Annotated in this window: 101 protein-coding genes, 1 tRNA gene and 1 riboswitch (2 of these 103 cut by a window edge); of the genes, 36 read left to right on the top strand and 66 right to left on the bottom strand. The window is 48.6% G+C overall.

Annotated elements, in window-relative coordinates:
• From guaB to E7746_RS04050, 4 genes are all read left to right on the top strand, one after another.
• Window positions 1-984: the 3' portion of an IMP dehydrogenase gene (gene guaB, locus E7746_RS04035; protein WP_136409920.1), read on the top strand. 495 nt of this gene lie to the left of the window's left edge; 984 of the gene's 1,479 nt are visible here — the last part of the coding sequence; its start codon lies off the left edge, out of view; its stop codon occupies window positions 982-984.
• 185 nt (window positions 985-1,169) lie between these two features.
• Window positions 1,170-2,054 (top strand): peptidylprolyl isomerase, encoded by an 885-nt coding sequence (locus E7746_RS04040; protein ID WP_136409921.1) that lies wholly within the window; start codon window positions 1,170-1,172, stop codon window positions 2,052-2,054.
• A 43-nt stretch (window positions 2,055-2,097) separates the two neighbouring features.
• A complete protein-coding gene (locus E7746_RS04045; protein ID WP_238337324.1) occupies window positions 2,098-3,471 on the top strand; it encodes a peptidylprolyl isomerase in 1,374 nt (457 codons plus the stop codon).
• A 140-nt stretch (window positions 3,472-3,611) separates the two neighbouring features.
• Window positions 3,612-5,201: an OstA-like protein gene (locus E7746_RS04050; protein WP_238337325.1), complete on the top strand. Its 1,590-nt coding sequence runs from the start codon at window positions 3,612-3,614 to the stop codon at window positions 5,199-5,201.
• Here E7746_RS04050 and E7746_RS04055 read toward each other — a convergent pair.
• Window positions 5,198-5,569 carry a YraN family protein gene (locus E7746_RS04055; protein WP_135946069.1) on the bottom strand — a complete coding sequence of 124 codons (372 nt, stop codon included), beginning with the start codon at window positions 5,567-5,569 and terminating at the stop codon, window positions 5,198-5,200. The genes E7746_RS04050 and E7746_RS04055 overlap by 4 nt on opposite strands.
• 150 nt (window positions 5,570-5,719) lie before the next feature.
• On the opposite strand from E7746_RS04055, the gene E7746_RS04060 reads away from it, so the two are divergent.
• The 4 genes from E7746_RS04060 (at window position 5,720) to E7746_RS04075 (ending at window position 10,138) form a co-directional block, all read left to right on the top strand.
• Window positions 5,720-6,655 (top strand): glycosyltransferase family 2 protein, encoded by a 936-nt coding sequence (locus E7746_RS04060; RefSeq protein WP_135946070.1) that lies wholly within the window; start codon window positions 5,720-5,722, stop codon window positions 6,653-6,655.
• On the top strand, window positions 6,652-7,449 hold the full coding sequence (locus tag E7746_RS04065) for a glycosyltransferase family 2 protein (protein WP_238337326.1): 798 nt from the start codon (window positions 6,652-6,654) through the stop codon (window positions 7,447-7,449). The genes E7746_RS04060 and E7746_RS04065 overlap by 4 nt, the downstream gene beginning before the upstream one ends.
• A gap of 68 nt (window positions 7,450-7,517) precedes the next feature.
• The gene (gene mutL / locus E7746_RS04070) at window positions 7,518-9,425 is read left to right on the top strand and encodes a DNA mismatch repair endonuclease MutL (RefSeq protein ID WP_136409923.1); all 1,908 of its coding nucleotides are present in this window, start codon (window positions 7,518-7,520) and stop codon (window positions 9,423-9,425) included.
• A gap of 95 nt (window positions 9,426-9,520) precedes the next feature.
• Window positions 9,521-10,138, top strand: coding sequence for a porin family protein (locus E7746_RS04075; RefSeq protein ID WP_123395923.1), 618 nt, complete (start codon window positions 9,521-9,523; stop codon window positions 10,136-10,138).
• On the opposite strand, the gene E7746_RS04080 is transcribed toward E7746_RS04075, so the two are convergent.
• Window positions 10,130-10,579: a type I restriction enzyme HsdR N-terminal domain-containing protein gene (locus E7746_RS04080; protein ID WP_136409924.1), complete on the bottom strand. Its 450-nt coding sequence runs from the start codon at window positions 10,577-10,579 to the stop codon at window positions 10,130-10,132. The two genes, E7746_RS04075 and E7746_RS04080, sit on opposite strands and share 9 nt — an antisense overlap.
• Window positions 10,580-10,646: 67 nt before the next feature.
• Here E7746_RS04080 and holA point away from each other — a divergent pair, with 67 nt between their 5' ends.
• Window positions 10,647-11,684: a DNA polymerase III subunit delta gene (gene holA / locus E7746_RS04085; protein WP_136409925.1), complete on the top strand. Its 1,038-nt coding sequence runs from the start codon at window positions 10,647-10,649 to the stop codon at window positions 11,682-11,684.
• Window positions 11,685-11,726: 42 nt separating this feature from the next.
• Here holA and E7746_RS04090 read toward each other — a convergent pair whose 3' ends face one another.
• The 4 genes from E7746_RS04090 to E7746_RS04105 all read right to left on the bottom strand — a co-directional run bounded on the left by E7746_RS04090 (window position 11,727) and on the right by E7746_RS04105 (window position 15,764).
• On the bottom strand, window positions 11,727-12,413 hold the full coding sequence (locus E7746_RS04090; protein WP_136409926.1) for a porin family protein: 687 nt from the start codon (window positions 12,411-12,413) through the stop codon (window positions 11,727-11,729).
• Complete coding sequence (locus E7746_RS04095) at window positions 12,414-14,267, bottom strand: LysM peptidoglycan-binding domain-containing protein (RefSeq protein ID WP_136409927.1); 1,854 nt, start codon at window positions 14,265-14,267, stop codon at window positions 12,414-12,416.
• 140 nt (window positions 14,268-14,407) lie between these two features.
• Window positions 14,408-14,920, bottom strand: coding sequence for an ECF transporter S component (locus tag E7746_RS04100; RefSeq protein ID WP_136409928.1), 513 nt, complete (start codon window positions 14,918-14,920; stop codon window positions 14,408-14,410).
• 145 nt (window positions 14,921-15,065) lie between these two features.
• Complete coding sequence (locus E7746_RS04105) at window positions 15,066-15,764, bottom strand: OmpA family protein (RefSeq protein WP_123395917.1); 699 nt, start codon at window positions 15,762-15,764, stop codon at window positions 15,066-15,068.
• Window positions 15,765-15,943: 179 nt separating this feature from the next.
• Here E7746_RS04105 and E7746_RS04110 point away from each other — a divergent pair, with 179 nt between their 5' ends.
• Complete coding sequence (locus tag E7746_RS04110) at window positions 15,944-16,852, top strand: DMT family transporter (protein WP_136409929.1); 909 nt, start codon at window positions 15,944-15,946, stop codon at window positions 16,850-16,852.
• Here the strand turns inward: E7746_RS04110 and E7746_RS04115 are convergent, their stop codons facing one another.
• The 12 genes from E7746_RS04115 to E7746_RS04170 all read right to left on the bottom strand — a co-directional run bounded on the left by E7746_RS04115 (window position 16,853) and on the right by E7746_RS04170 (window position 25,896).
• Window positions 16,853-17,401, bottom strand: a complete 549-nt coding sequence (locus E7746_RS04115) for a DNA alkylation repair protein (RefSeq protein WP_136409930.1) — start codon at window positions 17,399-17,401, stop codon at window positions 16,853-16,855.
• A 74-nt stretch (window positions 17,402-17,475) separates the two neighbouring features.
• Window positions 17,476-18,585 (bottom strand): 2-iminoacetate synthase ThiH, encoded by a 1,110-nt coding sequence (gene thiH, locus E7746_RS04120; protein WP_136409931.1) that lies wholly within the window; start codon window positions 18,583-18,585, stop codon window positions 17,476-17,478.
• Window positions 18,586-18,598: 13 nt separating this feature from the next.
• Window positions 18,599-20,299: a phosphomethylpyrimidine synthase ThiC gene (gene thiC, locus E7746_RS04125; protein WP_136409932.1), complete on the bottom strand. Its 1,701-nt coding sequence runs from the start codon at window positions 20,297-20,299 to the stop codon at window positions 18,599-18,601.
• Between the two features lie 33 nt (window positions 20,300-20,332).
• Complete coding sequence (locus tag E7746_RS04130) at window positions 20,333-21,103, bottom strand: thiazole synthase (protein WP_136409933.1); 771 nt, start codon at window positions 21,101-21,103, stop codon at window positions 20,333-20,335.
• Between the two features lie 39 nt (window positions 21,104-21,142).
• Window positions 21,143-21,760 carry a thiamine phosphate synthase gene (locus tag E7746_RS04135; protein WP_136409934.1) on the bottom strand — a complete coding sequence of 206 codons (618 nt, stop codon included), beginning with the start codon at window positions 21,758-21,760 and terminating at the stop codon, window positions 21,143-21,145.
• A 12-nt stretch (window positions 21,761-21,772) separates the two neighbouring features.
• Window positions 21,773-22,342: a thiamine phosphate synthase gene (locus tag E7746_RS04140; protein WP_238337327.1), complete on the bottom strand. Its 570-nt coding sequence runs from the start codon at window positions 22,340-22,342 to the stop codon at window positions 21,773-21,775.
• A 4-nt stretch (window positions 22,343-22,346) separates the two neighbouring features.
• A complete protein-coding gene (gene thiS, locus E7746_RS04145; protein ID WP_136409936.1) occupies window positions 22,347-22,547 on the bottom strand; it encodes a sulfur carrier protein ThiS in 201 nt (66 codons plus the stop codon).
• A 2-nt stretch (window positions 22,548-22,549) separates the two neighbouring features.
• Entirely contained in the window at window positions 22,550-23,371 is an 822-nt protein-coding gene (gene thiD / locus E7746_RS04150) for a bifunctional hydroxymethylpyrimidine kinase/phosphomethylpyrimidine kinase (RefSeq protein ID WP_136409937.1), read from the bottom strand.
• Between the two features lie 47 nt (window positions 23,372-23,418).
• Window positions 23,419-23,516, bottom strand: a riboswitch (TPP riboswitch).
• 69 nt (window positions 23,517-23,585) lie between these two features.
• Entirely contained in the window at window positions 23,586-24,374 is a 789-nt protein-coding gene (locus E7746_RS04155) for a nitrilase-related carbon-nitrogen hydrolase (protein WP_238337328.1), read from the bottom strand.
• Complete coding sequence (locus E7746_RS04160; protein ID WP_136409938.1) at window positions 24,367-24,918, bottom strand: 1-acyl-sn-glycerol-3-phosphate acyltransferase; 552 nt, start codon at window positions 24,916-24,918, stop codon at window positions 24,367-24,369. The genes E7746_RS04155 and E7746_RS04160 overlap by 8 nt, the downstream gene beginning before the upstream one ends.
• A gap of 33 nt (window positions 24,919-24,951) precedes the next feature.
• Window positions 24,952-25,314, bottom strand: coding sequence for a hypothetical protein (locus E7746_RS04165; RefSeq protein ID WP_123395907.1), 363 nt, complete (start codon window positions 25,312-25,314; stop codon window positions 24,952-24,954).
• 105 nt (window positions 25,315-25,419) lie between these two features.
• Entirely contained in the window at window positions 25,420-25,896 is a 477-nt protein-coding gene (locus E7746_RS04170; RefSeq protein ID WP_168184295.1) for an energy transducer TonB, read from the bottom strand.
• 161 nt (window positions 25,897-26,057) lie between these two features.
• On the opposite strand from E7746_RS04170, the gene porQ reads away from it, so the two are divergent.
• The 9 genes from porQ (at window position 26,058) to E7746_RS04215 (ending at window position 32,667) form a co-directional block, all read left to right on the top strand.
• Entirely contained in the window at window positions 26,058-27,062 is a 1,005-nt protein-coding gene (gene porQ / locus E7746_RS04175; protein ID WP_136409940.1) for a type IX secretion system protein PorQ, read from the top strand.
• Window positions 27,063-27,144: 82 nt separating this feature from the next.
• Entirely contained in the window at window positions 27,145-27,843 is a 699-nt protein-coding gene (gene cmk, locus E7746_RS04180; RefSeq protein ID WP_136409941.1) for a (d)CMP kinase, read from the top strand.
• Between the two features lie 4 nt (window positions 27,844-27,847).
• A complete protein-coding gene (locus tag E7746_RS04185) occupies window positions 27,848-28,714 on the top strand; it encodes a 4-hydroxy-3-methylbut-2-enyl diphosphate reductase (protein WP_136409942.1) in 867 nt (288 codons plus the stop codon).
• On the top strand, window positions 28,707-29,225 hold the full coding sequence (locus E7746_RS04190) for a 3'-5' exonuclease (RefSeq protein WP_135946080.1): 519 nt from the start codon (window positions 28,707-28,709) through the stop codon (window positions 29,223-29,225). Before E7746_RS04185 ends, E7746_RS04190 begins: the two co-directional genes overlap by 8 nt.
• Window positions 29,222-29,527 (top strand): hypothetical protein, encoded by a 306-nt coding sequence (locus tag E7746_RS04195; RefSeq protein ID WP_136409943.1) that lies wholly within the window; start codon window positions 29,222-29,224, stop codon window positions 29,525-29,527. The genes E7746_RS04190 and E7746_RS04195 overlap by 4 nt, the downstream gene beginning before the upstream one ends.
• Window positions 29,528-29,549: 22 nt before the next feature.
• The gene (locus E7746_RS04200; protein WP_136409944.1) at window positions 29,550-30,515 is read left to right on the top strand and encodes a polyprenyl synthetase family protein; all 966 of its coding nucleotides are present in this window, start codon (window positions 29,550-29,552) and stop codon (window positions 30,513-30,515) included.
• Window positions 30,512-31,282 (top strand): TatD family hydrolase, encoded by a 771-nt coding sequence (locus tag E7746_RS04205; protein WP_238337329.1) that lies wholly within the window; start codon window positions 30,512-30,514, stop codon window positions 31,280-31,282. Before E7746_RS04200 ends, E7746_RS04205 begins: the two co-directional genes overlap by 4 nt.
• A gap of 134 nt (window positions 31,283-31,416) precedes the next feature.
• Window positions 31,417-31,812: a glycoside hydrolase family 78 protein gene (locus tag E7746_RS15210; RefSeq protein ID WP_238337330.1), complete on the top strand. Its 396-nt coding sequence runs from the start codon at window positions 31,417-31,419 to the stop codon at window positions 31,810-31,812.
• Between the two features lie 15 nt (window positions 31,813-31,827).
• Window positions 31,828-32,667, top strand: coding sequence for an alpha-L-rhamnosidase-related protein (locus tag E7746_RS04215; protein ID WP_321570681.1), 840 nt, complete (start codon window positions 31,828-31,830; stop codon window positions 32,665-32,667).
• A gap of 119 nt (window positions 32,668-32,786) precedes the next feature.
• Here E7746_RS04215 and dnaJ read toward each other — a convergent pair whose 3' ends face one another.
• From dnaJ to E7746_RS04240, 5 genes are all read right to left on the bottom strand, one after another.
• Entirely contained in the window at window positions 32,787-33,953 is a 1,167-nt protein-coding gene (dnaJ, locus tag E7746_RS04220; RefSeq protein ID WP_135946083.1) for a molecular chaperone DnaJ, read from the bottom strand.
• Between the two features lie 19 nt (window positions 33,954-33,972).
• Window positions 33,973-34,578 (bottom strand): nucleotide exchange factor GrpE, encoded by a 606-nt coding sequence (locus E7746_RS04225; protein ID WP_136409947.1) that lies wholly within the window; start codon window positions 34,576-34,578, stop codon window positions 33,973-33,975.
• A 133-nt stretch (window positions 34,579-34,711) separates the two neighbouring features.
• A complete protein-coding gene (ispE, locus tag E7746_RS04230) occupies window positions 34,712-35,545 on the bottom strand; it encodes a 4-(cytidine 5'-diphospho)-2-C-methyl-D-erythritol kinase (protein WP_136409948.1) in 834 nt (277 codons plus the stop codon).
• 11 nt (window positions 35,546-35,556) lie between these two features.
• Window positions 35,557-36,126, bottom strand: a complete 570-nt coding sequence (locus E7746_RS04235) for a hypothetical protein (protein ID WP_136409949.1) — start codon at window positions 36,124-36,126, stop codon at window positions 35,557-35,559.
• A complete protein-coding gene (locus E7746_RS04240; protein ID WP_136409950.1) occupies window positions 36,123-38,561 on the bottom strand; it encodes a thiol protease/hemagglutinin PrtT in 2,439 nt (812 codons plus the stop codon). Before E7746_RS04240 ends, E7746_RS04235 begins: the two co-directional genes overlap by 4 nt.
• Before the next feature lie 206 nt (window positions 38,562-38,767).
• Here E7746_RS04240 and E7746_RS04245 point away from each other — a divergent pair, with 206 nt between their 5' ends.
• Window positions 38,768-40,843 carry a glycoside hydrolase family 43 protein gene (locus E7746_RS04245; RefSeq protein WP_123395896.1) on the top strand — a complete coding sequence of 692 codons (2,076 nt, stop codon included), beginning with the start codon at window positions 38,768-38,770 and terminating at the stop codon, window positions 40,841-40,843.
• A gap of 996 nt (window positions 40,844-41,839) precedes the next feature.
• Window positions 41,840-43,978 (top strand): outer membrane beta-barrel protein, encoded by a 2,139-nt coding sequence (locus tag E7746_RS04250; RefSeq protein WP_136409951.1) that lies wholly within the window; start codon window positions 41,840-41,842, stop codon window positions 43,976-43,978.
• Window positions 43,979-44,159: 181 nt separating this feature from the next.
• On the opposite strand, the gene E7746_RS04255 is transcribed toward E7746_RS04250, so the two are convergent.
• The 3 genes from E7746_RS04255 to tsaD form a co-directional block, all read right to left on the bottom strand.
• A tRNA-Cys gene (locus E7746_RS04255) sits at window positions 44,160-44,230 on the bottom strand.
• 85 nt (window positions 44,231-44,315) lie between these two features.
• Entirely contained in the window at window positions 44,316-45,596 is a 1,281-nt protein-coding gene (locus tag E7746_RS04260) for a CinA family nicotinamide mononucleotide deamidase-related protein (protein ID WP_238337331.1), read from the bottom strand.
• Window positions 45,597-45,612: 16 nt separating this feature from the next.
• Window positions 45,613-46,629 (bottom strand): tRNA (adenosine(37)-N6)-threonylcarbamoyltransferase complex transferase subunit TsaD, encoded by a 1,017-nt coding sequence (gene tsaD, locus E7746_RS04265; protein WP_136409952.1) that lies wholly within the window; start codon window positions 46,627-46,629, stop codon window positions 45,613-45,615.
• Window positions 46,630-46,809: 180 nt separating this feature from the next.
• Between tsaD and E7746_RS04270 the strand changes: the two genes are divergently transcribed.
• The gene (locus E7746_RS04270) at window positions 46,810-51,447 is read left to right on the top strand and encodes a translocation/assembly module TamB domain-containing protein (protein ID WP_136409953.1); all 4,638 of its coding nucleotides are present in this window, start codon (window positions 46,810-46,812) and stop codon (window positions 51,445-51,447) included.
• A gap of 43 nt (window positions 51,448-51,490) precedes the next feature.
• Window positions 51,491-52,894: an alanine/glycine:cation symporter family protein gene (locus E7746_RS04275; RefSeq protein ID WP_136409954.1), complete on the top strand. Its 1,404-nt coding sequence runs from the start codon at window positions 51,491-51,493 to the stop codon at window positions 52,892-52,894.
• Window positions 52,895-52,909: 15 nt separating this feature from the next.
• Here the strand turns inward: E7746_RS04275 and E7746_RS04280 are convergent, their stop codons facing one another.
• Entirely contained in the window at window positions 52,910-54,850 is a 1,941-nt protein-coding gene (locus tag E7746_RS04280; protein ID WP_289712236.1) for an NAD(+) synthase, read from the bottom strand.
• A 117-nt stretch (window positions 54,851-54,967) separates the two neighbouring features.
• Between E7746_RS04280 and menD the strand changes: the two genes are divergently transcribed.
• The gene (menD, locus tag E7746_RS04285) at window positions 54,968-56,662 is read left to right on the top strand and encodes a 2-succinyl-5-enolpyruvyl-6-hydroxy-3-cyclohexene-1-carboxylic-acid synthase (protein WP_136409956.1); all 1,695 of its coding nucleotides are present in this window, start codon (window positions 54,968-54,970) and stop codon (window positions 56,660-56,662) included.
• 159 nt (window positions 56,663-56,821) lie between these two features.
• Here the strand turns inward: menD and E7746_RS04290 are convergent, their stop codons facing one another.
• Window positions 56,822-58,627: an IS1634 family transposase gene (locus tag E7746_RS04290; RefSeq protein WP_136409411.1), complete on the bottom strand. Its 1,806-nt coding sequence runs from the start codon at window positions 58,625-58,627 to the stop codon at window positions 56,822-56,824.
• Window positions 58,628-58,963: 336 nt separating this feature from the next.
• Here E7746_RS04290 and rpmB point away from each other — a divergent pair, with 336 nt between their 5' ends.
• From rpmB to E7746_RS04320, 6 genes are all read left to right on the top strand, one after another.
• On the top strand, window positions 58,964-59,227 hold the full coding sequence (rpmB, locus tag E7746_RS04295; protein ID WP_123395889.1) for a 50S ribosomal protein L28: 264 nt from the start codon (window positions 58,964-58,966) through the stop codon (window positions 59,225-59,227).
• Between the two features lie 6 nt (window positions 59,228-59,233).
• On the top strand, window positions 59,234-59,422 hold the full coding sequence (gene rpmG, locus E7746_RS04300) for a 50S ribosomal protein L33 (RefSeq protein ID WP_123395888.1): 189 nt from the start codon (window positions 59,234-59,236) through the stop codon (window positions 59,420-59,422).
• Between the two features lie 16 nt (window positions 59,423-59,438).
• Complete coding sequence (locus E7746_RS04305) at window positions 59,439-59,588, top strand: DUF4295 domain-containing protein (RefSeq protein ID WP_123395887.1); 150 nt, start codon at window positions 59,439-59,441, stop codon at window positions 59,586-59,588.
• 115 nt (window positions 59,589-59,703) lie between these two features.
• The gene (locus tag E7746_RS04310) at window positions 59,704-60,915 is read left to right on the top strand and encodes an MFS transporter (RefSeq protein WP_136409957.1); all 1,212 of its coding nucleotides are present in this window, start codon (window positions 59,704-59,706) and stop codon (window positions 60,913-60,915) included.
• 76 nt (window positions 60,916-60,991) lie between these two features.
• Window positions 60,992-61,417, top strand: a complete 426-nt coding sequence (locus E7746_RS04315) for a hypothetical protein (RefSeq protein ID WP_136409958.1) — start codon at window positions 60,992-60,994, stop codon at window positions 61,415-61,417.
• Between the two features lie 209 nt (window positions 61,418-61,626).
• Window positions 61,627-62,859, top strand: coding sequence for a site-specific integrase (locus E7746_RS04320; protein ID WP_123395884.1), 1,233 nt, complete (start codon window positions 61,627-61,629; stop codon window positions 62,857-62,859).
• Window positions 62,860-63,118: 259 nt separating this feature from the next.
• On the opposite strand, the gene E7746_RS04325 is transcribed toward E7746_RS04320, so the two are convergent.
• The 27 genes from E7746_RS04325 to E7746_RS04455 all read right to left on the bottom strand — a co-directional run bounded on the left by E7746_RS04325 (window position 63,119) and on the right by E7746_RS04455 (window position 90,439).
• Window positions 63,119-63,439, bottom strand: coding sequence for a hypothetical protein (locus E7746_RS04325; RefSeq protein WP_136409959.1), 321 nt, complete (start codon window positions 63,437-63,439; stop codon window positions 63,119-63,121).
• Between the two features lie 11 nt (window positions 63,440-63,450).
• Window positions 63,451-63,651, bottom strand: coding sequence for a helix-turn-helix transcriptional regulator (locus tag E7746_RS04330; protein ID WP_123395882.1), 201 nt, complete (start codon window positions 63,649-63,651; stop codon window positions 63,451-63,453).
• Window positions 63,635-64,048, bottom strand: coding sequence for a hypothetical protein (locus E7746_RS04335; protein WP_123395881.1), 414 nt, complete (start codon window positions 64,046-64,048; stop codon window positions 63,635-63,637). The genes E7746_RS04330 and E7746_RS04335 overlap by 17 nt, the downstream gene beginning before the upstream one ends.
• Before the next feature lie 183 nt (window positions 64,049-64,231).
• Window positions 64,232-64,792, bottom strand: a complete 561-nt coding sequence (locus E7746_RS04340; RefSeq protein ID WP_123395880.1) for a hypothetical protein — start codon at window positions 64,790-64,792, stop codon at window positions 64,232-64,234.
• Window positions 64,793-64,952: 160 nt separating this feature from the next.
• The gene (locus tag E7746_RS04345) at window positions 64,953-67,262 is read right to left on the bottom strand and encodes a S9 family peptidase (RefSeq protein WP_136409960.1); all 2,310 of its coding nucleotides are present in this window, start codon (window positions 67,260-67,262) and stop codon (window positions 64,953-64,955) included.
• A gap of 67 nt (window positions 67,263-67,329) precedes the next feature.
• Window positions 67,330-68,790, bottom strand: a complete 1,461-nt coding sequence (locus tag E7746_RS04350) for a DUF1846 domain-containing protein (RefSeq protein WP_123395878.1) — start codon at window positions 68,788-68,790, stop codon at window positions 67,330-67,332.
• A 167-nt stretch (window positions 68,791-68,957) separates the two neighbouring features.
• Window positions 68,958-69,356, bottom strand: coding sequence for a WbuC family cupin fold metalloprotein (locus tag E7746_RS04355; protein WP_136409961.1), 399 nt, complete (start codon window positions 69,354-69,356; stop codon window positions 68,958-68,960).
• Window positions 69,353-70,324, bottom strand: a complete 972-nt coding sequence (locus E7746_RS04360; protein ID WP_136409962.1) for an MraY family glycosyltransferase — start codon at window positions 70,322-70,324, stop codon at window positions 69,353-69,355. The genes E7746_RS04355 and E7746_RS04360 overlap by 4 nt, the downstream gene beginning before the upstream one ends.
• Window positions 70,325-70,340: 16 nt before the next feature.
• Window positions 70,341-71,300, bottom strand: a complete 960-nt coding sequence (locus E7746_RS04365; protein ID WP_136409963.1) for an NAD-dependent epimerase/dehydratase family protein — start codon at window positions 71,298-71,300, stop codon at window positions 70,341-70,343.
• Window positions 71,297-72,502: a glycosyltransferase family 4 protein gene (locus E7746_RS04370; protein ID WP_136409964.1), complete on the bottom strand. Its 1,206-nt coding sequence runs from the start codon at window positions 72,500-72,502 to the stop codon at window positions 71,297-71,299. The genes E7746_RS04365 and E7746_RS04370 overlap by 4 nt, the downstream gene beginning before the upstream one ends.
• Before the next feature lie 5 nt (window positions 72,503-72,507).
• A complete protein-coding gene (wecB, locus tag E7746_RS04375) occupies window positions 72,508-73,632 on the bottom strand; it encodes a non-hydrolyzing UDP-N-acetylglucosamine 2-epimerase (RefSeq protein WP_136409965.1) in 1,125 nt (374 codons plus the stop codon).
• A gap of 1 nt (window position 73,633) precedes the next feature.
• Window positions 73,634-74,491 carry an SDR family oxidoreductase gene (locus tag E7746_RS04380; protein ID WP_136409966.1) on the bottom strand — a complete coding sequence of 286 codons (858 nt, stop codon included), beginning with the start codon at window positions 74,489-74,491 and terminating at the stop codon, window positions 73,634-73,636.
• Window positions 74,492-74,494: 3 nt separating this feature from the next.
• Entirely contained in the window at window positions 74,495-75,568 is a 1,074-nt protein-coding gene (locus E7746_RS04385; RefSeq protein WP_136409967.1) for a polysaccharide biosynthesis protein, read from the bottom strand.
• A gap of 9 nt (window positions 75,569-75,577) precedes the next feature.
• On the bottom strand, window positions 75,578-76,597 hold the full coding sequence (locus E7746_RS04390; RefSeq protein ID WP_136409968.1) for an acyltransferase family protein: 1,020 nt from the start codon (window positions 76,595-76,597) through the stop codon (window positions 75,578-75,580).
• The gene (locus tag E7746_RS04395; RefSeq protein ID WP_136409969.1) at window positions 76,569-77,780 is read right to left on the bottom strand and encodes a CDP-glycerol glycerophosphotransferase family protein; all 1,212 of its coding nucleotides are present in this window, start codon (window positions 77,778-77,780) and stop codon (window positions 76,569-76,571) included. Before E7746_RS04395 ends, E7746_RS04390 begins: the two co-directional genes overlap by 29 nt.
• Window positions 77,780-78,832 (bottom strand): NAD-dependent epimerase/dehydratase family protein, encoded by a 1,053-nt coding sequence (locus E7746_RS04400; RefSeq protein ID WP_136409970.1) that lies wholly within the window; start codon window positions 78,830-78,832, stop codon window positions 77,780-77,782. The genes E7746_RS04395 and E7746_RS04400 overlap by 1 nt, the downstream gene beginning before the upstream one ends.
• A gap of 1 nt (window position 78,833) precedes the next feature.
• Window positions 78,834-79,559 (bottom strand): IspD/TarI family cytidylyltransferase, encoded by a 726-nt coding sequence (locus E7746_RS04405; protein ID WP_136409971.1) that lies wholly within the window; start codon window positions 79,557-79,559, stop codon window positions 78,834-78,836.
• Window positions 79,560-79,694: 135 nt separating this feature from the next.
• The gene (locus E7746_RS04410; RefSeq protein WP_136409972.1) at window positions 79,695-80,669 is read right to left on the bottom strand and encodes a CgeB family protein; all 975 of its coding nucleotides are present in this window, start codon (window positions 80,667-80,669) and stop codon (window positions 79,695-79,697) included.
• Window positions 80,666-81,805, bottom strand: coding sequence for an NAD-dependent epimerase/dehydratase family protein (locus E7746_RS04415; protein ID WP_136409973.1), 1,140 nt, complete (start codon window positions 81,803-81,805; stop codon window positions 80,666-80,668). Before E7746_RS04415 ends, E7746_RS04410 begins: the two co-directional genes overlap by 4 nt.
• A 73-nt stretch (window positions 81,806-81,878) precedes the next feature.
• A complete protein-coding gene (locus E7746_RS04420; protein WP_136409974.1) occupies window positions 81,879-83,090 on the bottom strand; it encodes an O-antigen polymerase in 1,212 nt (403 codons plus the stop codon).
• A 103-nt stretch (window positions 83,091-83,193) separates the two neighbouring features.
• Window positions 83,194-84,129 carry a glycosyltransferase family 2 protein gene (locus tag E7746_RS04425; protein WP_136409975.1) on the bottom strand — a complete coding sequence of 312 codons (936 nt, stop codon included), beginning with the start codon at window positions 84,127-84,129 and terminating at the stop codon, window positions 83,194-83,196.
• Between the two features lie 6 nt (window positions 84,130-84,135).
• Window positions 84,136-85,146, bottom strand: coding sequence for an NAD-dependent epimerase/dehydratase family protein (locus E7746_RS04430; RefSeq protein ID WP_123395864.1), 1,011 nt, complete (start codon window positions 85,144-85,146; stop codon window positions 84,136-84,138).
• Complete coding sequence (locus tag E7746_RS04435) at window positions 85,146-86,360, bottom strand: ATP-grasp domain-containing protein (RefSeq protein ID WP_123395863.1); 1,215 nt, start codon at window positions 86,358-86,360, stop codon at window positions 85,146-85,148. The genes E7746_RS04430 and E7746_RS04435 overlap by 1 nt, the downstream gene beginning before the upstream one ends.
• The gene (locus tag E7746_RS04440; RefSeq protein ID WP_136409976.1) at window positions 86,357-87,469 is read right to left on the bottom strand and encodes a DegT/DnrJ/EryC1/StrS family aminotransferase; all 1,113 of its coding nucleotides are present in this window, start codon (window positions 87,467-87,469) and stop codon (window positions 86,357-86,359) included. Before E7746_RS04440 ends, E7746_RS04435 begins: the two co-directional genes overlap by 4 nt.
• A 27-nt stretch (window positions 87,470-87,496) precedes the next feature.
• Window positions 87,497-88,933, bottom strand: a complete 1,437-nt coding sequence (locus tag E7746_RS04445) for a lipopolysaccharide biosynthesis protein (RefSeq protein ID WP_136409977.1) — start codon at window positions 88,931-88,933, stop codon at window positions 87,497-87,499.
• A 65-nt stretch (window positions 88,934-88,998) separates the two neighbouring features.
• Window positions 88,999-89,685 carry a hypothetical protein gene (locus E7746_RS04450; protein ID WP_238337332.1) on the bottom strand — a complete coding sequence of 229 codons (687 nt, stop codon included), beginning with the start codon at window positions 89,683-89,685 and terminating at the stop codon, window positions 88,999-89,001.
• A 136-nt stretch (window positions 89,686-89,821) separates the two neighbouring features.
• Window positions 89,822-90,439, bottom strand: coding sequence for a UpxY family transcription antiterminator (locus E7746_RS04455; protein WP_168184296.1), 618 nt, complete (start codon window positions 90,437-90,439; stop codon window positions 89,822-89,824).
• Window positions 90,440-90,860: 421 nt separating this feature from the next.
• Here E7746_RS04455 and E7746_RS04460 point away from each other — a divergent pair, with 421 nt between their 5' ends.
• From E7746_RS04460 to lpdA, 6 genes are read left to right on the top strand one after another with little or no spacing between them, the layout of a single operon-like run.
• Window positions 90,861-91,832 carry a lipoate--protein ligase gene (locus E7746_RS04460; protein WP_123395858.1) on the top strand — a complete coding sequence of 324 codons (972 nt, stop codon included), beginning with the start codon at window positions 90,861-90,863 and terminating at the stop codon, window positions 91,830-91,832.
• Window position 91,833: 1 nt separating this feature from the next.
• Window positions 91,834-92,931, top strand: coding sequence for a glycine cleavage system aminomethyltransferase GcvT (gene gcvT / locus E7746_RS04465; protein ID WP_136409979.1), 1,098 nt, complete (start codon window positions 91,834-91,836; stop codon window positions 92,929-92,931).
• 12 nt (window positions 92,932-92,943) lie between these two features.
• A complete protein-coding gene (gene gcvH, locus E7746_RS04470; protein WP_123395856.1) occupies window positions 92,944-93,309 on the top strand; it encodes a glycine cleavage system protein GcvH in 366 nt (121 codons plus the stop codon).
• A gap of 14 nt (window positions 93,310-93,323) precedes the next feature.
• Window positions 93,324-94,649 (top strand): aminomethyl-transferring glycine dehydrogenase subunit GcvPA, encoded by a 1,326-nt coding sequence (gcvPA, locus tag E7746_RS04475; protein ID WP_136409980.1) that lies wholly within the window; start codon window positions 93,324-93,326, stop codon window positions 94,647-94,649.
• 15 nt (window positions 94,650-94,664) lie between these two features.
• Complete coding sequence (gene gcvPB, locus E7746_RS04480) at window positions 94,665-96,131, top strand: aminomethyl-transferring glycine dehydrogenase subunit GcvPB (protein WP_136409981.1); 1,467 nt, start codon at window positions 94,665-94,667, stop codon at window positions 96,129-96,131.
• Window positions 96,128-97,438, top strand: coding sequence for a dihydrolipoyl dehydrogenase (lpdA, locus tag E7746_RS04485; RefSeq protein ID WP_136409982.1), 1,311 nt, complete (start codon window positions 96,128-96,130; stop codon window positions 97,436-97,438). Before gcvPB ends, lpdA begins: the two co-directional genes overlap by 4 nt.
• Before the next feature lie 84 nt (window positions 97,439-97,522).
• On the opposite strand, the gene E7746_RS04490 is transcribed toward lpdA, so the two are convergent.
• The 11 genes from E7746_RS04490 to E7746_RS04540 form a co-directional block, all read right to left on the bottom strand.
• Window positions 97,523-99,544: an alpha-glucuronidase gene (locus tag E7746_RS04490; protein WP_136409983.1), complete on the bottom strand. Its 2,022-nt coding sequence runs from the start codon at window positions 99,542-99,544 to the stop codon at window positions 97,523-97,525.
• A complete protein-coding gene (locus E7746_RS04495) occupies window positions 99,537-100,520 on the bottom strand; it encodes a glycoside hydrolase family 43 protein (RefSeq protein WP_369699000.1) in 984 nt (327 codons plus the stop codon). Before E7746_RS04495 ends, E7746_RS04490 begins: the two co-directional genes overlap by 8 nt.
• A 29-nt stretch (window positions 100,521-100,549) precedes the next feature.
• Entirely contained in the window at window positions 100,550-101,710 is a 1,161-nt protein-coding gene (locus E7746_RS04500; RefSeq protein WP_123395850.1) for an endo-1,4-beta-xylanase, read from the bottom strand.
• A 29-nt stretch (window positions 101,711-101,739) separates the two neighbouring features.
• Entirely contained in the window at window positions 101,740-103,164 is a 1,425-nt protein-coding gene (locus E7746_RS04505) for an MFS transporter (RefSeq protein ID WP_123396173.1), read from the bottom strand.
• Between the two features lie 22 nt (window positions 103,165-103,186).
• Window positions 103,187-104,902, bottom strand: coding sequence for a sialate O-acetylesterase (locus tag E7746_RS04510; RefSeq protein ID WP_136409984.1), 1,716 nt, complete (start codon window positions 104,900-104,902; stop codon window positions 103,187-103,189).
• Window positions 104,903-104,905: 3 nt separating this feature from the next.
• Complete coding sequence (locus E7746_RS04515; protein ID WP_136409985.1) at window positions 104,906-106,603, bottom strand: GH35 family beta-galactosidase; 1,698 nt, start codon at window positions 106,601-106,603, stop codon at window positions 104,906-104,908.
• A gap of 167 nt (window positions 106,604-106,770) precedes the next feature.
• Entirely contained in the window at window positions 106,771-107,520 is a 750-nt protein-coding gene (locus E7746_RS04520) for a YaaA family protein (protein WP_123395847.1), read from the bottom strand.
• Window positions 107,521-107,608: 88 nt separating this feature from the next.
• Window positions 107,609-110,233: a valine--tRNA ligase gene (locus E7746_RS04525; protein ID WP_136409986.1), complete on the bottom strand. Its 2,625-nt coding sequence runs from the start codon at window positions 110,231-110,233 to the stop codon at window positions 107,609-107,611.
• A gap of 72 nt (window positions 110,234-110,305) precedes the next feature.
• Window positions 110,306-112,186 carry a YgiQ family radical SAM protein gene (locus E7746_RS04530; protein ID WP_136409987.1) on the bottom strand — a complete coding sequence of 627 codons (1,881 nt, stop codon included), beginning with the start codon at window positions 112,184-112,186 and terminating at the stop codon, window positions 110,306-110,308.
• A complete protein-coding gene (uvrB, locus tag E7746_RS04535) occupies window positions 112,186-114,264 on the bottom strand; it encodes an excinuclease ABC subunit UvrB (RefSeq protein ID WP_123395844.1) in 2,079 nt (692 codons plus the stop codon). Before uvrB ends, E7746_RS04530 begins: the two co-directional genes overlap by 1 nt.
• 62 nt (window positions 114,265-114,326) lie before the next feature.
• Window positions 114,327-115,343, bottom strand: the 3' end of a protein-coding gene (locus E7746_RS04540) for an endonuclease MutS2 (RefSeq protein WP_136409988.1). It continues 1,431 nt past the right edge of the window; the window shows 1,017 of its 2,448 coding nt (coding positions 1,432-2,448); its start codon lies off the right edge, out of view — the gene reads right to left on this strand; its stop codon occupies window positions 114,327-114,329.

Here is a 115,343-nt window from a genome sequence, read left to right on the forward strand (position 1 = left end):
TCACAGACCACCAATCTTGAAGAGGCTGCAAGCATACTCCAACAGCATAAGATAGAGAAGTTGCCCGTAGTTGACAATGAAGGTCGACTTGTGGGCCTCGTTACATATAAGGACATAACCAAGGCTAAGGACAAGCCCAATGCCTGCAAGGACGCTCTTGGCCGTCTTCGTGTAGCCGCCGGCGTGGGTGTGACTCCCGATGTCATGGACCGCGTGGATGCACTCGTGGCTGCCGGTGTCGATGCAATCGTTATCGACACGGCTCATGGTCACAGCGCAGGTGTGGTCGGCGTGCTCCGCAGCGTTAAGGAAAAGTACCCCAACATCGACGTGGTTGTCGGCAACATTGCAACAGGCGAAGCTGCCAAGTTCCTTGTCGAGAACGGTGCCGACGGCGTTAAGGTGGGCATCGGTCCGGGCTCTATATGCACAACTCGAGTTATTGCCGGTGTGGGAGTTCCTCAGTTGTCGGCTGTCTACGATGTTGCCAAGGCTCTTGAGGGAACCAATGTTCCGTTGATTGCCGATGGCGGCATCCGTTACTCGGGTGACATTGTAAAGGCTCTTGCCGCAGGTGCTTATTCGGTTATGCTCGGCGGTATGCTTGCCGGTGTTGAGGAGTCGCCCGGCGACACTATCATCTACAACGGCCGTAAGTATAAGGCTTATCGCGGCATGGGTTCGCTTGAGGCTATGGAGAAGGGTTCAAAGGACCGCTATTTCCAGGCAGGTGAAACCGATACCCGCAAGCTTGTTCCCGAAGGAATTGCCGCCCGTGTTCCGTTCAAGGGCTCGCTCTATGAGGTTACCTATCAGATGCTCGGCGGCTTGAGAGCCGGTATGGGCTACTGCGGAGCCAAGAACATCGATAAGCTGCATAGTGCCAAGTTTACACGCATCACCAATGCCGGAGTGGCCGAGAGCCATCCTCACGATGTGGCTATCACCAGCGAGGCACCCAACTATAGTGCGTCACATCAGTAATTCATTGCTTTAACATAAATGAGAGAGGCATGTCACGGTAAACCGCCGCAGCATGCCTCTCTCGATTTTGAATCGATAGTTCAAAAAAGCTTAAATATCTCATAAAAGTCAATAAAAATCCAATAAAGGAGTTGCCTTATTTGAATTTTTAGTAAATTTGAAGCTTGATTGCCATATACATTAAGATGAATGTAATACGTTACATAGCTTTCATGCCTCTCATTATCGCTTTCGCCGCCTGCAGTGGCACCGAATCCGATTCGGTGGAGGATGATGTATTGGTGAGGGTAGGCGCATCGACGCTTACAGCCGATGATTTGGCATCGAATATTCCTTATGGATTGTCACGCGACGACAGCGTGAAGTTTACACGTGCCTATATCCGCACGTGGATTGACAATAAGCTGGTAGGGGAGATTGCCGCACGCAACATCTCCGACACAAAGCGCATCGACAAGCTTGTCGAGGATTATCGAAACGAGTTGCTGATGTGGGAATATCGCCGTCAGATGTATGCCGAGCATGCCGCCGAAAGCATTCCGGTTGACACTTTGAGAGCATTCTACGAAGCCAATAAATCGGATTTCAAGCTGAAGAGTCCGCTTGTAAAAGGCATCTACATTAAGGTCCCCAAGGATGCGGCGGGGCTGTCGGATGTGCGTAAATGGTATCGCTCCGACAAGGCCGCCGACATCGACAATCTTGAGAAATACGGATTGAGCGAAGCGATTCATTACGACTATTTTCGTGACCGATGGATTGCATGGGAAGAGGTCGAAGCCAAAATCCCCTTTGACTTCGGCGGTTCGCCCGACGCCTTTCTGAGTCGTAACAAGACATTTGAAACCACGCGTGACGGATATGTGTATCTGCTGAGCGTGAGTGAATATATGCCGTCGGGTTCCGTTTCCCCCTTTGAGGCGGCTGCCGAGAGCATAAGGGAACTGCTTATGAGCCGTACACGTGTTGACTATGACCGTGAACTGCGACAGCAACTTTATGACCAGGGGCTGAAGGACGGTGACATCGAGGTGCATGTCGACCTGGGGTTGAACGATGCCAAGCAATGATAGTTAACTTAATACTGCTAACCAAGAATAGAAATTATATAAAGTGAAACTAAACAAAGCAATCACATTATTTGCAGCCGCCGGGGTGGCGATCGCTGCTATAGCGCAAAACAACAATGTCATTGAAGAAGTGGCATGGTGGATAGGCGATCAGCCCATCTATAAGTCGGAAGTCGAGGAGATGTATCAGACCATGCTCTATGAGCGTGCCAACATAGACGGTGATCCCTATTGCGTGATTCCCGAACAACTCGCTATCGAGAAGCTTTTCTTGCATCAGGCCGAACTTGATACGGTCGAGGTTTCCGAGGGTGCAGTTTCACAGCGTGTGGAAATGCAGATCAACTATCTTATCAATGAGCTTGGAACTCAGGAGAAGGTTGAGCAGTTCTATCGTCGTCCGTTGCCTCAGATACGTGAAACGATGATGGAGTCTATGCGTAATCGATATAAGGTGCAGGAGGTGCAGGCCAATCTCACCAAGGACATCAAGACCACACCCTCCGATGTCCGCAAATATTTCTCGGGACTTCCTCAGGACAGTATTCCTTTCGTGCCCATGCAGGTGGAGGTGCAGATTCTCACTATAAATCCCGTGATTCCGCGAGAGGAAATCGAGGAGGTCAAGTCGCGACTGCGTGACTATGCCGATAAGGTCAATAAGGGCGAAGCCGATTTCTCGACTCTTGCCATTCTCCACTCCGAGGCACAGGACGGTTCGGGTATGCGAGGCGGTGAAACCGGATTCCTCGGTCGCGGTCATCTCGAGCCTGAGTATGCCGCTGCCGCTTTTAACCTGAATGACACCAAGAAGGTGTCCAAGATAGTTGAAACAACCTATGGCTACCACATAATTCAGCTTATCGAGAAGCGCGGCGACCGCATCAACACCCGACACATCCTGCTGCGCCCGAAGGTTGCTGAAAAGGATCTTACCGACGCTATAAACCGACTCGATTCAGTGCGCTCCGACATTCTTGCCGAGAAGTTCACCTTTGAGGATGCTGTAGCGGGTTTGTCGCAGGATAAGAATACACGATTCAACCGCGGATTGATGGTGAATGGCGAAACCGGTACTACTCGATTCCAGATGGGTGAACTGCCGCAGGAGGTGAGCCGCGCAGTAAACACCATGTCGATAGGCGAGGTGTCGAAGCCGTTCATCATGTCGGATCCCACCAACAACCGTGAGATAGTGGTTATCGTGAAACTGGCCGACCGCATCGATGGACATCGCGCGACATTGAGCGACGACTACCAGATGATAAAGAACATGTACGAAAACTCGTTGCGCAATAAGATAATTGCCGAGTGGATCGACAAGAAAATCAAGGATACCTACGTGCGCATCGAGGATGGATGGCGCGACTGTGATTTCCAGCACGATGGCTGGTTGAAGCGAAACAAAAATCAGTGATTTAGATGAATCGTAATAACGACCGACATAATTTATACTCAGGGCATAGAAGGAGTCTTATCCTTCTATGCCTTTTGGGTATTCTTGTCCCGTCGATAGTTTTTGGCAGTCAAGGTTTGCAGCGGCAGGGACAGTCGCCTTTGGCAACCAATGATACTTTGGCGATAAAGCCTACCATTCCATCGGCTAATCGTCACACCGAAGGTCGTGTGTTTCTTGAACGTGCCGACAAGCTGTTGATGGATGAGAAGGTCAGCACCGAATATCAGGTGCTGATAGGTAACGTGCAGTTCCGAAAGGGCGATATGTTCATGTTCTGTGACAGCGCTCATTTCTACGAAGCGTCAAGCTCGTTGAACGCTTTTGGAAATGTGAGGATGGAGCAGGGCGACACCCTGTTTGTATATGCTGACGAGCTTGACTATAACGGTGCCGATGAACTTGCCACTTTCTACGGCGATGACATAAATCCGGTGCGACTTATTAATAAGGATGTCGAATTGGAAACTTATACTTTCTATTACGACATTGCGTCGAATATCGGTTACTATGACAACGAGGGCAAGATTACCGATGCCGAGAATCAGTTGACTTCGGGTTACGGACAATACAGCCCCGATACCAAGGATGCCGAGTTCCGCGAGCATGTGGTGCTGAACGACATTGAGGATAAGGACTTCCGCATGACTACCGAAACTCTGCTTTACAATACCGGCACCCATATAGCACGCATCGTTAGCCCCACGACTATTGTCACCGACAGTGCAACCGTCTACTCAAGTAACGGTATCTATAATACTGACATGGGCTTCTCGGAACTCTTTGACCGGTCGCTTATCGTCACCGAGGGAGGCAGCACATTGACAGGCGACACCATATACTACGACCAGAAAGCCGGTTTTGGCGAGGCTTTCGGCAACATGGTGCTTACCGACTCGGTTAGGCAGACAATGCTTGAGGGCAACTACGGCTGTTACTTTGAGAAACAGGACAGCGCATTTGCCACCAATCGTGCCCGAATCCTTGAATACAGCAAGGGCGACACTCTCTATATGCATGGCGACACGATACGTTCCTATGTGTTGCACGACGACTCCACCCATGTCATGACGGCCTATCCGCGTGTGCGTTTTTGGCGAGTCGACATCCAGGGACTTTGCGATTCGTTAAGCTTCATGGAGCGTGACTCCACCCTCTATATGCACCGTCATCCCATTGTGTGGAATGAGGCGCGTCAGATATTCGGAAATGTGATATATGTGCATTTCAATGACTCCACGGTCGATTGGGCCAAGTTGCCCGAGTTCGGTTTTACGGCCGAGCATGTAGGCGAGGAGTTTTACAATCAGCTTAGCGGAAAGGAGATGCTGGCGACATTTGTCGACGGCAATATGCGCAGGCTCGATGTAAGCGGCAATGTCGAGGTGGTGATGTTGCCAGAGGAGAGCGACTCTACCATAAACAAGATAGTGAATTCCGAGAGTAGCTTCCTTACAGCCGATTTCTCTGCCGGGCCAATGCAGGTAGAGCGTATAAAGATGTGGCCTGAAGTCACGGGAACGGCTACACCTCTTTATTTGGCCAAGAAGTCGATATTCTATCTCTCCAATTTCCAATGGTATGAAGCGTTGCGTCCAAAGGATAAGGATGACATATTCAACATTCCTCCCGAAATGGAGGCATTGTTGAACGAGCCCGATCCATCGGTTAGAAAACGACGGGTCGATTAGCGGTATCCGCGCATCGGCGCAATGAATGCGTCGGGAATGTGTTCAATCGTATAGTTGTCGGGATTTCCGATGACAATGACAATATCAAACTGCACCTCATGGGGCAGTTTGTGTTGTTTTACATAGCTGTTGGCGGCGGCGCATATTCGTCCTATCTTGCGTGAGTTTATCGATTGAACGGGATCGACCTTGAGGTCGGAACGCGTCTTGACCTCGATGAATATGATGCGGTTGCCCTTGGTGGCTATAAGGTCGATTTCAAAATGCCCTTGCCGGGTGTCACGCTCAACCATCGTGTAACCTTGCACGAGAAGATACTCGTAGGCCACCTGTTCGCCCCATTTCCCAAGTTCGTTATGTTGTGCCATGTCATGTTGATGTTGATTAAGGGCAAACATAGGAATAATTATCCGATAATTTGTGCGTTTTCAATCGATTTAATTGAAGCGTAAACGTTATGCAATATTTTTGACACAGCAATGACGCTACATTTGTCGTGATGTGCTAACTTTGTCTATGTGAATCATATCCCTTTAATATCGGTAATAGTTCCGGTCTACAACACGGCTCCCTTTCTTGACGAATGTCTTGAGAGCATTGCCTTGCAGTCGTGCGACAATATGGAGGTGATTCTTATTGATGACGGTTCGACCGACGGAAGTAACGCTATATGTCGCCGGCGTGTTGAACGTGACGGTCGATTCCGCTTGGTTGAATGTGACAATTGCGGCCCTTCGGTTGCACGTAACGCCGGAATCGATGTGTCGCGGGGCGAGTATGTCACGTTTGTCGACAGTGACGATGTAATAGCCCGTGATTATGTCACGCGGTTATATGCGATGATGGCCGATGCTGATATGGCGGTGACGCGTGTAGGTGGCAAGATGCGTCACTGTGATTCAGAACCTCTGATTATGTCACGTGACGATGCCATGAAGTCGTTGCTTTATCAGGACGGTATCGATTCATCGGTATCGGGAAAGATGTTTGCGCGTCACCTGTTTGACGAGGAGCGTTTCACCCCCGGAATCATGTATGAGGACCTCGACATAATGCCGCGTATAATAGGAAAGGCCCGCAGGATTGTATTCCGTGATGAGGTGTTATATTTCTACCGCAAGCGCGCCGGAAGCCGGTTGTCGGTTTTCACCCGTGACAGGCTTGATGTACTCGATGTCGTCGGACGAATAGGGGAGTATGTCGCTCTCAATTGCCCCGCTGCGTCGGCTGCCGCTAAAAGCCGCATGCTGAGTGCACACTTCAATATGTTTGTCCTGCTTGTGCGTAACGGTTTGGGTGACTCTAAGGAAGCCGATGCTTGTTGGGATGCCATATCGAAGTTGCGCATGGATTGCCTGCGTGACAAGCGGGTAAGGGCAAAGAATAAGCTCGGTATAATCGCTTCGTTGCCGGGACGGAGTTTCTTCAAATTATTGTCACGCCTGTCGAAATGATGAATGTAGCGGTTTCCATAGTAACGTATCACACCGATTGTGACGAGTTGCGCCGTTGTCTTGCGTCACTCTCTTCGCCTGTCGTGAGCAAGGTGTATGTGGTGGATAATGCCCGTGACATCGCCGTCAAGGAGCTTTGCGGCCGATACCCCGTCGTTGAGTACATGGCTAATGACAATGTGGGTTACGGTGCGGGGCACAATGTGGCGTTACGTAAGAGCATTGAAGCGGGCGTGCGTTACCATCTTGTGCTGAACAGCGATGTGGAATTTCTCCCGGAGTCGGTTGAGATAGCCGTGCGTTACATGGAGCAGAATGAGAATGTGGCTTTGCTGCATCCGCGCATTGTCGATTCAACAGGTGCGTTACAATACACGAGCCGCATGCTTCCCACGCCGTGGAATGTATTTGCCCGGCGTTTCATGCCGTCATTTATCTCACGATTGTCCGATGAGCGTTATCTGCTTAAATCCATGTCACACGATGCAATATTCGATGCTCCCTATCATCAGGGTAGCTTTATGCTGCTGCGCGTGTCGGCACTGAAAAGAGTAGGATTGTTTGACGAGCGGTTCTTCATGTATCCCGAGGACATCGACCTTTCACGCCGATTGTACAGGATGTATCGCACAATATACTATCCGGGAATAACGGTGGTCCACCATCACCGTGCAGCTTCCTATCACAACAGCAGGATGTTGTGGATTCACATCGTGAACATGATGAAATATTTTAACAAGTGGGGTTGGTTTTTCGACCGGGAGCGCAAGGAGTTTAATGCACGATTGCGTTGAAAAGTGGGTAAAATATCGTAGCTTTTCACTATTTTTGCAGTGAATTAAATCAAGGAAAACTATATAAAATGAGCGATATAATAAAGCTGTTGCCCGATTCGGTGGCTAACCAGATAGCGGCCGGAGAGGTGATTCAGCGTCCCGCATCGGTGATAAAGGAGTTGGTCGAAAATGCTATAGATGCGGGAGCTACAATCGTAAAAATAATACTTAAAGACGCCGGACGCACTTTGATACAGGTTGTCGACAACGGTTGCGGAATGTCGCCTACCGATGCACGACTGGCATTTGAGCGTCACTCTACATCCAAAATATCACAGGCCTCCGATCTGTTCTCGCTTCACACAATGGGATTCCGTGGCGAGGCTCTTGCTTCGATATGCGCCATATCGCAAGTCGAATTGCGCACTATGCGTAAGGACGACAACATAGGCACACGCATCGTCATCAGCGGCTCGACTGTTGAAAGCCAGGAGCCCGATGTGTGTACGCCGGGAAGCAACATGATGGTCAAGAATCTATTCTTCAATGTGCCCGCAAGGCGAAAGTTCCTTAAAAGCGATCACGTTGAGATGAGCAACATACTCCGTGAGTTTGAGCGCCTTGCATTGGTCAATCCCAATGTGGAGTTTCTGTTGGTACATAACGACACGACTGTCCATCAATTGATGAAATGCTCGTTTAAGCAGCGTATAATCGACCTTTTCGGCAAGGCTCTTGACAAGCAGCTTGTCCCGGTTGAAACCGACACTTCGCTCGTGCGCATATCGGGATTTGTCAGCCGACCGGAAAATGCGCGTAAGAGGGGAGCCTTGCAATATCTGATGGTCAACGGGCGCAATATGCGTCACCCCTATTTCCACAAGGCGGTGATGCAGTGTTACGACCAGTTGATTCCAGCCGATGAGCAACCGTGCTATTTCCTGAACTTCACGGTTGACCCCGATACGATAGATGTCAACATACATCCCACCAAGAACGAGATAAAGTTTGAGAACGAGCAGCCTATATGGCAGATTCTCACGGCTGTCATAAAGGAGGGTCTGGGTAAGTTCAACGCCGTGCCGTCGATTGAATTTGATGTCACCGATGCTCCCGATATTCCCGTGTTCAATCCCAATGCCAATGCCAGCCATGAGGTGAAAATCGACAAGTCATACAATCCTTTCAACACCACCTCCACGCGCGATTCATCGCCGTCGACATCGGGCGGTTCATGGCGAAGCGGATTGAATGACGCAACGCAGGATTGGGAGAAGCTTTACGAAGACTTTGCACGTAACCGTGATGAGTCCTACGAAACAATGCGCGGAAGTGCGTTGAACGACATGACCGATGATATCGACCTGTCGGCCGTATCGTCGACCATGAATGATGATGCCGCCGGGGAACTGGACTTTGGAGCGGTGACCGACAGTCAGAGCGTAATGCAGCTTAAGAACCGTTACATATTGTCGCCCTCCAAGTCGGGGCTCATGGTCATCGATCAGCATCGCGCTCATGTGAGGATACTCTATGACCGTTACATCGATCTTGCAAATCTTGATGCGTTGAGCACACAGCGTGTGATATTTCCCGAAGTCGTCGACCTTACCGCCGCGCAGAATGCCGTTATGGAGGGTATCGTCGATGAGGCAAATGCCCTCGGCTTCGACATCTCATGTTTGGGCGACAACTCTTGGACTCTTAACGGTATGCCTTCGGTAATGAACGATGTCAACCCGAGAGAACTGATGCTCTCGATGATTGACACTGTTGTCGATGGAAGCGGTAAGATAGCCGATGACCTGCGTCACCACATTGCATTGTCGATGGCGAGAGCCGCGGCGATAAAGCCGGGGCGTCAGCTTACATCGGCCGAAATGGAGCATCTGCTCGGCGATTTGTTTAAACTGACTACGCCCAACTATACTCCCGACGGGAAAATTATAATAAACATCATAGCAATCGATGACATAGCGCGACTTTTTGCATGATTTTGTGCTTTTCGTCGATATTTCACGATTTTTACACTTCGTTATTGCGTAAATACGTTGACTATCGTTAACTTTGTGCTAAAATAACATTATAAATGAGAAAGTATATTCTATGTCTTGCCCTCGTGGCTTCAATGATAGGCGCATTCAGCGCATCGGCTCAATTCCGTTACGGCCCTATGCTGGGAATCGATATCACCAATCTTAAATTCCGTCAAGACTTGATCACAGTCGACAAGAGTGTGGGATTCTCAACCGGTATTGCCACCGAAATGATGTTTCCCGGTATCGGTTTCGGTGTAAGTTCGGGAATTTTCTATGAGCAGCGCGGTGCCACATTGAATCTCGGCGAAAAGCTCGTGTGGGCTTCGCAGGGTTATGGCAAGGAGCGCAGCTATCTTCATTACATAGAGATACCTATACATCTTCGATTCAAATATACTCGTCTTAACGGAATGGAGGACTATGTCGCTCCCTTTGTGTTCGGTGGTCCGTCATTCAGCATCCTTGCCGCTCACAGCAATGTGAAGGCGTTGAAGTATGCCGGAGGCGAAATGGGACTTACCGTGGGATTGGGTGTCGAGATTTTCAAGAACTGGCAGGTACAGGCAAGCCGCACATGGGGTATGGTCTATGCCGTCAAGACCAAGCTGCTCGATGATTTCAGTGCCAAGAACCGCACCTGGGACATTAGAGTGGTCTACCTATTCTAAATCGGCGTAATCGGGAACTTCTTTCAAAAAATCGTAGGACATGTTGTCGTAGTCAATGCGGCAGCAATAGTGGTTCATGCCGTTTGACACGATGAGATAACGTGCATGGAGCACCATGTTGTAACGCACTATCTGGTCAAATGTCGACTGCGAAATCACTATTGACGACGCCTTATACTCGACAATCACCATCGGAGAGCCGTGCTTGTCAAATACCACCGTGTCACAACGGCGACGCGTGCCGTTGAGTGTTATCCCTATTTCATTGGCCATTAGCGATTCAGGGAATCCCTTATGATTTATCAGATAGTTCACGAAGTGTTGTCTTACCCACTCCTCGGGGGTGAGTATGATGAACTTCTTGCGCAATCGGTCGAAGATTTTTACACCTTCGTCGTCACGTTGCAGTCTTATGTCAAATGATGGCAGATTCAGCTCCATTCAATATTCTTGTTTGCGTCACTTATTTTCTGTAAATTTACAAAAAAAATTATTACCCTTATAAGTTATGGCTCAGGCATCGTCGGCAGTTACATTTGAAGGATTGAAATCGCAGCTCGCATCACGCAAATATGCTCCCGTATATTTGCTGCATGGCGAGGAGGGCTACTATATCGACGAGTTGCTGTCGATGTTTGAGAATATAATTCCCGAAGCCGACCGTGACTTTAATCTCTACACATTCTATGCCCCGGAAACAGGGCCTGACACGATAATGGACGCATGTCGCCGTTATCCTATGATGTCGGATTATCAGGTGGTGATAGTGAAGGAGGCACAGGCCATAAGAGCCGACCAGCTTAACAGGTTTCATCTCTATGCTTCACAGCCCACGATGTCGACTATATTGGTGATCAGCTGTCGTGGCGCGCAAGCCAAGGCCAAGGACCTGATAAAGCAGATAAACACCCATGGTGGGGTGGTGTTTGAGTCACAGAAGGTGACCGACCGCAATGCCGGGCCCATAATAAGCGGATTCATAAAGCAGAAGGGGCTTAACATCGAAACCAAAGGACTCGCCATGTTGCGTGACTACGTGGGTACCGACCTTTCGCGACTGTACAATGAAATCGACAAACTCACGGTGGCTCTTGCCCCCGGGTCAACGATAACCCCCGAGGTGATTGAACGCCACATAGGCATGAGCAAGGATTACAATAACTTTGAACTTGTGAACGCTCTTGCCTTGAAGGATTTCAACCGTGCCTTCAGGATTGTCGATTATTTCCGCCGCAATCCCAAGAATAATCCTGTTGTAGTGACTATAGGCACTATATGGAACTATTTTTCCAATCTGTTGCTTGTCACCTACTGTCGCGACAGAAGCGAGAGTGCGTTATGTGCCGAGATAGGAATACGCCGTTCATGGCTGCCCGACGATTACAAGCAGGGAATGCGCAATTACAATGCGTGGAAATTGATTGAGATTCTGCACGAGATTCGTGTAGCCGATTGTCGCAGCAAGGGTGTGGGGTCGCGTATGGATTCCTACGACATCCTCAATGATCTCGTGTTTCACATCCTCACCGCTCCCGGCAAGATTTAGAGCCGTTGATATTTATTGTCGAACCGGCTCTTAGAAAGCTTATTATTTCAGGCGATAGCTGTAGCCCAGGGTGACGAGTATCGACATTCCTCGCGAGGCCGAGAATGTGTCACGACGCTCATCGGGGAATATGTTGCCGATTCCGAAGTAGTAACGTGCTTCGAGATTTATGAGATGCTTGCGCTTGATTGTAAATTCAATGCCCGCACCGCCCGATATTCCGTAGTCAAACTTATTGGTGGGCTCCAATATCATCTGGTCGGTTTCGCGGTTTGGCGGAAAGTCGGGTATGTTGGCTATGTTGTGGACATCGAAGTTGGATGAATAGCTTGTGCTGATCATGTATCCCACCTCGGGGCCGAGATTGAAGAATCCTTTTACGGTGCGTCCTCCAAAGAATATGTGGGTGAGAAGCGGCAGCTGTATATAGTTGAGCTTGCGTTCAAAGCTGAACGGTGCACCCTCGAAATTCTCCTTCCATCCGCGTTGCTCCAGGTTTAACTCGGCTATCAGTCCGAAGTGACGCTCCTCCCAGTAGCGCACTGTTATACCCATCGTTTCACCTACTACAAATGACTGCTTGGTGCTGGGCGCGAACGACATTTTGGAGAGTGTGACACCGGCTTTACCGCCTATTGCCACTTTTGAGGTATAGTGAGCCTGTGCCGATGCGGTCAAGCCGACGACCGACAGCAGCAGAGCCAATGCTATATTGCGAATCATGTTCATTTACAGTGGAAGTTTTTCGATTACTCCTGACGGACGGAAATTGATGAAGTACAATCGGTCGTTTATTACACCTTCCGATTCGGCGGGCTTTGAGAAGTGATAGCCGCTTTGGATTCCGTCGTAAGAGTAATGTGAGTTGTTCAACCCGTTGTTGTCACGGTGTATCGCATTGATCATATAGAATCCGGTGTCGAATCCGAGGATGCCCTGCACGGGAATCGCGCTCATCATGGGTGAGCCGTACCAACGCTTGTAGAGTTCGGCGAAGTCACGCGAGCGGTAGCTTGAGTCGTCATTGAAGAAGCGTGAGTAGATGGTTGAGTTCATCGTGTGCAGATTCTCGAGCATGTCGCTGCGGAATGTAATCCATTCGGGATAGCCGAAGAGGCGCACATTGTTGTAGTCCAGGAGATTTTCGCGATAGGTCTTCAGTGCTCCTATGATGTGAGAGAACTCGGTCTGTGTTCCCGATGCGGGTACGAATATGTAACGGTTGTCATGCTCAAGCTGTGCAAGGTCGCTCTCCTTCAGATAACCCGAATAGTGTATCTCGGTGAAGGGCAGGTTGCGTGACGACAGCTCGGAGCGGAGCTTGTTGATAAATTCAATCTTATCGGTCTTGCCTTCGTTGGGGATAAGCAGCACGGGCATGTAGTCCATGTAGGAGCCGAGCAATGCGGTAACGGCTTCATCATACATGTCGGAGTGGGGGATGTTGGCCTGCATTACAGCCTTGTTGTTTTTGTACAACTCACTCTTTACGGCAAAGATGTTCATTACATTCATGTCGTGCTGTAATGCGAAGTCCGAGATGGCATTGAGCTGAGCCTCGTCATCAGGAGCGATTATGATGTCATATACTCCGAAGTCGGGCGAGGTCATGAGGTTGCGCACGGTGTCGATGCTTGCCGCAGTGTCAAATGCGCGGATGTTGATTTTGCTGCCGATGTTGCGCAGGCTGTCGACTGCGATGAGGAATCCCTTGTAGAACTCGGTGTATAGCTGAGTCTGCTTGTCGGGTTTCTCCTGGTCGAGCATGAAGGGAAGCATCATGGCTATGTCGACGGAGTTGTCGACAATTGTAGAGTCGCTCTCCTCCGATTGTTCTTCGGTTGCTTCATCCTCCGACGGCTCTTCGGCATCGGCGTCCTCCTCGTTGTAATAGTCGTTGACGGTAGTCGTGGGGATGGCCGGCATTACAGGTTCACGTTTTAGTTCAGGTGCTGCTTTTTGCTCGGTTTCCGTTTCTTCAGCCACAACGGTGGTTTCGGTTTCGGGCTCTTGTTCCGGCTCGGTTGCAGGTTCTTCGTCCCTTGTATAGTTGTCGACTTCGGCTACATCAGCTTCCGATGATGTCGATGTCACGTGATTTCCGCTTTTGGGGATGTTGAGTACCACTCCCTGTTTGAGGCCGTGGGCTATCGATGGATTTGCCGCAATCAGCTCCTCTTCGGTTATTCCGTAGTGCTTGCTGATTCCGTAGATGGTTTCACCTTTCTCCACGAAATGGGTCGATGCTACCGATGCCACATCTATAGTCTTGGGCTTGGCCTTTTCTTCGGGAGCTTCCTTCTCCGCTGTGATTTGATCCATTTCGTCGACAGGGAAATAGAGAATCTGGTTGGCGCGCAATCCGTCGGCCACAACGGGGTTGTATTTTATAAGTTCGGCTTTGGTCAGTCCGAATTGTTTGCACAAACTGTAGATTGTTTCTTTCGGCTTAACCTGGTAATAGTAGTATTCTTTACCGTTTATTTTCTTTATGGGAAGCTCAATTGCCTGCATTGCTCCTGCCGTGAGAATCAGCATCAAAGCGGAGGCTGTAAGCTTTATGAACGGGTTGCGAAATTTCATAATTCAAAACTGCGTTATTATCAACACAAAGGTAAGAAACATTTTTCGTTATCTCAAAACATTATGTTTAAAACCATAAAAAATGAAAGGACAGGAGAATATTTTCCCTCCTGTCCTTTCACTATGAGTTATTGCGTGACTTACTTGTTGAGGATGTAGCGTATGGTGAGGTAGCCGCCTATTACCTGGAAAGCCAGTCCGGGAAGTCCGGTGGTAAGGTCGGAGAGTGCGGCTGAGAATGAGTTTATCATGAGTGCCTCAATGGCGGTTCCTATCAGCTGATAGCTGATGACTATGCCAAGAATCACGATGATGGAGAGTCGGTTGAATTTATGAGCGAAGCATGATGCGGTGGCTGCAAGGATGAGGCTCTTCATCGTGATGATGGGGAGCGTCGCTACGGGAGGCATGCCAAACATCATGGAGTTGATGAGCGGTGACATAAGTGCGGTGATGACTCCGACGCGCCATCCGAATTTGTAGGCTCCAACAAGGGTAAAGAAGTATATCGGCAACCAGGTGAGGCCGCCTCCGGGTACGAGGTGACATATCTGGGGCAAAACTACATTGCCTACGACAAAAAGTGCTGCGATGATGTAGGTGCGTACATCGCGGTATTCAAGCGAATGAAGACGGATGGATTGTGCGGTCATGATTTTTGATGCTGTTAAATGTTTATGTTGCAAAATTAACATTATTCTTCAATGTGGACAATCACAATGTCTTAAAAATGAAAAAAAATCGGGATGCACTAACTGATATAGTGCATCCCGATGTGTTATGTCGCAATATTGTAGATTACAATGTTCCGTTCTCAGCGTCCTGAATCATTTGCGGACTTGCAGTGATGTAGATCTCCACACGACGGTTCTGAGCACGTCCTTCAGGAGTGTCATTTGATGCTACATAGTCGGCCATGGGCACACCCTGAGCTGAAAGACGGGTAGGCTGGATGCCCGAGTTGACGAGATAGGAGAGCACTGCATCGGCACGACCGGTTGATACTCTCTCATTTACAGCGTAGCCACCGGTGTTGTCGGTGAATCCGAAAATCTGTACATCGGTGAGAGGATTTTCACGCAATGACACGACAAACTTGGAAAGATCCTGCTTTGCCGACGGGCTGAGTGTAGTTCCGTTGGTGGGGAAGAGGATTCCGCCGGGGAATGTCACCTTGATTGCCTGTAATCCGTTCTGGTCGGTGGTCTGTTCAACCTTTGTGTCCTCGGGCAGAGCAGCCTGAAGTTCCTGCTGCTGCTTGTCCATCTTCTTTCCGATAAGGGCACCTGCTCCGGCACCTACTGCAGCACCGATTGCACTACCTATACCGGCACCTTTACCGCCGCCGATAAGAGCGCCTATGCCGGCACCTAAGGCACCGCCGCCACCGCCACCGATAAGAGCTCCCTTTCCGGTGTTGGTCATTGAACTACATCCCGATGAAACAAGAATGCACACGGCTAATAATGCCGCACCTGTAAGCTTAATAAGTTTCATAGTTTCTAATTTTACATTTTAACTTAATCCGAGATGGCAAAGTTAACATTTTATTTTACTCGCACTCTATCTCGAAGTGATTTTATTTACTTATAAATACAAGAGAAAAGGTTGAATTGTTTGCCGTTTGTGCGAAATTTTGAGTAAGTTTGCACAAAAGTTTTTAATAGGGCGTTTATATGAGCGTTAATTTAAGAGCAAATCAGTCAAAGGCATTGTGGTATCATCTTGGCGCACTGCTCACTGTCACTGCATGGGGCGTTTCGTTTGTGTCGACCAAGGTTCTTCTGGAGCACGGGATTAACCCGACTGAAGTATATGTGGTGAGAACCCTTCTTGCCTATTTGCTTGTGCTGTGTGTGTGCCATAAGCGTATATTTTCCAACTCGCTTCGCGATGAATTGCTCTTTGTTTCATGCGGCCTTTGCGCCGGATCTCTCTATTTCATCGCTGAAAACACGGCGCTTGAATATACGCTTGTATCCAATGTATCGCTCATTGTAACCCTTTCACCGCTTATTACGACACTCTTGGTGGGTGCCATCTACAAGAATGAACGCCCGGGCAAGGGCGTGCTGATGGGCTCGCTTATAGCATTCCTTGGCGTGGGATGCGTCATTTTCAACAGTAGCTTTGTGCTGGATGTGAAGCCGTTGGGCGACTTGTTGTCGCTTTCGGCTGCAGTGTGTTGGTCGGTCTACAGTCTTGTGCTCAGGAAACTGAGTGCGTTCTACACCGTCATGTTTATCTCGCGCAAGACATTCTTTTACGGAATGGTGACGGCAATTCCTTTTTTGATAGCCATTCCCGAGCACACTCCGCTTGATGTGTACCTGCAGTTTGATGTATGGAGCAATTTCTTGTTCCTTGGTGTGTTCTGTTCGATGATAGCCTTCATTATATGGGCTTTCACCATAAAGGGACTGGGTGCAATAAAAGCCAACAATTACCTTTACATACAACCTATAATAACACTGATAGCATCGGCGTTGCTATTGGGTGAAAAGGTGTCGATTGTCGGCTATGTAGGTTGTTCGCTGATCCTGTTGGGAGTGTGGATCAGCGACCGCATGAGTCGATGCCGTTAATCAATTTTCTTCTTCCAGAAAACTTATTTCGTTGAGCAACGGACGGCACACCGATGCCGTGAGGCTGCAGCCGCGCTGCATTTCGCTTTCGGCGTAGGCTTTCACTTCGGTTATGCGATTGGGCAGCAGGTTGAACATCAACCGCAATGCCGTGTATCGCACCATGTCGTTTTCCGACAATATAAGCTCATCGGCAAGCTGTGATGCGAAATCCATGTGTCGCAGCAGTTTCATGCACAGAATGTCGGCCACTTCGGGGGTGGTTATGCCGTTGCTCCAGCGGCGTGCGGTGGCGATGTCATATTGCTCTTGCGGGTATATCATGGGCGCGAGCAGCATGCTTTCGCGGGTCGAGGTGTTGTTCCAGAGAGCCTCGGCCATTTCGGCCGACTTGGCCGTGTTGCGGGCTATTTCGGTGAGCTGCGGGAGGTTGACTCCGAATATTATGCGGTAGGGTGCCCCCTGTCGACGCATATTATCGGCTATAGCGCCGTTGCGCATTGCATAGAATTGATGCTTTATATGCTGCATCGGATTGAATTCAGTCATATAGCGGTAATGATGATTAGTGTTTATTAAGCTGTGGCTGAAATGCGGTCAGCCACAGCTCTTGATTGTTACATTCAGTCAAAGATTTTGTCCCAGTCCTTCCACACGACTTCGTAGCCGAGTTCGCGTATGCGTCGGGCCACGTTGACGGGTGAGCGGTCGTCGCTGACCTCAAACTGCTCCAATGAGTCGGGTTCAACCGAGTAACCTCCCGGGTCGGTCTTGCTGCCCGCGCTCATCGATGTCACGCCGAGCTTCATCATGTTGTCGCGGAATGCAGGATTTTCACGAGTGGAGTAGCTTATGTCGACATCGTGGTCAAAGATGCGGAATGCGAATGTCACCTGTGCGAGTTCGCGGTCCGACATTACCACATTTGGCTGGAAATGACCTTCCGACGGACGCATTCTCGGGAAATTGACCGAGTATTTCGTCTTCCAGTAGTTTTTGCGCAGGTAACGCAGGTGACGCGCCATCATGGTTATGTCGGTGCGCCAGTCCTCAAGGCCGATGAGCACTCCCATGCCTATCTTGTGTACGCCGGCTTGTCCCATTCGGTCATATCCGTTGAGTCGCCAATCGTAGATCGACTTCATGCCTGCCGGATGATACTTCTTGTAGTTGGCCTCGTTGTAGGTTTCCTGGAAGCACACCACGCCGTTGAGTCCCGACTTGGTGAGCCGGTAGTAGTCGTCGGACTTCATTGGCTGAACCTCGATAGTGAGGTTGTTGAAGTAGGGACGACATGTCTGTAACGCCTTCTCAAGATAGTCGACACCCGCCTTGGCCGGATTCTCGCCCGTGACAATCAAGAGGTTCTCAAACGGGCCGAGGTTGCGTATGGCCTTGCACTCCTGCTCGATTTGCTCCATGGTGAGGATTGTGCGCTTAAACGGATTGTTGTGATTGAATCCGCAGTAAACGCATGAGTTGGTGCATGAGTTGGTGATGTAGAGCGGAATGTACATGCTGATTGTCTTGCCGAATCGCTCCTGAGTGTAACGCTGGCTCAATTGTGCCATAGGCTCGATGTAGGCTGCTCCGGCAGGAGAGATAAGAGCCATGAAGTCATCGATGCTCAGATTCTCCTTGCCGAGTGCAATCTCGACGTCACGCGCTGTTTTTGATGCTATGCAGCGTGTGGTGTCGTTCCAGTCATATTTTTTTATTTCGTCATAAAACATTGTCGTAGCTTATTTATTTTGCGCAATTGTCGGCGACAGCCTGTGATATACGCATTGCGCAGAAGTTGGGGCCGCACATTGTGCAGAAGTGGTCGTCGTCCTTGTGGCTCTCGACATAGTATTGACGGGCGCGTGCCGGATCGAGCGACAGGTTGAACTGATCCTTCCAGCGGAAGTCATAGCGGGCTTTGCTCATGGCGTTGTCACGCACCTGTGCTCCCGGATGTCCCTTGGCGAGGTCGGCGGCATGGGCGGCGATCTTGTAGGTTATCACGCCGTTGCGCACATCCTCAAGATTGGGAAGCGCAAGATGCTCCTTGGGCGTTACGTAACATATCATAGCCGTGCCGAGCCATGCAATCTGCGCTGCTCCTATGGCCGATGTTATGTGGTCGTAACCCGGCGCTATGTCGGTAGTGAGCGGGCCGAGCGTGTAGAAGGGTGCTTTGTGACAAGCCGACATCTGACGCTCCATGTTCTCCTTTATTTTGTTCATGGGTACGTGGCCGGGGCCTTCGATTAGCACCTGCACGTTGTGACGCCATGCGATTTCAGTGAGTTGGCCGAGTACATCGAGTTCGAGGAACTGCGAGCGGTCGTTGGCATCGTGGATGCTTCCGGGACGCATTCCATCGCCAAGTGACACGGCGACATCGTATTGGGCGAGGATTTCGCATATCTCCTCAAAGTGGGTGTACAGGAAGTTCTCGCTGTCGTGCAATGTAGCCCACTGGGTCATTATCGAGCCTCCACGCGATACGATTCCGGTGAGTCGCTCGCCGATGAGGTCGGCGTGAGCGCGAAGCACTCCGGCGTGTATGGTGAAGTAGTCGACACCCTGTTCGGCCTGTTCGATGAGTGTGTCACGATATATTTCCCATGTGAGATCCTTGACATTGCCGTTGACTTTCTCCAACGCCTGGTACACGGGCACGGTGCCCATTGGCACGGGACAGTTGCGTATTATCCACTCGCGGGTTTCGTGAATGTTGTCGCCTGTCGAAAGGTCCATCAGCGTGTCGCCACCCCAATAGCAGCTCCACACGGCTTTGTTGACCTCCTCCTCGATGCCCGACGAGAGGGCCGAGTTGCCGATGTTGGTGTTCAGCTTCACGAGAAACTTGCTTCCGATTATCATCGGCTCGCTTTCGGGGTGGTTTATGTTGGCTGGAAGCACCGCACGGCCGGCTGCTATTTCGTCACGCACGAATTCAGGTGTGATGTGGCTCTTTATGCCGAGCTTTTCGTTGTTCATGTTCTCGCGTATGGCCACATACTCCATTTCGGGAGTTATTATGCCTTGCTTGGCAAGTGCCATTTGCGTTATTGCGCAACCTTTTTTGGCCCGGCGAGGTGCGTAACGGTTGGCAAATCGGATTGAATCAAGGCTCTTGTCGGCTTCACGCTGTCGGCCGTATTCCGAGGTTATGCCCGGCAACTGCTCCAGGTCGTTACGTTGCGATATCCACTTTTCACGTGTGCGGGGAAGACCTTTGTTTATATCTATCGTTACATCGGGGTCGGTGTAGACACCGCTTGTGTCATAGACATAGACAGGGGCGTTTTCATGCATCATCTTCTCGCCGTTGATGATTTTTACCGTAGGCGTGAGGTCGATGCGGCGCATGGGCACGCGTATGTCGTGGAGTTTTCCCTCTACGTATGTCTTTGTCGAACCGGGATAGTTGCGGACATCTATATTGTTTATTTCCATAATTGAGTGTGATGTGATTGAAGTTGGGCGTTCCTAATCGAGAAACGAGGTTAGGGGAGAGGTTGCTTGCGCGAATGTGCTTTGTCTGCCGAGTCCTGCGAGATAAGCTTTGCGCCCGGCTTCGACTGCGAGCTTGAAGGCTACGGCCATCTCCACCGGATTGCCGGCAACGGCTATTGCGGTGTTCACCAGTACGGCATCGGCACCCATCTCCATTGCATCGGCGGCATGTGACGGAGCCCCGAGTCCGGCATCGATTACTACAGGAACGCGGCTCTCGGCTATTATTATCTCAAGAAGGTCGCGGGTTTTCAGCCCCTTGTTGGTGCCTATGGGTGCGCCGAGCGGCATTACGGCAGCCGAGCCGACCTCTTCAAGGCGTTTGCACAGCACCGGATCGGCCTGAATGTAGGGCAGCACCACAAATCCCTCGCGGGCAAGTACCTCGGTGGCTTTCAGCGTTTCGATGGGGTCGGGGAGCAGATATTTCGGGTCGGGATGGATTTCAAGTTTGATGAAGTCGGTCCCGAAGCAGTCGCGTGACAATTTTGCGGCAAGAATAGCCTCCTCGGCGTTGCGCACGCCCGATGTGTTTGGGAGAAACTGAACTTTGTCGCGATTGATGTGACGCATCATGTCGTCATCCTCCTCATGCTGCATGTCGATGCGTTTCATCGCTACGGTAATCATTTCGGAGCCTGATGCGAGGATGGATTCAAGCATAAGCTTGTTGGAGGGAAACTTTCCCGTGCCTACGAAAAGGCGTGAGCTGAAGTCGCGTCCTCCGATTTTAAGTAAGTCCATTGTCGTGTTAATGATATAATTATGTTATTGTTACTATTGTTACTTTTTAAGACGCGATATTACCTCTTCAGTGTATTTCACAGGGTCGTCGGCGTTGATTATCGAACCGGCCATGGCGACGCCTTGAACGCCTGTCGACATGATGTCATCGATGTCGTCGAGCGTTATGCCTCCTATGGCTACTATGGGAAGTTCGTTGCCGGCCTTGCGCACTTCGTCAACTATCTTGCGGTAGCCGTCGAGGCCGATTACGGGCGACAGATTCTTCTTTGTCGTGGTGTAGCGGAACGGGCCGAGTCCCACATAGTCGACATCGATGCCCTTGAACGACAATATGTCGTCGGCCGTGTTGGCGGTTACTCCTATTATGGCATGAGGGCCGAGATATTCACGAGCTTTGGCGGCCGGCATGTCCTCCTTTCCGAGATGAACGCCGTGAACGTGCAACTCCTTTACGAGTTCCACATTGTCGTCGATTACGAGAATCACATCGTTTTCGCGGCATACGGGAATTATTTCAAGTGCCGTTTCGCGCAGTTGCTCGTAGGTGGCATCTTTCATGCGCAACTGTATCCATTTGCAGCCGCCTTCAATGGCCATCTGCACCTCTTCGGCTATGGAGTATTTATCGGATGCGTTTGTTATAAATTGTAGCATTGCTGATTTATGTTATAATGTTTGCTTGAATTCTTTAAGTCTTTGTCGGAATTCATCGATGCTGCCGGAGTTGAACAGATAGCCGAGCACGGCATATCCAATGAATGGATATCGATTGACGGCATCGATGCGTGATGGCGTTACCCCGCCAAGGGCTACGGCATTGCGGCATTTCATGGCTGACAATTGGTCGGATGAAAACGCCGATGTATAGCCGGGTTTTGATATGCTGTCGAAAATGGGGCTGAGCGTGACATACTCCATGTCGCCAAACCGCTCGGCCTCGTCGATAGCGTGACATGTGCGGCTAATCTTGCCGCTATAGAGCCGTGGAGCTTCGGGACAACGTGAATTAAGATGTATTCCACCGAGATTGAATTCATTCAGCAGCTCAAAGTGACCGTGTAGTTTCAATCGGTTGTGGAGTCGCTGGGGGATTGCCTCGATCAGGCGGCGCATGTCGTGAGTCGTTGCCGACGGATGGCGCAGATGCACGTAATCCCACCCGTCCTCAAGTATCGCGACTACATATTCATGTTCGTCGACAATGGGAACGGGTGGAGTTATAGCGATCTTCATCATTGGCTTATCCGCCATAGAAAGGCTTTATAATGATGATTGAGTCGCCCTCGTGGAGCTCGGTCGTGTCACGCTCTATCATGGGAACCACATTGCCGTTGAGGCCTGTAGCGATTCCGTCGGGAGCGATTCCGTTCAAGTTCAATGCACCCTGAAGCGTTGTGCCTTCGGGTACAGTCACCGATTTGTCATTAATTTTTATTTCCATAACTATATAGGGTTAGTTGGTTCTAATCGACGGGGCTCAAACAGGTGGTTGACCGGTCCGTGTCCGTGTCCTATTGTAACATCGGCACCGTTGCGCAAAGCGGCCGAGATGTACTCCTTGGCAGCGATGACACTGTCGCGCATTGACATGCCGAGAGCCAGGCAGCTTGCTATGGCCGATGACAAGGTGCATCCTGTGCCGTGTGTGTTGGCGGTGTTGACGCGTTCATTGGAGAGGCGCATGATATTGTCGCTACCTTCAAGTGACAGATAGTCGGTCGAGGTGCCTGAGTCCGATGACTTGTCGCCGCCTTTCAGCAGAATGTCGTGAGCTCCGAGTGCTCGTAACGCTTTAATCTGGAGTGCCGTGTCGTCGGTGCCGCTAAGAGCCCGGGCTTCATTGACATTCGGGGTTATGATGCGTGACATTGGCAGGAGGCGACGCTTTATCAGCTCGATTGCTTCGTCGTCAATCAGCGTGTCGCCCGAGGTGGCAATCATTACCGGGTCAAGAACTATGTTGCGTGCTTTGTTGCGCTCAAGAGCGTCGGCTACAGCTGCAACAATGTCGGGCGAGAAGAGCATTCCTATTTTCACCGCATCGGGACGGATGTCACGGTAAACGGCATCAATCTGCCCGGCAACTATGTCGGGCCTTATCCCTTGTACATCGGTGACGCCGAGAGTGTTTTGCACCGTTATAGCGGTTATCGCCGTCATGGCGTAAACACCAAATGCCGACATTGTCTTGATGTCGGCTTGTATTCCTGCGCCTCCCGAACAATCGGAGCCTGCTATAGAAAGTGCTGTGCGGTAAGTCTTCATTTTGCTCATAAGTTCTCATAAAGGCAAAAAGGGTAGACTCACTAATGGATGAATTGTCCGACAATCCCTGCGCCGGTGTTGTCCGTTTCAGGTTCGGAGGGTATGATCTCAGCTCACATCGTCAGTGGCACCCCTTTGTCTGTGATGCAAAATTATATAGTTCTTGCATCATAACCAAATGTTAGCCCCACTTTTTGCTTATATCTATAACGATTCAGAGCAACTCAAAGTTGTCACCTTCAAGATAAACGGGAAATTTATTGCGGAATCCGACGAGCGATTCCATCGACAGCTGTGCCTCAACGGCTACAGGTGTGACAATCGTTTCAATAGTATGGCCTTTCGGCTCGATTATGTGGGATGTGCCGGAGTAGACTCCGAATTTGTCGGAACCCGAGCGGTTGCATCCTATGACATAGGCTTGATTCTCGATGGCCCTTGCTATGAGCAACTGTTGCCAGGCGTAGGCGCGCGAGTCGGGCCAGTTGGCCATTACGATAAGCAGGTCGTAGGCTTTGCCACGGTTGCGGAGCCATGCCGGGAAGCGGAGATCGAAGCAAACGGCAAAGGCCACATTCCATCCACGGAAGGCCACGACGGGCATCGCGCTTGAGCCTCGCGTGTAGACCGAGTCCTCGCCGCTCATGGTGAACAGGTGGCGCTTGTCGTAGAATGTTTCCTCGCCTGACGGGGTGATGAAGAATGCCCGGTTGAAAATCAGGTCGTTGTCGCGGGCGATGAAGCTTCCGCATATAGCAGCGTCATATTGGCGTGACCATTTGCGCACCATCTCCATTGTCGTGCCGTCCATAGGCTCGGCCAATCGACAGGCCGCCTCCTTGTCGCAGATAAATCCGGTGGAGAACATTTCGGGCAGCACGATGATGTCGACATTGCCCGGCAGTGCCGACAGCTCTTCGTCAACAGCCTTGAGGTTGCTTGCGGAATCGCCCCACACAATGTCGTGTTGCAGTGCTGTTACTTTCAGAGACTCCTTAATCATCTTCGTCGGCGGTTATGAATTTTTCGGGATATTTGGCGTGAAATTTACTGTAGAATTTTTTTATGGCTTTCATGTCGTTGTCGACATTGCCGGTGGGAGTGAATTCGGTTGTGATTTCGATTTTTTTCAATTTGTAATCGATGGCTCCGAGAAGCAAGGGCACTTTTGCGTCGTGGGCTATGTAGAGGAATCCTTTTCGCCATTTGGCCGTTCCCTTGCGGGTGCCTTCGGGCGTTATGGCTATGGCCATTCGCTGTGAGGCGTTGAATTTTTCGACAATTGATTCGGTGAGCGCACTTCCTCGTTTTCGAGGCACGGCGATGCCTCCTATGGCTCGGAAAAAGTAGCCGAGAGGCCATTTGAACCATTGTTCCTTCATCAGGAATCCGGCTCGTCGGCCTACCGACAGATAGGCCAGCTCACAGAGTATGAAATCCCAGTTGCTTGTGTGCGGAGCTACACATATCAAGCACTTGGGGTAGTCGGGTGTGGTGATTTCCACCTTCCACCCGAATACCTTAAGCAGCCATTTCGACAGGTTCATTGTCGAGATAATTTTTTTGTTGAAGTTGATGCGTTATTTTTCGGCGCGAGCCTTGTTGGCGGCTTTCTGCTGTTCGCCAAGCGATGAGTTCATGCGGGCAATAATGTCGTCTACGCCCTTCTTGAAGTCGTCGTTAAGTTTCTTGTAAGCTGTCTTGTAATATTTTGCGCGGGCTTTCTTGTATTCGTGACGCGAATCGAAGCTCTTTTCGGTCTTGTCAAATGAGAAGCTGACATTGTCGATTGACACATACTGAAGGTCGGCTATGTCAAAGAATATATCGGTCATTTTCTTGCGGTCGATTCCGGGTACAAGATCACGAGCTATAAGACATTCTCCGGCCAAGTCGCCGCATGCGGCTTTGATGGCTTTTTTCAAATTGCGTTTGTTTGCCATGTCATTTTTAGGTTTGAGTGAATAATATTCCGCTAATATAGCAATAATTTAAATTTATCGCGGCATATTGTTGAAATAAAAAATCGCGAATATTGTGCGACAGGCTTATAACCTGAACGTTATAGGCATTATATAGTAAACGGGCACGGGGATGCCGTCGACGCGTCCGGCATTCCATTTCGGCATTGAGTTGAGCACCCTCACAGCTTCGCGGTCAAGCGACGGCTCGACGCTCTTCAATACGTTGATGTGGGTTATCTCTCCGTCGGGCTGGACTATGAATGAGCACAGCACACGACCGTGTATGCCGTTGTTGAATGCTTTGGTGGGATATTTGCGTGATGAGTTAATGAAATGAACGAGTGCGTTGGTTCCGCCGGGAAATGTGGGCTGTTCGTCGACCCATTCGCAACTCCAGGCCTCGACGACTTCGCTGCTTATGACCATGTCGGGACGCATTTCCGTTATGGCAAGTGACTGCTCGGTGGTATGCACAACCATTCGTAACATCTGAGCCTGAAGCGGAACTATCGAGATGATGAATATTATCAGTGGTATGATTCTTTTCAGGTTGAATTTCATATATGTGATTGAATTGTGTATGCAAATATATGCAGGCGTCATCATAATTGCAAATGGCATTACAATAATTAGCATTTGTTTAGCTATGTTTCAGTTTTGTTTGCAATTTAAATATGGGGTCGGGCAATATGGCGTTATGGGGTTACGTTAATATTAACGTTATGAAGCGTAACGTGATTGCATTTATCGTAGCGATACTTTCGGCTGTCAACGCATCGGCATTTGACGATGTGTCAACGGCCTACAGCTTTCTTGACATAACATCGTCGAGTCATGTCTACGGACTTGGCGGCGTGAATGTGTCGCTTATCGATGACGATATAAACATTGTGGAGCAGAATCCCGCTTTGCTCGGCCCTGAACTGGGAAGCCAGCTCGGAGTCAACTACATGCGTTATATAGGGTCGTCCAACTTTGCAGGGGTGAAGTACGGACATTCGGCCGGAACTCACGGCGCATGGGCAGCGTCAATGCAATATTTCGGCTACGGCGAGATGAAATCGACCGATGTCACAGGCAGCGTCACAGGCACGTTCAGCCCCAAGGATATATGCTTTTCGGGAACCTACAGCCACGACATAACGACCGCTTTGCGAGGCGGCGTGACGCTTAAAGGAATATATTCCGACTATGAAGCATATTCGGCCTTTGCGCTTGCCGTGGATCTCGGCCTGAACTACTATGACGGCGACAATGACATGTCGCTGTCGCTTGTCGTCACCAATCTCGGCGGACAGCTGAAGCGTTTCAACGAGGTTTACGAGCGGCTTCCGGTAGATGTGAGAATAGGCTGGAGCCAGGGGTTGCACGGCCTGCCTTTCAGGCTGTCGATAACGGCCTGGAATCTTACGCGATGGCATCTCCCTTACTATGACACAGGCGACGGCACAGGCCACGATAGCGTTAAACTCAAGGACTCGTTCATGTCCAATCTTTTGCGTCACCTTGTCTTTGCCGGAGAGTATGAGCCTAACGAAAACTTCTACATAGGCATAGGCTACAACTATAAGACGCGCACCGACATGAACACCTATTCGCGCAATTTCTTCTCGGGATTTTCGATAGGCTCGGGAATACGCGTGCGTCAGTTCGGCATAGGTGCCGCTCTAGCTCAGCCCCATGTAGGAGCGATGACATTCATGTTCAATCTTGCCATGCGCCTGTAGACGATTGCATGACCGTTCACTTTTTTTGAATCTTACAGCTTTTTATCTTATCTTTGTCACATATAACCAAATATGCAGATATATGTCCAATGACAAAATAATAATTGCCATCGACGGATACTCTTCGTCGGGCAAAAGTTCCATGGCACGTGCGCTTGCCTCGGCTATAGGTTATCGTTACATCGATTCGGGAGCCATGTACAGGGCCGTGACATTATGGGCCATGCGTCATGGAATGGTAAATGACGGCACTGTCGATGTTGACAATCTTGTAGCCGCTCTTCCTGAAATAAAGATAGACTTCAAGCCTATGCCCGACGGGTCGCAGCGCACCATACTGTGCGGTGAGGATGTCGAGGATGAGATAAGGCGATTGAACGTTTCAAACAATGTGTCGCAGGTGTCGGTGATTCCGGCTGTGCGTCACAGTCTTGTCGCCATGCAGCAGGCTCTCGGTAAAGGCAAGGGAATAGTCATGGACGGCCGTGACATAGGCACGACGGTGTTTCCCGATGCCGAGATGAAGGTGTTTGTCGACGCATCGGCTCAGACTCGTGCCCAGCGTCGCTTCTCCGAGTTGGTCGAAAAAGGATTGCAGGTATCTTACGAGGAGGTGCTTGCCAATGTGGTGCATCGTGATCACATTGACGAAACCCGTGAGGAGAGTCCGCTCCGCAAGGCCGACGATGCCGTTTCGCTCGATAACTCCGAGATGACCATAGAGCAGCAGAACAAGTGGCTGCTCGACCTGTATAATCGCATACTTGCTCAAAAAGCCTGATAGAATGCGAATCGAGATAGACCGTGATTCGGGATTCTGTAACGGTGTGGTCAGCGCCATCCGTAAAGCCGAGGATGAGCTTGACGGTGCCGGGAAACTATATTGCCTTGGTGACATCGTGCACAACAGTGACGAGGTGGAGCGATTGCGAAAGCGCGGACTTGTCACGATAACCCACGACGACCTGAAGTCGCTTCACGGAGTGAAGGTGTTGCTGAGGGCCCACGGCGAACCTCCGTCGACTTACCGGCTCGCACAGGGCAACGACATAAACATAATCGACGCTACCTGTCCGGTGGTGCTTCATCTGCAGCGCCGCATAAAGGCGTCCTACGACAATCGCAAGCCGGGTGAGCAGATTGTGATATACGGCAAGAGAGGTCACGCCGAGGTGAACGGACTTGTGGGTCAGACCAACGGCGAGGCTATCGTGGTGGAGGACCTTGACGGTCTTGACCGGCTTGACTATACCAAGGATATAATATTGTATTCGCAGACCACCAAGTCGCTTCATGGCCTGTCGGACATGATTGCCGAGATTGAGCGACGCAAGAGTCCCGAAACTTCATTCAGATATTACGACACGATATGCCGACAGGTGGCCAACCGTGTTCCGCAGTTGCGCAAATTTGCCTCGAAACATGAGGTGATCCTGTTTGTTACCGGCAAGAAGAGTAGTAACGGACGCATACTTTACGGTGAATGTCATGATGTCAACCCCCGCACTTATGCCATAACCAATCCCGATGAGATAGATGCCCAATGGCTTGACGGCATCGAGTCGATAGGTATATGCGGAGCCACTTCGACTCCGCGATGGCTCATGGAAACCGTAAAGGAACGTGTAAAGGAGTTGTGCCCCAATGGATAATTTCATCGCCATAGATGTGGAAACGGCCAACAATCAGCCGTCGAGCATTTGTGCCATCGGGGCTGTAAAGGTTGTCGACGGTGTTATAGCCGATCGGTTCTATCAGCTTGTAAAGCCGGAGCCTGAGTGGTATATACGACATTTCTCGGAAGAGATTCACGGGATATTTCCCGAGGACACACGCGATGCTCCCACATTTGACCGAGTGTGGATGTCGATGCTCGAGCATTTCGGCATTGCGGGTAATTGGGACAATGCCGTGTTTGTGGCGCATAACAAGGCTTTTGACGAGCGCTGTCTTAGAGCGGCATTCAAGGTCTACGGCATGACATGGCCCGACAATCCGTTTGGTTGCACTCTACAGAAAGCCCGCCGCACGATACCGCGACAACTGGTGGGAAGCTATTCGCTTCCTTACGTGTGTGAATTTATGGGAATACCTTTTTATAACCATCACAACGCTTTGGCCGACGCCGAAGCTTGTGCCAAAATAGCTATGACATTGTTATGAGGATTTTATTGTTTGCTTCATTGGCCGCGATGATGGCTCTTGCAGCATGTTCATCGGAGGAGTCACGAATAAAGGAGGCGGCCCGACAGCTTGGTAAAAACGATGCCCGGGAACTTGTGGATGACGCTTCGTCGCTGTCCAAGATGGAATTAGAAGGGCGTGTGCTTGAAATAAGAGTCAAGGAGTCGACCTACCGTGAGGATGGATATGAAAAGGCGGCCGATGCCTATGTCGAAGCATTTGAGAGCGGTATGATGGAATACAGCGACTCGCTTGCACGAGTAATGATGATTAAACGTTGAAAACAACAATAGAGTTATACTTATGAGGACTTCAGCAGAGTATATCGATAGCATAAACAGGCTTATTGCCGGGATTCCATATCCTGAAGAGCCCCACGGCTTGTATGAACCCATAGCTTACACTCTTGATTGCGGAGGAAAGCGGTTGCGCCCTATATTGCTGCTTGCATCATGTGACGCGGTGGGCGGCAACATGGATGGGGCCGTTAACCAGGCATTGGGAATCGAGATGTTTCACAACTTCACCTTGCTTCATGACGATGTGATGGACCGTGCCGACAAGCGTCGTGGAAAGCCTACCGTGCATTGTAAATGGAACGAGGCCACCGCAATACTGTCGGGCGACGCAATGCTGACAATGGCGTCGCAGCTTGTGGGGTCGGGGTGTAACGACAAGTTGAGCGAAGTGCTTGACCTGTTTCACGGAACGGCCATGGAGATTTACGAGGGACAGCAGTATGACATGGGCTTTGAAAGCCGCGATGATGTCACGGTGGCCGAATACATCGAGATGATAAGACTCAAGACATCGGTGCTGCTCGGATGTGCCTGCAGGCTCGGAGCATTGATGGGAGGAGCCGACATCGAAGTTCAGGAGGCTCTTTATCGTTATGGAATATCGCTTGGCCTCGCTTTCCAGCTACAGGACGACTGGCTTGACACCTACGGCGACCCCGAGGTATTCGGCAAGAATATAGGCGGCGACATAATGAACGACAAGAAGACATTCCTGCTGATAACGGCAATCAACAAGTCGGATGCCGCCCGTCATGAGGAGTTGCTGTCGATGTTGGGTAGCCGCAGTGCCGACAAGGTGGAGCGTGTCAAGGCCATTTACGACGCACTGAACGTGGGTGATGAGTGTCGTGAGCTGATTGAACGTTATGCCGCCGATGCCGTGTCGGAGCTTGACAAGGCAGGTCTTGACGGTGATGCCCGTGAATTTTTCGTCAACATAGCCAAAGCATCGCTTACACGCCGTTCATGATAGTAGACACTCATACACATCTGTATCTTTCCGAATTTGAGAATCCCGACGATGCAGTGACACGTGCACTTGAGGCCGGAGTGGGGCACATGTTGTTTCCTAATGTCGATGTAGGCACCATTGAGCCTATGAAGAGTCTTCATGCGCGATTTCCCCGTGTCACCTCAATGGCTATGGGACTGCATCCCACCGAGGTGAACGAAAATTGGCGAGAGGCTCTCGACATTGTTGAGCGTGAGCTTGATTCGGGTACACGTTACGTGGCTGTAGGAGAGGTGGGAATGGATCTCTACTGGGACAAGACATTCCGGGCCGAGCAGCGGGAGGTGTTTGCCCGTCAAGTCGATTGGGCTGCGAGCCGCGACTTGCCGGTGATAATACATTGCCGTGACGGACTGGACGATACGCTCGATGTGCTTGCTTCGGCCAAGCAATTGCCCAAGGCGGTGTTTCACAGCTTTGGCGGAACGGCTGAGGATGTAGAGCGAATAAGGAAGATAGGCGATTTCTATTTCGGAATAAACGGTATTGTAACGTTTAAGAACTCCAAGCTGCGCGATGTGTTGCCTGTAATCGGCCTTGATAGAATAGTGCTTGAAACCGACGCTCCCTATCTCGCTCCGGTGCCTCACCGGGGAAAGCGTAACGAGTCGGCATTTATAATCCATACCGCCGCCCATGTGGCGTCGGCGCTTCAATTGCCGGTCGATGAGGTGTCGGACATGACAAGTAACAATGCAAAGGCGCTTTTCAGCCTTGACATCTGACCGTCACGACTACATAAAATAACAAAGCTCCGCACCAATTACGATGCGGAGCTTTGTTTCACTTATATATGATTTGTTGGTCGGAATGATTCAAATTTATTAATTTTGTCGATGCTATAATTAACCTTAAAAACATGTTTCGATCATTTATAACATTCTTATCACTATTGGGTATATTTGCAACAGCTAATGCGGAATTTAAAGTAACCGACTTGATGACCGATCATGCTGTTACTCCCATGGGTATAGATAATCCTCGCCCTATCTTCAGTTGGAAAATGAATGACCCCAATCCCGGAAAACATTCGTTTCAGAGAGCTTATCAAATAATTGTCAAGGATGAGAACGGTAACGGTGTGTGGGATTCGGGTAAAGTCAATGACGGAAGTTCCATCAATATTCCTTATCAGGGAACAGTTCTCATTCCATGCTCCAGATACAGCTGGACTGTAACTGTATGGAACAAGAAAGGAGAATATGCCAGCACTTCTTCATGGTTTGAAACCGGTATTATGAATCAGAACGGGTAGAATGGAGCGCAGTGGATAAGCGCCGATGATACCGAAGGTTCAACAAAAATCCTCGGCAAAACCGATGATGCCGCTATGTTCAACAAGTATCGAGATGAGCGTATTAGAATGTTCAATGACATCTATATCGACCCGATAACCCACAAGACCCGCTTCTCATCGTTCATAGCCGAGAGAGAGGGAGAGCTGGTGGACATACAGACGAGCTATGCCCTTCCTCTACAATTTGGATTGGTTGACAAGTTTCACCGAAAGGAATTTATCGCAAACTTCCGCAATACGCTGACACGCAATAATGTCACTGATAGTGGAATAGAATGTGAACCTTACTCTCTTATGACCGGATTCATAGGTACGGCATGGATAAATCAAGCGCTGTCATCCTCAGGCAACTCTTATGATGCTTACAAACTGTTGACACAAGAGGAATATCCATCATGGATTTATCCGATAAATCAGGGTGCAACAACAGTGTGGGAAAGACTGAATTCTTATACTCATAAGGACGGGTTCGGAAGCAACAACAGTATGAACTCATTTAACCACTACTCCTTTGGTGCTATAGGAGCATGGTTGATCAACAACAGCATCGGCATAACAAGAGATGAAGAGGCTCCCGGATTCCGACACTTCTATCTGTGTCCTGAAGTAGACCCTTCCAATTCCATCTCTTATGCGTCAGGATACTTTGAATCGCCCTATGGCAGAATAGAGAGTTCCTGGACAAAGGATGGCGATAATGTCAAATGCCACTTCATGGTTCCTGCAAATACATCAGCTACACTTATTATAAATGGTAAGAAAATAGCGGAACTTTTACCGGGACGGCACAATTTATCCTTGCCAATCAAATAGTATTAAACCGTTAGTATTATAACAATTATAAAAAAGAGCCACTTAGCATTATGCTAAATGGCTCTTTTTATGTTTTGGGAATATAAGCAGCGTCAAATTCTCGTTATTTTAACGCAAACTTATTCAAATATGTGGCGCAATTTGCTGAATATGCGTTTCTTTACCGAGTCGGTGGGCTTGATGTTGGCCGAATCGCGCAGGCTTTCTATAGCCGCTTTCTCCTTGTCGTTGAGGTTTTCAGGTATATATACCATTATGTTGACAAGCAGGTCGCCTGTGCCGTAGCCTTCGGTCGAAGGAAGTCCCTTGCCGCGTAGTCGCAATACCTTTCCTGGCTGTGTTCCGGCCGGAATTTTCACTCTTGCTCGGCCCGTTATTGTAGGTATCTCTACTGCACCGCCGAGAGCTGCGGTGGGTATATCGAGCATGAGATTGTATATAAGGTCGTTTCCGTCACGAATCAAGTCAGGATGCGGTTCCTCTTCAATTACTACAAGCAGGTCGCCGTTTATGCCTCCGTTGCGTGCCGCATTTCCTTTTCCCTTGAGCGAAAGAGTCATTCCGTCGGTTACGCCTGCGGGTATGCTGAACGAAACGACTTCCTCCTGACGCACAATGCCCTCGCCGTTGCAATATTGACACTTCTGGGTGATTGTCTTGCCCTCGCCGTTACATTCGGGACAGGTGGCTGTCGACTGCATCGGGCCAAGGAATGTCTGTTGCACGTGGTCGATTACTCCTGAACCGTGGCAGCGTGTACATGTCTGGAATGCGGTGCCGTCCTTGGCTCCCGTTCCGGAGCAGTGCTGACATTGTACATAACGGGGAATTTTCAGTTTCTTGGTCACGCCTTCCGATATCTCCTGGAGGGTCAGCTTCACCTTTATGCGCAGGTCGCTTCCCTTAGGCTGACGACGACGGCGAGCACCGCCTGTAGCTGATCCGAATCCACCGAATCCGCCAAATCCGCCGCCTCCGAATATGTCGCCGAAGTTGGCGAAAATATCCTCCATCGACATTCCGCCGGCGTGGAATCCTCCACCGCCTCCGCCAAATCCCGAAGGACCCATGTTGTGGCCCCACTGGTCATATTTTGCACGCTTGTCGGGGTCGCTCAATACATCGTAGGCTTCGGCAGCTTCCTTGAATTTCTCCTCGGCTTCCTTGTCGCCGGGATTCTTGTCGGGGTGATACTTCAGCGCCAGCTTACGGTAAGCTTTTTTAAGCTCATCGGCGGTGGCGTTTTTCTGTACACCGAGTATTTCGTAATAATCTCGTTTTTCCATAAGTCAGGTAGCTTTAATGTTATTGTCCTACGACTACTTTAGCATGACGAAGCACCTTTCCGTTGAGGGTGTAACCCTTCTGGATGGTGTCGATTACTTTGCCTTTCTGCGACTCGTCGTCGGTGGAGAATGTTGTTACCGCTTCGTGAATTTCAGTGTCGAATTCATTACCGGCATCTGAAGCAATGGGCTTTACACCGTTCTGGTCAAGATATTTTACAAATTTATTGTAGATAAGCTCGATGCCGTCCTTAATGGCTTCGGCGTCGGAGGTTTCCTTCATGGCCTGAATCGAACGCTCAAGGTCGTCTACAACGGGGAGTATTCCACGCATTGCATTTTCGCCTCCGTTCTTTATGAGCTCGCTCTTCTCCTTGAGAGTGCGCTTGCGGAAGTTGTCAAATTCAGCCATCAGGAAGAGATACTCCTTTTTCTCCTTTTCGAGCTGAGCCTTTGTGTCGGCAAGCTCTTTTTCAAGAGCTTCTTCCTTGGTGAGTTCTTCCTGAGCCATCTCCTTGGCGGCTTCGGCGTCGACCTCTTCGGGGGTAGCTTCTACATCGTTTATTTCGATATCGTCATTCCTGACTTCTTCAGGATTGTTGACCTTGTCATAATTTTTGCTCATATCTCGTAATGATTTTATTGATTTCAGTTAGCTGTAATGTTGAGTGCAAAAACATTGCCAAAAATGCCCGTTTTTGCACATTATCTATAAAATCATAACAACTTTGGGCTTGGAACGTTCATTTTAAAGGCTGTTAAGCGAGTGGCGAACAATGTATGTCACATCCTTTGAAGAGCCGGTTAAGCTCATCTGCCAATATGTCACCACGTGATGCAGGAAACAGGCCGAACACCGAGGCTCCCGAGCCGCTCATCGATGCATAGACGGCTCCGAGGTCGTAGAGCATCGATTTTACCTCGCTTATTTCGGGGTGGGATGGGAATATTGACTCCTCAAAGTCATTGGCAACGTTGTCGCGCCACGACTCAACGGGCATGGCCAGCGCCATGTCGAGCGGCAGCGACGGCAGTCGCGGAGTGACTCCCGAATAGGCTTCGCGTGTCGACACTGACGCATGGGGCTTGACAATTGCGATGCAATAGTCGCTCAGGTCGATGTCGGCGGGAGTGAATATGTCGCCTATGCCGGTTGCGAGCATCGGCGTGTTGTAGATGAAGAAGGGACAATCGGCACCTACAGTCGACGCTATGGAGGCAAGACGCTCCTTGGGCAGCTCGAGTTGCAGCAGCTCGTTGAGGCCGAGCAGGGTGAACGCCGCATCGGCACTGCCGCCTCCCAGTCCGGCTCCGTCGGGAATCACCTTGTGCAGATAGATGTCGACCGGAGGTAGGGGGACAACGCTGTCGAGCGCCCTGTAGGCTTTCATCACAAGGTTCTTTTCAGGCTCACACTCTACTTTTCGGCCTGTCACGGTGAGAGTGGTGGTGTCGCCGTGAGCGGGCACGATTTCGAGTATGTCACGCCACTTTACCGGATAGAAGCAAGTCGAGAGGTCGTGATAGCCGTCGTCGCGGCGACGCGTTATGTACAGACCCAGATTGATCTTGGCATTGGGAAACAGTATCATGTCGCAGTGTATTATTCTTGCAGGTGATATACTTGCGGGGCCATGAGGACTTTGCAGCCGGGAAGGCCTTCGCGTATAAGGCTGTTGCAACGGGCGGTGTCGGTTGCCGCCTGCGATGTGGTCATCGGAAGCTCCACTATCTCGGTCACCTTGGCTCCGGGTATTATCGACTTTATGAGCTGTGACGCATCGGGGGCTGTTGACAGTGCCGAGTAACGGCTGTAGGTGTAGGAGGTGAATGCCGTAGTGGGGCTTATTCCCCGTCGGTCGAGGAGATATCCGTCGGCGAGAGGCAGGGGAGCTGACGCGCTGCTTATGTCGCTCGGGGCGGGATAGGATATGAGTTGACTGCCGTCGGCGTTCATCGTTACGGGTACATTGTCGTTGTAATTGCCGTTGGTCTTGTAGATGTGGGCCTTGGGCATTACGCCCGCCTGAGAGGGTGATGACATTGCGTTTTTGTGTTGGGCCGAAACTGAGGGGATGGGCGCGTTGTCGCGTCCATCCCTTTTTGTTGTCGAGCAGTTGACGGTCAGTAATGCCAATGCTATTACGACCGACTTGACTGTCAGATGTTTCATTGCTTTATAAGCCGTTTGGTGATTGTCTTGTTGCCGGTGACTATTCTCACGATGTAGATGCCCTGGGGCAGTGACGATACATTGAGGTCGATCGATGTCGACGAGCCGTTGACCGCCTGCTTCATTGCCTGTGAGCCGTTGAGTGTGAAGAGTTCTACCGAGGTTATGGGGCTGTCGGCGCTTATTGTAACGTTGTCGACGGCCGGGTTGGGGTAGAGGGTGCATCCTCCGTCATCGGTTATGTCTTCGATGCCGAGAGGCTTTGCAAGGGTGAATGACACCTTTGTGCGTGTGAGCTGGGTGCTGTTCTGGAACAGATAGGCCAGATAGGTCGAACCTACGGTTCCGTTGAGGAATGAACCGGTGGCTGTGAATGTCACGGTTTCACCCGCTTTGGCTGTAATGGGGTCGGTGTTGAATGCCGCTACCGAAGTGTTGCTTCCGCTTGCAAAGAGTGCCACTGTGAGTACATTGTTGAAGAATCCCGATTTGCAGGTCAATAAACCGGTGAATCTGATGTCGTTCATCGGCACCGAATTGGCATTTTCATTGGCGAGCTTGAAGTCGTTGATGGTTATTTCGGTCGATGCGGTGCTGTACTCGACGGGAAGTCGGGCGCTTATTATTTCACCGTCCGACGACAAGAGCACCAAGTCGTAGGTTCCTGCCATCAGCTTGTCGGTGAACTTTGATGTATAGTTCAGCTTCATCGTTTCGTTGGCCGGGACATCAAGCAGCATGCTTTCCGATTGGGCGAGAACGTTATTGGTTCCGGTGCGCAGAAGTGCTGTCGATATGAAGTCGTAATATTCGCGTCCGCGGTTTTCGACATTGGCTGTGATTGTGAATGTGGTGTTATAGAACAACGGTGTTTCGAGCTTCATGTCACTGATTGTGAAGTCGCTTGCTATGTCAGGCTCCGAGAACGAGAGGGTTGCCGGTGTTGCCGTGAGGTTGAGATAGGGGGTGTTGTATATGGGCATCAACACATCGTGCCATGTCTTGGCATCTTCTATATATACGGCAGGATAAACTTTATAGGATCCGGTGACGGTTATTTGGTTGGAATTTATCTCGTAAGTGGAGTAACCGTAACCTGCTTCCATGGAGTTTTTATAATTGTTCGATTTTATATAGGAGGCATTGCCTGATGCATTGACCAGCTTGAGGCCGTATACCACGTTATAGGTTTCGGTGCTGTAGTTGTAGAATCCGGTGAAGGTGAGGGCGGTGTTGGTGTTGCGTGACGATGTTTCGGGAGTCACTTCCCAGTTTTCACCCATGTAGAACATTATAGGTGCCTTTGAGCCCTCTTCGGCCTTCTTGATTCCCACAATGGCTCCTTGTCCGTAATTGAATCCGCTTGCGCCGCCGCCTGTGCCCTGGCTGCCCGGGTCGAGAGCCGTGAGCTTGAAGTATCCGTCGCTCATTCCGCTCCATCCCCAGTTGATGTGGTAATATCCGTCGCGGTATCCGTCACACACAAATTCGTGTCCCACCTGGTTGTCTTGTCCTAAATTGGATATACCGTCGTAGAGTACCGGACGCTTGGCTGCGAGTTCGTTGTATATGATCTCCTCCCACTGGTTGATGCCGTAGCAGTCGCGCTGCAGGTAGGCCATCCCTTTGTCATAGCCGAAATAGGTTGACAGAGCTCCGGGAATCTTTGATGACTGCGCTCCGCTGGCACCGGTGCCGTAGCCCATGTCGACACTTACGCCGCAGTTATACATAAGCTTCGCTACAGCGTCATTCTGGGCTGTGGTGCTTGTCGAGGTGTACTCGTCGAGCATGTTGGCCCAGTCGTAGGCGGTGTTGAAGCTTGCCGAGAGAGTTTTCTTTTCGCCATTTTCGGTAGTCCAGGTGTAGGAGTGCGAGCCGGTGCCTCTTGTAGGCCATTCATGGTACTTCATCACCTGGGCCATGGCTGTTGCCACACAGCCGGTATAGGTGCGGGTCGACCCGACGAGCGGACATTTGTTGTTGTAAGGCGCTCCTTGGTCCCACTTTGTCTTCACGAGCGGAGCCACTTCGGTGCGTGACGACGATGAGCCTGCCTCGTAGCGGATTCCGCGTGCCGAAGCCCAAGCTATCTGTCGTTGGTAGCCTTCAATCCATGCCTTGAGGTTGTCGGGCATGTTGCGGGGGTCGAAATCTCCCTTGTCGGTATATCCAAGCAATGGAGCTGCGCAGTCGTCGGCCGACACTATCATATATCCGTCGCCGGCCGATGCATTGAATATGTACAGGTCGGCATTGTCGTCGGTCTTGGCCGTGTAGACCAAATTTGACATCCGCGTCATGTCGACGGCTCTTGATTGAGGTCCTGCGGCCGTCCTGACACGGGCGAGCGCCTGCTCGGGGGTTAATTGCTCGGCTTGACAGTAGCCGGCAGTGATGATTGCGGAGAATAGAAGGAGTAAAGATTTCTTCATACAGTGGCATTAATTGTTATTCTGCAAAAATAGTTAAATTATGATATTTTTGCTAATCATATTCTATAAATATTAATGATAAATGAAGATGGTGGCATAATTATATAATTTTACTTAATATATTGGACTCATTTGGCGATTAGTGACTATATTTGCACATAATACCTATTTACGAAGAAGACAGTTCTAATATCCTTATTTATTTTATGAAGAAGACAGTTCTAATTATTGCACTCCTGATTTCGGCTATCGGTGCATTCGCCCAGACCAAATCATGGACGGCCGACAATGGCAACGGCACATTTACCAATCCTTTGATGTACGATGAATTTTCCGACCCTGACATATTGCGCGTGGGCGATGACTACTACCTCGTAGGCACTACTATGCACACTGTTCCCGGACTTGTGATACTTCACTCGCGCGACCTTGTAAACTGGGAGAATGTGGCTTACTGCTTCGACCGGTTTGACTTTGACGACGATGCATTTTCGCTTAAGAATGGAAAAGAGATTTACGGACAGGGTATATGGGCGCCTTGCATCCGCTATCATGACGGCAAGTTCTACATCTACTCCAATGTCAACGGCAAGGGGCTTCAGTGCTTTGTCAGCGACAAGATCGAGGGTCCGTGGAAACACATTAACATGAACGGTCGCATCTACGACCTCAGCGTCCTCTTTGACGATGACGGCAAGATATACGCAATACACGGCTACGGTGAGGTGAAGTGCACCGAGCTGAAGCCCGACATGAGCGGCCCGATTGAAGAAACCGAGCGCGTAATCATCCCCGAAGGCAGTGCTGTGGGCGAAGGCCATCACATGTACAAGATTGACGGAATGTACTATCTTATATCAACCGACTATGTTCCCAACGGACGCACACTCTGTTCGCGCTCCAAGAGCATCTGGGGACCCTATGAAACCTGTGTGATAACGGCCGATGAAACATTCGGTTACCACGCTTCGCCCATGACCGAGATTAAGGGTCGCATCATGCCCGACGGATATCCTGTGAGCATCACGCCTCCCGATCCCGACAAGGTGAGGGCTTCCAACATTCATCAGGGCGGCATCGTGTCGACTCCCGACGGTCAGTGGTGGGCACTGCTCATGATGGACTTCCACTCGCTGGGACGCACCGTGACTCTGGCTCCTATCACCTGGAAGGACGGATGGCCCATGCTTGGTCTTGAGGGAAATCTCGGTCGCTCGCCCCGCACATGGCTGAAGCCCAACACTCCCTATCGCGACACCGAAGTGCCTCATGCTCCCTATGAGCGCAGCGACAACTTTGATGGAAAGACCCTTGCCCGTGTGTGGCAGTGGAATCACAATCCCGATGACAAGATGTGGAGCCTCACCGGCGGTAAGCTCCGATTGCGCACAATGCCTGCCGACCAGCTGATGTGGGCCCGCAACACTCTCACCCAGCGTGCAATAGGCCCCGAGTCAATAACCACTGTAGAACTTGATGTGAAGAATCTTAAGGACGGTGATGTGTGCGGACTCGGCAACATAAACGTTCCATGCTCATGGGCCGGAATTGTCAAGGATGGCAAGACGCTCACATTGCGTTGGTTTGAGCAGCTCGACAACGACACTATCGACACTCCCGTCGTGCTTCCCGACAACCGTATATGGTTGCGATTTGTAGGTGATTTCGACAACGATAAGGGACACTATGCCTACTCACTTGACGGAAAAGAGTTTCATCAGCTTGGACGCGAAATGACTTTGAGCTATCAGCTTATCACATTCCAGGGCGCACGCCTGTCGCTGTTTGCATTCAATAAGCTTGGAAAGAACGGTGGATATGCCGAGTTTGACAACTTTACCGTGGAGGAACCCAAGGCCGACCGCACCGGTTACATCCCGTTTGGCAAGACCTTCCGCATAATAAACGTGGCCACCGGTCTTCCGATGCACGCCACACCCCACGGACTCATGTATGACACGGCTGCCGACAATGATTCGCCGCAGACCCGCTTCCGTGTCATCGACCGTGGAAACGGAAAGGTGATTCTGCAGTGTGCCGATGGTCGTTACGTGTTCTCCTCCGGATTCGGTTTGCCGGGTGATGTTCGTTTAACCGACGACATAAATCTTGCCGAAGAGTTCATGTGGCAGGACTATCTCAACCGTGAATTCATGCTCATGTCGATGCGCAATCACCGTTACGTAGGCAAGAGCCCCACAACCGGAAGTCCCTATTCGATGGACTACACCGGAGCCGATCCCGCTCGCCGCAACGGTGCTGTTCTTCGCTGGGAAGAATAAACGATAGAATTTTAACCTGATATAGAAAGACTGCCGATGAGGATTCCCCTCGCCGGCAGTCTTTTGTTTATATGCACCCTGTACTTAACCGCGGGTTGGCCGTAGGCCTACCCGTGGACGCGAACGACCCCTCGTCCCTCAACACTTTGCGGGTTGCACCCCATGCACCAGCAACCTCTGTCCTCCAACTCGGCACTAACCCGGGTAATATTCACCCCTATCCATTTGTTACATACGAAACATAACGCTCAATCCTCGCCTCGGCATAACACACTATCCTCAAGCCCATTACCACAACCCTGCAAAATATCTGCGAAATGCGATTTGTAACATTTTTCATTTGCGAAATATTTGCGCAATCGAAAATTTGGATATTAAAGCCAATTTAACTCTCTTTGCAGAAACAAAAAAATCACTCCGTATATGAAAAAAATACAAGCACGATTATCATTCTGTCAAGAATCTGTCAAGGCCCCCAAAATGAACTTGTCAAGGATTTGTCAAGGAAAAAATTTGCGAAGATAACCCCATTTAACTTCATTTGCGGAAAAAATTAAACACAAATGATAACAACTGCAATCCCGCGCCTCACGGCTTATCAACTAACACCAAGCAAGTTAAGCCGATTTTGCGAATTTTTGCGAAATTCACAATTGTTAAATCTTAAGCTTTGCGAATTTTTGCGAAATTGAAAACTTGCAAATATAAACAACGATTCATTCCTTTGTATGCAAATAAAACGACAATGAAACCATTCATCCCATTTTCAACACCCCGAAGCATGATGTTGAATTATATGATTAATCATCAGCGCAATAACTATCAGCATGCACACTTTTTGCACACTGCCGGAATAGCTCATGTGCAAAATGCACACTTTTTGCACACTGAAAAATTTTGATTGATAAACTTATTTTACTCCCTTTGCAGCAATAAAAAACTTCAACCTGTATGAAAAATTCATCACTATTATTGATTATATGATTTTCATTCATCGTGTCGTGTCTGCTGATGTGCGACCTCCATGCTTCGGGCAACGCCTCACCCCGACAAATTAGCCTCGCTCCCGCCGACTCGGTGAATGTTGACAGCATAAAGCCCGCCGTGTCGCTCGATGAGGTAACGGTCGAGGCAAGCACGATAAGCCACCGAGGGACTCGCGACTCCTATATGATAACACAGGATATGAAGCGGGGACTCAGGACGGCCGGCGAGCTACTGATGCGGGTCAACGGGGCTTTCTACAACCCGGTGAGCCATGATCTCACCTATCTCGGGTCGAGCAACATCGTGCTCCTCGTCGACAGCATTGAGCGCGGAGCCGACTACATAAAGCGGCAGTCGCCCAACCGCTTCGACCGCATCGATGTGGTGCACCAGCCCACGGGAAAGTACTCGGGCTACGACGCGCTCATCAACTTCCACACGCGCCCCACCTACCGTGGCTCCGAGTTCAACATCGGTGGCAACACGTGGATACGCCCCGACGGTGTAAACGGACGGGGAAGGGACTTCAACAAGACGAGTCCGTGGGCCGACTTCACCTACACCGAGGATAAGTGGAACGTGCAGGCCGACGCCTCATGGCAATGGGAACAGTCGGGAATGTCGACCTACACCACCAGGACATTCCCGCTCAACAACTACGAGGAGCGCATGCTTGAGCAGGACCCCAGGGATCCCACCGACTTGATGCGCCGCCGCAGTCTGGCTCTCGAAACTGCTGTCGACTACCGCATAAACGACAGGCACATAGTGTCGGCGCTGGTTGGCGTAAGCACCACCGGTTTCGACCGCACGCTTAAAAGCCGAATGGTCACCGGCAACATCAACTCGGTGCTGCGCGACACCATCGGACACATATCGCGGTTGATTGAGAACAACTACCTCGGATGGGCGTTCGGAATATATCACCGTGGCCTTGTGGGCAAGTGGAACATAAACACCTCGCTCACCTACAACACATCGGCATGGGACTACAAGCGCAACGTGTCGCGCACGAGCGGATACTCGGTCGACGACCTGCGCCGCAAAAGCTCCGATTATTTTTGGGGCAACTTCAGCGCCTACCGAACGCTCTTTGGCGGCAAGGCGGGACTCGACCTGTCGGAAACATTGCTTTCGATGGACTACAAGGAGAAGCGCCTCGGCACCGATATCGTGTTAAGCAACAACTCGGTGATAAGCAGCACAACCTACGCATCGCTGCAGTACTTCCCGTCAAACAAGCTGTCGCTGACCGCCAATGTCGGAGTGTTTGTGTACCACAACAGCGAGGGCGACACCCACACGACGAGCGTAAAGCCGCGACTTCAGGCCAACGCATTCTGGCGCCCGAGCAAGAAGTTTGTGACACAGCTGGTGTATAGTGCAAGCTCGTCGAGCCCCAACCTCATACAGATGTCGGGCTACGGTCAGTTCACCGATTCGCTGGAGTACCAGTCGGGCAATCCGTCGCTGAAGGCCACCACCACCCACAGCGTCATGCTCAACCTCACGTTCTTCAGCTCGCTCACGCTGTCGACTACATTCACCCACGGCGACGGCTCCATCTACGACATCACCGAGGCTGCCTACATGAACGGAACTTCCGGCGAGCGCATTCCCTATGCCGTCACCATTCCCGAAAATGGACATTTCAACCAGTGGAAGTTCCGCATCAACTACAACAAGAGGTTCTCCGACAGGGTGGAGAGTGCACTGGCCGGGTCGCTCACCGGAACCACGGCGCGTTACATGAACTACCGACGCGAGAAGTGGATTCCCACAGCCGACTGGTACATGATCTACCGCGTGGCCCCTATAGCGATGGACTGTGTACTCAGCTACGGAATAATCGGAAGCAGCACTATCACTCCTCAGTCGCGCTATTGGGAGTTGCGCGACGGATTCGGATTAGCCCTGCAGAAGAACTTCCTTAACAACCGACTGCAGTTATCGGTATTGTGGAGCCCCGACATACACTTCATGCCGGGCAAGGCACACACCTATCGCTACTCGCCCGCGCTCAACACCGTGGGATGGAGCGATGCGAATTTCCGCTCCAACAACATGATAAATTTCTACATAGCCTACCGGCTTGCCCGGGGCAAAAAGGTGCGCAACTACAAACATCAGACACATATAGTTGAATAATGTTGTTGTCGATGCAACCTATCTTGGTTGCATCGACAATTTTTTTATGCTGTTCCGAAATTTTTTGGGTGTATAAAATGAAACGTAGGGACGGGGTGACAAATGATGATATTGATGCGGACGCGATGTATCGCGTCCCTACCGGGGGAAAATAAAAAAGGCTCGCGAAAGCGAGCCTTTGAGGTTCCTAGCAGATTCGAACTGCTGTAAACGGTTTTGCAGACCGGCGCCTAACCACTCGGCCAAGGAACCTTGTTGCGGTTAGCGAGTGCAAATTTACAATCAATTTTTCAGATGTGCAAATGCGCAATGTAAAAAATTTGAGATAAAAATATCCTTATTCCTCTACTGTGCTTGAAATCTGATGCTTAGGCAATGCGCGGATCTGTTCTATTGCGAGAATCAGTGCGGTCATTGATGCCCTTACTATCACACGTTGACGGTTGCCGGGGAAGTGATGGCTCATGCTGATAATGCCTCCGGGGGTCTTTACGGCTATGCAAACGGTGCCTACGGGCTTTTTGTCGCTTCCTCCCGACGGTCCGGCTATTCCCGAGGTTGCAATGGCGCAATCCGACTTCATTGCCTGGCAGGCGCCTATCACCATCTGCTCGACAACTTCGCGGCTCACAGCTCCGCACTCCTCAAGAGTCTGTGCCGATACTCCGAGTATGTTGCGCTTCACATCGTTGCTGTAGGCGACCACACCACCGTTGAAGACTGCCGAACTTCCCGGAACCGAGGTGAGCAGGTGGGCAATGTTGCCACCCGTACAGCTTTCGGCGGTTGACAGTGTGAGGCCGTGCGCTTTGAGCTCGAGCAGCAGTATTTCCTCGACTGGTACATCGTCGTCAAATAGCACGTTGTCGCCCAGCATTTTCACGAGATGGTTGTGATAATGGTTGATTTCGCTTATCAGCAGAGCCTTGTCCTGATGCTGTCCGTCGATGCGCAGCCTTACAAGGCCGGGCTTGGGGAGATATGCGAGGTGAAGGAACGGAGGCAGCGACTCCTCCCAGTCGGCAATTTTCATGGCAAGCAGCGACTCGCTGTAGCCTACCACCATTAGCGTGCGATGTTCGATGGCCGTATTGGTCGGGAATTTCTCAATCAACATTGGCAGAACCGCAGCGTCGAGCATTTCGCGTGTTTCAAAGGGCACTCCCGGCATCGACACGAGAACCTTTCCGTTGCGCTCCCACCACATTATGGGTGCTGTGCCCACGATGTTTTGGATGACATTGCACGATGACGGAACGATGGCCTGACGCGCTGTAAGGTCGTTGAGCACCAGGCCGCGGTCGGCGATAACCTGCTTTACGTTTTCAAGCACATCGGGATTCTCGACCATCTCGCCTCCGAAGTATTGGCACAGTGTGGTTTTGGTTATGTCGTCCTTTGTCGGGCCGAGGCCGCCGGTGGTTATTACGATGTCGCTTGTTTCAAATGCGCGATCGATGGCGCGTTTTATTTCATCGGCATCGTCGGCAACGACCTGCACATCGTTGACTTTCCATCCGAGCGGATTTATGCGTCGTGCAATGTCGCCTGAATTGGTGTCGATAACTTGCCCTATAAGGAGCTCGTCGCCTATGGCTATGATTGAAATGTTCATCATTTATGTCGGTTTTGGTTTATATCTTTACTCGGGCGTAGGGAGCCTCGTCGTAGTTGCAGAAAATTCCGTCAAGGTATTTGAAGTGTCCGGCTATGGCCACCATTGCGGCATTGTCGGTGGTGAATGTGCGTTGAGGGATGAATGCGGTCAGGTTACGTGCCTCGCAGTAGTCGGCCACGGCTTTTCGCACTCCTGAATTGGCCGACACGCCTCCACCTATGGCTACGGTCTTCACTCCGGTCATGTCGACTGCTTTGCGCAGCTTGTCGAGGAGAATCTCTATTATTGTCGATTGAAGCGATGCGGCCAGGTCGGCTTTGTTTTTCTCGATGAAGTCGGGGTCGAGCTTGATGTTGTCGCGCAGTGTGTATAGAAACGATGTCTTCAGCCCGCTGAAGCTATAATCGAGGCCTGCGATGTGCGGCTTGGCAAATTTGAATCGCTTGGGATCGCCTTCGGCTGCAAGGCGGTCGATGTGCGGTCCGCCGGGATAGGGGAGTCCCATGACCTTGGCGCACTTGTCGAATGCCTCACCGGCGGCATCGTCGATTGTCTGTCCGAGCACTTCCATGTCCGACGGACTTTTGACCAGTATTATCTGGGAGTTGCCTCCCGAAATCAACAGGCATATATATGGAAATTCGGGAACTACATCGTCGGGCTCGGTGCGGATGAAGTGTGACAACACATGACCGTGCAGATGATTCACATCGATGATGGGAACTCCGAGTCCGAGCGACAGACCCTTGGCAAATGAAGTACCCACAAGGAGCGAGCCTAACAAACCGGGACCGCGGGTGAACGCAATAGCCGACAGATCGTGCTTGTCGATTCCGGCCCGCTTGATGGCTGTGTCGACTACCGGCACGATGTTCTGCTGGTGGGCGCGGGATGCGAGTTCGGGCACCACGCCGCCATACTCTTCATGTACTTTCTGGCTTGCTATTACGTTGCTTAACAGGATTCCGTCGCGTATTACCGCTGCTGAGGTGTCGTCGCATGACGATTCTATTCCAAGGATGATTATGCTCATGTTATAATAACCAAAATTCAGGATGCAAAGTTATTTATTTGCTCAATTATTTCAAAACAATTGAGTGCAACTATTGCGGGTCGACAAATGTATTTGCCTGTGACTTGTGAATTTGTTGGCCTTTTATTGGCATTTTAGCGCGTTTTTGTGTAAGTTTGCAGTGATTTTCAGTGATTTTTAATGACTCGATTATATAAGGTAATACGTACTATTATCGTAAGCGTTCTGGCGGTAGTCATCCTTGTGCCTGCGATGCTATATTTAGTGCTGTCGTTACCGTCGGTGCAAAAACATATATGTCACATAGGAGAGCGTGAGCTTACGCAGCTTCTCGGAGCCAACGTGAGCATAGGCTCGGTGAACATAAGTCCGTTCAACAAGTTGGCGGCAAATGACGTGACTGTTGAGGTGGCACCCGGCGACACGGCATTGCGCGTAAAGCGACTTGGCGCCGGTATAATGCTTGGCAAGCTTATTTTTGACGGCAGAGTTGTAATCTCGTTTGCCGAGCTGATTGGTGTCGATGCGCGTCTGTCGCGCGACTCGTCAAACGCTCCGCTTAACATACAGCCGATTATCGACCGACTGAACCCACCGAAGAATGACGATAACCCTACATTCTACGACCTGCGCATCAATAACATAGTCATACGCCAGGGCGCTGTGTCGTATGATGTCATTAACGCCGAACGTAAACCCGGCCGGACTCTCGACTTCAACCATCTGCGGGTCTATGACATAAAGGCCGACATACTGCTTCCTCGAATTAAAAATGACGATTACTCGGTTGACCTCAAGCGTCTTGCCCTTGCCGAGCGTTCGGGGTTGCGCATCGAGTCGCTCAAGGGAAAATTCCTTGTGTCGGACTTGGGAATAAAGGTCGATGACTTTGCTCTTGTCATGCCGTCGTCGGAACTCCGGTTAGGTGAGCTTTCGGTGCAATATGACGGATGGCAGGACTTGAAGTCGCGATTGCTCGGCATTCCCTTCAACCTGTCGATTCTTGAAGGCTCGCACATCTCACCCAAAGACTTTTCGCCGCTTGTGTCGGCACTGGCTCCTCTTGATATGCCGGTGTCAATTTATGCCGACATCGACGGCCCTGTCGATTCCATAGTCGTGAATCGATTCATGCTGAATGCGGCCGACAACAGCTTGAAAGCAAATATTGTGGGCGGTGTAGCCGGGTTGCCCCGTGTCGATTCGCTCACGATCGACTTCCCGGTGTTTGATGTCACGGCCTACGGCTCCGATGTGCTTGATTTGGCAAGTGCATTCAAGCCGCTGAGCCCCAAGCTTGCCGAGATTATACTGAATATCGGTAATTTCAATATGCGCGGAGCATTCAACGGCTATCCGGGATATGCCGCATTTGACGGTACGGCTGCTACATCGCTCGGCACTCTTGACATCAATGCCGATTACGAGCATCTTGACGAACACGGTTCGCCGTGCGTTAACGCAGAGGTGGTTACCGAAAATTTCTCATTGGGCGAGTTGATAGGCAAGCGTGACATAGGCACCATAGGCCTTAACGTTAAGGCTCACGCCGATTTTACCAAAAAGGGTGTTTCAGGCACTCTTGACGGTGTAATAGGGCGGTTCATTTACAAAGGCTACACTTACGACGATGTAGAGATGTCGTTGTCGCTTGATGACAAGCTGCTTGGCGGTACATTGATTTCACGTGACGAAAACATCGACATGCAGATTGCCGGAAGCATGGATTTCGTAAAGGACAATTACTCCTGCGACCTGCACGCCGATATAAATCGCATCAATCCCCACGCCTTGAATCTTACTCCGGCCTATGACGGATACAACCTTTCATGCGTCGTAACGGCATCGTTGAACGGCGCCGATGTCGAGAGCATGGACGGTGACATAAACTTGCGTGACTTCAGTTTTGTGAACGAGTCGGATAACGGAATAAGGCTTTCCGACTTCGCGCTTGAGGCATCGGGCTCTACATCACCGCAATTCATCGACATAAAGTCGGATGTTATTGACGGCCGCATCGAAGGCCACTATCGATTTAAGGACATAGTGCCGGTGGGCCGTGGTATAATGCGCAATGTGTTCCCTGTGTTTTTTGCCGAGGAAACCACAAAATCGACCAAGCGTACAAAGTCGCGGAAATCTAAGAAAGAGGAGCCAGCGTCACTTGACATGAGGCTCAATCTCGAGTTGAAGGAGAATGAAACCACTGCCGAGTGGCTTAACTTTTTCCGCTCTCCGGTAAGAATATTGCATCCCGTGACGGTTGCGGGAATGATAGATTCGCGTGACACCACCATTACACTTGACATCGATGCTCCTTATCTGATGCAGAAGGATAAGTTCATCGACAACACCGCGCTGCGTGTCGATGTAAGAGGTCGTGAACATGACGCCGACTTATACTTCACAACGTTATATCCCACCAAAAAGGGCAATGCCTCCATAACGCTGGAAGGATCGGCTCATGAGGACCGTGCCGATGTGGCATTGAACTGGAGCATTGACCGCAGCCGTCTGTTCAAGGGTGCCGTGGAGCTGTCGTCGCTATTCACCCGTGACGAAGAGGGTGGACTTGTAACCGACATTGCCATAAATCCCAGCGAGATGGTGTTTAACGACACGATATGGAGCGTGCATCCGTCATCGATCAACGTGCATGACAAGTATGTCGCCGTTAACGGATTTGATGTAAGCCGTGACAAGCAATACATAAAAATCGACGGCGTAGCATCGGATAACGATGACGACGAGGTGTGTCTTCAGCTGCTCGATGTCAACCTTGACTATATATTTGAAACTCTTGACATAGGAAACGCCATGTTTGGCGGCATTGCTACAGGTAAGTTCTACGCCTCAAATCTTTTCAGCAAGGAGCCGCATCTGCGCACTCCGGGACTGCACGTGGAGCGCATCAGCTACAATCAGGCCATGCTCGGCAATGCCGACATAGTGAGCGAGTGGGACAATGCCACACGCGGTGTGGCTATAAAGGCCGAGATAAAGCAGCCCAACGGTCGAAGCTCCTATATCGACGGTGCCATATTCCCGCTAAACGACTCGCTTGACTTCCACTTCTCGGCCGATAAGATAGATGTGAGGTTCATGCGTCCGTTCATGGAGGCGTTTACATCCGATGTAAGCGGTTACGCTTCGGGAAAGGCGCGTCTATACGGTACATTCAAGTATATCGACATGGTGGGCGAGGTCTATGCCGAGGATCTTAAGCTGAAGCTCGACTTTGTGAATACCTACTACTCATGCACCGATTCAATTCATCTTACTCCCGGACGAATCGACTTCCATGATGTCGTGTTGAAGGATATATTCGGCAATAAGGCGCAGCTTAACGGATGGGTGACGCATGAGTGTTTCAAGAAACCGCGCTTTGAGTTCAGGGTGACCGATGCGCGTAACTTCCTGTGCTTTGATGTCACCGAGCGCATAAGCCCCGACTGGTTTGGCCGCATTTTCTGTAACGGAGGAGCATTTGTAAAGGGAATCCCCGGCTTCATAGACATAAACGTGAACATATCCACGGCGCCCAACTCTACGTTTACATTTGTGCTTTCGGATACGGAGGCGGCGGGCGAGTACACATTCCTCACGTTCCGCGACCGTGCCGAGCTTGACGGTGACATAAAGTATGCCGGCGAGGATCCGCGCATAGCGGCAGTGAAGCGATTGAAGGATAGGCTGTCGAAGCGTAACGATGAGGAGGAGCAGGCGACGGTGTACCGAATGAATCTTCAGGTTGCCGCCAACCCCGACGGAGAGATGATACTTGTCATGGACCCGATAGGCGGCGACCGTATGCGTGCACGCGGTAACGGAAACCTCAGAATAGAGTATGAATCGGCCAACGACGAGATGAAGATGTTTGGTTCATACGCGCTCACCCAGGGAAGCTATAACTTCACGCTTCAGGATATAATAATAAAGGACTTCACGATAAAGCCGGGCAGCTCGATAGCGTTCCATGGCGACCCGCTTGCGGCCACTCTTGACATTCAGGCGGTCTATTCGGTAAACGCCAACCTCAGCGACCTTGACGAGTCGTTCCTACAGGACAAGGACCTGAACCGCACAAATGTTCCCGTGCATGCGCTGCTGAAGGTGTCGGGCGACATGCAGCAGCCCGACATAAGCTTCGACCTTGAATTTCCGACATTGACTCAGGACACCTATCGCAAGGTGAGGAGTATCGTGAGCACCGAGGACATGATGAACCGACAGATAATATATCTGTTGGCGCTGAACCGCTTCTATACACCCGACTATATGGGTGCGACAACCAAGGGCAATGAGCTGGTATCGGTGGCATCGTCGACAATATCGTCGCAATTGAGCTCGATGCTCGGTCAGCTTAGCGATAACTGGAGCATAGCTCCTAACTTCCGAAGCGACAAAGGCGATTTCAGCGATATGGAGGTCGATCTTGCGCTGTCGAGTTATCTGCTCAACAACCGACTGCTCTTCAACGGAAACTTCGGCTATCGCGACAAGGCACTTAACAATAACTCGTTTATCGGTGACTTTGATATAGAATATCTGCTCAATAAATCGGGAAATATACGCCTTAAAGCCTATAATCGCTACAACGACCAAAACTATTATGTGAAATCAGCGTTAACAACACAGGGTGTAGGCATCATGTTCAAGCGTGATTTCGACAATATATTCTCGTTCCTTCGACGACTGAAGAAAAAGAACAACGACAAAGATGATGACAAGAAGGAGAGCGAGAACGAAAAGAACAGGAAGCTGCTTGAGCGCGAAGAGGTGACCGATACGCTTTTAATGATTGTCCCACGACAATGATTGATGTCGTGGTGATTGTTAACCACACTTTTATCCAAGAAATATGATAGATTGGCTTAATGACATATTGTGGAGCTATGTATTGATTGCTCTGCTGCTGTTCACAGGCATATATTTTACATTGCGCAGCCGAGGCGTACAGTTCAGGATGTTTGGAGAGATGATTCGCCTCTTGTGCTCGTCGGGAAAGCGTGAAAGCGGCGATTCGTCGGCCGACGGTGACACGCACCACACTGTAAGTTCGTTTCAGGCGTTTGCCGTTTCGATCGCCAGCCGTGTGGGAACGGGAAATCTTGCCGGCGTGGCAACCGCTATCGCCATAGGTGGAGCCGGCTCAATATTCTGGATGTGGATAATAGCATTACTTGGTTCGGCCTCGGCTTTCGTCGAGTCAACATTGGCGCAATTGTATAAGGTAAAGGGCAAGGACTCGTTTATGGGCGGTCCGGCTTACTATATACAGAATGGAATAGGGCGGCGATGGTTTGCAATCCTGTTTGCCGTGCTGATAACGTTTACCTTCGGAATCGCCTACAATTCGGTTCAGTCCAATACTATTTCGGCGGCCTTGAAGGTGTCGTTCGGCTTTTCGCCGGTTGTCGTGGGAATAATCTTAGCGGTGATGACGCTCCTTATTATATGCGGAGGCATTCAGCGAATATCCAAGTTCAGCCAGATTGTCGTGCCTATAATGGCACTGCTTTATATTGCGCTTGCCTTGGCTATTGTCGTGATGAATATAGACAAGATTCCCCATGTGCTCGACATGATATTCACCGAAGCGTTTACCGGCAGTGCGGCACTTGGCGGCGGAATGGGAATGGCATTGATGATGGGAATAAAGCGAGGCTTGTTCAGCAACGAGGCCGGACAGGGTTCGGCTCCTAATGTCGCCGCTACGGCATCGGTCAGCCACCCGGTCAAGCAGGGGCTTATCCAATCGTTTGCCGTGTTCACCGACACCATTCTTATATGTTCATGCACCGCATTCATAATCCTGTGCAGCGGGATATTCGAGAACGGAGCGTCGGGCATCGAGTTGACGCAGATGGCGCTTGAAAGCGAAGTGGGGCAGATAGGCTCGACATTCGTAGCCATAGCAGTATTCTTCTTCGCCTTTACGAGCATCGTGTCAAATTACTATTACGGAGAAACCAATCTGCACTTCATCTACAAGAGCCGCACGTTGATAGTGATATATCGGTTGTGTGTGGGCGCAATGGTGCTTATTGGCGCAGTGTCGCCGCTTGACTTCGTGTGGGCTCTCGCCGATTTGTCGATGGGTCTGATGACGCTTGTCAACATTGTGGCGATATTGATTCTCGGAAAGTATGCGATGATACTGCTCAAGGATTACGATTCACAGCGCACAAGAGGATACAATCCGCAATATCATACTTCGACGATACCGCAGATTGCATCGGAAACTCCTTGCTGGCCAAAATAATCGAGTAACAGTCCGTTAAAGCTCGTCGCACTCGGCAAGCCATAATGCCGAAGATGCATCGGAGGGCATGCGCCAGTCGCCTCGGGGAGAGAGGCACACGCTTCCCACCTTGGGTCCGTCGGGCAGACATGAGCGCTTGAACTGTTGGTTGAAGAATCGGCGACAGAAGGTCTTGAGCCAATGCTTGATTGTCGCGCAATCGTACACTCCGTTAAATGCATGACATGCCATGAAATAGATGCGGCGCGGCGAGAATCCGTAACGTAACGTGTAGTAGAGGAAGAAATCGTGCAGCTCGTAGGGGCCTACGAGGTCCTCGGTCTTCTGCTTGATGTTGCCCTTGCTGTCGGCCGGAATCAGTTCGGGGCTTATGGGGGTGTCGATTATGTCGTTCAAGGCGGTGCGCTCGTCATTGTCGGATGTGCGTATGGCAAACCATCTCACAAGATATTTAACAAGCGTCTTGGGCACGCCTGCATTCACGCCATACATCGACATGTGATCGCCGTTGTAGGTAGCCCATCCCAATGCAAGTTCCGAAAGGTCGCCCGTGCCGAGTACCATTCCTCCAATCTGGTTGGCAATATCCATGAGCAGCTGGGTGCGTTCGCGAGCCTGCGAATTTTCGTAGGTGACATCGTGCTGTGCCGGGTCGTGGCCTATGTCCTTGAAGTGTTGCTCCACAGCCGGAACGATTGATATTTCACGTATTGTGACGCCGAGAGCCTTCATCAATGTCATGGCGTTGTTGTAGGTTCGTCCGGTGGTGCCGTATCCCGGCATTGTCACTGCCACCAATCCCTTGCGGTCGAGTTTCAGTCGGTCGAAGGTGTGTACGGCAACAAGCAGGGCAAGCGTGGAGTCAAGTCCGCCTGAAATTCCTATCACAAGCTTGCTCGTGTGAGTGGCCGAAAGGCGTCGGGCAAGTCCTGCTACCTGGATGTTGATAATCTCCTCGCATCGACGATCGACTATGTGCTCGCTGTCGGGGACGAAGGGGTGGGGATCGATGCTGCGCAACAGGTCGGTGTTGATGCGCTGGTCGATGAGTGAGTCGACAATGCGGTATCGCGAGGGTTCGCGCATGGCTGTGTCGCCAAACGACATTATGTGAAGACGGTCGCGGTTGAGTGCGTAGATGTCGATGTCGGCAATGACACATGACGGCTCGGTCGACCATCGGGCGTTGGCCTGAAGCAGTGTGCCGTTTTCGGCGATTATGGTCTTTCCGTCAAACACGAGGTCGGTCGACGACTCTCCGAATCCCGCTCCCGAATATACGTAGGCGGCTATGTTGCGTGCCGACTGCTGCTTTATAAGGCTGAGCAGATAGTCATATTTTCCGATGAGGTCGTTGGACGCCGAGAGGTTGAGCAGTATCTGCGCTCCGCTGAGTGCAGCATGGGTCGACGGCGGAATTGGAGTCCACAGGTCCTCGCATATCTCGATGCCAACAAGTGCGTCGTCGACGCTCAACACAATATCGGTGCCAAACGGAATCGGTGCCTCCTGGACAGGGAGCGTGGTTTCTATGGAGCAGTTGACGGCATCGGGCGATGCAAACCAACGCTTTTCATAAAACTCGTTGTAGTTGGGGATATATGTTTTCGGCACAATGGCTCTTATAGTTCCTCCGCTAATGGCTACGGCGCAGTTGTAGAGCTGCCCCTCGACACGTAACGGTGCGCCTGCTACAATGAGCGCATCAATGCCTGTTGATGCCTTGGCAATCCGTGACAAACCGTTAATTGCGGCATTAAGCAGCGGGCTTTGATGAAACAGGTCGGCGCAAGTATAGCCGGTTATCGACAGTTCGGGAAACAGGATTATGGACGCGCCCTCATCGGCGGCTTTTCGTGCCATGTCGATGATTTGCACTACGTTGTAGTCTACATCGGCCACATTTACTCTTGGTGCTATTGATGCCACCCTTATATATCCGTTGTTCATTGTCACTTGAATTTTATGTTTTCACTGCAAATATAACGATTTTGTCAGTAGTGAGGTTGATGAACGAGGTGCAAATCCAAAAAATGACTACCTTTGCATGGCTTAAAAATATTGTCACACGTTATGAAGACTACCGATAAGGATTCTTGTTTGATACTTGTGTCGTTGCTTGTCAAGCACGGTGTGAGGCATGTTGTCATATCGCCGGGTTCGCGTAACGCTCCGCTCGTTGTTGCATTGGCGCAATGTGACGCGATTGAGAAGACGGTTGTGATCGATGAGCGTAGTGCCGCGTTCATCGCTCTCGGCAAGGCTTCGATTGTCGACGGTGCCGTAGCGCTTGTGTGTACTTCGGGCACTGCCGTCCTGAATTATGCGCCCGCTATAGCGGAAGCCTACTATCGCAAGCTTCCGATTGTCGTAGTGTCGGCCGACAGACCGATGGAGTGGATCGACCAGGATGACAGCCAGACCCTTCGCCAGTATGAGGCGTTGTCACACTATGTGAAGCGCAGCTACAACATCCCGTCACGGTGTGACAATGACACTTCGCGATGGTATGTCAACAGGGTGGTAAACGACGCCATGTTGTGTGCCTTGAGCGGACGACGTGCTCCCGTACACATAAATCTGCAGCTTGACGAGCCTCTTAACGTGAGAAAACCCGCTGAGGCTACGCACTGGACCGAACGGTTCATAGGACATGTGGCCCCCGGACGCATATTGACCGACAGTGAGCTGACGCACCTTGTCGAGCGATTGTCGTCGCCCAATAAGGTTCTTGTCATAGGCGGTTTCCACAAGCCTGACACTCTTCTAAACGAGTCGCTCGGCAGGCTTGCCATGATGCCTAATGTAACGGTGCTGTGTGAAAGCATCGCCAATATACACAACCGACTGTTCATCGACTCGATTGACTCCACCTTGAGCATTCTCGACGACGAGGGCAAGCGCAGCCTCACTCCCGATGTGGTGATAACTTTCGGAGGCGCGCTGGTGTCACGTTTCGTCAAGCAGTATCTTCGCAATTACAGGGTGGGCGAGCATTGGCATGTAGGCATGACCGACAATACTATCGACTGCTTTCAGTCGCTTACATTGCGCATCGACATGGAGGCGGGCTCGTTTTTCGCGCAGATTGCCGATGCAATGCGCGAAAGCGTCGACAGCGATTACTCGGCACGATGGCATGAGGTGGCCCGGGAGGCGCGACAGCTCCACGACAAGTATGTGTCATCAATCCCTTGGAGCGACATGTCGGCCATGTCAGTAATAATGTCGATGTTGCCCCATGACTGCAACCTGCAGCTCTCCAACGGCACCTCGATACGTTACGCTCAACTCTTTTCGTCGCGTGACATTCGTCGCAGCGACTGCAACCGTGGTGTAAGCGGAATTGACGGATGCACATCGACGGCGATAGGCGCCTCGACAGTTTATGACGGCGTTACGGTGCTGATTACCGGTGACATGAGCGCTCAGTATGACATAGGCGCGTTGACGGTCGACTGCATACCGCCGCGATTCAAGATGATTGTAATGTGCAACGGCGGCGGAGGTATATTCCGCTTCATTTCGTCGACATCCAATCAGCCCGAGCTTGAGGAGTACTTTGTGGTGAAGCGACATTTTCCGTTGCAACAGATGGCCGAGGCCTACGGATTCCGATACTTTGAAGCCGACTCGGAAGAGTCGTTGAGGCATAACTTCCAAAATTTCATGGAGGTTTCCGACCGACCGTCCATAATGGCCGTCCACACACCAGCCGAAGAGAGCGCCGAAGTGTTGCGCGGATACTTTAAACGACATGCCCGATAATAAATTATCAATAAAAAAGCGGGCAAAACTTGCATAGGTGGGAAAAATTTAGTTACCCATCTTTTACAGTCCAAAAACGAGCAAACCCTTTTGTACATTGGCGTGAAGCCATGTGCAAAAGGGTCTATATATGTAGCACTGGAATGGGGTTATCTATATTTAACCTTTTTTAATATTAGCAATAATCTGTTTGATTTTCTGACGAGTAACAATCTCGGTGTCGAGTCTGAAGCCGGCTTTGGCATGTAGGTCATCGGTAAGATCATCCCGTGTGAAGTTAGGCTTGTAGCCTTCTCCCTTGACTATGTTCATAGTCATTGACCGTAGTTTCTCAATTATAGCGGAGGATGTGTATTTATAGTTCAGTTCCTTTTCCATTATTCTGAAGAGCAGTAGTGTGATAAAGCAGACAATGAAGTGGGCCCTTATGTGTTCCGCCGTCCAGACGAAGACGGGTCGACCCTTGAAGTCAGTCTTGATGACCCTGAAGGCATCCTCCGACTCCCAGCGGTTATGGTTCAGTTCGATGATTTTCGTCACATTGTCAGACAGATCCGTACATATCGCATAGAAGCCGTCATATTTTTCTTCTTCTGATATGGCGTCAAGATTCAGGGAGACGGTTCTGAATACCGCAACCTCGCCGTCTTCTGTGGCGTAGGTCTCGGAAAGGAACCTGTCAGGGCTCTTATAAGATTTGGTCAATGTCCTGTTTCCACGTGCATTGCTGTCAGCCTTGTCAATCTCGCGTTGACGCAGGAATCGGAGGTAGTCGCGGTATTTGTATGAAAATGTCACAATCAATCTTTGAGAGAACTTTGTCTTTTCATTGACAATCCAACGCTCGCGATAAAAAGTGCGGTCTCCGTAATAACGGGCAGTATCGGCATCAGTCAGGTCAAACTCCAGTTCATCCTCGTCTGCATCCCGGTACCGCTTGTCTTTTTGTACCGTGTCGGACTTTACAAGTTTCCATCCTGTCGGTTCCAGACACCAGTCCCTGAGATTATCCTCCAGTTTCTTTATTGACTGCACCGTTATGAATGATCTTTCTGCTGTGGAGTTATATGACCGGTTGCCTTCAGAAGAGAGACCTCCGTCTGTACAGACTACAATCTTGCTGACCCCCATCTTCTCAACTATAATCTTTTCAGTTGGAATCAAGGTAGTCTGTTCGTTGGCATTGCCGGGATTGATGCACATCGCAACCGGCATGCCGGAGTTGTCGATGAACATACCCATCTGTACGATGGGGTTCGGTCGATGTTCCTTGGAGACTCCGTACTTGCGTATACGTTCATGAACGTTCCCTTTTTTGTCTGTCACATAGTCCGGATCGGCAGATTCTCTCTCGAAAAAATAGTTGGTGCAGTCATAGTACATGACGGTCGTATCCCGTTCGACAACCTTTGACGAATTAAGGAAAAGTCTCTTCTGGATGTATTCACCGTGTCTGTCCAGGATATCCAGACTCCTGTAGATATGCTGTTTTTCTATATCAAAAGGCTCGATATAGCTTCCGCTCCTGCGATAATTACCTAGTTTTGAAGCCGGTCTCAAAAGCCGTTCGTAGACCATCAGCTCCAGAACTTTGTTGAAATCGAAGTCGAACTTATGTTTACGTGAGATTGCCTCGCATATCCTGTCCATCCCGACCTTATGGTACAGCCGTTTAAGAAACAGATATCCGCTCTCGCAACTCTGAGCCTCGCCTTTTTCAATAAGCTTTGTGGGCGACAGACGTGATATTATCACCTGCCGGCCCTCCTTCTCCTGTGCCGTAAGCCTGGCGATATATCCCCTGGCCCATTCAACAGGATCTCTGTCTCCGCATCTCTGACGAACTTCCTCAAGCGTTCCAAGGCGCTCATGGATTCTTGAGGTACTTTTGCCGTTCTTGTCCCTGTATGCCTTCTGTACATAAAGGATGGAAGTCTTTTTTGTCTTGGTTATTTTCAGCTTCATATTATGCCGCCCTGCCGTTGATTGCTACACGGTGCTACAAAGATAGTAATAAAATTTGACACGTGCAAGCGTGCCAGCAAAAAAGATTCATGAAAATGCAACTGTCAAACTACCGTGTTGCGCGGATACTTTAAACGACATGCCCGATAATAAATTATCAATAAAAAAGCGGGCAAAACTTGCATAGGTGGGAAAAATTTAGTTACTTTGCACCTGTTTTATGGCTCATCCTGTAAAGTTGTTGAGAATGATGCACTTAGCAATGATATGAGAACTGAGATGGCGGCCATATAACCAAAGTTAATTAAATAACGAACTCAAAAGATAAAAACAGCCATGTCAAAGATTTGTCAAATCACAGGCAAGAAAGCAATGGTGGGCAATAATGTGTCGCACTCCAAGCGTCGCACCAAGCGCGCGTTCAATGTCAACCTTTTCGAGAAGAAGTTCTTCTGGGTTGAACAGCAGGCGTGGATTCGTCTTACTATTTCAGCTGCCGGTCTTCGCACTATCAACAAGCTCGGTCTTAACGCTGCTATGATGCAAGCTGCCGAGAAGGGTTATTTAACTGGTAAGGATATTAAATTTTTAGAATTCTAAGGTATTATGGCAAAGAAAGCTAAAGGTAATAGAGTACAGGTGATTCTTGAATGCACCGAGCACAAGGCAAGCGGTATGCCCGGCACTTCTCGTTACATTACCACCAAGAACAGAAAGAATACCCCCGACCGCCTGGAGTTGAAGAAATACAACCCCATTCTCAAGCGAGTAACCGTTCACAAAGAAATTAAATAATAACCCCCTCTAAGATATGGCAAAGAAAACCGTAGCATCACTGCAAAAAGGTGAAGGACGTACATACAGCAAGGTTATAAAGATGGAGAAGTCACCCAAGACCGGCGCTTATGTATTCAAGGAAGAGATGGTGCCTAACGATGCTGTTAAGGCCGCTCTTAAGTAAAATAGACAATCTCAACTTTTCTATACGAGGCTGCCGACTGTATTGTCGGTGGCCTCATTTTTGATAAGACAATATCGTGCCGACATGATTGTTGTCGGTTATCATTATGTGACCTATGAGTGCTTGCGAATCAACCACATCCGACTCGCTGAAGTCGGAACGGCTTTGGAACCCCAATTACCTGAAGGTGATGACCAGCAATTTCCTGCTCTTTTTTGCCTTCTACATACTCACTCCGCTGCTGCCCATATATCTTGATGCACAGTTTGCCGCCGATAAGGACATGATAGGACTTGTGCTGTCGGGCTATGTCGTGGCAACGCTTCTTATCAGGCCTTTCAGCGGATTCATAGTCGACAGCTTCAATCGCAAGAAAGTGCTGATGCTGTGCTTCTTTGTATTCTTCATCTGCTTTGCGGGATACATTGGGGCCGGCACGTTGCTGATGTTTGCCATAGTGCGTACAATGCACGGCATCCCTTTCGGCGCGGCCACCGTGGCCAACAGCACCGTGGCTATCGATGTGCTTCCGTCGTCGAGGCGCAATGAAGGCATAGGCTTCTACGGATTGAGCAACAATCTTGCCATGGCCGTGGCTCCGTCGATAGGAATATACATATATTCGGCTACCGGAAATTTCTCGCTTCTATTCTGGATAGCACTGGCACTGGCGTTGGCGGGATTCTGCAGCGCATCGTCAGTAAAGATTCCACAGCGTGAGATAGTGCTCAACAAGCCCAAGCTGAGCCTCGATCACTTTTTCCTGGGGCGTGCATGGCTGATGGCTGTAAACATATCATTGTTCGGGTTGTGCTGGGGCATAATGAGCAATTACGTGGCCATATACGGCCAGGAGGAGCTTGGCATAACCGACGGAACGGGTATATTCTTCATGATACTGTCGGGCGGACTGTTTGTGTCGCGACTCTTCGGCTCAAAGGCGTTACGTGCCGGGAAGCTGACGCAGAACTGCGCCCGCGGAGTGTTGTGCTCGCTTGCAGGATTCACTCTCTTCGCACTGTCGCTCGGTGAATGGAGCTACTATCTGTCGGCGTTGCTTGTGGGACTTGGCAACGGACAGATGTATCCCGCCTTCCTTAATATGTTCATAAAAGTGGCGCGGCATGATCAGCGCGGTACAGCCAATTCATCCATCCTGATATCCTGGGATCTCGGAATGGGCATAGGCATCCTTGTGGGCGGATTCATGGCCGAATATATCAGCTATGAAGCTGCGTTCTGGGTCGCAGCGGCTATGCAGGGCACCGGAGCCGTGCTGTTCCTGTTGGTCACCCGTTACTTCTTCCAGAGGCGTCGTCTTGAGTAGTGACAATTTCCAATTGCATATATTTGTGATTACGATTTAAATGTCTACTTTTGTGAAAAAGTAATTTACCGATGCTATGGAACGAAAGTTATATTCATTTGATATATTAAGTAAGTCGACGCTATTGATGTCGATTCTCGATGCCCGCATTTCGACATACTGTATGCTTTACATTATGACGATGCTCTCGTTTTCGCCCATGATTGATTTTAACAAAGTCGACTTCGCTACAGTGGCGGTGATAGGTGCGGCGACAGCGGTGTTGATTACATGGATTGTGTGGATAGCATTGGTTGTTGTAAAGCATCTGCCCGTGAAGCCATGCTCAGGCACGTGGGACCGATTTGTAAACTATTTAAGCGGACTGTTGCTTGGAGCCTGGATGATGGGAGCGATATTCTCATGGACGACTTTAAACATGGTGGTGGCCGCTGTGGCCGTGGTTGCGTTGTCGGCTTCGTTCTTGCGCTTTGTGTTCATCGACTCCAAGATGGAATCATGATAAATGATTTCGGTAAAATCATATCGATTTTTTGTCGAATTGAAATAAAACATTTATTTTTGTGACAATATTATTGTCCCCGAGTATCTCGACCGATTGATCTAAACATTACTATAGCAAGTGCCTGTATTCCTGCGATTCAATGAATTGTGGGAATTAGCTTTATGTGATTAAATCAACCATCTAAAAATACATAAAGCATTTTGATTATGGCATCAGTAAAGGTAAAATTCAGATCATCCGCTGTAGACGGCAATGTGGGAGCTGTTTACTATCAGATTATTCATGACCGCAAGGTGCGTCGTTTGCCGACCGATTATCGCATATATCCCTCGGAATGGAGCGACAGCAGTTCGACGGTAGTTACGACCATGAGGTCGGAGCGATATCCCGTAGTCATTTCAATCAGGGAAAATATCAATCGTGACATAGAACAACTGTCCAGAATTGTAAAGCGATTTGAAACGAAAGGGTTGTTGTTTAGTGCCTCCGACATCGTGAATGAGTTTCAGCGATATGAACAGGAGTGTTCGCTGCTCAATTTCATGGGTGAGATAATCGTAAAGCTTAAGCAGAACGGAAAGATAAGGACAGCCGAAACCTATATATCGGCATTGAACAGTTTCACGAAGTTTATCGACATCTCCAAGGCCAAGGGACACTATTTCATGGGAAATGAGATTATGCTTTACGGCATAACATCGGATATTGTCGAGTACTATGAATCATATCTGCATAGCCGTGGCGTTACACCCAACACAATTTCGTTTTACATGAGAATTTTGCGCGCCGTTTACAATCGCGCCGTTGAGAAGGATCTTATTGAGCAGTCGTTCCCGTTTCGTCACGTTTACACCGGAATCGACAAGACCGTTAAGCGAGCTCTTCCGTTGGCTGTGATAAAGAAAATCAAGGCGCTTGACCTGTCGTTGTGCCCGGCTCTTGACTATGCGCGTGACATGTTTTTAATGAGTTTCTATCTGCGCGGAATGAGCTTTATCGACATGGCGTTTCTGCGGAAGAGCGACTTGAGGAACGGCCATGTGCTCTATCGTCGCCGTAAGACGGGGCAGCGCTTGACTATAGAGTGGACCAAGGAGATGCAGGTTGTGATCGATAAATATCCTGAATCGAGAGCGGGCTATCTGCTGCCTATAATACGCAATACGGGGATTAACGAGCGGTGTGCCTACCGTAACATGAGCTACAATATAAACCGCAGCCTAAAGAAGATAGCCCAGATGATAAATGCCGACATTCCGCTGACGCTATATGTGGCGCGACACAGCTGGGCTTCGGCGGCAAAATCAAAGGGAATACCCATAAGCGTGATAAGTGAGGGGATGGGGCATGACAGTGAAACCACCACTCGCATATATCTCGCATCGCTCGACACCGCGGTTGTGGACCGAGCCAATTCAATAATACTGAAATCGCTTTAACGAGGCGAGAAAATCATTAAACGATTACGGATACAGGACGACAACGACATTGCTACATGCCTATGTGCCTGTATCCGTAATTGTGGCAGTGTCGTAACGACAGCTATTTCAAGCTGTTACGAATGAATCTCACCATCTCTATATGATTGTCGCAGCTTAGTACATATTGCTTCTTGTTTTTCAGCTTTATGCAGAAACTCTGGCTGCGGTCGGCATAGTAACCGAAATACTGGCCGATGATGATGTCGCTGAAATATCCCTAATAGCCAAAGAAACCTCCGCTTCCGCACAGTCTTAATGCTCCGGGCGAGGGATAGAAGGTGTCGATTGATTCAATGTCGGAATAATTAAATGTTTTGTCGCCCGACAAGAGCCGATGAATCTTGACCGACTTGGAGTCGGCAGCGACGCTTATCGGACAATAGTATAGGCCCGCGAGGGTGGCCAATGCAGTGATTATGCATAAAATCAGGCACTTGGGCGATTCATTGCGGGTTGATACTATACCTACAACAAATAGTGCGAGTACTGCTATCGTTATTATGGTGCAGTAGGTTGAAAAATGTACTTTGCTTTTCATCTTGTTAAGTTTTAATCGTTGTCTTCGAGAATAAATATCGATTCGACGGGCTTGGAGAAGTACCGTGCTATTTTGAGTGCGAGAGGGGTTGAGGGGAGAAACCGGTTTTTCTCAATGGCAACAATCGTCTGTCGGCTTACTCCCACCGCTTCGGCCAACTGTTGCTGAGTTATGTCTTTTTCTGCCCGCTCGACTTTAATCCTGTTCTTCATCGTCGCATATTTTGTTGTAGCGGTACATTTCAAGCCGGAAAATAAGGACATAAATCATCGGGAGCAAAACGAGATTTATGATCGCAAATTCCATGAATGCGATTCCGTTTATCAGCAGTGTACTTGTGATGAGCAGAATCACATAGATGTATAGTGAATTAAGTAGTGCGGCCAACCTTATGGAGCGTGTCATTTCATCCTCGTTGACCTCCTTTGAGCACACAATAAACACGGCGCCAAGTGCAATGCCTATTATTACTGCATCATTGACCACTGTTTCCGCGATTCCTGATAAAGAGCATAGATTCATATAGATGAGTATGCCCATTATGGTTGCAGGGATAAAGAGCAGCCATCCGATTGTGCGGAATCCTTTGGGAAAAAGAATATTTTTCATAATCCGGGGTTATTAGGTTATTTATTCAACGATGCAAATGTAAATAAAACTTTACATTTAGGCAAATAAATTTTACTTTTTGTTGGAAATTATAGCATTGTCGCCCCGATTGCATCGTTGCATAGACCGGATGAAAGGATGCTTCCTGATTGCGGGTTGTGCCGTTATGTGCGGTTGCCACGGTTAATGGCGACGGTGTTTCTTGCGGTTGTGACAGGAGTGCTTGTGGCGCAGCAGTTTCTCGAGTGTGCTTTTGCCGGGACCGTTTTCAGTTGTTGTCGGGGAGGTGGATGGTGTTATTTGAGGCTGCTCGCAAGGTGCCGGATTGGGCTGCGCGGCCTGTTGCGTGACTGCGGGCGCGGCTTGGGGTTTTGGGGGCTTTGGTTGTCGGTTTGGGACTTGTTGTGTCGGTTTAGGCTGCGTTTCGTTGTCCTGTCGGGATGCACAGCGGCGTGATGGAGTGGATTTTGCAGCTTTGGTGGCGGCTTTGCGGGCGCGTGCAAGGCGACGCAATTCACGTGCGCGATAGCGGCGGCGGATTGTGGGCATGATGAGCATGAATATGGCTCTTGGCACGCCGGGTGTAACCTCGATTACAGTCAAGTCGCGCTGATAGGCTTCGATTGCGGCGCATATTTCGTCACGGTAATGCTTGGGTAGACGGTCGACTGCGTCCTTCCATTCCTGATCAAATTTTAGGCTTTTGCCTCGGCGGCTCGGTGAGTTAGTTGCTGTATTTTCCATAATTACTTTTTTTCAGCAAATATAATGCGCCGAAATCCCCGATTTCACCCCATAATGTCGCGAAGCCCATTTTATCCCGCAAAATTTTAAAATCTCGCTCCCCAATATTTGAACTGCACCCCAAAAGTTTTGTGTCTAACTTTTGGGGTGCAGTTTATTTTTATCGGGGACCTGCCGGGAGATTGTCGAGCCAATATTTTGCCATTGTCTTGCGAAGGTGCAGTGTGGTGCCCGGTCGCTCATAGATGCCGTGGCTGCGCATGGGATAGCTTACCTGGCTGAAAATCTTGCCGTGGCGTATGAGCTCATTGACAAGCAGCTCGCAGTTCTGGTAGTGAACATTGTCGTCGCCTGTGCCGTGAATTAGCAGCAGATTGCCTTTAAGTCCCTCGACATGGCTTATGGGAGAGCCCTTCACATATCCCTCGGGGTTGTCCTGCGGGGTGTTCATGTAGCGTTCCTGATAGATGGTATCGTAGGTGCGCTGGTCGGCTACAAAGGCTATCGCTATTCCTGTGTGGAATATGTCGGGGTAACGGAACATGGAGTTCAGAGTCTGGCTGCCGCCTCCGCTCCATCCGGTTATGCCTACTCGCGTCGAGTCGATGAATGAGTATTGACGGGCAAGGTCCTGCACTCCACGGGCCTGATCCTCCGACGCAAATGTGCCCACTTCACCGTAGATGCATTTGCGCCACTCGCGGCCACGCGGCACATTGGCTCCTCGGTTGTCGATGCTTACAACGATATAGCCGAGATTGGCCATGTATTGATTCCACAAGTCGCCTCCTCCCCACACATCCTGCACGGTGGAGCTTGCCGGTTCGCCGTAAACTTCCACGATTACGGGATATTTTTTGGTTGAATCGAAGTCGACAGGCTTTATCATCCATGCGTCAAGCGTGAGCTCTCCCGACTTTACCTTTACAAATTCCTTGGGATTTAGCCCCAATGCCTTGTAGCGGTCACGAGCGTCGGCGTTGTCCTCGATGGTTCTGACCGACTGATGTTTCGGGAATGATACCATGTCGATTATCGACGGTGTTGCAGCGTTGCTGAATGTGTGTACCGCCCACTTTCCGGTCGGTGACATGTTGTAGCGGTGCTGTCCCTCCTGATTGGCGGGGCTGAGTCGCTTCACAGTGCCGTCGCCAAACAGCTCGGCGCTGTAGAGGTAGCGTTGGGTGTAGTTGTCGGGCGATGCGATGAAGTAGACGAGTCCCTTTTTAAGGTCGGTTCCTACGGGCGATATGTAGTCGAAGTCGCCTTTGGTTATGGGCACCATCTGCTTTCCGTCGCGGCTTATGCGATAGAGATGACGCCACCCGTTACGCTCGCTTGCCCATGTGAACCAACTGTTGTCGTTGAGCCACAGGATGTTGTCGTTGGTGTCGAGCCATGCGGCATCAGTGTCGGTGAATATTTTTCTTGGGGCGTTATCGTCAAGCGACGCAATCCACACATTGTTGGTGTTTTGCTGGCGGTTCATCTGCTGAATGAACAGCTCGTTGCTTTCGGGAATGAACTCCATGCGAGGGATGTAGTTGTTGCGAGGGTCGCCGGGAAGTTCAATCCATGATGTGGGGCCTCCCGAGGCTGAAACGTAACCCACCTTTACCGCCGAGTTGGTGCTTCCGGCCTTGGGGTAGGGGAAGTGCATTATTGTGGGGTAGATTGAGTCGACATTGTTGATGATGTCGAAAGTTCCGGTTCCTTCGGTGTCGCTTTGCCAATAGGCGATGTATTTGCTGTCGGGGCTCCAGCGGAATCCGTCACGGCAGCCGAACTCTTCTTCATATACCCAGTCAAATGTTCCGTTGACTATCGTGTCGCTGCCGTCGTCGGTTATGCGCTTGATGTTGCCGGTAGGGAGATTTTCGACATATATGTTGTTTTGCGACACGTAGGCCACATTGTTTCCGTCGGGAGAGAATTTGGCGAACATCAGCGACGATTCGGGAAGGCCCTTGCCCAATTGACGGAATGTGCCGTCGTTGAGATCGAGCACCCAATAGTCGCCGCGGGTGTCGTAGCGCCATACACGCCGGGTGTTGGTGTAGACAAGCACTTTGTCATTGTCGTTGCTCCAGATTATGCTTCTTATGGGAACGTGGTTTCCTGTCGACTTGTCGATGAACATCGACGACGGTATTATGACTTCGCGACGGTTGTCCTTGGCACGATAGGCAACGACATCCATCCCGCCGGTAGCTTCATTGGGTTCAAGACGGCTGTAGCGCTCACCGTCCTTCATCCAGTCTATAGCTCCGCTGCCACGTGTGGGCACGAGGTTGCCGTTGACGACATCCTCAAGTAGCAGATGCCCTTTGCGTACTTCTTGTTTTGCACTCTGAGTGAATGGGTTGTCATCGTTTTCCCTGCGGTTTTCCCAGGGCATGATCTGTGCCATTGTAATGTTTCCGGCAAGTGTGATGAATAGGACCGGAGTGATGAATTTCGTTAGATTCATGGTTATATTAATTACGCATATTCCGTTCACCGGCGAACGGAATATGCGTTTTGTTATGGTTGATTATCTATTTGAATACAGGTTCGCAGGTTAGACCTACGCCGAGTTTTTTGAATATCTTGTGGTCGACTTCGCCGAGCATTACGGTGCAGTGAACCTGGCATCCGTTTAGTTCGGGAAGCTTTTCAAGCGCACGGCGACAGTTTTCGTCATGCGTGCTGAGTACCGACAGGGCCACCAATACTTCATCGGTGTGGAGTCGCGGATTACGGCTGCGCAGATAGTTGAGCTTGGTGTGCTGTATCGGTTCTATCATCTGCTGCGGAATCAGTTTTATCGAGTGGTCGATTCCTGCAAGATGCTTTATCGTGTTCAAAATCAATGCGGCGCTCGGTCCGAGAAGCTCACCCGACTCGGCAGTGATGATGGTGCCGTCGGCAAGCTCGATTGCCGAGCATGGCTTGCCGCTGAGTGCGGCGCGATCCTTGGCTGCCTTTACAGGACGGCGGTAGGACACATCGATCTTTGCCTGCTTGAAGAGCAATGCGATTTTATTGAGTTCGCTGTCGCTGCCGTCACCTAACGCCAGTCGGTTTAGGGCGGTGTAGTAGCGGCGTATGATTTCGTTCTTGGATGCGTCGCAGCACACTTCGTCGTCGCTGATGCAGAAACCCACCATGTTTACGCCCATGTCGGTGGGCGATTTGTAGGGATTTTCGCCGTATATGCCTTCAAACAAGGCGTTTAGTACAGGGAATATCTCTATGTCACGGTTGTAGTTTATTGCAGTCTTCCCATAGGCTTCGAGGTGGAAGGGGTCGATCATGTTTACATCGTTGAGGTCGGCCGTAGCAGCTTCGTAGGCTATGTTGACCGGATGCTTCAGTGGAAGATTCCACACGGGGAATGTTTCAAATTTAGCATATCCGGCTTCAATGCCGCGCTTGTGCTCGTTGTAAAGCTGGCTAAGGCACACTGCCATCTTTCCGCTGCCGGGTCCGGGTGCCGTTACAATTACCAACGGACGGGTGGTGACGATGTAGTCATTGTTTCCGAATCCCTCGTCGGAGGCAATAAGACCCACATTGTTGGGATAACCCTCGATTGTGTAGTGATAATAGGTGGTGATGCCCATGCGCTCTAGTCGGCTGCGGAACGAGTCAGCGCTTATCTGGCCGTTGTAATGGGTTATTACCACTGAACTTACCATGAATCCTCGTTGCTGAAATTCATTTCGGAGGCGAAGCACATCCATGTCGTAGGTGATGCCCAGATCCTGACGCACTTTGTTTTTTTCGATGTCGAGTGCGCTGATAACGATCACAATCTCGGCATGGTCGCGCAGCTGGCTCAGCATTCGCAACTTGATGTCGGGTTGAAATCCGGGGAGTACACGACTTGCGTGATGGTCGTCGAATAGTTTACCTCCAAGCTCGAGATAGAGCTTGTTTCCGAACTTGGCGATACGCTCTTTGATGTGTTCGGACTGAATTTTCAGATATTTGTCGTTGTCAAAACCGTATATCATAACGGAATGCAAAGATAGATAAAAAATGGCACAAGACGAAAACTCAGTATATGATTTTTCATCTTGTGCCTCAATGAATGAATTCATTACACTCTAATGTCGTAACAAAAGAGATTGTTCCATGTATTATAATGTGTTATTTATAATAGAGGATTGATTTTTCTCTGCTAGCGCTTGATGGACATTATGTCGTCGGGTGAGAGGGGAGTGTAGGGGCCGTCCTTCACCTCGAATATCACCGACGGCTCGATGACCTCGAGAGTGTGCCATTGGCCTGACGGAATGTGCACTCCGTAGTTGCCCTCCGATGGATTCAATGTGAACCGTTCGGTTTCATTGCCCTCGGAGTCGTAGAACATGACATTGATCAGTCCCCTAAGCAAGATGTAGGTTTCGGCAGTGTGGCGATGACGGTGTACCGGTAGATGTGTCCCCGGTTCGAGCGCGTTGAAAAGACGTTGTGCCTTTGCATCGAGCGATTCATGAAGGTTGTAGTTCATTCGCAGCCGCTCAGATTTGCGGGCCTGTTGCGAAACTTGATTCAGAAGCTTATCGTCGATAATCATAATTTATTTTTAGATTTCAGATATTCGAGGTGCAGATGGAAATATTTCCGTTGGAAAACTGTATATCCGGCCGACAGGACTGCGATCACCGAAATGAAGTAGACCCATTCGTTGATGTGTAGATAGAGAGCCCCAAGTGATATCGTGGTCTGCAATGCGAAGTATATTGTCGACACCAAAGTATGGGGCATCCCAAGCTCATTGGCCATAATCTGATAGGCGTGTTTGCGGTGTGGCTTGAATATGTTCTCATGCAGCATCAGTCGGTGGATTATGGTCAGGACGGAGTCGACTCCGTATACGGCAAAGAAAATGAGATACCAAACCTGCCCGGTGGCCATTATCAGCGCTCCCAGCATGAACAGCAGAATGAAGGCTATCGACACCGAACCCACATCGCCTGCGAAGCATCGTGCCCTTTTTCGGAAATTGAATATGCAGAATACGAGCACGCTAATGCCGATTATATAAATCATTGACCGGTCGATGAATCCAATGTGACTGTTCACGATTGCCAGTGGAATCAGTATGGCAATCGAATAGGCACCCGTTATTCCGTTTATGCCATCCATGAAGTTGTAGGCGTTTATTATTCCTGTACACACAATCAATGCCGCGATTGAAATCCACCAGGACTCAAGTGTCAGGAATCCGAGTTGGTGAAACATCAGGAGCATGGCTATGAACTGAATCATCAGCCTGATGCGGTTTGGCATCGAATGAAGGTCGTCGACGAAGCTTACAGCGGCAATCATCGTCAGTCCCAGCATAAACCACGGATAGGCGCCGTGCGACACAATGAAGTAGGCCATAGCACCGAAATAGAAGACTATGCCTCCTCCTCTAAGTGTTATTGTGGTGTGTGACGACCTAAGATTCGGCTTGTCTATTATATTGAATCGGTCGGCGAGTTTGAAGTATGCCAGTTCGGCCGCCATGAGGATGACGGAGATTATCAGATAGGTCATTGTAGGTGGTTGGACGCTATTTTGAAATGAAACTCTTAATGGTATGGGTCAGGCCGTCATAGGCTCTCACCGGCATTCGGTCAATTCCTAAGGCCTTCTTTATCTTGTCGTTTGACACGACATAGCTTTCGGTCAGCTTGTCAAGTCGGAATGTGTTCAAAGGCAGATGCAGCACATCGCCAATTCGTGCCGATGCATTGATTATTCCGCGCGGGAGTTTTATTATGCGGGCTTTTTTGTCCATGGCTTTGCACATTACCCTGATGAGTTCGTTGGTGGATAGGGCTTCGTCGTCAGCCATGTTGTATATGCCGCTTTCCATGTGTGATGAGAGGATGCGACCGATTACGAATGTTAGATTGTCAATGGATGTGAATGTCCGTCGGTTGTCAAATGCCCCCAGAGGCCAGGGAATTCCTTTGCTGATTACACCGTAGAGCAGATTGAGGTTGCCCTTGTTGCCCGGTCCGTGAATCATGCAGGGGCGCATGATTATCACATCTCGGCCGGTGTAGGCTGCGGGCTCGTCACTCAGTCGTGCAAGGATGTATTCCTCGGCGCGCACCTTGCTCTCTCCATAAGGTCCGACGGGACATGGCGTCACATCCTCGGTGAGTATCTCGCCGGGAACCCTGTCAACGGCCGCCTTTACCGAGCTGAAGAAAATGAATTTTTCAATGGATTTATGAGTCGTGAAGTAATCGAATACTTTTTTAGTGAGGTCGGTGTTAACTTTGAAATACACATCGGCCGCCGACTTGTTCTTAGTGTCATGGGCCTTGCCTGCGAGATGGATTATGGCATCGACCCGAGGAATTTTGTTATTTTCAAGGTCGTCCCAAGAGAATGTCCTTATGACACCGTCCTGCTCGGGGCTTATGATGTCAAGGCCGTAGATATCGTAATGATTTTTTAGTGCCTTGACAAGATTTGTGCCGACAAACCCGTGTATGCCGGTAATAAGAAGCGATTTCATAATCCAGTTCCGATTATTTTTTCGAGATGATTGATGCACTTTGTGAAGTCGTAGTATTTTCGACTGTATTCTTTGCCGTTAGCTCCCTTCTGCGTTAGTTCATCCTTGTTCAATGTTGAAAGATGCTTGAGAAGATTGGCAAGTTGCTCTGAATCTCCTGCCGGTACACTCCAGCCGCAATCGGCTTCTCGAATAGTATCGGCTCCTTCCCCATTTATCATCGCTACGACAGGCTTTCCCGAGGACATATAAGCTTGTAATCGTGATGGGACTGTCAATGCGAATATAGGAGTGTCCTTCAACGCCATGAATAGTATGTCGGCTTGGGCAAAAAATGCAGGCATGGCTTCAAGGGGATATCTTCCGAGGCAGAATATGTTATTCATAAGGCCATTTTCGCGTGCATAATTTTCGACATATTCTCGTTTTCGGCCATCACCTATAAAATTGAATCTTATGTTACTCCCTTTAAGCATTCGAGCAGTTTCCATTATATGTGGCAAATCCTGAGCGTCACCCATGTTACCGGCGATAACTACGTTGAATCCTTTAGGGAGTTTTGGAACATCAATCATCTTTTGCGACTCCAATGAATCTTCTACCCAATTTGGAAAAAATTCGATTTTGTCCTTAAAGTCACCTTTATTACAGATTGATTTCTCATATCCTTTAGATCCTATCATGAGGGTCGTACAATTATCATATATCCATTTGGTGAGCTTTTCAAACGGATATATGATATTTTTGTTTGTTATGCCTCCGGCAGCTGTAAGACTTTCGGGCCAAAGGTCGAGCACCCAAAAATGGACAGGTATTTTCTGTAACTTTTTTATTATTACCGCCGGAATCCCAACGAGAATTGGTGATGGCTCATGAACTATTATTGCATCATACTTTTTAGCGATACCAAACCAAAGGCTCTTTAAGGATGCGAAGAATGTGTAGGAAAGATAGTTCATAGCAAGCCAAAAAGAACTGCCTGAATGGCGGGGAATAATTAGCGACCTATGGACTTTCACTCCATTTATTGATTCTCTGCGCTTTTTGAATATTCCGTAACCTTTGTAAAAGCGTCCTTCGGGATAATCGGGAATTGCTGTCATTACACTTACATCATGGCCTCTCTTTTGAAGTTCAAATGCCATGTCGTTGACTTTGAAATTCTCGGGATAAAAATGTGGTGTGACAATGAGAAGCTTCATGATTTTTATTTGCGCCAGATCATGCGATTTACTATGCCTGTGTAGGATTGAATCAGGCGAACTACTTTGTCGGATACGTTTTCATCAACATAAGCATCAACCGGTGAAGGGATAAAGCCCGACTTTTGCATTTCGACCGCCATGTTGACGGCTTGTATTACAGCGTCGGAAGTTATGGAGCCAATTACGAACACTCCACTGTCAAGAGCTTCGGGACGCTCGGTACTCGTTCTAACCGAAACTGCCGGGAAGTGCAGCGATGCACTTTCTTCGGGAAGTGTGCCACTATCGCTCACTACGCAGAATGCATTTTCCTGGAGCTTGTTGTAGTCAAAAAATCCGAGAGGTTTATGCTTTATCACTCTGCTGTCAAATTCAAATCCGCGAACCGAGATGTATTTCTCGGAGCGAGGGTGACATGAATACAGCACGGGCATTTCGTAATGTCGAGCCAATGAGTTTACAGCTTCCATCAGAGAGTAGAAATTAGATTCGATATCAATATTTTCTTCGCGATGGGCTGAAAGGAGAATGTATTGTTTTTCCTTTAATCTGAGTTGGTTTAATATGTCGCTTTCGGAAATTGCATCTTTGTGCACTTTCAAAACTTCTGCCATTGGGGAACCGACAACATAGGTGTATTCCGGTTTTACCCCACTGTCAAGTATGTAGCGTCGTGCATGCTCCGAGTAGCAAAGATTGATGTCGCTTGTCACATCGACAATGCGACGTATTACTTCTTCCGGCAGGTTTTCATCCTTGCATCGGTTGCCGGCCTCCATGTGAAATACGGGAATTTTAAGCCTTTTGGCTGCAATTACGCTAAGGCATGAGTTGGTGTCGCCCAGAACTATAATGGCATCGGGTTTTACTTCCGTCATAAGTTCATATGCTTTTGCGATTACGTTACCCATGGTTTGTCCAAGATTTTCTCCTACGACACCGAGGTAGTAATCGGGTTTGCGCAGGCCAAGATCTTTAAAGAAAACCTCGTTAAGCGTGTAGTCGTAATTTTGTCCGGTGTGAACAAGAACATGGTCAAAGTATCGGTCGGATTTTTTTATGATTTCCGACATTTTAATGATTTCAGGTCGTGTGCCTAAAATCGTCATTAGCTTCAATTTCTTCATTTTACAGGTTGTAATGAGGATAAAGTGACTTGTGCTTGAAAATCCATTGAGCCGCTTCGGCCACCATCTTTTCATAGTCGGGGATTCTGTAGCTGAAATCAAATCGCGTACGTTTCAGCGACTTGTCGGCGTTAACACCTTCGATAGGGTGTATTGTCATTGAGTTTCCACGCAAATATTTGTTGAATAGTCCCAGCAGATCATATTTTGATATGTGACAGTCGGGAACAGTGTTGTATAGTCCGGTTGCCCTCTCCTTAGCCGCCGCTTCCATCGTTTTAGCGAGTTGAAGCGTAGTCTGTCCTGTCCACAGAGCCCCGGTGAAACCGTTTATTTCGCCGCTTTGTTTCATGAACCAGTTCATGAGTCCGATACCTCGCTCATTTATGTCGGGACCTACGATTGAATTACGCAATGTTATATTTTTGTCGTCATTGAGCTCGCCCAGAGCTTTGCTTCGGTCGTAGAATGTAGTACCATCAGGAAAATCATCTTCGGTGTATTGACCGCGAGCACCAGAGAAAACACAGTCGGTGCTCATGTGGATCACTTGCGTGTCGACAGCATTGGCCGATGCGGCCACGAAATGCGGCAGATAACTGTTGAGCAATGCAGCCAAGGCGTGATTATTTTCAGCAAACTGATTGAGAATTCCAATGCAGTTTATAACCGTGTCATATTTCCCCGTTTGGATTATTGTATTTAACGAATCGAAGTCGGTTGCATCTCCTGCGATGCTATGATTCAATAGCTTGGATTTTTCGAGGGCAAATCCTGTAACATCGTGACCTTGCTCTTGCAAGTATAGCGATATCTGGTGTCCGGCCATTCCGTTACACCCCAATACAAGAAACTTCATATATTATTCCGAACGTATTTCCTTAGATTCTGCTTTCTCTTCAAGGCCGAGGTCTTCTCTGACAAAACGTAGGCGCATGAGCTCTTTCTTCATACCTTCGACATCGAGCCTCCTTGTGTTGTGGCTGTGGTAGTCCTCAATGGTTGTTAGGCTACCTTCTCCCTCGGTGAAATACTTGTCGTAATTTAGGTCGCGAGAGTCACAGGGTATTCGGTAATAATCGCCCATGTCGATGGCTTTGGCCATTTCTTCACGGGTAACAAGTGTTTCATATAGTTTCTCTCCGTGTCGAGTTCCTATGACTTTGACTTCCGTTTGACCATATTTGGGATCTATTTGGGCATAAAGTTCCTTCAACGCTTTGGCCAATGTGTCGAGTGTCGCCGCCGGAGCTTTTTGGACGAAAAGGTCGCCGTTATGACCGTGGGTGAAAGCGTATATTACAAGGTCGACAGCATCGTCAAGTGTCATCATGAACCGAGTCATGTCGGGGTCGGTGATAGTTATCGGATTGCCGTTTATCATTTGGTCAACCCACAAGGGGATTACAGAACCACGTGATGCCATTACATTTCCGTAACGAGTGCAACATATTGTCGTGGGAGCTCCTTCGCCGAGTTCTCGGCCTTTGGATATCGCAACTTTTTCCATCAAGGCCTTTGATATTCCCATTGCATTGATTGGATAAGCAGCCTTGTCGGTTGACAGAACGACTACATTCTTGACTCCGTTTTCGATTGCCGATAGAAGCACGTTGTTAGTGCCCTCCACGTTTGTGCGTGTGGCTTCCATGGGGAAGAACTCGCAACTGGGGACTTGCTTTAGTGCTGCAGCCGAGAAAACATAGTCAACTCCGCGCATAGCAATGTCAACCGACTGCTTGTTGCGCACATCGCCAATGAAATATTTCACTTTGGGATTCTGAAGCTTGTGTCGCATATCGTCCTGTTTCTTTTCATCACGACTGAAAATGCGAATCTCCTTTATGTCGGAATCCAGAAAACGCCTTAATACGGCGTTGCCAAAGGACCCTGTGCCTCCGGTAATCAAGAGGACTTTGTCTTTGAATATTGACATATCAAAAATTTATTTCTTAGATTTTAATACGCGTAAATCAAAAATGAATGGTAAATATTTTTCTAACAAGAATACAATAAGCCAAGCAAGAGCAAAACTCAAAGTAAATTGTATCAGAAACGATATAGGACCTAATGGAATATATAAATCACAAATCCTTATGCATAAAAATGGAATCGCGGCTGATAAAAAATAAAAGCCAATTGTATGTCTTGAAATGTATTGAATGAATTTGAATTTGGGTAATTGTTTACAAAGATCAATTAAAGCAAATATTGAGATAACACTTATTATAAATCCTCTTAAGTTTATTCCTGCCCATGTCGACATTGGCTCACAATCAAGATCAACATTTATTGCAATTAAAAGAAATATCACAGGAAATAGCCCTTTAAATTTGTCAAAAATCATTTCATATACACGATAGAAGCCTCCTAATGAAAGAAATGCACATGCTATTATCCCACTTTTATAAAACCAGGGTAAATGTTCGTTCCCAAGAATTGTATAATTGATTTTCTGTAAAAAAACACCAAAAATAGCAAGCATTAATCCTATAAAAACATAAAATAATATGTTTTTAATTCGTGTCATTAATAACACAAATAATATAAGTTCAGATACTGTAAGGGCACAAGTAAACCAATTGCCACCCTCAATTAGTGTGTCAAAAATAAAAGCGCGAATAGAAATTTCTTCTCCCTTAACCAAACATGCCGGAATAAAATCAAAAGCTGCAAATATAATTGTGGGTATTGCTATTTTGAATATGATATTCATAATCATACCATGCTCGCAAAAACCGCTTTTAAGAAAAGCTCGAGTATCTAATTTTATATAATTGGGGGATAATTGTTTTAAAAATATTAAATATCCGCTTATAAAAAAGAATGCATTTACAAAGAATGGTCGAAATGGAATTATAAAGGGTGCAGAGTTATACCCGTATAACATAACGTGATCCCAATACACAAGTAGCATGCATATAAATTTCGCCCAATCAATCCAAACTATTTCTTTCTTCTCCATTTAAGTTGATTATTAGATTAATAACTATATTTGCGGCATTACCTGTTTCATACGAACCAAGCATTTGTGTATGTTTACTTATCTTTGATTCATTATCTTCAATAGAAAAAGATTTGATTTTTTCAATAAACTGTTTTTTTGTTTCGGCATAATTGTAAGGCCAATCTTCTATCGGAGTATAAAAGCCTCTGTCAGAATTATATTGTTTAAGATCCGGAACAAAGAGGAATCCGGGTTTATTGGTTATGCAGTAATCCCATATTGAAGATGAGTAGTCGGTTACCAGCACATCAGCGAATTCAAGCAGGTCCTGCATATCAGGATAAGATGTCATGTCAATCATTTTCACATTATTATCAAAATGATCCGACATTGAACTATCTTTTGATATGTGACTCCGGAACAGGAATGTCACATCCTTATTGAAACGTTGGACAAACGCTTCTGCAACTTCTTGACTGCACACCTGATTGTCTATATGTTCCTGTTTACGGTGTGTTCCTCTGAATGTTGGTGCATAAAGAATCAATAAATTGTCATTAGGAATGCCGTATTTCTTGCAAAAAGCATTGCGTGCTATTGTACGTTGCTCATCGGTGGTGTTAAAGAATCGGTCGTTTCGCGGAAGGCCCGAAGGTATGAATCGGTCCTTGTCAATATAGAAGTCCTTAGAGGAAACTTCGGTGAAACGTTCACAACTTGACAGAAAATAGTCGGTTCCTTTATGGCGTATGTCGCGCATTTTGTTGATGTAATATTTCTCGGATTTTGAGAACATATTCATGTCAGACGACACTCTTTTATAGGCTCCGCCTCCATGCCAGGTGTTTATAAATTTTTGAGATGCTCTTTTAGGGATTATTGGCTCGATGCCAAGATTACTTATAATTATTCCTGATGTCAGAAGATGATATATGTGCGTGGGTGATAAATACTTTGCTGTTTTTACCGATTTTCTGTATTTCTCTGGAAGGAAATCGGGATTGTTTAGCACCCAAACATATTCATAGCTGCTGTCAAGAGAATCAAAAAGCCCTTCAAACAAGTACTTTGGATTGCAGGTGTACTGCATTCCCTCGTATGATGAGAATATAATCTTATGCTTTTTTACTGGGAAAATGTAACCGAGCTTCAATACTAATCTGGCGAAGCTTACTATATATGCCTTAATGTAGTTTTTCATTACCTTTTTGTGTCAAAACTTTGCATTGTTTGTGTTATGCCTTGATGCAATTTTACCGTAGGATGCCATCCAAGAGCGTTTAATCGGCTACAATCAAGAGGTTTGCGCTTATAATTGCAATATAATGATGCATCGATTTCTCGAGCTTTAACGATGACTTTAATATCGCCTTTAGCCGATGCTATTTTTTCGGCTAATTGAAGGATGCTTATCTCCTCCGTTTCATTTGACAGATTGAATACTGAATTGTCACTTTCATCGGATGCGATGATTAATAATGCCGTTATTACATCAGAGATATAGCAAAATGATCGTAACGCTTTTCCGTCAGAGTTAAGCACTATGTCGTTGCAACTGACTGCATTGTTGATGAAATCGGACATCACTCGTCCATCATTTGCGAGTTTCATTCCCGGACCATAACAGTGGGCTATGCGTGTTACAGCATATTTTATTATGTATTGGTTATGGTAGGCTTCGAGAATGGTTTCAGCGGCTCTTTTGCTTTCAGGATAGCATGAACGGCGATCAAGCGGATCAAGCGCACCAAAAGAGGTTTCGGTGAGAGATTGGTCTAGCTTATTGTCACCGTAAACTTCTCTTGTCGAAGCATATATTATTTTGCAATCGGTATTACGACGGGCCAACTCGCATATATTGAATGTGCCACTGATGTTCGCTCTAAGAATTCCTACGGGATCATTGGATATATAATAGGGTGATGCATTTCCTGCAAAGTGAAATATATAATCGATTTTGGAAGAATAGTCGATAGGATTGCTTACATCGCCGACTATGATTGAAAACCATTTTTTTTGTGTCAACGGAGCATAAAGTGACATCAACTTATCATTGTTGCGTGAAATGGCTATGATGTCAGCCGTGATTATACCGCAATCAATTGCATAAGCAAAAGAGTATATAAGATAGGATGCAATGTGACCGTTGGCTCCGGTTATTAGAATTGTCTTGTTGTTGAACCGACTCCAATCAACTTTATGGGAGATGTCGGTCAAATCATCTTTGACTATTGGGTTGTTGTATCCAAACATATCAGAATCCGAATACTTGTTGTACTTCGTGGACTTCAACCATTGCCTTGAAAACAAAGTAGTCCATAGGTGTTGTTATTTTTATGTTTTCTACAGGACCTATTATGGTGTGTAGTTTGTAGCCATAGTGGTTCATTAGCGAGCAACTGTCAATGTAGTCGTGTCGGTTGTTTTGACGGGCGTCTTCATGTACTGTTAGGATGTCCTTCAGTACAAAACTTTGAGGCGCACGAGCTATTAGTGAGTCTTTTCGTTCAGGAATGTCGAAGTGGCCGTCAGCATTTGCTACTACAAATGTTTCTATCGTAGGTACACATGTTATGCATGAACCATATTGCTTTACCGACTTGATGTTGTCGCTGATTGTCTGTGCATTAATAAGCGGACGCACGCCATCGTGAATCAAGACTATGGATTCAGGGGAATATAGTTTTGATGCCGCTTTGATGCCGGAGTATATAGAGTCTTGTCCGGTGGCGCCTCCGGGTACAATGTCGACAACTTTCTGTATGTTGAATTTGTGAAGCAGCTGTTTAAGCTGTTCTATCCAACTTTCAAGACACACAACTACAATTCCGTCGATCTCAGGATGTTGTTCAAATAGTTCAAGGGTATATATTATTATCGGTTTACCCTTAAGTTCAAGAAACTGCTTTGGCTTTCCGTCATTGTTCATTCGGCGCCCGCTGCCTCCGGCAAAAATGACGGCTATATTACTTCGCTTCATTTCTCCATTATTAACTAAAAAGTAAGTATCCCAGTACATTACTATGGATGATTTCAGTAATGCTCAAAATATCTTTATATAATAGAAACTAACCCCAAAATAGTTGTACAAATTATTACAGATCTATTATTCTGTTTAATTTTCATTGATGAATATAACTTCTTTCAGAAAGTTTTTTAAAGAATATGAATCTGATAATTTAAATGTTGATGCATTTATAATATTAGGAAAAACAGGATGTTCTCTATCAAGTATGATATAAGATTCTTTAGGAATATCCGAATAGTTTACGAGGTCTTTATTTGTAGTAAGAAGAATACATCCACTTTCGATTGCTTCAATACTTCTCATTGTTAATCCGTATTGGGATGGATGCTGTACATCTAAAACTACTTTAGATTTACGAGTTATATCAATTACTTTATTATATGAAATTGGCAATATGGAAATTATATCTAAGTCTTTAATCCTTAATTGACCTGTTATTATCATTTTTATAAATAACCATATACCTGTATATAGTTTTATATAATATGATTTTCCATTCAATTTGGCCTGTCGTTTAATTTCTCTTGAAATTTCTAACCTATCAGAATGTAGTCCTCCTATGAAAGATATATCAATATTTTTAGTAGTTTTATTTTGTTTCTCCCTATAAAATAATGGTCTAAAAGATAGATTTTTATTTTTTAAACAATCCACTCTGTCAAAACTCCATATTTTGTCAAAATAGTTTAGTGTATTTAAATTTTTTAATCTATGAAGATCATCCCATAGGTATAATATAAATATGGCATTAGGATTTAGCGACCTTAGTTTTATTAAATGAGAGTCATCAAAATTTTCTCCCTTTATTACAAATACAATGTCATTATTGATCGAACTTCGGTTTATTTGCCTGTCAATATTTTTCTTTAATATTTTCTCAGATATTTTATTAAGATGAAGTCTCTTGAATATTAGCAAATTCCAAATATTTGTATGAGTAGAGAAGTATGATACTTCCTTATTTAGTTTTTTTAATTCGGCTATTATCGATTGATCATAATCATAGAATCCTATTCCTATAAATAGAATTCTATGACCTTTAAGTTGTGATAATTTATTCATTTATAAAGTCCTTTTTGTTTCATTTCCTCTATTGAGGCTTCGTAATTATCTTGCTGAATTGGTTGGCTATCAACCCAACGGCAGAATTGTTCGATTCCTTTATCGAATGACCATCTGGGTTCGAAGCCGAGCAATTTACGAGCTTTTGTGATGTCGGCGAAGTTGTGACGTATATCACCAAGACGGTAGTTGCCTGAAACGGTTATAGGGACATCTATGCCATAATACTTCTTGAGTGTATTTGCCACAGTCAGGACATCAGTTGCCACACCTGTGCCAATGTTAAATGCATTCCCTGAAACTCCCGGAACTGTCAATCCTAAGATTGTGGCATCAGCTATATCATCAATATACACGAAATCACGGGTTTCCTTTCCGTCCTCAAAGATATTGATACCATTGCCGTTTTTGATTCGGGTTGAGAAAATGGAGAGTATGCCAGTGTAAGGATTGCTAAGCGACTGCCCGGGACCATACACGTTCTGGTAGCGGAAAGAAACAGATTCTATTCCGATTGACTGGCACACCATGTGCACAAGTTGTCCTTGAACCTGTTTTGTTATGCCATAGACAGAACCGGGGTGTATCTTCGAATCTTCAGTTGTCCCAACGAGTTTCAACGGTTCTAAACAGCCCGGATATTTTACCTCAAAGTCTCCTTTTGACATCGTTTCTTCGGGACGTTCATCGGGATATACGAATGCGTTGAGCTCGTCGCTCCAATAACGTCCTTCACCGTAAATGGCGCGAGACTCAGCCACAACCACACGTTTTACATCGGTCTTTTCATTGGTGAGGATGTCAAGGAGAATTGCCGTACCACCGATGTTCACATTCACGTACTTTTCTATCTCGTACATTGATTGACCTGTCCCGGTCTCGGCAGCGAGATGCAACACCGCATCAACTCCATCCAAGACTTTGCGCCAATCATCACGTGATGTCACCGTGCCTTTGACAAACCGAACTTTGCCTTTTATGCTTTGATAAAGCGGGGATGTAACCTCCGGATTATCACCATGAATCTGCGGTGAAAGGTTATCGAGGACAGTGACATCAATACCCTTAGCTATAAGTTTCAGTGCAACATTAGAGCCGATGAAACCAGCTCCACCAGTAATCAATACTTTTTTCATTTCTGTCTTTAAAAATTCATTAAAAATGGAATCTACTGCATAACCGTGAGTCTCATTTTCAATCGACTGGGGTCTATTTAAAAATTTTTAATTGCGGGAAATTTGAATTCTTATTAGTTGGGGAAATTTTGACCCCATTAGAAAGAATTATGCAATATATCAGCATTTGAATATCCATTGAGAATGATTCTATAAAAAAATCTCCAAATGCCTGGAAAATCAAGCTGAAACAAGTTGCAGAATAAAACAATAATGCAATTTGATTACCTGCTTGCTGTAAACGATATACTATGCCCCATACCCATCCCATTATAATTGAGAAGATGAAAACCCCTACCCAATTAAAATCAGAATAAAATCCCCATATAGCCGTATATACATTAGTAAATACAGGAACTGTTACCCAACCTGGATTCTCCGTAAATGTGTAATCTAAGCCAAAAATATTAAGAACTGTAAATAAAAAAGGGAAAGAGGCACTCCCATTGGTTCCAATAATAGGATTCACCTCTTGGTTGATTAGCAAGTCTAAAGCAGTTATAGGAGATAATATATAGATGTATAGATATTTGATAAATGCATCATCTTGTTGAGCAGTAGAGTCATTCCTAAATACCGTAACAAGTATGAGAAGAATTACTAATATAATCGTACTTAGGATTAACTTGGATTTATTAATACTCTGTCTTCGATATAATATAAATACTATTCCGATAAAAATTCTAAAAATTGCTCCTTTAGCTGATTTGAGAAAACTAATGAGTATCAATAATGTGATAAGTAATATTACTCGTTTTTTCCCAACTTTATCATAATGAAGGAGCGCGTATAAACTATAAATAATTGTAAAAGTATTAATGGCAATCAAAATTCGAATAATGAGGGGATATTTATTCTTTTCAAGCATAAATGTTCGAAGATTTTCACCTACACCTCCTGAATAATGAATTAATAAAACTATTAGCAATATTGATAGTATAACTACATATGGAAACAGGATATTAAATAATTTAGAATTATATGATAAATTATTCGTACTATATGCAATGTGGTTAGGATGGTATGATACTGTATAAGAAACAACCATAAAAGGAATTACCCAAAAAGTAAATACGTTAAGGAATTCTGGCGATAGTCGCCATAACGGATGCTCCACTACAAGATATAATAGCAATGTGATTCCCCATGCTAACCCAACAATAACTGAAGGATGAAAAAAACTCCTTGTTAGATATTTTAGAATAAGTGCAAAGAAAATCGTAAGAATTGCACAGATTAATAGCATGGATAAATTTTTTATTAGCTAATTAGTGGACTCCAGTATTATTCGGAATACCTTTTGATATTTGATTTTATTGTATTTGTATTATACAGAAATCCTTAAGCAATTACAATTTAGAGATGTAACGAATAATTGGATATACTCCAAGCATGCAAGCCCAATATTTTATCCTTATTTTTAGAGTTTTGTTTTCAATTCTTTTGTAGTATAACTTCGCGTATTCTTTAGAACTGCGAAATACTGAAGAATTAAAGAGAAGTACAGCTTGATTCTGATCCAATTTTTTCTGAGGTACAGTATTTTGGCGACTGTTATACCATGTTCTTATATCATGGTAAGAGTTGTTGAATCGGATTATTTTCTCGAGGTCATTAGAATGACTTGCTGATTCAGTGCAGATTCGATAGACACCAGTTGTTTCATTTATGAATTTAATTTTGCTATTTTGAGCAAAATATAACCATATTGGGTAGTCGCCCATGAGCCATCCTCGTTTGCTTGGATGGATTTCCGTCAAATAATTATAGTAGATGGCTTTATGGAATACAGCCGTCAACGTTGGTATGGTATTCTCAATAAGTAGTTTATCCATCGTTTCATTTGGGCCTCCCCATTCATCAATGAATTTATTATTTTTGGGGACAAATCTCTTGACTTTGGTATAGCACATTCCGTAATCGGGATGTGATTCAAGAAAGTCTACTTGTTTTTGAAGCTTGTAGGGGTCGGTCCAATAGTCGTCACCTTCGCAAATTGCAATATATTCCCCTCTCGCTCGAGGTAAATTCCATACAGCTGAGCCGATTGGTTTTCCTAGGCTATATTGGTTCTCTTTTTCAAATAGAGGTTTTATTATGTCGGGATATTGTTTTGCATATTCCTTAATAATTTCCTCTGTCCCATCAGTAGAATGATCATCATGAATTAATACCTCAAAATTAAAATTAGTTTTTTGCATTAAGAATCCATCAATACATTCTTTAATGTATGATGCATGATTGTATGTTATGCAGCTTATTGAAACTAAAGGAAGATTATTCATATATTATTAATATTTGAATTCTTCGGATTTGCCCCATAATAAAGAAAATGGCTCAATTTGCTTTTCTTTTTTCATATCAATGCATGCTGATTTCCAATCATACTTTGGAATCCAACTCATTATTTCCTTGGCTTTAGTGGAATCTAATAGATTTTGTGGGGTATTGGGTTTATCCGGTATATAGATTTTTTCCGATTTACATTTTGGTGAATTGAAAGTTTCAATTATTCCATCGATTTGTTCTTCTAATGTATATGGTCTATCGCCTGACAAATTGAATATGCCTTCGACTCCAGTTTCAAGAGCACATTTGACTGCATTTGTAAAATCTTTTATATATAGCAATTCTTTTTTTCTTGAAGGATCTCCCCATATTTCAACCGGTTGATTTTGTTCGGCTTTATGTTGTATGATTCTCCATGGAAGCATTTTTTTTACACCATTAATATGATAATATGGATTTGGCTGATAACCATAAACTGTCAAATGCCTAAATATACAGCTGGATATACCACATAAATGATTATAGTGCTCTAAAATGTCAACTGCTGCATTTTTTGCTATTGCATAAATAGCATGATCGCCACCATCTTTAGGAAAAGATCTTTGAGCATCGTCCTTAACTGGTTTATCAGTGCCAAAAAATTGGCAAACATCCGAAGGAGTTGTGTTAAATATAACTCGACGACATTTTGTTATTTTCAACCATTCACAAAGATTTACCATGCCAACTACAATGCTATTAATATATGGCATTGGCGATGCATCAGCATGAGCTGGCATTGTGCCGGCAAGGTGTACAACAGCATCGATATCTGTCGGTAATTTTTTAAATGTTTCCTTGTCGGATAAATCGAAACCTCCTATATATTCAATACCTTTGGTTAAAAAAAATCCATTATCAGAATTTCGATGACCAATAGCCACTACATCGTATCCACATTCATTTAAATAAACTGATGAATATGCTCCTAAATGACCAGTAGCACCAAGTACTAATATCTTTTTATGTGTCATTATTTTATTATTATTTTACACCAATCGTTGATTGAAATCATTGCTCGTTCCAATGCTTCCCGTGTTGGGAATCGCAGGACAAGTGTACCGATAGCATTGTTTGCTCCTGTGAATCCGTTTACTTTATCTCCATTTTTGACCCATAAGTCGGTTTCTATGACAAGAGGTCGTTTGTCATCTGCGATTTCAAGACGATCGAATATTCCGTCATTGTCAGCGTGAAGTATTATCTCTGCAATGTGGCCGTCGTATTCAGGCATTGACATTGGGATAATTGAATCACCTACGGCTGCTTTTACTGCATTTTCGATGAGGTGGGCGTTGGCGGCAATGTCGAGCATTTCGGCAAGTCGGTTGCCACCTCCTCGGGGCGTGAACTCCATGATGTATGGCTTACCGTTTTTGCATAGCCGTGTTTCTACATTATATATACCCGTTCCCAATTTCAACAATGTTACAAGCCTTTGCAGTTCCGATCTCAGTTCCTCCTGAATGTTGGCCGGCATTGTGGAAGGCCAGCTGTAGGCGGCCGGTGTGTATGGATTTTCTGCGTTAGGATCGAAGAATTGATTTGAGAATGAGCAAAATGCCAGTTCACCATTGATTGAGAAACAATCGGTATCAGAAGAATTTCCCTCTTTTTCAAGGAAATCCTCTATTATGAAGTGCCCATTGTGAGATTCGGACAATGCATAATCTATGGCATCGATTAATCTTTCCGGAGTGTCGACTTTTGACACTCCTTTGCTGCCTGCCGAGTCAACCGGTTTTACAATTACAGGCCAGTTGAAGATTGCTGTATCAGCCAGGGCATCAGCTTTATTATCGTATCCTTTAGCGGTGGGTACATTAAAGTTGTGCTCCGTCAAGAACTTGCGGAATTTTGCTTTGTCCTGTAATATAGACACGGCTTCGTATGAGCCTTGAAACGGTAGCCCCATCTTTTCGGCTACGTATGCGGCGGTAACAACTCCAGGATCTACGGCAAATGACATTATACCGTCTATATCAAGTTCTTTGGTAAGACTTAACACGGCTTCTTTGTCAAGGATGCTGATGTTGTAATATTCGTCGGAGTATTTATGGGCTATGTTGTCGGGAATATAATCTACTGTAATGACATAATATCCGTTTTTGTGGGCGGCTTTAATTACCGGCAGCAGATAGCGAAGTCCGCCAAGGAGCATTATTTTTTTTTGTCCTGATTGGCTCATCTTTTTATTTGTGCTATTATTTTGTTAACATCGGCATCGGAGAGGGCATGGTGCATGGGTAGGCATATTACTGTGTCGGCCATGCGATGGGCGTTAGGCAGATTATCGGGCGCTGCTGAGGGGAGTCCGCGATAGGTGGTGAATTCGCTTATCAAGGGATAGAAGTATCGGCGTCCGAGCACTCCGTTGTCACGCATCTTGAAGTAAAGTTCGTCACGTGTCATGCCGAATTTGTCGGCATCGATAAATATCGGGAAGTAGGAGTAGTTGTGCTTTACACCGGGCATGTCGTCGAAGAACGTGATTCCATCTACATCGCGCAATGCTTCACGGTAGCGCACTGCTACTTGGTGGCGAGCTTCTATGGCATCATCGACCTGACGCAGGTTGAGCAGACCGTAGGCCGAGCGCATTTCGTCGACTTTTGAGTTTATTCCGGGTGCCACGACTTCGGTTTCTCCTGCAAATCCGAAGTTCTTTAGGTAGTCGATACGTTTCTTAGTCTTTTCATCATGCATCACCATGGCTCCGCCTTCGATTGTGTTATAGACCTTGGTAGCGTGGAACGACAGTGTCGACATGTCGCCGGCGTTTAATATGGACTCTCCGTTCACCTCAACTCCAAAGGCATGGGCGGCGTCATATATCACTTTCAGTCCGTATTTGTCGGCTATCTCCTGAATGCGCTTTGTATCGCACGGTTTTCCGTATACGTGCACAGGCATTATGGCCGTAGTCTTGGGTGTTATGGCCGCTTCAATCTTTTCGGGATCTATGTTGCCTGTTGCCGGATCGATGTCGACAAACACGGGCTTTATGCCGTTCCACCACAATGAGTGGGTCGTAGCCACGAAGCTGTAGGGGGTAGTTATCACCTCGCCGGTTATTCGCAGTGCCTGAAGTGCCGTAATCAGAGGCAGGGTTCCGTTTGTGAAAAGGCTTACATAAGGCACTTTGAGATACTCGGCCAATGCTTTTTCAAGCCGTTGGTGGAATGAGCCGTTGTTGGTTATCCATTTACTGTCCCAGATTTCCTTGAGTAGTTGGTGAAACTCGTCAAGGTCGGGCAGCAAAGGTGAAGTGACCGTAATCTGATGATTATTGTCCATGTTGTATTATGTATATTTTATACTTGATTATTTCCTTTCTTTAATGAAGGCAAGCAATTCTCGTAGGTCCTGCGACTTGGTAAGCCGTGTTATTATTGCGAAATAGGCTATGCCCGCTGCAATTCCGGCAATGAGCTGGAACCGCTCTCCTGGGATAATATTGACAGTCGCATACACCACAGCACCCATCGACAGAGAGTAGAACAGGGTCGGCATCAGGTCGCGCATTTGCTTGAAGAATCCCACCTGGATTAATTTGCCAGTGTAGTAGGTGTTTATGCCAAGGCATATCAATGATGAGAATATCGAACCCACGCACATGGCTATTAGTCCCATGGGCACGGTCATGCAGAGAATTGCCACGCCGATGCACTTTTTCCAAATCTCCAGCTTCAGGAACAAGTCGGAACGACCCTTGACCTGTAGCAAATTGAGGTTTATAGCATGCACGGGATACCACATCATTGAGAAGCATATTATTGAAAGAAGAGTGGCTGCAAACGCCCACTGCTCCTTTAGTAGCACAATTACCATTGGATGGGCCACTGCTGCAAGGCCTACCATGAGCGGAAACACGATAAATGCCGACAAGCGCAGAAACCGTCGGTAGACCGAGCGAAGCCGAGTGTCATCGTTCTGGATTGTGCATAGCACAGGGAATGTCACACGCTGGATTATGCCGGTGAAGTTGGATGACGGAAACTGTGCAAACTGGTGGGCTCGTGTGTAGTAACCAAGGTCGGCTGTTCGGAACACCTTGCCAATCACTATCAGATAGACATTCTGGTATATCGTATCGATGATTCCGCTTATTGCCAATTTGGATCCGAATCCGAACAACTCGCGGAATGAACTCCAGCTATAAGATAGAGCAGGGTGCCAGTGCGACAACACCCAAAGCAGACCGGTGTTGACAGCGAGGTTGACAATCTGGTGTCCGGCAATGGCCCACACTCCCCATCCGGTATATGCCATGTATATTCCTACGATTCCTGACACTATTGCAGCCGTAAGTGAGGCTTTGGCTTGTGTCTTGAAGTCAATATTCACCGTTAACAACGCTCTCTGCACCACGACAAGCGAGTTGAGGAGCACGCTAAGTGAGATTACTCTTGTAAGAGGGATTAATATAGGCTCATCATAGAATTGTGCGATAAGCGGAGCGCATAAAAACAGAATCAGGTACAGTACAACACCTACGGCTATGTTGAAGTAGAACACCGTTGAATTGTCGATCTCGGAGCGATTTTGTTTTCTTATAAGAGCCTGTGAAAATCCGCTATCGACGAGTGACTGGGATATTGCTATGAATATGATTATGTCGCCCACAAGACCGTAATCCTCAGGTGTAAGGATTCTTGCCATGACGATCATCACGACAAAAGCCACCCCCTGCACCGAGAATCGCTCAACCGAGCTCCACAGGGTGCCTTTGAGGGTCTTGTGTTTCAGTGATTCGGGCATGGCGGTGGCGCCTGATGCGGCCGAGGGTGTGTTAGATGCCGATAAGTATGAAATCCTCGTAGGATTTACATTGCTTCGGCGAGATGGGTTTTGAATTGAGCATCGAGACTGTAGGCAATGCGGTCGAGCTGATGCGTGTCGGCCGATTGCATAAGGGCTGTCAGCAGATTCTGTTCAATTGTATATGCCTGTCTTATTGAGTTGAATCGTTGGCGATTGCTTCGCAGGAATGCAAGTTTGGCTTTGAGCGTTTCGGCGTTTTCTGTGCCGTTGACTATTATTGAAGGAAGATAATGGTCAGAAAGCATTCGCTTAAACTGCTCCTGATTGCGTCCTGTAAAAGCAAATAAGTCCTTATCGAGAAGAATGCGTGCCTTATGTAATGATTGTTCAAGCGATGAATTTAGGAATTTGCCGGTGGACTTACATTCATTATACCATTCGCTTGATGTCAAGCATTGCCATTGGAGGGGCTTGTCAAAGAACGCTTTGTCACGAAACTGTATTCTGTCGGAAATAGCGCTATAAAGATCCGTATCGCTGATAAGCATGTTGCCACGCATGCGCTCATTGAATGATTTCAGGTAACATCCTCCGATAAAGGCTGATGATGCCGGAGTCCTGAACGCTATACGGTGAATCAAGTCAAATCCACTTAGCGCAACAATGAGCTCATGGACTGGTGTGACAGCGATGTTGCCTTCAATTGCTTTGACCCATTCTTTGGATTGCTGCAATAATTGTCGTGACATTGCTGTTGATGCAGCTCTACAATCAAGAAGCCCGTAATGTTGCATGAGTGATATCAGCAGATGATTATATGCCGATATTTCATGACCGTTTGAGAAGTCAATAGATGAATAATGAGGTAACTGAGCTATTTCAGAATCAATCATGCAGAGTAGAATTATTGTTGATCGGCTCGATGTCGATAGGGTCAATTGATACTTTGGCACATCCAAGAATGTCAAGTCTGATCCATAACTCACTTTTTCCGTCTTGCGATGTGATTACTTCTCCTTCAAGTCCGCAAAGTCCCCCTCTAATGACTCTTACTTTGTCGCCTTTAGTGTACATCCTATCCACAAATTCAACCGGACTGTTAGAATTGCCCAACATGAATTTGAGTTGATACATCTGTCTATCCGGGATGATTGCTACAGGTCGACCGAATTTGTTCGGATTTCCCGCTTTGTTTGTGAGAAATCGATATATGTAGGGGAGCGTTACTACGCTTCTGCGTTCGTTTTCGGTACAATGTAAAAATACCATAGACGGTATGACGACACGGTCTATTTTCTTCTTTTTGCCGTTGCGCCAAAGTCGATATTCTTCTTGTGATGCGACATAGGCTTCGTATCCTTCGTTGGATAGCTTTTCGGCCGTGACTTTTTCAGAACGGTTGTTGACGATTGCAACATACCAGTTGGCTTTTTCCACGCCTACGGCGTCGTCAACGCCATCAGGCACTGTCGAGAAGCTGTCGTTATTTGCTTGGATATTCATCACTTTGAATCCAATTTTGATAAGCATCTCTTGGCAAGAGATTTCGCTCATTTGAAACATATTGTAATACAGTCACATTATATTTCAACATTCCTTGCATTTTGAAAACAATCAAAGGATTATGAATATTTTACATCAGATGCGTTACTGATTAAATTGATTGATTGACTTGTATATCTCCATGAAAAAGATTAATTTTGTCGGCGAATAAGTATCTCTTGCCAAGAGATTTCGCTCATTTGTAAACGGTATCTATATAAAGAGATTTATATAATTAGTATTTATTCAAGATTGGATGGAGGTGGGTTGGGGGTGGAGATAAATTTTTAGAGATGTGGGTGAGTTTGTTTGCAAATCCAAAAACATTTCATAACTTTGGGAACTGACAAAAATCTTCTATCCACGTTAAACACGTTTATTTATGAAGTATGTATCCTTATCGGATTCAACGGTTCGACGCCTCCCGTTCTATTTGGCGATGGAGGAGTATGTCGCTCGTCGTTTCGATGAGGAATTTTTCTTTATGTGGCAGGTTGATCCCACAGTGATATTCGGTCGTAACCAATTGATTGAAAGAGAGGTCAACATTGACTATTGTCGCAATAACGGCATTGCGGTATATCGTCGCAAGAGTGGAGGAGGATGCGTGTTTGCCGACATGAGCAACATCATGTTTTCTTATATCGTTAGCTCCGACGATGTTGTCACAACCTTTTCATCCTATACCGAGCGGGTGGCCGCAATGTTGCGTTCACTCGGGTTGAATGCTGAAAGCACCGGTCGCAATGATGTGCTCATCGACGGTCGCAAGGTGTCGGGAAACGCTTTCTATCACATTCCGGGCCGAAGCATAGTTCACGGAACGATGTTGTATGACACCGATTTGGCGCATATCACACAAGCCATCTCTCCATCCGAAGCCAAGCTTGAGTCAAAGGGTGTCGACTCGGTGCGTAGTCACATAACTACATTGAGCCGGCATATCGACATGGACATCGAGGAGTTTAAGGCCTATGCCCGGCGGTATATGAGCGACGGTGAGCTTGTGCTGACAGCTGACGACATTTCGGCCATAGAAGAGATGTCGCAACCTTACTATTCCGATGAATGGATTTTGGGAAAGAATCCGCTTTGCGGAGTGTCGCGTCATTGTCGCATCGAGGGGGTGGGAGAGTTTCAGGTCGACATTGAGCTCAAAGGCCAACGCGTGCATAAAATCAACATTGCAGGCGATTATTTCCTGCTGAGCGACATCGATGCCAAGCTTCTTGACCGCCTGAAAGGTGCTGTTTACACGCGGGAGGCATTGGACGATGCGATTGGCGACATAGATGTCGGCTCAATTATTTCGGGACTTGATAAATCACAATTACTAAACATATTGATAGAATAATATGCCGGATAACAAGAAAACTTGTCTGTATGACAAGCATGTCGCTCTTGGAGCGCAAATGAGTCCGTTTGGCGGATTTGAGATGCCGATACAATATAGAGGCATTGTAGAGGAGCATGAAGCTGTGCGCAATGCATGTGGAGTGTTTGATGTATCCCACATGGGCGAGGTGACCATTGAAGGCCCGGCAGCCGAGGCCTATGTGAATTATGTGTTCAGCAACGATGTCACAGATGCGTCGGTAGGAAAGTGCTTCTATGGAATGATGCTGAATCCTTCGGGAGGCGTGGTTGACGACTTGCTCGTCTACAAGCGTGCTGCCGACAAGTTCTTCTTCGTCATCAATGCATCCAACATCGACAAGGATGTAGAGTGGATCAAGAGCAATGCTTCAGGATTTGATGTAACGGTTGAAAATGTAAGCGAGAATCTTGGCGAACTTGCCGTGCAGGGCCCTGCAGCCGAGCGCATAATGAACGAAGTTTTAGGAATCGACTGCAGTCAACTGACATTCTATACCTTCTTTGAGCCGATGATCGACGGGCAGCCGTCGATAGTGAGCCGTACTGGCTACACCGGAGAGGACGGTTTTGAGATATATGCCTCACATCAGGTTATAATTGACCTGTGGGAGCGGTTGATCGCTTCGGGACAGGTTGAACCGTGCGGCCTCGGTTGTCGTGACACACTGCGCTTTGAAGTGGGATTGCCGCTCTATGGCAACGAACTTGCCGACGACATTTCACCGCTTGAGGCCGGATTGAGCATGTTTGTGCGTATGGAGAAGCCCGATTTCATAGGACGCGATGCCACGGTGGCATTGAAGGCAAAGGGTGTCGACCGTAAGCTTGTAGGTCTTGAACTCGCCGACAAGGCCATACCCCGTCATGGCTATGAAGTGCTGAACGATGCCGATGAGGTTGTGGGTCATGTCACTACGGGTTATCACTCCATATCGACCGACAAGAGCGTGGCAAATGCCATGGTCGATGCACGTTATTCGGCATTGGGAACTCCGTTGAAAGTGCGCATACGCCGCAAAACATTCCCTGCCACAGTTGTAAAAAAGAAATATTACAAGAAAAATTATAAAAACTAAACATTAAGTATTATGAGCAAGATTTATTATTCACCTTCCCACGAGTATATTAAAGTAGACGGTAACATAGGAGTAATCGGCATCACCGATTATGCACAGCATCAGCTTGGCAATGTGGTGTATGTCGATCTTCCCGAAGAGGATGATGAGGTGACCGCCGGAGAGGATTTCGGTGCAATCGAGAGCGTTAAGGCTGCAAGCGACCTTATTTCGCCGGTTAGCGGTAAAGTAATAGAGGTAAACTTTGCGCTTGTTGACGAGCCCGGACTTATCAACAAGGATGCCATGGACACCTGGATTATAAAGGTAGAGCTTTCCGACCCGTCGGAACTTGACTCACTTCTTGACGAAGAGGACTATAAGGCATTGTGCCACTAATTAACTCATAAACCATGATACACCGCTATTTCCCCCATACCGGGGAGGATATAGACGCAATGCTCGCCAAATGCAATGTGGCGAGCATTGACGATTTATACTCCGATGTTCCTCGGAAATTGCTTCTTGGCCGCCATTTGAATCTTCCCGATGAGATGAGCGAGAAGGAAGTGCGTGATTTCTTTGATTCGCTGTTTGATCAAAACGTTAACCTGACCTGCTTTGCAGGAGGTGGATATTACGATCACTATGCCCCGGCCGTTATACCGGCTATAATATCGCGGTCGGAGTTTCTTACGGCCTATACGCCTTATCAGCCTGAAATATCACAAGGCACGCTTCAATACATATTTGAGTATCAGAGCATGATGTCGCAGCTCACCGGCCTTGAGGTGTCGAATGCTTCGATGTATGACGGAGCCACGGCTACCGCCGAGGCCATGATCATGTCGGTGGCGTCGGCACGCAAGCGCAATCGTGTGCTGGTGTCGGCAACCGTAAATCCGGCCGTGCGTGATGTCATGGCTACCTACGCCCACTATCACGGCATAGTGCTCGACACGATTGAGGAGCATGACGGCGTTACCTCACGTGACGATTTTGAAACAAAGATGGCAGCCGGCGATGTAGCCGGAGTGGTTGTGGCATCGCCCAACTATTATGGAATACTTGAGGATTACACGGGGTGGGCCGATACATGTCACTCCAAAAAGTCATTGTTCATAATGAATTGCGTAGCTTCGGCTCTCGGAGTGATAAAATCGCCGGGAGAGTGGGACGCCGACATTGCGGCAGGTGACGCACAGTCGCTGGGTATGCCGTTGAACTATGTCGGGCCGTATCTCGGATATCTTTGTGCAACCAAGGATTTGATAAGGAAGATGCCGGGCCGTATCGTAGGCGCTACTACCGACGATGCCGGGCGCAGGGTATTTGTGCTGACGCTTCAGGCACGTGAACAACATATACGCCGAGATAAGGCTACAAGTAACATCTGTTCCAATCAAGGCTTGATGGCGCTCTATGTAACGGTGTACATGTCGTTGATGGGCGCGTCGGGACTTGATGAGGTCAATCAAATAGGCTGTGCCGGAGCGCATCAGCTTGCCGATGAGCTTGTGAAGACTGGTAAAGTCAAGTTGAAATATCCTGAGTATCCGTTCCTGAACGAGTTTGTACTGACCACCGACTTTGATGTCGATGATTTCCTTGCCAAGGGAGTGGATTGCGGAGTGCTCGGTGGCGTGAAGTTGGGCGACCGTGAATTGATGATTGCCGTGACCGAGATGCAGTCGCGCGATGACATGACCCGATTGGTTGATATTGTAAAACAAATGTAAGAAAGGAGTTCAACAATGAATCGAGAATATTATGGTAAACTGATATTTGAGTTATCGCGTCAGGGCCGAAAAGGATATAAATTGCCCGATAACGGATGCACACCTTCGATTGACAGGATTCCTGCAGCATTGATGCGCGACAAGGCTCCAGAGTTGCCCGATGTCGATGAACCCACGGTTGTGCGTCACTACAACAATATGAGCACAAACAATTTCGGCGTCGACACAGGTTTCTATCCGCTCGGCTCCTGCACAATGAAGTATAATCCTAAAATAAATGAGGAGATTGCCGCCGACAGGCGCATGGCACGACTTCATCCTCTCCAGCCCGACTATACCGTGCAGGGTGCGTTGAAATTATATTATACACTGCAAAGCCTGTTGTCAGAGATAGGCGGCATGAAGGAGTTCACGCTTAATCCCTATGCGGGAGCTCATGGCGAGCTTACCGGATTGATGGTGATCAGAGCCTATCATGAGAGCCGCGGCGATGCAAAGCGAGTAAAAGTAATTGTGCCTGACTCGGCTCATGGAACCAACCCTGCAAGTGCCGCTGTGGCAGGACTTAAGGTTGTTGAAGTAAAGAGCCGTCCCGACGGAACGGTGGATGTCGATGACCTCAGGCCGTTGCTTGACGAAACAGTGGCCGCCGTCATGATGACCAATCCCAACACACTTGGAATCTTTGAGCGTAACATCCCCGAAATAGCCCGTCTTGTACATGATGCAGGAGCATTGCTCTACTACGACGGAGCCAATCTTAATCCTCTTGTGGGAGTGGCCCGTCCCGGAGATATGGGATTTGATGTGATGCACATTAATCTGCACAAGACATTTTCCACTCCTCATGGCGGAGGCGGTCCCGGAGCCGGACCCGTTGGCGTGCGTGCCGGACTTGAGCAATTCCTGCCCAATCCCCGCGTCGTGAAGCGTGACGACGGTACTTTTGCCGTGGAACACACCGACACGGCGTTAGGTCAGGTTACCGGCACTCTCGGCAACTTTGCAGTGTCGGCTCGTGCGTTGAGTTACATACTTTCGCTCGGACATCAGGGGGCTGCAATGGTAGGCCGACTGGCGACATTGAATGCCAACTATATAAAGGAGTCGTTGCGCGACCTCTATCTGTTGCCTATCGACGGAGTGTGCAAGCATGAATTCGTTTTCGACGGACTTGCCGATAAATCAACCGGCGTGACTACGCTCAACGTGGCAAAGCGTCTGCTTGATCACGGCTATCATGCTCCCACAATATATTTCCCGCTTCTTTTCCATGAATCGCTGATGATAGAGCCTACTGAAACCGAAAGCAAGGAAACACTTGACGATTTCATAGCCGTGATGCGTGACATTGCCCGTGAAGCTGCTGAAACTCCTGAGGTGGTTAAGGGCGCGCCTCATAATACTCCGATAACGCATCCCGATGACACCCAGGCTGCATTGCATCCGGTTGTAACCTACACTCAACTCATCAATTCATGAACAGTTGCGACATAATCATAATAGGCAGCGGCCCCGGCGGTTATGAACTTGCTGCAAATGCCATTAAGCGCAATCTGTCGACTGTAATAATCGAGCGTGACCAACTTGGCGGAACCTGCCTTAATCGAGGCTGCATACCCACCAAGGCCCTGTGTCGCTCGGCCGAGGTTGCCGACCTGGTGCGTAATACGTCATCGTTTGGAGTGGAAGTCAATGAGTTTTCGCTCTCTTACGCCAAGGCTGTCAATCGCAAGGACGCAATTGTAGAGCAACTGCGACAAGGTGTGAGTATGCTGCTAAACGGCGCTACAGTGATAAAAGGCGAGGCTAAGTTTACGGGCGAAAATGTAGTCGAAGTGAACGGCGAAAGTTACACTGCGCCGCGCATTGTAATAGCAACCGGTTCCAAGCCCGCGATGCTTCCGATACCCGGAGCCGAACTGGCGATGACAAGCGATGATGTATTGTCGCTTGAGCAGCTGCCTGAGAGCATCTGTGTGATTGGCGGCGGTGTTATCGGCGTGGAACTTGCCTCGATACTCTCCTCGTTTGGCGTTAAGGTCACCATAGTGGAGTATTGCAGTGAAATCCTGTCCAATTTTGACAAGGAGATTGCCAAACGCCTGCGCACGGCACTGTCACGGCGTGGAATAAAGGTTGTCGTTTCGGCATCAGTGACTGCGATACGCGAGGGCATGGAAGTCGATTACGAAAGCAAAGGAAAGACGGTGACGCTCAATGTCGATGCTGTATTGATGGCCGTAGGCCGCCGACCGGTAATACCTGAAGGGGTAGTTGAGCTTGGTGTCAAGACCGGACGCCGTGGCATAGAGGTAAATGAGCGTTATGAAACATCGATTCCCGGTATATACGCCATAGGCGATGTCAACGGAGAGTGCATGCTTGCTCATGCCGCAACTGCACAAGGCGAGCGTATTATCGGCTCGGAGGTCGATGTGACGGTGGTGCCTGCGGCTGTATTTACTGTCCCCGAATGTTCAATGGTAGGACTTACCGAAGAGCAGTGCCGGGAGCAGGGCATTGACTACATTACATGCAAGGCTATGTTCCGAGCCAACGGCAAGGCGCTTGCCATGGGGGAAGTCGACGGACTTGTCAAGCTTATTGTCGAAAAGGAGTCGCGTAAGATTTTAGGATGTCATATATGCGGCCCTCATGCCGCCGACATCGTGCAAGAGATTGCGTTGGCAATAAGCTCGCAGCTGACTGTAGATGCTGTAGTCGATACCATACACGCACATCCCACTCTTGGAGAGGTGGTGCGTGCTGCAGCATCGGCCTTATAGGCTCAGATATATAATTAAAATAAAATGGACAGGATTACGGATGATTCCGTTCCTGTCCATTTTTTATAGAAACGATTGGTGTCGTTATCTTTTTGAATTCAGCAGCTCGGGGGTGGGGCATTCATAATTTGAAATGCCGAGCTTTATTCCTTTGAGCTGGTCAAGAGTGTGTACGGGCGGTGTAACGTTGTCGGGAATCGGCATTCCTGAGAATTGCTGGAAATAGAGCAGACAGCCCTCTTTCCACCAGTTGGCGTCACGTGCCTGGGTCATGAGTCGCTCATTTACATCGTTCCATAGTTCAGGATCAATGTAGGGCTTTGCTGCGGTCCATTGGCGTTGCATGGTTTCAACGCTTTCCACTCCCGATTGATAGCGGTTGCATAACTCCTGCCACAATGTAGCACCTGACTTCATCTTGAAATCCCAGGGAACATGGTGAAACCACAGAATGAACTCCTCAGGACATGTGTTGATGTTGTCAAGCTTCTTTGCCAGTTGGGCGGGGTATTGAGCTACAGCGTTACTACCCGAAGAACTGCGGTTAAATCCCAGACCTGCTGAGTCGGCACGATGGTAGTAGGGTGGCATCCAGTCGGGACGGCCGCCTTTTATGTCACACCACGGTTCGGGACCATAGTGATGGCCGAATGCAAACAGATGATGAAGGCCGAGAGGCATCATGTAATCGACAACAGCTTCGCGGCTGTTGAGCATCATCTTTTTGAGTCCGTCAGTCACCTCCTTGGGAGTGTTTTCGGGATAGTTCAGCGTCATCGGCATCCACTCGTCGATTATCTCCTCACTGCTGAGCTGCGGATTCCAGGCAAGTCGACCGAAGGCATACCAGTTGGCCTGTGCCATGGGGTGTCCTGTCCAGTTGGTGTCATTGCCCACATTGGCCACTCCGGCAATTGCCTTCAATGACGAAGGTGACACGTAGTCGAAAAATTCGGTCCACATCGGAGCGAGATAAGCTATGTGGTTGGAGTGTCCAAGATACTCTTGAGTGACTTGAAACTCCACCATCTGGTCGGTTTGGGGCATTGCTCCGAACAACGGACTGTAGGGCTCTCTCGGCTGAAAGTCGATGGGGCCGTTCTTAATCTGAACAATCACATTGTCGTCAAACTTGCCGTCAAGCGGTTGAAACTCGATATAGGCTTGCTTTGCACGGTCGGCATCGGCCGGAGAATATACGAAAGCCCTCCACATCACTATGCCTCCGTGAGGTTTCAATGCGCGGGCCATCATGTTGGCTCCTTCGGCATGGGTGCGATCGAAGTCGCATGGACCCGGCTGACCTTCGGAGTTGGCCTTGACAAGGAATCCTCCAAAATCGGGAATCAACTTGTATATTTCATCGGCTTTGGCTTTCCACCATGCTGCAACCTCGGGAACCAGAGGGTCGGCGGTCTTCAAGCCGCCAAGCTGCATGGGTGCGGCAAAATTGGCCGACAGATATACTTTTATACCGTAGGGACGGAACACATCGGCAATCTTGGCAACCTTGGCAAGGTACTCGGCGCTCAATATCTTGGACGATGCATTGACATTGTTAAGAACAACACCGTTTATGCCTACCGAAGCGTTGGCTCTTGCATACTCACGGTAGCGAGGTGACACTACATCGGGCAATTCGTTCCAGTTCCATATACTGTGACCCGCATATCCGCGTTCGATTGTTCCGTCAAGATTGTCCCAATGGTTGAGTACTCTCACATTGTAGGCCGGGATTTCCTCTCTAAGAGCAATCGCCTTGCCGGCTGCATTGTCGCGAAGCAAGGCATAGCTGCCGTAGAGCAGGCCCAGGTCGTTGTTGGCCGACAGTACAAGTCCTTTCTTGTCGCGGTACACCCGGAATCCTTCATTGCCGAGATTCTTGTCACGCTTTATTTCAAGGCGCAAAGGTTCGCCATGCCAAGCTTTATTCAGCTCCTCGGCCGCAATGGCTACCGTGGGGCTTTTGGATTTTGGCACGGTTATCACGGCCTGATTGTCGTTGTCACCCCCTGAAAGCCACAAGCATGAGCCGTCATAGGCCCATGCTGTGCTTCCTGTAAGTATCGCCGTAACGGCGAGGATTAAGGATTTCAGTTTATTCATCCCCCGAACCTCCGCCGTCGATGGTTTTGATGCGACCCTCGTCGTCATATTCGAGCTCGGCAACCTTAAGGCTGCGTAACCAGGTCTTTCCTCCCGAAGGCACACAGTCGTGGTGGAATATGTACCAACGGCCCTTGTGCTCTACAATGGCGTGATGTGTGGTCCAGCCTACAACCGGAGTCATGATGCATCCCTGGTAAACGAACGGGCCGTAAGGATTATCGCCCACTGCATAGCACAAGCGGTGAGTGTCGCCGGTTGAATAGGAGAAGTAGTACTTGCCGTTGTACTTATGCATCCATGAGGCTTCAAAGAAGCGGCGAGAGTTGTCGCCTGCCTTCAGAGGCTCACCTGTTTCGGGATCGAGAATCACGATAGGACGCGGCTCTTCGGCAAATTGCAGCATGTCGTCAGACAATTTAACGACGCGTGAGGGAATTGCCGGCATTTCGTCGGGTTCGAGATGCGGCTCTTCAAGAGCCTTGTTGTCGCGATAACGCTGGAGCTGACCACCCCAAAGTCCGCCGAAATACATGTAGTAGTCATCGCCTTCGCGGAATATTGCCGGGTCGATGGAGTAGCTTCCGCGGATGGGATCGGGCATGGGTGTGAACGGGCCTTCGGGACGATCGGAAACTGCTACACCGATGTGGAATACATCGTTCTTGTCCTTCAAGGGGAAGTACATGTAGTAACGGCCGTCCTTTTCAGCTACATCGCAGTCCCAAAGCTGGCGTCCTGCCCAGGGTATATCGTCGACATCAAGCACCTTGCCGTGGTCAACGACTTCGCCTTCCATTATATCATCGGTTGAGAAAACGTGATAGTCACGCATCTCGAAGTGGTCGCCGTTGTCATTCTCTCCGGCACCGCTGTCCCAGTCATGGGAAGGATAGATGTAAACTCGTCCGTTGAAAATGTGTACTGCCGGGTCGGCCATGTAGTCCTCGGGGACCAGATATCTCATTTTAGTCATGATGTTTTTAAATTTTTTATGTTGGTTGATTATTCAGCTGATTCTGCAGGTGCCTCCTCGACATTCTCGGCTTCGGGCTCAAGTGAAGCGGCGAGGAACGGTTTTACCTGATAGTTGCGGTCGAAGAGAAGAGGATAGTCGACACGGCCGGGGATGGGCCAATCGTTCTTCCAAGAGTCGCCGTCGGCTACACCCCATGCGTTTACGCGTGAGATAACATCGGAGTGCTTGAGAAGAAGACGCATTACATCCTCCATGCGGTCATTCCACTGTGCTGCTACATCAGCGGGAAGTCCGTCGGCATAGGGATTGATGTTGGCCTTTGCTGCTATTGTGTCGCCTACGTTGGCCGACTGGGTAAGGGTGGGGAGTGCGCTCATGTCCCATTCGGTTATCATTACATTGCAACCTGTTCCGGCAAATGCCATGAGCGATTCCTCAAACTCGTTGAGGTCGGGATAGTCAAGACCCATGTGAGCCTGCATTCCGATACCGTCTACGCGAAGTCCGCGATTCTTCATCTCGTTTACGACACGTACAACTGTGTTGCGACGGCCTTCAACGTTCATGCCATAGTCATTGTAGTAAAGTTCGGCATCGGGGTCGGCCTCATGTGCATACTGGAATGCAAGAGGAATGAACTCTTCGCCAAGTATTTCATAGAACGGAGTCTTGCGGAATGAGCCGTCCTCGACGATTGCCTCGTTGACAACATCCCAACCCTTTACGCGGCCTTTGTAACGGCCAACTACAGTGTGGATGTGATCGCGCATGCGCTGCTTGAGGGTGGCCGAGTCTACGAGTTCGCCCTTGTCATTTACGCAGAACCAAGGAGCGAGCTGCGAGTGCCATATAAGGCAGTGACCCACGATGAACATATTATTGTCTTCGCCAAACTTAACGAACTGGTCGGCTGCTTCCCAATTGTAACGGCCCTCTTCGGGATGAATTTCGGCCGACTTCATTACATTTTCAGGAACAATGGCGTTGAAGTGTTTTGCAGCTGTGGCGGCTCCCAGTGAATCGAGTCCGCTCGCCTGATTTTCGTTGATGGCAACTCCCATGAGGAACTTGTCCTGGAACATTTCCTTCAATGTGGGTTCGGGGGCTGCTTTTTCAGTGCATGAGCTGAATGCTGCTGATGCTACCACGGCCATTGATGCAAGGCCAAAGATTACTTTGCTCTTCATTGTTGTCTTTTTGTGTTTTTGATGATTGGTTATTGATTATTATGTTTCATTTCGATTTCCTTGTTGATCTGGTCGATGCGCTCGTCGTCAAGGTCATACTTTGAAATAATGAACATGGCGAGCAACAACAGGATGGCCGGGATAACGGCAACCAGCCACAGAATACCCTGCTGTGCGAAGGGAGTCTGCTGAGCTGCATCTTTGTTGAAGTCGACAAATGCGAGAACGAGTCCGGGAACAACGCCTCCAAGAGCCATACCGGCCTTGTAGAAGATACCTGTAAGGGCGTTTACAATACCCGATATGCGGCGACCGTGAGTGTATTCGCCGTAGGATATTACTTCGGGAACCAAAGCCCACATGTAACCTGTGGCTACGATGACACCGGTTGACTTTACAAACTGTGCAATATACACGAGCATCATGTGCTCCTTAAGCGAGTCGACCATTGATATTACATAGAGCATGGCCATACCGATGATAGCTGTAATAAGGAAGATGTAGAACATTCCCTTCTTGCCGACCTTGCGCTTGATGGCAGGTATCATGGGCATGAAAATGAATGCGGGGATAGAGCCGAGTCCCATGAATATTGAGAGCTCGCCGGCTGTACCGCTGAGATTGTAGTTGATGTAGTAGGCTCCTGCCGAGTTGCCGATTGCCATCATGGCAAATGCCGTGATGAAGAAGAAGGCGAGGATTCGGAGAGGTTTGTTGCGTACAAATTCCAGCCAAAGGTCGGACACCTTGACGTTTTCGGTTTCGCTCTTGTCCATTACCACGCGTTCGCGGCACTGGGTGAAGCAGAATATGAGCAGGGCAAGACCAACGAGTCCGTAGATGGTCATAGTGATGAACCATGCAGAGTCGCTTGAAGAGAGGTCGGAAGTTTCCGACGGGTCAAAGAGCTTTACAACGATAGGAAGACCCATACCCACTGCAAGACCGCCGACATTGGCCATGAACATACGCACCGATGTCAATATCGTGATTTCATTGGTGTCGCGGGTGAGTGATGCGTTCAATGCTCCGTAGGGCACGTTGACAAGGGTATAGCACATTGAAAGGCCCACATAAGTTATATAGGCATAAAGCAATGAACCTGAGAATCCGTTCCAGAAGCAGAGGATTGCGAATCCGGTCAACGGCACACCGCCGAGTATCAGATAAGCGCGGTATTTACCGAGTTTGGGATCGTGCTTGTCGACAAATGTGCCCACCAAGGGGTCCCAGATTACATCCACGATTCTTACAATCAGGAACATTATAGCTGCCACACCGGGATCGAGTCCGTAAACATTGGTGTAGAAGAACAGCAAATACATGCTGATAGTTTGGTAGATAAGGTTCTGGGCCAAGTCGCCAGAGCCGAAACCGATACGCTGTGTCCAACTCAGCTTATAGAAGCCTTTGTCAGAAGCCGGCACTGCATCGGATTTGATTGACATTTCCATATCCATGGTTGTTTAGGTTAGTTTATTTTGTTATGTTAATATTGTTGATTACTGCATCGGCTACACGCTTGCCAAGTGTCTTCTTGTCAAGGGGGTGTATATCGTTCCACTCTCCGAGGTCGGAGTTCTTGATGAGGGTCGCACCGGGTACTTCATCGGCCACTTGTGCCTGCACTTTGCGCATCTCGGCCCATGCGTCACGGCCTCTTCGGTCGCTCGGATGGAGGAAGTCGGCGAGCTCGACAATGTAGAAGGGCATGTCGTCATCGTTGAATGCCTCGCGCCAGTCGGCTATCATGGTCTTAAGGAGCTGACGGTATTCATTGCGGCGTTCTACATTGGATTCTCCCTGGTACCACACCGCACCTGCTACGGGAAGGTTGATGAGCGGGTTTATCATGCTGTTGTAAAGCACGGTAGGCTTGTAGCAGTAGAATTCCATTGCCGGGCCTGCAGGCATGGGCGTTCCCAAATGATAACGCCATTTGCCTTCAAGGCTAACCTCTTGGTCGCCTACGATTATTTTGTAGGGCTTCTCGGCTACAAAGTGCGGATTGCCGTTCTGGCTTATGACACGCACGGTAACGTTGTTGACGCCCTCTTTAAGCAACCCTTCGGGGATGTTGTAAATGCGGGGAGGATATTGATAAGATGTGGTGCCTACAAATTTTCCGTTGATATACACCGAGTCGGCATCGACTATGCATCCAAGGCGTATTATGCCGGGCTTTCCGGCCATTGATGCCGGGAGGGTGACATTCTTTCTCAGCCAGTGAGAGCCGTTGACGGGATTGAGGCCGTCGTTGCTCCATTGGTCATTGCCTTTCCATGCATTGTGACGGTCGTCGCCGGTTACGGTGCCGTCGGTCATTGTTCCCGTGATAAGGTCGGTGGTCACCCATGATGAGTCGTCGTAGTTGGGGTCATACCATTTTACCGATTCTTGCAGTCCCGGATCGTTGGCATACATTGTAGCATTCCAGCGAGCATAGTTTTCGCCTTCGAGTTGCTTGATGCGGTCGCGATAGCCGTCATCTTCATATATGCGCTTGATATTGAGCGCACGAGGGAACTCGGCAAGATTCTTTTCGCTTATCCATGACTCGACAGGAGTGCCGCCCCAGCTTGAGTTTATGATGCCCACGGGCACTCCGGTTCTCTCATACAGATCCTTGGCGAAGAAATAGGCGAGAGCCGAGAACGACATTACGTTTTCGGCATTGACAGGCTTCCACTGCGACGGATTTATGTCGTCAAGCGGCTTGTGAAACTCCACAACCTGAGGTATGATTATCTGGCGTATCGACGGATTGTCGTAGGATGCTATTTCATCGGCAAACATGTCGGTGACACGTCCTACCGGAAGTTCCATGTTGGATTGTCCCGAGCAGAGGAATACATCGCCCGACAACACGTCGTTGACCACTTCATCGTTGATGGTTATAGTATAGGGGCCTCCCGCCTTCAATGCAGGATATTCAATTGACCATTTTCCGTCGCTGTCGGCTGTAGTGTCGACTCCTTTGCGGGGACCTGTCGACTTATTCTTGCTATTGGTTACTTTTACGTTTATAGATTCTCCGGGATCGGCTGTTCCCCATAACTTTACGGGCTGCTCCCGCTGGACAATCATGCCCGACGATATCATTCCCGGCAATTTTACCTTGGCATCGACTGAAAAGCTTAATGCAGTCAATGTCGCTAATGCGATTGATAGGTATTTCTGCGATTGGTTCATTATCTATTTGTATTGATATAGTTTTATGTGCAATATCTGAAAATCATCGACTCCAATGCGTACGTGGCGTCCCTGATGGGTTTCGTCGCCATTGTATCGGCGAACGTATTTCATTGTCCCGTCGGGATTTAAGGTAACTTCATCGACCGATGCAAGGCCGATGCGCTTGGTGCCGCTCCATGTAGCGGGCGATTTGCGGTCGCTGCCGGCGTTAAGAAATCCATCCTCGCCGAGATTCTGTTTTACAGTCGTTTCGTTGTCGTTTTCAAACTTTACGACAACCCCGGTTCCGGCCAACACGTATTCATCGGGGGCAAGACGGATAAGCACCGCTCCGGTTGCAGGCCATTCGCTGCCGTCGGTGGCTCGCGGATCCCAGGGGAGGGTGAAGTAGTGGTTGGCCGTTATTTTCATACCGTCGCGATGAATTATGCGCTCAGTTGAGTCGTTGTCGAAGTATAGTCCGTTCATGTTGCCGGTTCCTTGATGCGCTGTGAGCAGGGGCATCAGTTCACGCAGTTTGGCGTATCCTTTAACCGATGGAGCATCGGGAGAGTCGCTGCCGTTTTCGATTGAGAACGGACTGAATCCCAATGCGTCATGCTCGCCGATTACATAAAATGCCTGAGCGGCATTGCCGTCGGCGCGTCTTATTTCGGGAATGAACAGCGGATTGTCGACTGTGCGGTACTGTGCCGTCCAGTCGATGAACCCTTTGTCGTAAAGATCGGGAGCAAGCAGGTCGATTGATGGAGCTGCTGCATGCCAGATGTCCTTGAGATGGGCCAGAGGGCCTGCCGACGGATATTCCCCGGGTTTGCGGTCGCGGCTGTTCATTGCGGCGTTTACATATAGGGGGCGGTCGATGGACTTACGGGCTGTTTCGGCCATGCGTTGAACGTAACGTGCATAGTTCCATGCCATGAAATATTCGTCGCTGTATATGTCGTCGCCGAATACTTCGCGCCAGCTTCCCGAAGCCTTTTCGCCATTCTGTTTCCAGCGTTCAAGCAGTGACGGATGCAGGGTGGAGCGATTTTTGCGGAGGTGTGACATCAGTTGGTCGGGCACGCCTTTTTCATACTCCTTCTGAGCTGCTTTTGAGTAGTCGCGTGCATCCTCAAGCATTCCGATTTCGTTTTCAATTTGAATCATCAGCACGGTGCCGTCGTTGTCGTAGTCGTTAACGTGCTTAAGCCACGACTCGAATGCCTTGCTGTCGGCCTTGAATACGTTTTCGGAGAATGCGCTCGCTATTTCAAGCGGTTTGCCGAGCGATGTGCAGGCCCTCGGATATTTTTTATAATCGGCTTTGAACCATGTCGGAGCATAGCAGCTCATTGAGTTTTTCCATGCTCCGAACCAAAGGAATATGACTTTCAAATCGTTTTTCCGTGCCTCATCGATCGTCTTGTCGATTAGCGAATAGTCAAATCGTCCTTCTTCGGGTTCGATTAAGTCCCAATACACAGGCACAAGCACGGTGTTGAGATTCATGCGTCGGAGCTTAGGAAATATTCGCTCGATGTCGGCCGGCGATGATGCCGAACTGTTGCCGAGCTCTCCTCCGAGGACAATGAACGGATTCCCGTTTACGGTCAATTGTGTCGCCGTGCCTTTGTTGTGCAGCTTCACATCGGCTGCATTCACCCGGCATAACGAAATCAGAAATACTGACAGAATTATGGCAAATCGATTCATTGCAGAAAGTGATTGATATATTCAATTACAAATTTAATCTTAATGAATCGATTTTAACACTTAATAGTGTATCAAAAGAGGCTTAAATGTGTAACATGGTGCTGCAGATTGTAACAAAATTCTTTGACCGCGTAACATTTATGCTGTACAACATATTCTCAAAACGCTTATAATGCGTATAATAAGCGAGGTTTGCTCTCGATGAGCCGGAATCCGTCGTAGGTGAACGATGACAGCAAATCTATGTCGGTAATGCGGTTCTTAAGTATGTATCGGCTCATGGCACCGCGACACATTTTGGCATATATTACTATCGTGCGGAGCTTACCGTTTTTGTCGACTTTGAACTCCGGAGATACCACCGTCAGTTCATTGCTCACTTTTTCCCAGTCGAATAGTGATTTCATCTCTTCGCTTGCGAGATTAACGAGAATGCCGTCGTCGGCCTTCACCTTCGCGATCAGATATTCGGTCAATATGGGTTGCCAGTAGTCGGTCATGGTTACGCCTCCGTTGTCGGGCAACTCTACATTGCCCTCAAGGCGATATGGGTTTATGTTGTCGAGCGGACGCAAGAGTCCGTAGAGGAAAGAGCAAATATTAAGGTGGTCGTTGGCATATAGCAGTTCCCCCTCGGTAAATGATGCGAGGTCGAGTTTCTTGAACACCATGCCGTCATATATCAGTCCGGCGGGTCGGCGTGTTGATTCTACGATGAAATTCTGATAGCGCAGATGATTCTCCACGGCAATCGCCCGATTCACTTTAAGCATCTGCTGCAGCTCGTCGACACTGTACTGCGACAATTGTGCTGCGTTGTGAAGCGCTTCGCATTCAAAAGTAGGCTTTGTGGCAAATTTCAGCGCAGGGACACCTTTGGTATCCATCAGTTTTGCACAAGCTATGAGTATCTGCATGGTGTTGGTTTTAATTAAAAACACACCCCAAGAGGCGCATGTTCATGCTCTTGGGGTGTAATGGTGTTGTGTATGTATCGGAATCCGATTATTTTGAGAGTGCGGCAATGCTCTCCTCAAGATTTTTGATCTTGGTTTCGGCATCGGCCTGTTTGCGGCGCTCGGCTTCCACTACGGCGGCGGGAGCGTTGTTGACAAATCGCTCGTTGCCGAGTTTCTTCATCACTGAAGCGAGGAATCCCTGATAGTAGGTGAGCTCCTTGTTAAGTTTTTCAAGCTCGGCGGCTACATCGATGTTGGCCGACAGCGGAACGTTGAATTCCATAGTTCCTACCATGAAGGTAGCTGCGGCTGCATCCTTTCCGGCATTTGAGTTTATCTCCGAGAGGTTGGCAAGCTTCATTATCACGGGAGTTTCAGCGCTCTTCCAGTCGCCTATTACATTCAGCACGAGTGCTTCGCGCGGCGAGATGTTTTTTGCGGCACGCACTCCGCGCACTCCTATTACCACCTCCTTGGCATGCTCCATGGCCTCTACGGCGGCTTTGTCGTACTCCTTTACATCGGGAAGCAGGGCATACATGATCGATTGGCCCGGTGTGCGCTCCTGAAGGTGCTGCCAAAGCTCCTCAGTGATGAAAGGCATGAACGGGTGAAGCAGTCGCAGCAGTATATCGAAGTAGTGCAGCGTAGCATTATAGGTGGTGCGGTCGATGGGCTGTCCGTAGGCGGGTTTCACCATTTCAAGGTACCATGACGAGAATTCGTCCCAGAAGAGTCGGTATATCGCCATCAGGGCTTCCGATATGCGGAACTTGCCGAAGATATCCTTAACCTCGAGCATTGTCGCGTTGAGCTTTGCCTCAAACCAGCGTGTGGCAATGCTTGAGCTTTCGGGCTGCTCCAGGTCGGCCACTTCCCAGCCCTTGACAAGGCGGAAAGCGTTCCATATCTTATTGCAGAAGTTACGGCCCTGTTCACATAGCTTGTCGTCATACAGCACATCGTTTCCGGCAGGAGCGGCGAGCATCAGTCCCATTCGCACACCGTCGGCACCGTAGGCGGCTATGAGGTCGAAGGGGTCGGGCGAGTTGCCGAATTGCTTCGACATCTTGCGGCCGATCTTGTCACGCACGATACCTGTGAAATATACATTCTTGAACGGCATCTCACCCACGAATTCATATCCGGCGATAATCATTCGGGCCACCCAGAAGAATATGATGTCAGGGGCTGTGACAAGTGTCGTTGTGGGATAGTAGTACTTAATCTCCTCGTTGCCTGGCTCCAGAATGCCGTTGAACAGCGATATGGGCCACAGCCATGATGAGAACCATGTGTCGAGGCAATCTTCATCCTGGTGCAGGTCGTCGAGCGTGAGTGCTGCGTTGCCTGTTACGCTCATGGCCTCTTCAAGAGCCTTTTCGGGAGTTTCGGCTACTACGAATGTGCCGTCCGACAGATAGTATGCCGGTATCTGGTGACCCCACCAAAGCTGGCGTGATATGCACCAGTCCTTGATCTCGGCCATCCATGTATTATATGTGTTCTTGAACTTCTCGGGAACGAATTTGATTACATCCTCCATCACTGCTCGGTGGGCGGGCTTCGATATTTCGTCCATCTTCAGGAACCACTGATCCGAGAGGCGGGGTTCGGTGGCGGTGTCGGGGTTGCGCTCCGAATATCCTACCTTGTTTTCGTAATCTTCAATCTTTTCAATCAGGCCGGCGGCTTCAAGGTCTTTGGCTATTTGCTTGCGCACCTCGAAACGGTCCATGCCCACATACATTCCGGCAGCTTCGCTTATCGTTCCGTTGTCGTTGAATATGTCGATGGTTTCAAGATTGTGTTTTGCACCGAGCATGTTGTCGTTCATGTCATGGGCGGGTGTTACCTTAAGGCAGCCGGTACCGAATTCAATGTCGACATAGTCGTCCTCGATTACCGGTATCTCACGATTTACGAGGGGAACAATCACGCGCTTTCCGCGCAGGTGTGCATTCTTCGGGTCGTTGGGGTTGATGCACATAGCGGTGTCGCCCATTATTGTTTCAGGGCGGGTGGTGGCTACCACGGCATAACCGTCCTCACCCACGATGTGATAACGCAGGTAGTAGAGCTTGCTGTGCTCCTCCTTATATATTACCTCTATGTCGCTGAGTGCGGTGCATGCTTTGGGGTCCCAGTTCACCATTCGCTTTCCGCGATAGATGAGACCCTTGCGATAGAGTTCGCAGAAAACCTTGATGACGCTCTTGGAACGGATGTCATCCATGGTGAAAGCCGTGCGGCTCCAGTCGCATGACGCACCTATCTTCTTGAGCTGTTCGAGTATTGTGCCTCCGTATTTTTCCTTCCAGTCCCATGCATGGGCGAGGAACTGCTCACGGGTGAGGTCGCTTTTCTTTATGCCGTCCTTGGCGAGCTTTGCCACCACTTTGGCTTCGGTTGCAATTGCGGCATGGTCGGTGCCGGGAACCCACAGGGCGTTTTTGCCTTCAGTTCTTGCACGGCGTATGAGGATGTCTTGAATCGTATTGTTAAGCATGTGGCCCATGTGAAGGATTCCGGTAACGTTGGGCGGTGGAATCACTATGGTATAGGGCTCTCTTTCATCGGGTACTGACTTGAACAGATCGTGTTCCATCCAATAGCTGTACCATTTGTCCTCTACATCGGCAGGACTATAAGTCTTTGCTAACTCGTTCATCGGGAATATGCTTTTTAAATTTTGTGCAAAATTACAAATTTCTGTCTACATAGCATTATGGGATAGACAATTTTATCGACGCTTCTTGCTTTTGTTGCGGTCGTTTTGGCGTGGGTCGCGGTAGGCGGGAAACAGTTTCCTGATTATATCGGGTCGATGTAATCGCTGCAGTGCCCGCGTTATGTCGGCGCGATAGGCCGGGTCATACCAAAAGAAGAATCTTCGTTGCGACTGTTTCTCTTCGGGACGGGTGGCGCAATAGACCTTCTCTCCCGTGTAGGGATGGTAGCCTGTATAGTATATTTCAGTAGCCACGGTCATTGGAGTGGGCGTGAAGTCCTGCACCTGTTCGAGGTGCATGTTGAGGTCGCGTGTTTCGGCGGCGAGTTCGGCCATGTCGATTTCGTGGCATCCGGGATGTGAGGAGATGAAGTAGGGGATAAGCTGCTGCTTGAGGCTTTGCGTGCGGTTTATTCGGTCAAATATTTTCTTGAATTCATAGAACTGCTTGAACGAAGGCTTGCGCATGATGTCGAGCACGTGGTCTATCGTGTGCTCGGGCGCAACTTTGAGTCGTCCCGACACATGACGGGTTATCAGCTCCTCATTGTAGCGGCGGTTGGTGCGGTCGATCTGCTCATTGCCCGATTCGTGCATTGACAGGTCGTAACGCACTCCGCTGCCGATGAATGATTTCTTTACTTCGGGCAGGGAATCCACGGCTTTGTATATGTCAAGCAGAGGGGCATGGTCGTTGTTGAGGTTGGGGCACGGTTTGGGATGCAGACATGACGGGCGCATGCACTTTTCACACACTGACAGGTCACGGCCCCCCATGCGGTACATATTGGCCGACGGGCCTCCGAGGTCGCTTATGTAGCCTTTGAAGTCGACCATTCGCGTCACCTGCTTTACTTCGCGCAGAATCGACTCCTTGCTTCGTGACGCAATGAATTTGCCTTGATGGGCCGATATGGTGCAGAACGCGCATCCGCCGAAGCATCCTCTATGCAGGTTTACCGAATGCTTTATCATCTCCCATGCCGGAATTGTCTTGTTGCGGTAACGCGGATGCGGCAATCTTGTGTATGGCAGGTCGAATGACGCATCAATCTCCTTGGTGCTCATTGGAGGAAGCATGGGGTTTATCTTTACCGTTTTGTTGCCGTGAGGTTGCCAGATGGTGGCGCCGTGCATTCGGTTGGACTGTTGTTCCACATGCTTGAAATTGGTAGCCTGACTGCGCTTGTCACGCAGGCAGGTTTCAAATGAGGCAAGTATGATGTTGCCGTTGTCGGGAGCCGGCGTGACATCGGCGGGAAGCAGTAGGGCTGTTTGCGGAATGTCGGTGAGCGACGACAATGATTCGCCGGCTGCAAGACGGTCGGCGATTTGCGTCACGGGTATTTCACCCATTCCATATACAATCATGTCCACAGGTGCGTCGACAAGTATCGAAGGGCGCAGCCTGTCCTGCCAGTAATCGTAGTGTGACACACGGCGAAGTGACGCTTCGATGCCTCCCGCTATCACGGGGACAGCGGGATAGAGCTGCTTTAATATCTGTGAATATACGATGGTCGGATAGTCGGGGCGCATTCCGGCACGGCCGTCGGGCGTGTAAGCGTCGTCGCTTCTCTTGCGTCGTGCGGCGGTGTAGTGGTTTACCATCGAGTCCATCGCGCCTGCCGACACTCCGAAGAAAAGCCGTGGACGGCCCAACTTCTTGAAGTCACGCAGGTCGTCGCGCCAGTTGGGCTGCGGTACTATCGCCACTCTTAGGCCGTGGGCCTGGAGCGTGCGGCCTATTACAGCGGCTCCGAATGACGGATGGTCAACGTAAGCGTCACCCGAGAAAATTATTACATCTATGTAGTCCCATCCGAGAGCCTCCACCTCTTTGGCCGAAGTCGGAAGCCATTCCGATGAGTTTCGGTAAACTGAGTCGTTCATTAATCCATGGATTTAAGTTGTTCCTCCATTTTCATTAACTCGTCACGCATTCGGGCTGCTTCCATGAACTCCATTCGCTTTGCAGCCTCTACCATTTCGCTGCGCAGTCGGGTGATGGCGCGTTGCATCTCCTCCTTGTTCATATAAGGTATGATCGGGTCGGCCGCGATGTTGACGGTATTGGTGTACTCCTGCAGATAGGGAACGCTTTCGGCCTGATGACGCTTCTTGGGCGCATCCGACGAGGATTGACGATGCGGTGTCGAGCCGTTGTCGTCGATTTCGTCTATGCCGATTATAGCCTGACGGGCCTTGACGATTGCCTGCGGTGTTATTCCGTGCTCCTCGTTGTAGGCGAGCTGCAGTGCGCGTCGGCGTTCGGTTTCTTCGATTGTCTGACGCATGGAGTCGGTTATCTTGTCGGCATACATTATCACGGTTCCGTTCAGGTTACGTGCGGCACGACCCACAGTCTGAGTGAGCGAGCGGTGGCTGCGCAGGAATCCCTCCTTGTCGGCGTCGAGAATCGCTACCAGCGAAACCTCCGGCAGGTCGAGTCCCTCGCGAAGCAGGTTTACACCTATGAGCACATCGTAGTTTCCGGCTCGCAGGTCGTCGAGAATCCTTATGCGGTCGAGTGTGTCGACATCGCTATGGATATAGGCCGCCTTCATTCTGAGTTTGAGCATGTATTCGTTCAGCTCTTCGGCCATTCGCTTTGTGAGCGTGGTGACAAGCACGCGCTCGTTACGCTCAATGCGCAATTGTATCTCTTCGAGCAGGTCGTCGATCTGATTAAGTGACGGACGCACGCTTATCAGCGGGTCGAGAAGTCCGGTGGGGCGTATTATCTGCTCCACGATGACTCCTTCGCTCTTTTCAAGTTCATAGTCGGCCGGTGTTGCGCTGACATATATTGTCTTGTCGGTAAGCTCTTCAAATTCGTTGAATTTCAGAGGACGGTTGTCGAGAGCCGACGGAAGTCGGAAGCCATACTCTACAAGATTCATTTTACGTGACACATCACCGCCGTACATGGCCCTTATCTGAGGTATTGTGACATGGCTCTCGTCGATAATGGTGAGGAAGTCCCTCGGGAAGTAGTCGAGAAGGCAGAACGGGCGCATACCGGGTTTTCTGCCGTCGAAATAGCGGCTGTAGTTTTCGATACCCGAGCAGTGGCCTATTTCGCGTATCATCTCTATGTCGTAGGTCGTGCGCTCGTAGAGTCGGCTTGCCTCAAGCTCCTTGGCCTCACGCTTGAAATAGTTTACTTGCTCTCCGAGGTCAAGCTCCATCTGTGCTATGGCCTGTCCCACGCGCTCTCGTGATGTCACGAAGATATTGGCCGGATAGATGTTGAACCGGTCATGCGTACCGAGCGACACTCCGTCCTCGGGATGTATCGTGCTGATTGATTCGATTTCGTCACCCCAGAATATGACGCGCAACGTTATCTCCTCGTAAGCGAGGCGAATGTCTACAGTGTCGCCTTTCACCCTGAAGTTGCCGCGTTGCAGGTCGATTTCGTTACGGCTGTAAAGAGCGTCGACAAGTTTGCGCAGAAACACGTTACGTGCAATCTTGTCGCCTACCTTTATGCTTACGACGCTGCTGTGGAAGTCCTCGGGATTGCCGATACCGTAGAGGCACGACACCGATGAAACCACTATCACATCACTTCGCCCCGACAGCAACGCCGAAATGGTGGCAAGTCGCAGCTTGTCGATTTCGTCGTTTATCATCAAGTCCTTCTCGATGTACTTGTCGGTTGTGGGTATGTAGGCCTCGGGCTGGTAGTAGTCGTAGTAGCTCACGAAGTACTCCACGGCATTGTCGGGGAAAAATTGTTTGAACTCACCGTATAGCTGAGCAGCAAGGGTCTTGTTGTGGCTTAATATCAGCGTAGGTTTGTTGATTTGTGCGATGACATTGGCCATCGTGAAGGTCTTTCCCGAACCGGTAACGCCTAAAAGCGTCTGCGCCTTGGTGTCGGCTTTTAATCCGTCGACAAGCTCCTTTATGGCTTGGGGCTGATCGCCGGTGGGGGAATATTGTGATTCGAGCCTGAAATTCATTGTCGACTTTGATTGAGAGATTGCTAAATTACAAATTTAATGAAAATAATCGAATATGTCGGTTATTCGAGGTCGACAATGGTTATGCCCGCGCCTCCGAATTGTACATGTTCGTCGTAATAGGATTTAACGCCCGGTACTGTGTCGAGATATTGTCGCAGATATTGACGCAGCGCGCCTGTGCCTGTGCCGTGCAGTATCCTCACTTTTCCGGCGTTGAAGCGTATAGCGTCATCAATGTAGTAGGTGAGTGCCTGAACGGCCTCGTCGACACGCATTCCTCTCACATCAATCTCCTGCTTGAAGTTGAGCTGACGCGCACGTTGGCTGTCGGATGTCGCTCCGCTTACAATCGAGGCGTTGGCCTTGGCTCCCGATTGAGCCTGAGCAAGGGTGCGTTTCAGTCGGTCGGTCTTCACTCGTGTCTTTATCGCACCGAATGCTACAGTGGCGTTTTTACCTTCGATTTCAAGCACTTCTCCCACGGTTCCTTGTCCGTCGAGCTTCACGTTGTCGCCCACGGCTATGGGACGGTCATCGGAATTGCGGCTGGCCTTGACCTTCTCCTTTTTGCTCTTCGGCGCTTTTTTCAGCAGAGGATGTTCGTTGCCGTTATCGTCAAGCAGATGCTCTATGGCTTCCTGGAGTTTCTTTCGCGCTTCAAGGGTCTTCTCTTTGTCGGCTTGCGCGCGCTTTATGTCATGGATTGTCCGCTCGATTGAAGCGTTACTGCCTTCAAGTATGCGTCGTGCTTCCTCCTTTGCTTCATTGATTATCTCACGGCGCTTTTCACGCAGTTGTGTCGCGTCCTCCTCATATTGAGCCAATCGCTCGTCGATTTTTTTCTCCTTTTGTCGTATCGACATTCGCTTGTTCTCCCAATATCGCTTGTCACGCGCTATGTCAAGCAGATATTTGTCCATATTGATGTAGTCGCTTCCCACTATCTGTTCGGCATCGGTTATGATTACCTCAGGCAGACCTATCTTGCGTGCTATCTCCACCGCAAATGAACTTCCGGGATTGCCTATCGACAGCTTGAACATAGGTTGCATCAGGTGACGGTCGTAGAGCATCGA

The organism is Muribaculum gordoncarteri (assembly GCF_004803695.1).
Classification (GTDB): Bacteria; Bacteroidota; Bacteroidia; order Bacteroidales; family Muribaculaceae; genus Muribaculum; species Muribaculum gordoncarteri.

Coding starts and splice junctions, on each gene's coding strand:
- E7746_RS04500 (WP_123395850.1), bottom strand. CDS start 101,710: ATGAAGAGCAAAGTAATCTTTGGCCTTGCATCAATGGCCGTGGTAGCA.
- E7746_RS04165 (WP_123395907.1), bottom strand. CDS start 25,314: ATGGCAAACAAACGCAATTTGAAAAAAGCCATCAAAGCCGCATGCGGC.
- E7746_RS04330 (WP_123395882.1), bottom strand. CDS start 63,651: ATGAAGAACAGGATTAAAGTCGAGCGGGCAGAAAAAGACATAACTCAG.
- E7746_RS04390 (WP_136409968.1), bottom strand. CDS start 76,597: ATGGAGAAGAAAGAAATAGTTTGGATTGATTGGGCGAAATTTATATGC.
- E7746_RS04235 (WP_136409949.1), bottom strand. CDS start 36,126: ATGAAACATCTGACAGTCAAGTCGGTCGTAATAGCATTGGCATTACTG.
- E7746_RS04325 (WP_136409959.1), bottom strand. CDS start 63,439: ATGAAAAGCAAAGTACATTTTTCAACCTACTGCACCATAATAACGATA.
- E7746_RS04345 (WP_136409960.1), bottom strand. CDS start 67,262: ATGAATCTAACGAAATTCATCACTCCGGTCCTATTCATCACACTTGCC.
- E7746_RS04340 (WP_123395880.1), bottom strand. CDS start 64,792: ATGGAAAATACAGCAACTAACTCACCGAGCCGCCGAGGCAAAAGCCTA.
- E7746_RS04320 (WP_123395884.1), top strand. CDS start 61,627: ATGGCATCAGTAAAGGTAAAATTCAGATCATCCGCTGTAGACGGCAAT.
- E7746_RS04440 (WP_136409976.1), bottom strand. CDS start 87,469: ATGGACAATAATCATCAGATTACGGTCACTTCACCTTTGCTGCCCGAC.
- E7746_RS04430 (WP_123395864.1), bottom strand. CDS start 85,146: ATGACACATAAAAAGATATTAGTACTTGGTGCTACTGGTCATTTAGGA.
- E7746_RS04275 (WP_136409954.1), top strand. CDS start 51,491: ATGATAGATTGGCTTAATGACATATTGTGGAGCTATGTATTGATTGCT.
- menD (WP_136409956.1), top strand. CDS start 54,968: ATGAAGACTACCGATAAGGATTCTTGTTTGATACTTGTGTCGTTGCTT.
- E7746_RS04200 (WP_136409944.1), top strand. CDS start 29,550: ATGAGGACTTCAGCAGAGTATATCGATAGCATAAACAGGCTTATTGCC.
- E7746_RS04490 (WP_136409983.1), bottom strand. CDS start 99,544: ATGAATAAACTGAAATCCTTAATCCTCGCCGTTACGGCGATACTTACA.
- E7746_RS04525 (WP_136409986.1), bottom strand. CDS start 110,233: ATGAACGAGTTAGCAAAGACTTATAGTCCTGCCGATGTAGAGGACAAA.
- E7746_RS04195 (WP_136409943.1), top strand. CDS start 29,222: ATGAGGATTTTATTGTTTGCTTCATTGGCCGCGATGATGGCTCTTGCA.
- rpmG (WP_123395888.1), top strand. CDS start 59,234: ATGGCAAAGAAAGCTAAAGGTAATAGAGTACAGGTGATTCTTGAATGC.
- E7746_RS04420 (WP_136409974.1), bottom strand. CDS start 83,090: ATGCTATTAATCTGTGCAATTCTTACGATTTTCTTTGCACTTATTCTA.
- E7746_RS04335 (WP_123395881.1), bottom strand. CDS start 64,048: ATGAAAAATATTCTTTTTCCCAAAGGATTCCGCACAATCGGATGGCTG.
- E7746_RS04140 (WP_238337327.1), bottom strand. CDS start 22,342: ATGATGAAGATCGCTATAACTCCACCCGTTCCCATTGTCGACGAACAT.
- E7746_RS04415 (WP_136409973.1), bottom strand. CDS start 81,805: ATGAAAAAAGTATTGATTACTGGTGGAGCTGGTTTCATCGGCTCTAAT.
- E7746_RS04520 (WP_123395847.1), bottom strand. CDS start 107,520: ATGCAGATACTCATAGCTTGTGCAAAACTGATGGATACCAAAGGTGTC.
- gcvPA (WP_136409980.1), top strand. CDS start 93,324: ATGATACACCGCTATTTCCCCCATACCGGGGAGGATATAGACGCAATG.
- rpmB (WP_123395889.1), top strand. CDS start 58,964: ATGTCAAAGATTTGTCAAATCACAGGCAAGAAAGCAATGGTGGGCAAT.
- gcvPB (WP_136409981.1), top strand. CDS start 94,665: ATGAATCGAGAATATTATGGTAAACTGATATTTGAGTTATCGCGTCAG.
- E7746_RS04260 (WP_238337331.1), bottom strand. CDS start 45,596: ATGATGAACATTTCAATCATAGCCATAGGCGACGAGCTCCTTATAGGG.
- E7746_RS04515 (WP_136409985.1), bottom strand. CDS start 106,603: ATGAATCGATTTGCCATAATTCTGTCAGTATTTCTGATTTCGTTATGC.
- E7746_RS04395 (WP_136409969.1), bottom strand. CDS start 77,780: ATGAAAAACTACATTAAGGCATATATAGTAAGCTTCGCCAGATTAGTA.
- holA (WP_136409925.1), top strand. CDS start 10,647: ATGGCTCAGGCATCGTCGGCAGTTACATTTGAAGGATTGAAATCGCAG.
- E7746_RS04130 (WP_136409933.1), bottom strand. CDS start 21,103: ATGGACTTACTTAAAATCGGAGGACGCGACTTCAGCTCACGCCTTTTC.
- E7746_RS04400 (WP_136409970.1), bottom strand. CDS start 78,832: ATGTTTGGATACAACAACCCAATAGTCAAAGATGATTTGACCGACATC.
- wecB (WP_136409965.1), bottom strand. CDS start 73,632: ATGAAGAAATTGAAGCTAATGACGATTTTAGGCACACGACCTGAAATC.
- lpdA (WP_136409982.1), top strand. CDS start 96,128: ATGAACAGTTGCGACATAATCATAATAGGCAGCGGCCCCGGCGGTTAT.
- E7746_RS04240 (WP_136409950.1), bottom strand. CDS start 38,561: ATGAAGAAATCTTTACTCCTTCTATTCTCCGCAATCATCACTGCCGGC.
- E7746_RS04245 (WP_123395896.1), top strand. CDS start 38,768: ATGAAGAAGACAGTTCTAATTATTGCACTCCTGATTTCGGCTATCGGT.
- E7746_RS04290 (WP_136409411.1), bottom strand. CDS start 58,627: ATGAAGCTGAAAATAACCAAGACAAAAAAGACTTCCATCCTTTATGTA.
- E7746_RS04115 (WP_136409930.1), bottom strand. CDS start 17,401: ATGACTGAATTCAATCCGATGCAGCATATAAAGCATCAATTCTATGCA.
- E7746_RS04355 (WP_136409961.1), bottom strand. CDS start 69,356: ATGATTATCGACGATAAGCTTCTGAATCAAGTTTCGCAACAGGCCCGC.
- E7746_RS04530 (WP_136409987.1), bottom strand. CDS start 112,186: ATGAACGACTCAGTTTACCGAAACTCATCGGAATGGCTTCCGACTTCG.
- E7746_RS04065 (WP_238337326.1), top strand. CDS start 6,652: ATGATGAATGTAGCGGTTTCCATAGTAACGTATCACACCGATTGTGAC.
- thiC (WP_136409932.1), bottom strand. CDS start 20,299: ATGGAAATAAACAATATAGATGTCCGCAACTATCCCGGTTCGACAAAG.
- E7746_RS04435 (WP_123395863.1), bottom strand. CDS start 86,360: ATGAGCCAATCAGGACAAAAAAAAATAATGCTCCTTGGCGGACTTCGC.
- E7746_RS04495 (WP_369699000.1), bottom strand. CDS start 100,520: ATGACTAAAATGAGATATCTGGTCCCCGAGGACTACATGGCCGACCCG.
- E7746_RS04360 (WP_136409962.1), bottom strand. CDS start 70,324: ATGACCTATCTGATAATCTCCGTCATCCTCATGGCGGCCGAACTGGCA.
- E7746_RS04445 (WP_136409977.1), bottom strand. CDS start 88,933: ATGCCCGAATCACTGAAACACAAGACCCTCAAAGGCACCCTGTGGAGC.
- cmk (WP_136409941.1), top strand. CDS start 27,145: ATGTCCAATGACAAAATAATAATTGCCATCGACGGATACTCTTCGTCG.
- E7746_RS04510 (WP_136409984.1), bottom strand. CDS start 104,902: ATGAACCAATCGCAGAAATACCTATCAATCGCATTAGCGACATTGACT.
- E7746_RS04310 (WP_136409957.1), top strand. CDS start 59,704: ATGAGTGCTTGCGAATCAACCACATCCGACTCGCTGAAGTCGGAACGG.
- E7746_RS04185 (WP_136409942.1), top strand. CDS start 27,848: ATGCGAATCGAGATAGACCGTGATTCGGGATTCTGTAACGGTGTGGTC.
- E7746_RS04170 (WP_168184295.1), bottom strand. CDS start 25,896: ATGAAATTCAACCTGAAAAGAATCATACCACTGATAATATTCATCATC.
- mutL (WP_136409923.1), top strand. CDS start 7,518: ATGAGCGATATAATAAAGCTGTTGCCCGATTCGGTGGCTAACCAGATA.
- E7746_RS04135 (WP_136409934.1), bottom strand. CDS start 21,760: ATGCTACAATTTATAACAAACGCATCCGATAAATACTCCATAGCCGAA.
- E7746_RS04505 (WP_123396173.1), bottom strand. CDS start 103,164: ATGGAAATGTCAATCAAATCCGATGCAGTGCCGGCTTCTGACAAAGGC.
- E7746_RS04090 (WP_136409926.1), bottom strand. CDS start 12,413: ATGAACATGATTCGCAATATAGCATTGGCTCTGCTGCTGTCGGTCGTC.
- thiS (WP_136409936.1), bottom strand. CDS start 22,547: ATGGAAATAAAAATTAATGACAAATCGGTGACTGTACCCGAAGGCACA.
- E7746_RS04365 (WP_136409963.1), bottom strand. CDS start 71,300: ATGAAATCGCTTCTTATTACCGGCATACACGGGTTTGTCGGCACAAAT.
- E7746_RS04350 (WP_123395878.1), bottom strand. CDS start 68,790: ATGATATACGGTTTTGACAACGACAAATATCTGAAAATTCAGTCCGAA.
- E7746_RS04105 (WP_123395917.1), bottom strand. CDS start 15,764: ATGAAACTTATTAAGCTTACAGGTGCGGCATTATTAGCCGTGTGCATT.
- E7746_RS04270 (WP_136409953.1), top strand. CDS start 46,810: ATGACTCGATTATATAAGGTAATACGTACTATTATCGTAAGCGTTCTG.
- E7746_RS04405 (WP_136409971.1), bottom strand. CDS start 79,559: ATGAAGCGAAGTAATATAGCCGTCATTTTTGCCGGAGGCAGCGGGCGC.
- E7746_RS04460 (WP_123395858.1), top strand. CDS start 90,861: ATGAAGTATGTATCCTTATCGGATTCAACGGTTCGACGCCTCCCGTTC.
- E7746_RS04160 (WP_136409938.1), bottom strand. CDS start 24,918: ATGAACCTGTCGAAATGGCTGCTTAAGGTATTCGGGTGGAAGGTGGAA.
- ispE (WP_136409948.1), bottom strand. CDS start 35,545: ATGATACTGTTTCCCAATGCCAAGATCAATCTGGGTCTGTACATAACG.
- E7746_RS04410 (WP_136409972.1), bottom strand. CDS start 80,669: ATGAATAAATTATCACAACTTAAAGGTCATAGAATTCTATTTATAGGA.
- E7746_RS04055 (WP_135946069.1), bottom strand. CDS start 5,569: ATGGCACAACATAACGAACTTGGGAAATGGGGCGAACAGGTGGCCTAC.
- tsaD (WP_136409952.1), bottom strand. CDS start 46,629: ATGAGCATAATCATCCTTGGAATAGAATCGTCATGCGACGACACCTCA.
- E7746_RS04450 (WP_238337332.1), bottom strand. CDS start 89,685: ATGTCACGACAATTATTGCAGCAATCCAAAGAATGGGTCAAAGCAATT.
- dnaJ (WP_135946083.1), bottom strand. CDS start 33,953: ATGGAAAAACGAGATTATTACGAAATACTCGGTGTACAGAAAAACGCC.
- E7746_RS04455 (WP_168184296.1), bottom strand. CDS start 90,439: ATGAATATCCAAGCAAATAACGACAGCTTCTCGACAGTGCCTGATGGC.
- E7746_RS04305 (WP_123395887.1), top strand. CDS start 59,439: ATGGCAAAGAAAACCGTAGCATCACTGCAAAAAGGTGAAGGACGTACA.
- E7746_RS04370 (WP_136409964.1), bottom strand. CDS start 72,502: ATGAAGCTTCTCATTGTCACACCACATTTTTATCCCGAGAATTTCAAA.
- E7746_RS04110 (WP_136409929.1), top strand. CDS start 15,944: ATGAGCGTTAATTTAAGAGCAAATCAGTCAAAGGCATTGTGGTATCAT.
- E7746_RS04040 (WP_136409921.1), top strand. CDS start 1,170: ATGAATGTAATACGTTACATAGCTTTCATGCCTCTCATTATCGCTTTC.
- E7746_RS04205 (WP_238337329.1), top strand. CDS start 30,512: ATGATAGTAGACACTCATACACATCTGTATCTTTCCGAATTTGAGAAT.
- E7746_RS04225 (WP_136409947.1), bottom strand. CDS start 34,578: ATGAGCAAAAATTATGACAAGGTCAACAATCCTGAAGAAGTCAGGAAT.
- thiH (WP_136409931.1), bottom strand. CDS start 18,585: ATGTTTTATGACGAAATAAAAAAATATGACTGGAACGACACCACACGC.
- uvrB (WP_123395844.1), bottom strand. CDS start 114,264: ATGAATTTCAGGCTCGAATCACAATATTCCCCCACCGGCGATCAGCCC.
- gcvT (WP_136409979.1), top strand. CDS start 91,834: ATGCCGGATAACAAGAAAACTTGTCTGTATGACAAGCATGTCGCTCTT.
- E7746_RS04075 (WP_123395923.1), top strand. CDS start 9,521: ATGAGAAAGTATATTCTATGTCTTGCCCTCGTGGCTTCAATGATAGGC.
- gcvH (WP_123395856.1), top strand. CDS start 92,944: ATGAGCAAGATTTATTATTCACCTTCCCACGAGTATATTAAAGTAGAC.
- E7746_RS04080 (WP_136409924.1), bottom strand. CDS start 10,579: ATGGAGCTGAATCTGCCATCATTTGACATAAGACTGCAACGTGACGAC.
- E7746_RS04100 (WP_136409928.1), bottom strand. CDS start 14,920: ATGACCGCACAATCCATCCGTCTTCATTCGCTTGAATACCGCGATGTA.
- E7746_RS04425 (WP_136409975.1), bottom strand. CDS start 84,129: ATGAATAATCTTCCTTTAGTTTCAATAAGCTGCATAACATACAATCAT.
- E7746_RS15210 (WP_238337330.1), top strand. CDS start 31,417: ATGTTTCGATCATTTATAACATTCTTATCACTATTGGGTATATTTGCA.
- E7746_RS04155 (WP_238337328.1), bottom strand. CDS start 24,374: ATGATTAAGGAGTCTCTGAAAGTAACAGCACTGCAACACGACATTGTG.
- porQ (WP_136409940.1), top strand. CDS start 26,058: ATGAAGCGTAACGTGATTGCATTTATCGTAGCGATACTTTCGGCTGTC.
- thiD (WP_136409937.1), bottom strand. CDS start 23,371: ATGAAGACTTACCGCACAGCACTTTCTATAGCAGGCTCCGATTGTTCG.
- E7746_RS04315 (WP_136409958.1), top strand. CDS start 60,992: ATGGAACGAAAGTTATATTCATTTGATATATTAAGTAAGTCGACGCTA.
- E7746_RS04380 (WP_136409966.1), bottom strand. CDS start 74,491: ATGAAGTTTCTTGTATTGGGGTGTAACGGAATGGCCGGACACCAGATA.
- E7746_RS04095 (WP_136409927.1), bottom strand. CDS start 14,267: ATGAAATTTCGCAACCCGTTCATAAAGCTTACAGCCTCCGCTTTGATG.
- E7746_RS04385 (WP_136409967.1), bottom strand. CDS start 75,568: ATGTCAATATTCAAAGACAAAGTCCTCTTGATTACCGGAGGCACAGGG.
- E7746_RS04190 (WP_135946080.1), top strand. CDS start 28,707: ATGGATAATTTCATCGCCATAGATGTGGAAACGGCCAACAATCAGCCG.